The sequence below is a fragment of the Legionella antarctica genome, assembly GCF_011764505.1.
Taxonomy (GTDB): domain Bacteria; phylum Pseudomonadota; class Gammaproteobacteria; order Legionellales; family Legionellaceae; genus Legionella; species Legionella antarctica.
Genome location: NZ_AP022839.1, coordinates 1,910,738 through 2,026,080 on the forward strand (window position 1 = coordinate 1,910,738; position 115,343 = coordinate 2,026,080).

Consider the following 115,343-nt stretch of genomic DNA (forward strand, 5'->3'; position numbering starts at 1 on the left):
ATCGCTAAACTTAATTCCGATAGCAGGGAAAGCGCAATAAAAAAACGAGTTGAATTATTAACGGAGCGTAATTCGCTCTTGGGTAATGCAATTGGACAATTCAAGCCAGAGCATGCAAATCTCTCAGCTCTTGAAAATGAGTTATACCCTGTCTCAAAAGCTGACAAAGGTAATGTTTTTTTACAAAATAAAAACACCGTGGCAGAGATCTATGTAAATCTAAAGCAGCATGTTACTGCCATTCGATTCGAGTTAGACAAATATGATGATACGGAACTTCAAGAAGCAATTAAGCCTGATGTTGAACAGTTAGATAAATTACTTGCGGAAACTGATGCTATTACCCATAAAACCGTAGAGATTCATGAAAAATCAAAAGGAGGAGTCATTTCCAGTGATTTATTTGCCGAGATGGCTAATCAGCTTCATGAGTTAGCTGAAAAGAAATTTGATATTGAGCAGCGTTGTAAATTAATCGAAGACAGATTGGCTATAGCAAAATTGGATAGGGTAATTGCTGAACAAACAATAGAAATTGAGAAGGTGTATAATAATCTGTCCTCTTTATATGGCATTGTTTATATGGCTGCAACTCAGGGGCATAGCCGTTACAGTGATTTGAGTAAGGAATTAAAATCATTAATAATTGCTGACGGTTCTCGCTCTAAGCTGAGCTTTTCTGCTGAAAACTTTCAACCGCAAATTCCTCTTTCCAGCATGTACTGGAATGATTAATATAGGCGCGGTTTTCTGGACACAAAAAAAGGTTTTTTAAGAGCTATTCTTCTTAATACAAAGAGGAGAATAAAATGTCTAAAAAGCGAGCTTATTATACGGCGGCCAAGAAGGCAAAAATAACGCTAGCTGCGATTGAGGGGAAACTCACACAAGCGCAAATTACCAGTGAATACGGTGTTCACGCAACGCAGGTAAAAACTTGGAAGCAATCGGCCATCAAAGCCATTAACGATTTATTCTCTGGGGCTAATGAAAAAGAAGCCAAGTCCCAAGAGCAGCTTGTTGAGGCATTATATCAAGAAATTGGTCGACTTCAAGCGCAGCTATCTTGGCTAAAAAAAAAGCATGAACTTTAGTCTGGATGAAAAGCGCGTCATGATTGATCCTCTTGCCGAGCTCACCATTCGTGAACAATGCTTGCTATTAGACTTGCCTGTTTCAAGTTATTATTATAGTGCCAAGCCCATTTCTGTCGAAGATGAAGCGCTTATGGCGCTACTTGATGAGCACTATCTGCAGTATCCATGTGAAGGTAAAATTAAGCGGGCAAGATGGCTGTCAAAAGAAGTAGGCTATCCTGTTGGTAAACGTCGAGTAAAAAAGTTGATGGAAATGATGGGGTTATCGACTGTTTACCCAAAGCCAAATACAAGCGTTCCCAATAAGGAGCATGAGGTGTTCCCTTATTTATTAAAAGAGGTGGATATCACCAAACCAAATCAGGTTTGGGCCGCAGATATCACCTACATCCGCATGAAAGGAAAGCATGTGTATTTAGTAGCTATTATGGACTGGTATAGTCGTTATGTGATTGGATGGGCTATTTCACCTACTATGGAGGCTGAATTTTGTATTGAGGCGCTTAGAAACGCTTTGCTGCATTCGCGTTGTGAGATCTTTAACACGGATCAGGGTTCTCAATTTACCTCAAAAGATTGGATAAATACGCTAAAATCTCACCACATTTCTATCAGCATGGATGGGCGAGGACGTTATTTAGATAATATATTTATCGAGCGATTGTGGCGTAGTGTTAAGCAAGAAAAAATCTACCGGTATGATTTTGATACAATTGAAGAGGTTGAGCTGGCCTTAACGGAGTATTTTGAGTATTATAATAACCGAAGGCTTCACCAGTCCTTTAATTATTTAACGCCCGCAGAGGTGTATTATGGCCGGAAAAGACCATAAACCCTAAATGAGAGCGTCATGACTTACCCACAAGGCCCACAGGCCTATACGAGAAAGTGAAGCTCTCCTGACCTGTGGACTTGTGGATAAGTCATTCTGATAGAGTTGTGGTAAAATGACCTAAGACAATTCGTAGTAGCAATCACTATTCATACGGTATTGAGTAGGTTTAAATAGGTTAATTTGAGTGAATTTTTAACTATAAATGATGGATGAATAGCTCTTATTTTTCCTTAATTTTGTTCCAGACATGCGGACCCATATCAGATGATGCATCAGGGCGCGTGGCGATAAGACAAGAACGAGAGCAGTTAACTGAACAATTAAATGATAAAAGACAACTTGTTGATCAAATACAAAGATCGATTACCACTAATCAAGAGGCGTTAAAAACAATCATAAGTGATGATTTGGAGTATTGTTCTAAAAGAGCTGAACTTTATGACATGCTTACGAATAACCCAAGGGATTCTGCTCGCAGTTACGCTCGTGTTACCAATGCACTCCAATTTGACTTTCAAAATGGAATGTCTACCCCAAAATATCAAGCCGCTTTAAACGATTTATTACAATATGGATTTGAATCAAATTCGCCAGAAAGCTCTGTACTTGTTCGTAATTTAAAAAGTACACGTAAAGAGCTGGAACAGTTTGGCACTCAATTTAAACAAAATTACCCCGAACTAACTCTTAAAGACAGCACGTTTACTTTCAATGGAACTTCTTATCCACGTTCTGATTCACTAAGCAAAGCATTTGGAGAGTATCTGCTGGCACATGCAAGAATTAGTGAGGCATTGGAAAAAGGAGACAGACAAGTCAGCTATGCTGATGCCATTGATTATAAAAAGGAATTTGAAAATCTTAAGGAGGGAAAAACTAATATTGAACAATTTATTGCAAATTACCAAGCAGAACAATTAAAAATCAAACTGGATATTCAAGATTTAAAAAGTAGATTTCAAAAACTTTCATCAATGCCAATAATTGATAACTCTCTAACTCACCAAGAAAAGCGTTATATTCGTGAGCCATTAATTACTGAAGCGGTTAAAGAGTATAATAATATCCATGAAAATTTAACTCGGGATTTTGAAACAAATCCATCGCCAGATTCAAAAACCTTTGCTGCCCTGAAGGAACAGTTAACTACTCTGGAAATACATGGAAGCACTATTAATAAATTTCTTGAAGAGCAAAGACAGTTACATGAAGTTAATATTTTAAAAACTCAACTTAATAGACAACAACTACTCATTATGAAGAAAAAAGCAGTAATCGGAAAAATTATACAAAAAACTGCTGAAGAAATTAAGGACATTCAAAGCTCGTCTTCGGAAAATGATCCAAAGCTCAATGTAATGCTCGAGTTACAGAATGCATTTTCAAGTCATTACGAAAGCTTAGACAAATTAGCTAAATTTATCACTGTGACCAAGGCTGATTCGAACGTAACAAATATTGAGATTACTCAAACTGCTTTAGAAAAAATAAGCAAAGAAAACAGTAAGGGAACACTTAACCTGGCACAAGATCTTACAAAGGCTTTTGATCTGCATTTACCAAAATTATCTGCTGGTTCTCTCTTAAATCAATTTATGGAATGGATTGATGAAAATATAATAGAACCTATTTATATAACTTTTGTTGATAATGAAAAAACCTATAAACCGGGCCTTTTTGCTTCGACATCAGCGAAAAACCTGGACTCATTCAGGAAGGATCTTCTGCCTGAATTGGAGGAAATACAGTCAGATCATGATGCCGCACCAGCCGCTTAACGGGTCTTATTTTAACGGGTGATTAGAAACTATTTCCCTTATGATAAATTTACACCAACAAATATTTTATATTCTACTTTTGCTTGCAGTTCCGTGTTAATATCATACATTTAATTTAAAATGTATGCTGATTATGAATCTGGTAAAATTTTTCCCTTGGTTTGCTGAGGCATGGAGATCCTATACGCAGTGCCGTACGGCTCTCTGGTGGCCCTTAAGTTTTCTTTTTTTATCCCCGCTTGCTGTCTTAATTCTATTTGGAATAATTATTCCTTTTGAATTGAATGAGCTAGGTTGGATTAATTTTAATCATCCATATCTGAACTACCCTTATCTTTTGATAGTTGCAGGGCTAGTTTTCCTTGCTTTTTTTCCATTTCTTGATGGCCTGTACCAGCTTATTAAGGCTAATTTGGATGGTGATTCTGTTAATGAGAACACTGGTTTTCTTAATTTATATAAATCTCAAGCTATGGGCAAAGCTTTAGGAGCGGTTTTAGTTGCATTGTTAATATTGGGTTTAATAGGTTCTTTTTTTAAGCCATTTAACATGCTGGTTTTATTAGGTCATTGGCTAACACTATTCACCCCCGTTTTACTTGTTAACGATAACAAATCACCTTGGAAAAAGGGTATGGAGTCAGTCCAGTTTACACTTGCAAACAAAAAATTGGTCGTTAAGATTTGGGGGTTACGGTTGTTAATTTTAATGTCCCTAATTGTTCCCTGGGCTTTGGTTCTTTGTACCGGTGGGCACCCTGTATTAAAAATGGTTGCATTAGTTTTCGCTTTGCCATCGTTTGGATATATGACAGTTAAAGTTTTACCTTTTTATTTCTTTTATCCTGCATATGTATACCAACAGGTGACCAGGCTTTCATCGTAAGATGGGCTCTACACCAATTAAGGGGGCACTTTAATCGTATTAGTCTAAACTAACCTATTGATTTGACGGTCAAAAAGGAGATTAAAGTGCCTGGATATAATCTTATCCTAAATTTACCTGGGTTTGCCATAGTAAAAGTGAGTGGTTATCACCCATTAATACTAGATGTGGTGTATCAACGAAAAGCCCGCTGTTCCCATTGTAAAAGCAAAGAGGTAAGGAAGAAATCCAGCAAGATAAGAGAAGTACATCATGAGTTAATCGGTCATAGAAGAACTTTATTGCGATTTAAAGCTTATAAGCTGTATTGTAATGTTTGTAAACGCTACGGAAACCAGCAATTTCCCGGAATAGCCAAACACCAAAGGTCAACTGAGCGGTTACAAGGAGAAGTATTTCATAGCCATACTAAGGGCGTATCTCAGAAAGACTTGGCGAACTATTATAAGAAAGGGAAAGCGACCATAGAACGTTGGTACCAACGTCGTTATCGTCTCGAACATCAAGAATTACTCAATAGACCTTGTCCGCAAGTATTAGGTATCGATGAACATTTCTTTAGTAAAAAAGAGGGGTTTGCTACTACTTTATGTGACCTAAGGAAACATAAAATCTTTGATGTCGTTCTTGGACGTAGTGAACAGGACTTATCAGCCTACTTAAATCAATTGCCCGGCAAAGAAAAAGTTAAGGTCATTTGTATGGATTTAAGCAGTACTTATCGGTCACTGGTAAAAAAGTATTTTCCTAATGCGCTTATAGTGGCCGATAGGTTTCATGTCATACGTCTAATGCAGCATCAGTGCATGATGACCTATCGAGAACTCTCTCATCAGGTCAAAAATAATCGGGGCATCCTCGCACTATTAAGAACAAGAGCAGACCGCCTCACTCCTGATAAACAAAAAAAACGGGACGCCTTCTTGGCCCAAAATCCAGCCATAGACGCTATTTATCAATTTCAACAGCAACTTCATCAACTTTTAATGAACAAGGCTTTAAATCAAAACAAGTGTCGTGAAGTGATACCTATCTTTCTGGAGATGCTTAATGATTTAAAACAAAGTCCTTTTAAAGCTTTGGCTGCTCTAGGTAAAACGTTGACTACTTGGAAAGATGAAGTGGCTAGAATGTGGCGATTTACTAAATCAAATGGAATAACTGAAGGCTTCCATCGAAAGATGAAACTAATACAACGAAGGGCGTATGGGTTTAGGAATTTTGAAAATTATAGAGTGCGTGTTAAGGTGCTCTGCGGATGATTAAAGCTGCCCCCTTAAATGGGAAAGAGCCGAAAGATGAAGCTAATTCAAAGACGGGCTTATAGATTAAGAGTTAGACTGCTTTGTCGATGAATGAACAGCCCCAGGATTTGGGGAAGAGCCGAGCTTATGGATCTAGGAATTTTGAAAATTATAGAGTGCGTGTTAAGGTGTTCTGCGGATGATTAAAGCTGCCCCCTTAAATGGGAAAGAGCCGAAAAATGGCGCGCCCGGAAGGATTCGAACCTCCGACCCTTTGGTTCGTAGCCAAATACTCTATCCAACTGAGCTACGGGCGCGTTGATTGGCGGAGAGAGAGGGATTCGAACCCTCGATGGGATTTCTCCCATACTCCCTTAGCAGGGGAGCGCCTTCGACCACTCGGCCATCTCTCCAATCAATGGTTGCGGAGTATATCAGGTATTTGCATGTCGTCAATAATACTTGAAATTTAAATTGAAAAAAATACTAAAAATGGTTTAATTATATTTTATATGAATAATATGGAATCATAATTCAAAGGCATATCCTTAATTTTTGTATTTATCTCCCTGAAATAGATTCTATTGAAATGCCTCTGAATTATTCATAGAAAATTGGAAAAATATTGGGCTAAAAAAGGTTGTGCTGATATACCATTATGGCAATGGGGGTGATTGAGTCAGCTAACTAATCTCACTAGACACTTGGATTTGTCCCTGAGCGATCCTCACAAAATTAACGCTCTTTGTATTTAACTAAAAAGCAGTACCTGGAGCATCCATCATGGCACAAGATGCATCTGTAGATCGATCTGATTTTCTGTTCAATTCCTGATAGGAGAAGATCTTATTTTTACAGGGTATACTTAATGTACAACTAAATTCATTAGTTTTACTAAAAACAATAGTTTACATTTCCAAATTGTGAATATTACTGCTAATCTTTGCCTTTAAAATAATGGGTAAATACCTGTAATGAAATCGGCAGAAGGAGGACTAATGAAACTGCAGTCGAATTTAAGTGGGCGAGACGTTTATATAGTGGATGGAAGCCGTACCCCTTTTCTTAAAGCTAAAGGAATTGGTCCATTTACCGGATCTGATTTGGCAGTTGCCGCAGGAATGACTTTGTTGAATCGACAACCGTTTGCTCCTACTGAACTGGACGAGGTTATCATCGGCAGTGCAATGCCGGGTCCAGATGAGGCGAATATTGCCCGTGTTATTGCATTACGCTTGGGTTGCGGTGATAAAGTGCCCGCTTTCACTGTGATGAGAAATTGTGCTTCCGGAATGCAGGCACTTGATAATGCAGCAATGCAAATAGCCAGTGGTCGAAGTAATCTGGTTCTTGCCGGTGGCACCGAGGCAATGAGTCATGCTCCTTTATTATTCAACCAAAAAATGACTGCCTGGCTTGCGAGTTGGTTTGCTGCAAAAAGTGTGGGTCAAAAAATTGGCCTGGCGACTCAATTTAGGCCTTCGTATCTGGCCCCGGTAATTGCTTTGCTAAGAGGACTCACTGATCCTATAGTGGGTTTAAATATGGGACAAACAGCTGAAAAAATTGCTTACAGATTTAATATTACCCGCGAACAAATGGATGAGTTTGCTGTGCAAAGCCATTTGAAACTAGACAAAGCATATTCTGAAGACAGAATGACAGAAGTTGCCCCTATTATTGATAATAAAGGGCATGTCTATAATAAGGACAATGGAATTCGCTCTGACTCAACGGTAGAGAAATTAGCAAAATTAAAACCATTTTTTGATAAAAAATATGGCATGGTTACTGCTGGAAACAGCTCTCAAGTTACTGATGGTGCCTGTTTATTACTCCTTGCCAGTGGGGAAGCGGTTAAAAAACATGGATTACCTGTTATAGGGCGCATCGTCGATTCTCAATGGGCAGCTCTTGACCCATCACAAATGGGTCTTGGACCTGTTCACGCAGCAACACCCATATTACAAAGGCATAAATTAAAACCAGATGACATAGACTGCTGGGAAATAAATGAAGCTTTTGCAGCCCAGGTGTTAGGATGTGTAGCTGCCTGGAATGATGAGGAATACTGTAAGACACAGCTAGGTTTAAAAGAAGCAATGGGAGCTCCATCATTAGATAAATTAAATCGAGATGGTGGAGCCATAGCTGCAGGACATCCTATAGGTGCCAGTGGTGCTCGTATTGTATTGCACGTATTAAGTTCATTGGAGCAAAGAAACGAGTCACGAGGTATTGCTTCCATTTGTATTGGTGGAGGACAGGGTGGGGCTATGTATCTTGAACGTGTGACCGAGGTGAAAGGACATGAATAATTATAAAAATTGGGAAATGCATCGCGATGATGAAGGGATTCTATGGCTGGGAATAAATAGAAGAGATGCCGCAGTAAACACAATTAATGAAGAAGTATTGGATGAATTTAATAGTATTCTTCATGAGATTTCATTAGATAAAAAAGCGATAGGATTAGTGATCCACTCTATGAAAGAAAAAGGATTCATTGCTGGAGCAGATGTTAATGCCTTTTCAAAATTTGAAAGTCCAGCTCAAGCTGTAGATTTTTTACAGAAAGGTCAGGCCGTTTTTTCACGATTACAAGCTTTATCTATTCCCAGCGTGGCAATGATAGATGGTTTTTGTATGGGTGGGGGATTTGAATTAGCATTAGCCTGTAGTTATAGAATTGCCAGTGATGAAAAAGATACACGAATAGGACTGCCGGAAGTAATGCTCGGTATTCACCCAGGTTGGGGCGGAACAGTACGTTTACCAAAATTAATTGGTGGTTTTAAAGCATTGTCAGAGGTTATTCTGACTGGTAGTGCAATTTCATCTGGAAGAGCAAAAGCATTAGGTATGATTGATGATGTCGTGCCTGTTCGACAGTTAAAAAGAGCTGCTGTTTATTTTATTAAGAATAAACCACCTAAACATGAGCCTTCTTTAGTTGAGAGTTTAAGTAATAGCGTATGGCTTAGAAAACCCATTGCCTATCTCTTGAGGTACAATGTTGCCAAGCGAGTTCGAAAAGAACACTATCCTGCTCCTTTTTCCGTAATTGATTTATGGGAAAAAGAGGGAGGAGAAGGCGACAGGGCTTATTTAAAAGAAGCAGACTCAGTAGAGCAATTAGTTTCCAACGGTGATACCTCAAGAAACTTGATTCGCGCGTTTTTTTTACGTGAACGACTTAAAGGGTTTGCGAAAGACAGTCAGTTCAAAGCTCATCACGTGCATGTTATTGGTGCAGGTGTAATGGGGGGAGATATTGCTGCATGGTGTGCTTTACGCGGTATCCATGTTACTTTGCAAGATAAATCATACGCTCAGATTGCCCCAGCGATTGGGCGAGCCTATTCTCTGTATAAGAAAAAATTACGCAAGCCACGTCTGATACAAGCTGCAATGGATAAGCTGATTCCCGATCCAGAGGGGCATGGTATTGCACGTGCGGATGTCATTATCGAAGCAGTATTTGAGAATCTTGCTGTGAAACAAGAAATCATGCGAACTGTAGAAAAAAACGCTAAAAAAAGCGCTATTATTGCAACCAATACTTCCAGCATTCCCTTAGATGAAATTAGTAGCGTCATGACTAATCCTGATCGACTTGTTGGAATTCATTTTTTCAACCCCGTAGCGAAGATGGATTTAGTTGAAGTAGTAAGCAGTTCCTCAACGGCTAAAAAAGTACAACAAAACTCGTGTTCTTTCGTTAACCAAATTGGTAAATTGCCATTACCCGTTAAATCCAGTCCAGGATTTTTAGTTAATAGAGTGCTGATGCCTTATCTAATGGAATGTGTTCAATTATTAGAAGAAGGATACAGCGGAGAAACTATTGATGAGGCAGCTTTACAGTTTGGCATGTTTATGGGACCTGTTGAATTGGCTGATACGGTTGGAATGGACGTATGTCTGGCTGTAGCTGAAAATTTAACCAGCCATTTTGGTGGCAGTGTTCCGCAGAAATTACGTGACATGGTACAAGCTGGTAAATTGGGTCGCAAAACAGGCGAAGGTTTCTATAAATATAAAGATGGAAAACCAGTTAAAAAACGTCCTGACTCATCTATTGATAAAACTATTGCAGACCGACTAATATTACGCATGGTCAATGAATCTGCTGCTTGTTTACGTGAGGGAGTGGTTGCTGATGCTGACTTACTCGATGCCGGCATGATCTTTGCGACAGGTTTCGCCCCGTTTCGTGGGGGGCCAATGAATTATGCTAACGACTTTGGTAAAGATAAATTAGAAAACTTGTTCAAAACGTTTGAATCTAAATACGGAGAACGTTTTAAAGTTGATACAAGCTTGTAGTTTTAATTTTCTACTAAGCCGTTACCCTTTAATTCAGGGCAAAGCTTTTGGCTTTGCCTGAGTTTGTTTTAAAATTGCTCTTTTCAATTTCAAGAATAAGTCTTGGCAAATACGGCCTCTAAAGATAAATTGTCATCAGACATTGCTTTGAGAATTTTATGATGCTATGTAATCCAAAATCATGTGTATTGATTCTGTCTTTATTGCTGTTTGTATCTCACTATTCAAATGCCACCATACTGGTTTTACCTGAATCAGGTGATGTGGTGGGTGAACTTCAATACACCCAATCTGAAATGGGTGAAACTATTGATGAGATAGGCAGACGTTTTGATATAGGCTATTACGAGATGGTAAGAGCCAACCCTCAAGTTGATGCCATGCGCCCAGTTTCGGCCAGCTCATCGCTGATCATTCCTTCACAATTTATACTTCCCAGTGTCCCTCGACGTGGAATCATCATCAATTTGGCTGAATATAGGTTGTATTATTTTCCTGCTGATGAGAATGTCGTTATCACATTTCCAGTTGGCATAGGAAAAGAAGGTTGGAATACTCCTTTGGGTCTCACCCGGATCACGGCAAAGGTAGCCAATCCTGTATGGCGACCTACTGCAAAGGTTTTGGCTGCAGCAGAGGAGATAGGTGCGTCCATTCCCGGCTATTTTCCTCCGGGACCCAATAATCCTTTAGGTAAGCATGTTTTACGTTTAGGATGGCCAACTTTTCTAATACATGGGACAAACAGAGTAGATGGTGTCGGTGCCAGGGTTAGTGCTGGATGCATCCGCATGTTTCCTGATGACATAGAGTATTTATTTAGTATCGTAGCAGTTGGAACTCCTGTCAGAGTAATTAACGAACCAGTCAAAATAGGCAAGTGGAAAAATGACATCTACCTGCAAATTCATCCTTTACTCATTGAGCAAAAATATGTGGAGCTACGAACACTTATGGAACAGAAAGCAAATGATAGGAACATAAAAATATCGAATATCGATAAAACAATTCAAAACGAACTTGCTTATCCTTCAGGGCTTGTTAAGAAAATTAACAGATGATTTTTTGCCTTATAAAAGGTTAAAAAGTAATAGCTGATTGCGACTAAAAAAATTGCAGCTATTATATCGATGACATAATGCCAGCCTAATAAAACACAAGATGCAATTAATAAACAATTGATAGTTAATAAAAGTATACATGCCACAGGCCATTCTTTAAGCAGATAAACATTTAATAATGCCCATATGGTATGAAAAGAAGGTAGAGCAATTAGACCCCCTTCATTAGTTGTAGGAATCATATGGTTATGAATTTGATTAAATTTAAGCCCAGTGGCAATTTGAGCAGGAGAAAAAAAAGGGCTAGTAACAATACTGGCGGGAGCTGTTGTAGGAAAAAAATAATAAAAACTAAAACCGAGCAATGTGGTAAAGAGTAAAAGAAAATAATACTCTCTAATGAGGTGAAATCGCCCGGCAGCTATAATTATCAGGGGTAGGATGCTCATTTGATAAGGTAGCGAGTCATAAATTATACTGAGTAAAGTCTTAAGATTAGTATGACCATTGGTCCATTTCATAATATAAGACATATGAATTCCAAAAAATTCTTCTATAGAAAGGATTTTTCTATCGATAGTTGGAAAGGGTGTTAATTGAACCGCGTTAGTTGCTAAAGCTATTACCGACATGACAAGAAAGAAATAAAACAACTCAATGCCAGCATTGCTTGCTCTACTTTTTTTTCCGAACAGCAAAATCAAACCCAAATTGATGAGCAGTATGATGCTTACGAGCAGTAGCATATCTTCGGGAAAAAAATTGTTTCCTGTAAATTGATAAATATAATAGTTAACGAGGAATGCAATTATTGATAGAAATAATATTAAACCCGATAAAAAAGGTAAACTACACGCAGCCGTTGTACGCATTTTAAGAGACTATTCTGTCAGATTTAGGAGTTCTTTTTTCTTAATCGCATGAAATATCTCTTCTCTATGCACATTAACAGATCGGGGAGCATCTACTCCAAATTTAATATTCCCATGTTCTTGAGTTTTAAACGCTAGTATTTTCACAACAGTGTCGGCAATACGAATTATTAAGGGTTCTTCAAATTGAAGGGAAATAATATCCATTAAAAACCTCGTTATTTTATAATAAGTTATCTAAAAATTCCGCAGTTTGATCTAGTGCAGACGGTAACCTAATTTAGGGATACTTGTCACTACTATTACAATAAATATTATTAAAAAAAAGTCATGTATCTTTCTAAGTCAATTGATATTAAAAAGAATATATTTATTGAATCAAAAGTTAGAGTGCTCATACTTGAATACAGTTAATCAATTTTGAGTGGTTTTATGATTGTATGAATTGGGCAAATGGGTTATGATTAGCAGCTTTTTAAACCTTGCCTTACCTTATTTTAAATAATGGAAGGCTTTTATCCACAAGGAGAAATCATGAGACATTACGAAATTATGTTTCTTGTGCACCCAGATCAAAGCGAACAAGTGCCAGCAATGGTTGAGCGCTATGAAGGGATCATAAGTAAACACGAAGGTGTGATACACCGTAAAGAAGACCTGGGCCGTCGTCAGCTCGCTTACCCAATTAATGATGTACATAAAGCTCACTACATATTGATGAATGTAGAGTGTAACCTTGAAGCACTGGAAGAGATTAAAAATGCATTCAAATTTAATGATGCAATTTTAAGAAACTTAATTACTGTTCAAAAACAGGCGATTACTAGTGAATCTGTTTTAATGAAAAAAGAGAAAGAAACCAGAACCGCTTAAGAGGAGCATTTATGTCAGCTTATTTTCGTAGAAAAAAAATGTGTCGCTTCAGTGCTGAAGGTGGCAACGAAATTGATTATAAAGATATCAATTTATTAAAAAATTACATTTCTGAAACGGGTAAAATAGTTCCCAGTCGAATTACAGGGACTCAAACTCGATTTCAAAGACAATTAGCAAAAGCAATCAAGCACGCCAGGTTTATAGGTTTGTTGCCTTATTGTGATAGCCATAGATAATAAATAATAAAATGATACGTGCAGGCAATTTTATAATTAAACACAGTAAAACATTACTTGAAAATAAGCAGCATGCTATTTTGTATGCTGTTATTCTTTCAGTAGTGCCTTTTGCATCTTGGCTTTCTGTTGCTTTAGTTATTCTAGTGACCTTAAGAAAAGGCGCCAAGTCTGGTTTTGAGGTCATGTTACCTGCACTAGTGGTCCATTCTGTACCATTAATGATGCTTATGCCATTAGACAGTGCATTAGCAAACACTTTAATTGCCTATGTACCTTGTTATATATCTGCACTATGTTTGCGTAAATCAATGAGTTGGCAGATAGTCTTTGGCGTGTTTTTAATTCAGGCCTTTATTGGTTTTTTATTAATTCAGCTATTGGCACCAGATTTGATTATGGCTCAATTTAATCAATTCAAAAGTGTATTGATTGAGTATCAGGAGTATCAACACCTAATCGATAGTAGTACTGACGGACTCAGTTCTTTTGTACTGGCTCAATTGTTTTTTGGTGTGCAGATATTAAGTGTGATTGTTTCGGCAATAATTTCTTTAATGTTTGCCCGATCCATACAATCTAAACTGTACATGCCTGGTGGTTTTAGGGATGAATTATTAGGCTTTCGCAGTGGTAGACTATCGTTTTTAGTATTACTTGGAGTTTCAATTGGATCTTATTATGAAATTTCGTATGCCATAAATTTATTGCCACTCGTATTATCCTATTTTCTAACATCAGGGTTTAGTTTGGCTTATTATATTTTGGCTCGTAAAAATCAAGTAAGAGTAGTTATTTTATTATTATTGTTAGTATTGTTTAAACCATCTTTTGTATTATTAGCTTATATTGTGTTTGGCTCATTAGATAGTTTGTTTAATTTTAGATTGTATCTCCCAACAAGGGTGAGAGAATCAACTTAAGGGGTTATTAAGATGGAAGTAATCTTATTAGAGAAAGTTCGTAATTTAGGTAGTTTGGGCGATAAAGTAAGCGTTAAGTCAGGCTATGGCCGTAACTTTTTAATACCACAGAATAAAGCAGTTTTTGCCACAGCTAAAAGTATTGAGCTGTTTGAGCAACGTCGTGCAGAGCTTGAGAAAAAAGCTCAGCAATCATTAGCCTCTGCAGAACAACGTGCTGCAAAACTGAATGATACTACCGTTGTCATCAGCGCTATGGCAAGTGATGAAGGCAAATTATACGGCTCTGTTGGGGTTAACGAAATTAAGGAAGCTTTAATTGCCAAAAAAATGGAAATAAGCAAACGCGAAATTGTGATGCCAGAAGGTCCATTACATTCAATTGGTAACTATGTGGTAGAAATACATGTACATAGCGATGTGATAGCGAATCTACAAATCGAGATTGTTGCAGCCAAGTAATTTCATTCATAAGCCTTCATTCAAATTGAAGGCTTATTCTCAATACAAAGTTCACTCCGAATTCCCAATATATTCAATATATATTCAATCGTTTTATAATTTATAAAACAATCTTAAAAAAAACAACGTGTTGTGTCGTATTATTTTATTTTTTCGTGCTCTAAATTTTTTAAGCTTCATCGATATTTGCTTTCATTTGGAATAATGTGTGATTTTTTAATTAAAAGTGTGTATAATTAGATCATGTATAAATTTTGAAGGCTATTAATTATGTCAAAAGCAAAAAGGGAAAGTAAGAAAAAAGTAGTGGATGCGTTTCACTCCAAATTAAACCAGTATCAAGTCTTACGAACTGAACTTGCTCGAAACTCGTATAATCCTCCTCAAGAGAAAGCTAAAGAACTTCAAGACGCTTTAGAAAACCTTGGTAGGCTGTCAGAAGAACTTGAAAAAATGGATCGTTCTCCTGCTCAGACGAAAGCGCTTCAAGAGGCAAGAGCAACAGACGTAGATAACATTAAACAGTTACGTAGAATTTTACCAAGTTTGATTAGTTCTCATAATAAACAAGCAGAAAAAATGCGGGAATATGCTGAACAGGAACAACAGAAAGTACGAGAGGCTGAAAGTGTAATACCTGAATTATTTAGGCAAATAGAAGCTGCAACTGAAGATTATTTGAAGGCAACCAGCCGAACGATTGATGAGAGGCTGCAAATATTCAAGGACCTGACAAAAGAACTTCAGAATTTTCTTAGAAAACTTCCAAAAGGCGAAGAAAGAACAGGATATTTCAAAGATTTGACCTCATTTGCGACAAAAATTAATGTGAAACATGAAGAAAATGAACAATTGCTTCGAGAAATGAGAGAACAACACCAAGAACAAGTTAAGGATAATCGCAAAAAAATTAATCAAGTAGTTGAAAAAGGCGGTTCTCTGGTAGACGTCTTGTTCCTGACCGCGTCTAAGGAAGTAAAAAAAGCAGTAGCTCAATTGATTGAAAATAAAGATGTGATGGCACTACTTGATAACGAGCGTTTGCTGGAAATACTGGGTACTGAAAGTGTAGCAGAAGGATTAAAGCAAATCACTTCTGGTGATTCCCACGGTGCTGTTGCCACGATATCGCAACAAAATCAACTGGCTGCTCTAGAAACCATACTTGGGGTATTGAGTAGGAATGAGGATATCTCATCAAAAGATGTAGCATTGGCGCGTCAGTTTTTGGGAACCGTGGTTAGCATGGTTAAGGTAACCCAGGAACTGCAACGTGGTGAGAAACAATATGCCACCTTTGTTGCAGAAGTTGATGGCTCTGTTAAAGTGATGCACGTTAGTTTAGATGACATACTCACTGATTCGTCAACATTAGTTCGTATCCTATCCACTTTTAAGGAACAGGGAGTGGCTTCTCAACCGCTACAGATGGTACTTACGTCTCGTGAACAGGCTGCGGCAATATCCATCGTTATGAATAATGTGGATCCTGGAGCTTTAACAGGACGTATAGGCTCTTTGAGCCAAAAAGAATTACGTAGTTTAACTCAGGGTACTATGAGTAGTGCTTTGGTAAAAGCTTCAACAGGTGAGTTAGTAGTAAAATCTTTAGCAGATGTTACTAACCTAATCGCTCAATCTGCGAGTCATGTTGGTACTTTGGTACGTGTTTTAGGTACTGCATATCTGGATTTGGAACAGCAGATTAGTCAAGTTATGAATGGAATGGCAGCTCAATATGCTAACAAACCAGCAACTATTTTTACAGCGGAACAAACATTCCATTTAGTAAATGAATTCGTGGCTTTGAGTTTAAGTGCTCAAACTATACAACGAGGAGCAATTGGCAGCTTTGTTAACAGTTCTCTGTTCCCCATAAATTCAGGTAGTTCAGTAACACTAGTGGATAGTTCATTGGCAAATAATTCAGTAGGCCAGAATTTACTAGTAGGTATGGTACCTGAAGAACCTCATCAATTAGCTATCGGCCAAGCAGATCCGGTACTGATTGTGCCGCCTCAGTTGGAATCGGATGCCATTGAATTGGGGCCTTTTCTTGGTGCTGGTGATTTTGAAGAGGAGTCACCACCTGCACAGAAGAAGTTGGAATCGGAGGAGCCTTTTCTTGGTGCTCGTGATTTTGAAAATAAGTCTCCACCTCCACAGAAGAAAAAGAAACCGGTTGATTTAAGTGAACATGAATTGAAATTTGTTATGTTACTGTCAGAACTTGAAGCATTAGGTACTGAATTAGCTAATAAACAACAACTCGTTGGTGAGAAGTATAACGAAGTAGTAAATTCAGCTGGGATCCTATTGAGTACCTTAGAGGCAGAAGGCAGCTTGTTTTTCGCCCAAAAAAACCCTACTGTTAAACAGCTCGATGATTTTAAAACCAAATGTACAGATGCAATAGAGACCGCTGAGAAGGAATTTAAACAGCATCGTGGTGTCTGGTGGGATAGCTCGGGTTTTCTAGGTAAATTACTAGCAGTTACTAAAGCCATTTTGGGTGTGGTGGCAGGGGTTACAGTTATACCTGCGGTACTAGTAGAATCAACAACCAAGCATGGATACATAAATACATTTTTTACCAAACCTGAGACTGATTCTGCAAAAAAATTAGCGGAAGCTAAATCCAAGTTTAAACAGCAGACTGAAGGTATTGATATAGATAACGATTCTGAAAATGAAGCAAACGGAGAGCCGAAATCTAATATCTAAGCGAGCATCAATTGCTAAAAAGGCCCGTTACGAGGCCTTTTTAGTGCTTTAAATGCGTAGATAAATTTAGGCTGGTTACAATTAAATCACTTCCATTTGATATTGCATCCAAGACTGGGTTTTTGCTCAAAATCCAGATTGCATGGGCTGATCAGACAATCTAATGCTTTACGTATTGAGTCGCCGGAAACCGGGATATTATTTCCAGGTCTGGAATCATCAAACTGACCGCGATATACCAAACATAATTTTGTATCAAACACATAAAAATCAGGAGTACAGGCCGCATTATAGGCCTTGGCAACTTCTTGAGTTTCATCATAGAGATAGGGGAAGGGATAATGCTCCGATTTTGCTGTGATACGCATATTCTCAGGAGAGTCATCAGGATAACTTTCTACATCATTTGAGTTAATAGCCAGAAATCGAATGTTTTTAGAACTGTATTCGTTGGCAAGTTGAGTGAGATTAGCGTTTAAATGTTTAACATAGGGGCAATGGTTACAGATGAACATGATGACCGTTGCAATATAATCAGTAGAGTCGTTTAATTTAATTCGATTGCCTGTAGTCACATCCTTTAATTCAAAGTCAGGTGCTATGGTGCCTAAGGGAAGCATATTAGATGCTGTTTTGCTCATATTCATTCCTAAAAGATTAAAGAAAAATTTTATAAAGAGCCAATAGCGCAAATACTGTATTAAGAATAGCCCAAATATAAGATGGGTAACGTCCTTCAAAAGCGCTATGATAGGCGTAAATTGCAATAAACGAACTGCCGGAAAAGAAAATCCACTGATCATTATAGCTAAAACCAAGACAATGAAGAGCAATTCCAACAATGCCAATTAATAAGAAAATACTGTTTTCTTTTCCTACCATAAGATAGAAAATCAGTAGTTGGATGCAAAGAAAAACCGGCAATGCCATTTGGGTGTAACGACCAACCCCAAGAAGAATAGCTGAGTGTCCAGCAGCTATGATAATTTCCAAGGCAATAAAGTAAAGTAGCTTGTAGTGAATGGCAGTTACAAGGAGCGCAAAGGCACCCCAAATATAGTAAGTTTGCGGGGAATCTTGTCCATAACCGAATAATACGATCAGGGACCCAATAAGTCCTAAAATTATATATCGATTGTCGTAATAAACTTTGCTAGACACTAATCACCATTTCAGGTAAATCCCCTTAGCTACCGAGTCTTGTATCACATCTTTTTGCGATTTATCAGAAGAAATCCAATAGTTTCCCATATTACTCAAGGCAAATTTTACTCTGGGGTATTGGCAAACATCCAGCACATCGCGACAATCAACAATTGAGGTATTTTCTGCTACATGTTTGTAACATTTGAAGTTTAAATTTCTTACATCGGAAGCAAAGGCAGCCCAATTCATGGGTGAAAGTGATGCTTGTAGCGGTGGACTCATAAAGACATCACCTGTTTCGTGACGCTGCAATTCAATTTTAGCATCAGAGCGGTTTTGGATTAAATAATAAGATTGTTCACCACGCTCATTTAAAATTAAATAATTTTCGCTATATCCAAAACCGGAAACTTCGCAGCCCCTTGGAAATGTGGCTGCTGCATCTACATTATTGATTATCAGTACGCATAGAAGTATTGATTTTTTAATGGGATTAAATAATAACATGATTACCTCAAGAACTAAATATAGGCACTATTTTAATCATAAAAAATCTAAAGTCTATCCTGGAATCAAAATATTCCTGTTAATCTCTATTTGCGGCAATTTTTGCCTTAATCATGGGTGAGTAGGTTCTGTAAAAACTTAAAAACAAGTACATGCCAATGTAACCCAGGGACAGACTAAGCCATATAGTATTATTCTCAGGGTAATAAATTAATAAACAAGCAGAACTTATTCCGTAAATTGTAGAGCAACAATGCATCAGTATCTTCAATACTTTTGAATCGGTTAAATAATCCAATCTTGAAGGATATACGTATTTCACTGGAACAAAGATGAGAACACACAAGAAAGACAATAAAAGTGCGTTTAAATTCATTGACGTATTGAGAATATACATATAAAAAACAGCTATATTCCAATAACAGGGAAATCCTTTAAAGAAGTGATCCGGTGTTTTCGCATCAGCCTGACAAAATTGATAGGATGAAGTAATTGTGATGGCACAAATAATAAGTATGGAATACTCCGGCGGCAACATATCCGGTTTGACTAACAAGAAAAAACAGGGGGTAATCACATAATTCACAAAATCAACTATGTTATCTAATAAAGCCCCATCAATCTTGGGTAAAATACTTTTAATATGGACTAGACGCGCCAGACTGCCATCAACCGCATCGATAAATACAGTAGCAGCCATAAGCCAGAGAGCAAAAATATATTCATGTTGATAGATTTTGTATAAAGTAAAAACTCCAATGCACGCCGCGCTCGCGGTAAATAAATGAACACCCCAGGCTGCAGCATAATGCAAAGGGTGAAAGTGTTGCTTAATTTGGCTCATTAATGGTCCTAACGTTAATTAATTTAATTACATTAACTAATTAATTTATACTGCTGTTTGGCACAAAACAGCATAGAATATAAAAATAGTATCAACAATCAAAAGTAAAGTGCAAGGAGAGTTGGTAACTTTAGTCAAAATAGTACTCGCTGTCTGTCTAAAAAAATAACATTATCTAATTTCTTTGGTGACATGATGAAAATTGAAACTGTTAATCCTGCTACAGAAGAGACATTACACTACTATGAGTGTTTAAGTGAACCGTTAATTAATAAAAAAATTGATGCAGGATATGAGGCTTATTTATCCTGGAAGGAAACATCATTTGCTACAAGGCAGGGTTTAATGTTGAAGATGGCTCATCTTCTTGCAGAAAGAAGAGATGAGCTCGCCCTGTTGATGTCCCAAGAAATGGGTAAACCTATAACCGCAGGTAAGGCAGAAATTGATAAATGCAGCTGGGTTTGCGAGCACTATGCAAAGCATGCGGAATCTTATCTAAAGTCTCGTTTTATTCAAACTGAAATGAAAGTAGCAAAGGTCTGTTATAATCCGTTAGGCATTATTTTCGCAATCATGCCTTGGAATTTTCCATTCTGGCAGGTTTTTCGTTTTGCAGCGCCAACAATTATGGCCGGTAACGCGGCTGTATTAAAACATGCTCCAATTACTTCAGGTACCGGGAATAAAATAGAACAATTATTCAAAGAGGCTAAATTTCCTCCTTATCTGTTTCAACACCTTATTGTAGATAATGAGTGCGCGGCAAAAATAATTGAACATCACCATATTTCAGCTGTAACTTTAACCGGAAGTGAGCGGGCTGGTAGCTTGGTTGCTGCCCATGCAGGGAAGTTTTTAAAGAAGTCGGTATTAGAGCTGGGAGGTTCTGATCCCTATTTGGTACTTGAAGATGCTGATCTCGAATTGGCTGCACACTGTATTGTGACCTCCAGACTGAATAATTCTGGCCAAGTATGTATCGCAGCCAAACGCGTCATTGCCGTTCAATCGATCGGTCAGGAATTGATTGATAAAATTATCCACTGCATGTCAGTGTTTAAAATGGGTGATCCGTTGGATCCTAAAACTAATTTAGGTCCACTTGCGCGAAAAGATTTACGAGATACTTTGCATAAACAAGTAGAAAAATCTATTAAACAAGGTGCTAAATTATTGTGTGGTGGTATAATTCCTGATGGTAAGGGATTTTATTATTCCCCAACACTATTAACTGATGTTAAGCCCGGTATGACTGCTTTTGATGAAGAATTATTTGGTCCTGTTATTGCTGTTAGTTTTGTTGATGATGAGAAAGAAGCCATTGCTTATGCAAATAAAAGCCAATACGGTCTGGGGGCCGCTGTGTTTACTCGAGATCTGAAAAAAGGGGAGTCTATTGCAACGAATGAGATAGAAGCAGGAGTCTGCTTTGTAAATTCATTTGTCGCCTCAGATCCCAGATTGCCTTTTGGCGGGATTAAACACTCGGGTTACGGGCGTGAATTATCTCAAGAAGGTATATTAGAATTTGTAAATAAGAAAACAATTGCAATTAGTGATTCCTGAGATGGCTCAAAATAATAAAATTATTTTTATTTCAACTGCAAAACAGGAAATGGCCTGCTTTGAGAATGATCAGCTGGTTTCTACCTATCTTGTTTCTACAGGTAAAAATGGTGTGGGTGAAAAAAAAAATAGCGAATGTACTCCGAGAGGATGGCATAAAATTCACTCTATAATCGGACGAGATCAACCTATAAATAGTGTATTTATCGCAAGAGAATGGACAGGAGAACTGTATACAGTGCAATTGGCAACCCAATTTGCTGATAGAGACTGGATACTGACACGAGTAATTCAACTCGATGGTTTGGAGCCAGGGAGAAATAAAGGTGAGGATGTAGATACCCTGGAAAGGTATATCTATATCCATGGTACACCTGATACTACAGTATTGGGTACACCTGCTTCTCATGGTTGTATTCGTATGAATAATAATGAAATTATTGAATTAGGATGCTGGGTAACAACAGAAACTCTAGTATATATTCAATAATATAAATATCAATTAATGCTGCAGAGCATGAGCAAAACTGACGGGGTGAACTAATGTCCTATAAATTTGAAGAGGGTAAAGACGTTATAATTGAAGGAGTCGTTGAGAAAATAAAACATGCTATGGCTGGAGAGCAGACGGAGTTTTGCGCGGATTTTGCCAGACAACTGTATGGAACTGTGGCTCTGGAAGACCTTGATGAGTGGGATATAGATGATCTTTACGGTGCCGTAGTAAACTTCTGGGCATTGATCAGTGAGCGCATGCCTCATGAGACTAAAATAAGAATTTATAATCCTGATTTTGAGCGTCATGGTTGGCAAACCACACATACCGTAGTTGAAATCGTCTGTGACGACATGCCATTTATAGTTGATTCTCTTCGAATGGTTATTCATAGAATGGGACTTGCTTCCCATCTGATTATTCATATGGGTGGCATTAGAGTAAAAAGGGACAAAAATCACCGTGTTTGCGCAATACTTCCCAGGAGTAAAGAAAAAGATACAAAAGGAGTTTTGCGTGAAGCACCGATATTTATAGAAATTGATCGTCAAACAGATCCGCGTATTCTGGAAGAATTACATAAAAATTTTGAGCGAGTTCTCGAGGATAATCGAGTTGTTTATGAAGATTGGGGGAAAATGCGGGCTGAAGTTCGGGAAGCAATCAATGAACTCGATAAAGTGCCTAAATTAATTGATGAAAATGAAGTAGAAGAAACCAAGGCCTTTTTAAAATGGATTGAGGACCATCACTTCACCTTTTTAGGCATGCGTGATTATGAGTTGGTTGAAAAAGGTAAAGAGACTCTCCTGCAGGCGATTCCTAAAACAGGTCTGGGTGTTTTACGTGAAAACTTAAGTAAATCAAGTGCCCGAAGTATTTCTGCGATGACTCCAGAGGCACAAGAATTAACCCTTTCTTCTCGTATTTTGGTTATGTCAAAAACAAATACTCTCGCCAGTGTCCATAGAGATGCTTATACCGACTATATTGGAGTAAAACGCTTCAATGAAAAGGGAGAGGTTATTGGGGAAAGGCGAATTATTGGACTATATACCTCTGCTGCCTACCACACCAATCCGAAACACATTCCATTTCTGCGACATAAAGTTGCATTAATTATGGAGAACTCCAAACTAAATAATCACAGTCATGCAGGTAAGGTACTTTTGAATATTCTCGAAACCTTGCCCCGCGATGATCTCATACAAGGATCAGACGATGAGTTATTAGAAATTGCCATGGGCATTTTCTATATGCAAGATAGGAAGCGTATTCGCATGTTTGCGCGTGCGGATGTGTATGGACGTTTTATTTCCTGCCTGGTTTATGTGCCTAAAGATCGGTTTAATACCGAGTTAAGATATGCCATGCAGAGAATACTGTCCGATAGCTTTAACGCAGAAGAAATTAGTTTCTCAACTCTGTTTTCTGAATCTATTCTGGCACGAATCCATTTTATTATTAAAGTCAATCCTAAAGATCGTCCCGAGTATGATTTAAAGGAAATCGAAAAGAAACTCATTGAGGTTGGTCGTTCATGGACTGATGATCTTCAACATCATTTATCTGAAGCGTATGGTGAAGAGCAGGCAAATGCACTATTTGCGCATTATCGAAGCGCCTTCCCGTTTTCTTATAGCGATAACTTTACACCTAGAACAGCAGTCTATGATATTAAACATATAGAGATGCTGACACCAGAAAACCCCTTGGGAATTAATTTTTATAAACCTCTTGATGAACCAGCAAATAGTTTTAGATTGAAAGTTTATCAACATGGAACAACGATTCCTTTGTCTGATGTATTACCAATATTAGAAAATTTGGGTTTAAGGGCTATTAGTGAGCGTCCATATGTCCTTAAATTTGAAGACGGTAAGATTACCTGGATAAATGATTTTGCCATGCAATACAACAAGGAATCAGAGTTTCATCTCGATGAGATAAAAGAGCTATTTCAAAATGCGTTTAGCAAAGTATGGTTTGGTGAAGCTGAAAATGATGGATTTAATCAATTAGTATTAGCAGCTGGACTTGATTGGCGTGAAGTAGAAATATTAAGAACTTTTGCAAAATATTTCAAACAAATTGGTTTTACCTTTAGTCAGGAATACATGGAAAAGGCTTTAAATAATAATGTTACTATTGCTAAAAAGTTAGTGAGGCTATTTGAAGTTCGATGCAACCCTGCAGATATATCCGATCGAAATGAGCATTTTAGTTCTTTAGCGGCTGAAATATTAACGGATCTGGATAATGTTTCTAATCTTGATGAGGATAAAATAATCCGACAATACGTACAAGCTATTAGTGCAACTTTGCGTACGAATTTTTATCAGGTAGATACTAAAGGTAATCCCAAAAGCTATATTTCAATCAAGCTCAATAGTAAAAACATACCCGGTGTGCCCAAACCTCAGCCAATGTTTGAAATTTTTGTTTATTCACCACGGTTCGAAGGGGTTCACTTGCGTTGCGGTAAAGTTGCTCGTGGAGGATTACGTTGGTCCGATAGAAGAGAGGACTTTCGTACAGAAATTCTTGGCCTAATGAAAGCACAGCAAGTTAAGAACTCTGTTATCGTGCCTAGCGGGGCTAAAGGTGGTTTTGTTCCGAAACGTTTACCTGTAAATGGTACCCGAGAAGAAATATTGGAAGAGGGTATTAACTGTTATAAATTATTTATTCGTGGATTACTTGATATAACTGACAATTATAAAGATGGTGTGCTGGTTAAACCAAAAAATGTAGTATTTTATGATGAAGATGATCCTTATCTTGTAGTGGCAGCAGATAAAGGAACTGCAACCTTTTCTGATATTGCCAATTCTATTTCAATGGAATATGGATTTTGGTTAGGAGATGCGTTCGCATCAGGAGGATCTATTGGCTATGATCATAAAAAAATGGGCATTACCGCCAGGGGAGCCTGGGAATCAGTAAAACGTCATTTTTATGAGCTGGATATAGATATATCCAATAATGATTTTACTGTTGTTGGTATTGGAGACATGGCTGGCGATGTCTTTGGAAATGGCATGTTGTTATCCAGACATATAAAGCTTGTTGGTGCATTTAATCATATGCATATTTTCATCGATCCAGATCCTGACGCTGAAATAAGTTTTAAAGAAAGAGAGCGTTTATTTTATTTACCTCGCTCCAGTTGGGCAGATTACGATAAGAAGCTTATATCAAAAGGAGGCGGCATATTTAATCGGAGCGCAAAATCCATTCCGGTAAGCCTTGAGATGCAGAGGGTTTTTGATATCAAGCAAAATAATATTGAGCCTAATGAATTAATCAAAACCATTTTAAAAGCTAAAGTGGATTTGTTATGGAGTGGAGGGATTGGAACCTATGTCAAGGCTGCTACGGAAAGTAATACAAGTGTCGGTGACAGAACCAACGATGCTACTCGAGTCAACGCAAGGCAATTACGTTGTAAAGTAGTTGGAGAGGGTGGTAATTTGGGTTTAACGCAGTTGGCCCGTTCTGAATATACATCCCATGGTGGCATGGTTTATACCGATTTTATTGATAATTCCGGTGGGGTTAATTGTTCTGATAAAGAAGTCAATATTAAAATTTTATTGAATACTATCGTTACCGCTGGGGATCTGACTCCTAAACAAAGAAATGAACTCTTAAGTGAAATGACCGATGAAGTCGCAAAATTAGTGCTCAGGGATAATTTCTTGCAAACACGGGCCATTAGTTTATCTGCCTCCCAAGCCATAAGATCGCTTGAGTTACAAGGACGTTACATTAATGAATTAGAACGAACTGGTAAAATAGATAGAAGTCTGGAGTTTTTACCAGATGATAAAGCTTTATTAGAGCGCAAGCTAAAAGGGCATGGTTTGGGTCGACCCGGAATTGCTGTGTTAATGTGCTACAGTAAGACTCTTTTGAAAGAGCAAATACTGGCTTCTGATGTGCCCGAAGAAAGCTACATGAATCAGATTCTAATTGGTGCATTCCCCAAGCCTTTACAGGAACGTTTTAGCAAGCAAATGCAAGATCATCCTTTAAGAAGAGAAATCATTGCTACCAGATTAAGCAATATTATAATCAATGAAATGGGCTTTACTTACGTTTATAGATTACAGGATGAAACCGGAGCACCAGTCTCTGCAATAGTTAGTGCGTATATGATAGCTCGAAATGTTCTTGATTTAGAATCAATCTGGAGGCAAATTGAAGAGTTAGGAACCAAAATCAGCTCGCAAAAACAAATTGATATGATGATGCTTTATGTCAGGCTTTCAAGACGAGTAACTCGCTGGTTTTTACGCTCTCAACGAAAAACTCTGGATATCAGTCAGGCTGTGAAAATCTATTCTCAGGGAGTTAAAGAGCTTAAAAAATGCATGCCTGCAGTTTTTGGGGAACAATTACGTGCTCATTATGATGAGCAATATCATGCACAAGTTAATGATGGAATACCTCCAAATTTAGCGCATGAGTTAACCGTGACCCGTGCTTTGTTTGCAGCCACTGATATTATTGAAATAGCGCATAAGAGGGAGTTGAACATTCCAAAAGTTGCCGAAGTTTACTTTGGCATTGAAGAATTCCTGGATTTAGGTTGGATTAGAACTCAGGTTATCGTTCATACTACTGAAAACCATTGGGAGTCGTTATCCAGAGAGGCATTACGAGATGACTTGGATTGGCAACAGCGTCAATTAACAGATGGGATTTTAAATTATGATAGTAAATATAAAGACCTGGACTCACGACTGGAAGCATGGGGTCAAAACCATAGTGCATTAATTGAACGATGGCGTCATATTTTAGCTGATTTAAAATCAAGCACTGCCTTAAACTATACCATGTTTTTTGTGGCTATTAGAGAGTTACTTGATTTAACTCAAACAACATTGCAGTCTTATTCAAAATTGGAATCAGTGTATTAACCTGTCCTGAAACCATGTCATTTGTCATTTCAAAATGGCATGGTTTCTCCAGGGACGCTGCCCAGGATTCATCAGCATTATTTCTTCATAATAGAGCAAGAGGAATGGGATACTCGTAATTATTATTTTGTTTTGGGCACTGTGCTCAGGATAAACTAAAAGTCAGGACTTCTGATAATACCCTTGTGTACCTTCAGCAACAACAGCTTCAGTATATCTGTCCAAAGCATGAATATAGGCAGCAGTGCGCATGTCCGTTTGGTGAAACTCTATTAATTGATAAACATTGGTGAATTCTCTCGACATTATTTCATACAGATGACGATGAATTTTTTCTAAGGTCCAATAATATCCTGATTTATTTTGTACCCACTCAAAATAGCTAACAGTCACCCCACCTGCATTGGCTAAAATGTCAGGAATCACTAAAATACCCCTTTCTTTTAAAATAATATCTGCCGTTACAGTTGTAGGTCCATTTGCAATTTCCACAATAACTGGGGCTTTTATTCTTGATGCATTTGTTTGTGTTATCTGATTTTCAAGTGCAGCTGGTATCAAAATATCAACATCTAATTCCAATAACTCTTCATTACTGATATTGTTTGCTTCAATCAGTTCGCAAATTGAACCTTTGCAATAAACCGCCTGAACTTGTTCAGAACTATTTTTAATCTGAATAATGCTTGGAACATCAAGCCCCTGTTTTCGAAAAATTCCTCCTTTTGAATCGCTGACAGCCACAATTTTATAACCATCTTGATATAATAGTTCAGCAATATGTTGTCCTGCATTACCAAACCCCTGTATGGCTACTCGCTTTTCTTTTGATCTCCATCGCTTTATTTTTTCTAACTCTTTAATACAATAATAAGCCCCACGACCAGTTGCATCATCACGGCCTTGGCTTCCGCCCAACGGGATGGGCTTCCCTGTAATAACGGCCGGTACTGCTTGACGTACAATTTTAGAGTATTCATCCATCATCCAACCCATAATCATAGAGTTGGTATAAACATCAGGAGCAGGAATATCTAAATCAGGTCCAATAAAATCAGCTATTGATGAAATATAACTTCGGCTTAATCGTTCTAACTCCAAACGTGATAAATGTTTCGGATCAACAATAATTCCTCCTTTGGCCCCGCCGAATGGGACACCTACTACGGCACACTTTATGGTCATCCAAAATGCAAGGGTTTGAATTTCAGAAAGAGTAACTCCTGGGTGAAAGCGAATGCCTCCTTTAGTTGGTCCTCGGACATCATTATGATGCACACGATAACCTGTGAAAACCTGCAGCCTGCCATCATCCATACGCACGGGTATAGAAACTTCAAGACAGGCTTTTGAATGTTTCAATCTTTCTATTGCCTCTGGCTCAATATGCGCATACGGCGATGCTCGATCAAGTCGCGACAACGCTTCTGTGAACAAATCAGCACTCATTTAATATTCCCTTATCCGATTTAATTTAATTGTTGACTTAATTATATTACCTGAAATCAAAGTATAGTAGTTAGAATCTACAGAAACTCAAATTTAGGGTTAACTTGGTTGAATATTAAAGAAAGACACGTAAAATCTTACTAAACAAAAGGTGAGTTTTTGTTAAGAGGTTAACTACTTATTTTCTGCCAGGAAGATTTCAGACTCAAAGCCCTATACTTCACCTTAAAAAAATCTGATTCCATATGAAATCAGATTTTTTTAACTTAAGTATTCACAGTTCCGGCACTTGCAGGGGTATTGTGTCACTATGGCCTTCAAATCGTATGAGTTCTGCTGCTTCTTTAAGGATGCTCACTGCAATTATATAATTATTAGTTCCAATTGGAGCGTAATCTATTAATTCTCCAATTTCTGTTTCATCTGTAATTTTTAGCAATTTCTGACCTGAATAAATATTATGGTCTGATTGAATAACAAAAAAACGTAACTCATGCTTTAAAGTTGCTCGGTAATGAGTTCTTGCAATAATTTCCTGACCTTTATAGCAACCTTTTTCAAAACTAACATATTGAGTTTGATGTAAACCTAATCGATGGGGTAAAAATAAACCTCTTGACTCCGGATATATATCAATTTGCTGGTTATATAATCTTAAAGTATGCCACGTCAAAGAACCCAGTAATTGATTATGTTCTAAAAAAATTTTACAAAATTCATGTTCAATATCTTTGTGTATAATGAATATATAAAATCCATTACCCAGATGATAATAGCAATAATTAGAACTGTGAGCCTGAGCGTAGAGATTATTGGGTAAATATGTTGCATCAGGAATAACATCATTTGGATTTTGCAAGTAAAAACCAAAAATTTTTAAATCATTATTTTTTTCAATAGAAACTCGTGATAATTGGGCTGTCTTGGTAAATGAGCCCTGAGTTAGCTCCATTAAATCCTCAGGTAAAACAAGCTTAAAGCCATTCCAGTTGATAACATCCAGCAAAGATAGAACTCTTCCTTTAAGATTGCATTGTGCTCCTTCAATCATTTGAATATCAGAAACCAAACGCAAATCGCATGTTAATTGTCCCTGTAGAAAATCCTGGGCTTTATCACCAGCTATATTAAGGACTCCTAAATAGGATAAATCAAATAAATAATTATTGTCTTTATTAAAGTTTAGTTCGCTATCCAATGAACCAAATGTTGTAAATACTCGGGAGTTAATCGAATGATCAAAAGTACTTTTCATAATAAATGCACGGTTTCGTTTCTATAAGGAGTAGTGTATCATCAGATCACAAAGAATTGCTTATCAGTGGGAATGTATTTTATACTAGAGTTTAGCTTTTTTACAAATCTGAACCCAGAGCGATGCTTCATTGAATTTCATAATGATAAATCTACTTCGTATGGTAAGACGGCAGTTTTAGATAATCTTTTAAAGGTTAAAAACCATTAATATAGATCTCAAATCAGTAGTGAGAACAATTAGACTAGAGAGTATCATCAATGTTAGATGTACGGGAAAAAGCAAGACTTTCATGGCATTGTAGACGAGGGATGCTGGAACTTGACCTTATTTTACAGCGTTTTCTCCAGGAGGGTATTGGTAAGCTTACTGACAATGAAATTAAAACATTCGATTTATTACTTAACAGTACTGACCCTGAGTTATTTGCATGGCTAATGGGCCATGAAGATCCACAAGACAAAGAGTTATACGAAATTGTCAGTATCATCCGAAATAACAATTAAACCTGAAAAATCGAAAATTTATCTGCGTTTTGTTCTAGTTATTTATATATTAAGTATTTCATTATTGAGCTACTCCTCGCTATATTTAGTAATCAAGTGTAGTTTAATTTTTTTAATATTAATTCAGCTAAGATTCGACTTAATCCACCAAAGCCCTTGCTCTACCCTACAACAAATTAGATGTGGTACAAATGAATGGATTTTAGTCATGAACAACGATTCAACAAAACACTATGATGGAGCTTCTGTACTTATACATAATATGCTATTTCAGCTTATTGAACTGTCTCATTCCAATAAAAAAAAATTTATCCTTTTATTTAACGATCAATTGACAGGGTCCCAATTGCGATTGCTCCATCTCAAAACCCTTAAAAATAGTGTATAATAATACATTATGAGCAAAAAATATACGATTATGCTTGGTAAATTCAGTTGTAATGCAAGAAACCATAATGGATCAAAGAGGTAATTATGGACATTAAAACTGGTGATAGTGATGAGCAATTAGTCAGACTAGCACAGAAAGGTAACATTAATGCCTATAATATGCTCCTTGGGCGTTATGATCATAAAATACAACATATCATATATTTTTATACTAATGATCGCTCAACTGTAAATGATTTGGCACAAGAGGTTCTGTTTAAAGTATATCGATATCTGGATTATTTTAAAGAAGAAAGCACGTTTTCAACATGGTTATATAAAATAACTCAAAACACTGTAAAAAACCATTTTCGAACAGTTAGTCAACGACTAGATTCCGAAGCCCAATTTGTTAATGAGCAATATTCCGTATTAAATAGTTCTCCAGAACACTTATTAATCAACATGGAGTTTGGTAAACAAATAGAGTCTGCAATTTCGAGACTTTCTGAAGAGTTACGTATTTGCTATGGAATGCATATTCTTCAAGGATTCACCTATGAGGACATAGCAAAAAAAATGCATTGTCCTATTGGAACCGTTCGATCAAGAATATTTCGGGCGAGAAAACTGTTAATCAATTATATTGGACAAAGTCGATTAAGTAGATGATTCTAAAAAACCATTTGGTATTTCGTAAAAAGGAATTCAAAATTACTTTGAGAGTTAGATGTATTAATTTCTAAAGAAGCACGTTAGAATGTTTAATTTAGGTGCTCATGTTTATTTCACATAGCAAATTTGGCTGGTCATGCAAAGTTAACAAACCATGAGCCCAGAAAGAAAGAGGATTAATATCTTTGTCTCGCCGCATTGCAAAAATGTTAGGTTAAACTTAGATGATTTTGAACTCAGTTTCAATGAATGCCCAAATATAATTCAAAAAGGTCGTAATATAGTAAAGCAACTAAGTATTTGCAACCTTTCTGTCGTAGTTAAATCTTTCAAGATTCCTTACCCACCTAATGGAATTATCTATCGACATTTTCGAGTGAGTAAAACTCGTCGTTCTTACGAATACGCAGATTATTTGGGTCATTTAAACATAATCACACCCAAACCAATTGCTTATATTGAAGTATGTTCGAAAATAAGACTTTACCAAAGTTATTATATTTCCGAGTATTACGCTTATGATTTTAGTATCCGTGAACTTCTCAGTAAAAATATATGTGACTGGGAAGCTATTTTGTGTTTATTTGTACAGTTTAGCTATCACATGCATCAGAAAGGAGTCCTTCACCTCGACAACAGCCCTGGTAATACGCTCATTAGAAGAAAGGGGAATGAATTGGAGCTTTGTGTGGTTGATACTAACAGGTTAAAAATAGGCAAAGTATCTACAGAGTTGGGAATAAGTAATTTTAATCGAATTAGTATTGACCCCCACATTGTAGAAATCATAGCAGATGAGTATGCCAGATTAACCAAGAGCAATCCAAAAGATTGTCTGAATAGCTTATGGAGACATATAAGAAAACAGGGCTATGCAGTTTACTAACCTAACCACTACATATAGTGTTTAGCGATTTTGCTGGCACTGGATCAATTTCAAGCGCCTGCTGTATTAATCGCAAAAAAAGCTTACCTCTTGATGTGGATGTCCTTCGATTAAATCGAAACGTAAATTCATCAAGGTAGTAGGGTAAATTCTTGTGGTTAATAGCACCATGGTGTGTGCCAACCAACCAGCGTTTAAGTAACGACGCAACACGATGAGCAATCTGAATTGCATCGGTCTCTTTCACGTTATTATTACTAATCGACAAATGTGTATACCCGTTACTGCTCAAACCACTGTATCCACTCCAGCCATCTGTTCGGATTGTACTGCCTAGTGAAACCATTTTCTGAATAGTGTCGGTCAATACGCCACCGGATGCATCACTGATAGTAGAAAGCCTAATGCGTCCAATGCCACCGCCTGTGTCTTCTGCTGCTATCAACACTAATGTTTTACCGCCCGCACCACGACCCCGTGTGCCTGCGTGCTCGCCACCAATCATGGTTTCATTTACTTCAACAATACCACTCAACTTATCACGACCAGGCCGCACCATAGCTCTACGAAGTTTATGTAACCACTCCCAAGCCGTGTGATAACTACCCAGTCCAAGTGCCTTCTGCAGCCCAAGTGCACTAACGCCGTTTTTTTGGCTCACTACATACCAGATGGCTTGAAACCATAGCCGAAGAGGTTTGTGTGTATCTTGAAAAAGCGTTCCAGAAATGACTGATCCGGCATACCGACACGTTTGGCAACGGTATAACCCGCTGCTCATTTTACAAACATCCTTTCCATCGCAACGCATGCACACATAGCCATCAGGCCAACGAATAAGGCTTAAATATTCTAAACAAGCTTCTTCAGTTGGAAAAAGATCCATCAGTTCAACCACATTTTTGGGGTAGATATTCATGTGGCCGAATACTATATATAGTGGTTGGGTTAGTCAACTGCATAGCCCTGTAAGAAAATACAGGATGTTATTAGAAAGAAAAAATCAAATGAAAAAAATTTTCAAATGAGAAATATATAGGAAGGTGATATGTCGAATGATTATTTCAAGTGGAACAAATATTCTGATCAACCTGAAATAATTGCTGATAAAAAAACTAAAAGAGCAATTTATTTAAAGGGATCTTATGCGAACTTAAAAACATTATTGGTATCTCTTTTGATACCCTTAATTGGAATTAAAAGAGTCTTCCAACCAAGGGTTATACCTGGAACAAAAGTAAATTGTTTTGGTCTCTGTGTTAATCCAGACTATCCTCTTCCAGAAAAAACATCACCCAATGTTGAACAACTGAAACAAATGGTAGATGAAATTAATGTAAGTTATTTATTAATACGCTTTCCTTTAGCGGATTACGATCATAAAGAAAAATACTTCGAGTTTATTCAACATTTTTCAGACAAACCTATTTTGATACACATTTTGCAGGATCGAAAACATATAGATAATCCCAAATGTACAGAACAACACCTGAGAGAAATATTTTCTCGAGTGCAACAAACTACAAGGTACTTTCAAATAGGAAATTCAGTGAACCGAAAAAAATGGACTTTCATATCAATGGATGAGTATTTTGCTTTTTTTCAAATCGCTCAACGACTTCAAAAAAAGGAGTTTCCTGAAATAAAACTTATTGGCTCTAGTATTATTGATTTTGAACTGCCGTTTATTGCCAGATCTCTCCTTCATTGGTGGCCAATAAAATACGATGGAGTAGGAATACAGCTTTACGTTGATCGACGAGGAGCTCCAGAAAATAAACAGTTTGGTTGTGATACCATTTCAAAAATTAATTGGATTTTTTCAATAATGCAAATGAGTCGTAAAACTGTAAAGAGCTTGTGGATCACAGAAGTCAACTGGCCTGTTTTGGGCACCGAACCTTACGCTCCTGCTTATGGAGACTGTATGGTCAGTGAGGAAACTCAAACTGCCTATCTTGTGCGTTATTTTCTATTAGCTATTGCAAGCGGGCGAGTAAATAAATGCTACTGGCACCAGCTTGTCTCTCCTGGATATGGTTTAGTTGATAATCGAGGCTCAACGCTTAGAAAACGTGGTGCTTTTTATAGTTATAAAACAATGATTAAACTTTTAGACGGAGGTAAAACCATCTCTTTTTCAGAGTTATCGCAGGTATATCGTTTGAAAGTTGAAAAAAATAATCAAATCATTGAAGCAGTCTGGACAAACAATTTTTCATCAAAAATTAATATTCCAAAAGGGACAAAAGTATTAAATATTTTTGGAGAGTTGATGGGGATTGATAATAATCAGCTGCATGTTTCAGCCTGTGTTGTTTATTTGATATCAGGCATCGATAACTATATTGAATAAAAGGAGTTTTTGTCGTTTTCGCTCGTTGGGCTTTATTGGATTTATAGATCACTGCATGGAAAGGATAATCATTAAAAAGAATAACAATAGGAATAGAAGTGTTCCTCATCTAATTCATAAAACATTCAATGTAGCGTGGTATGAGAAAACCAGTGATTTAGTTTTAATAAATAAATCCCTAAAGAAACAGCTGCTATTAAAAAAACATATGTTAAAATGTTTTATCTCGGAAAATCTTATAAGACCATTATGCTGGAAAGTGATCGCTTAATCAGTACCCAAAGTATTGTCTCTGAAGAAGCTATTGACCGTGCTATCAGACCCTTAAGTCTTACTGAGTATATAGGACAAGATGCGGTTAGATCGCAAATGCAAATTTTTATCGATGCTGCCAGAAAAAGAAATGATGCTTTGGATCATGTTCTTATCTTTGGCCCCCCTGGTCTTGGGAAAACTACTTTAGCTAATATTATCGCTCACGAAATGGGTGTAAGCATTCGTCAGACATCGGGGCCAGTTATTGAGAGAGCAGGAGATATTGCTGCCATTTTAACTAATCTGCAAGAACATGATGTTTTGTTTATTGATGAAATTCATCGCTTGAGTCCAGTGATTGAAGAAATTCTTTATCCTGCCATGGAAGATTATAAACTGGATATTATGATAGGAGAGGGGCCTGCAGCTCGCTCCATTAAATTAGAGCTTCCTCCCTTTACCTTGATAGGTGCTACGACTAGAGCAGGACTTTTGACATCTCCATTAAGGGATCGATTTGGTATTGTACAACGTCTCGAGTATTATTCTGTCGACTCTCTCACTCAAATTGTTACTCGTTCAGCCCAATTGCTCCATGTACCAACTGAGCCAGAAGGGGCCAGAGAAATTGCTTTACGTGCAAGAGGTACACCCCGTATCGCTAATCGCTTGTTACGAAGAGTCAGAGATTATGCAGAAGTAAAAGGAAGTGGCATAATCAGTATCGAAATTGCCCAAAAAGCCTTAGAAATGCTTGAGGTAGATCAACATGGATTTGACCTTATGGATAGAAAGTTACTGCTTGCAGTTATTGAACGGTTTAATGGGGGGCCTGTAGGGGTAGACAGTATAGCCGCTGCCATCGGTGAAGAAAAAGGCACTATAGAAGATGTATTGGAGCCTTTTTTAATACAACAAGGATTTCTTATGCGCACACCTAGAGGTAGAATGGCCACACCTATGGCCTACCAACATTTTGGTTTAAGTATAACAGAACTGGAATAATGTATGAGTGAAGCAACCACGGATCAACATACAGTCAGAGTATATGCAGAAGATGTTGATTTTATGGGAATCGTTTATCACGCCAATTATCTTTGCTACTTTGAAAGAGCTCGAACTGAATTATTAAGAAAAAATAATTGGACATTAAGCAATTTAATAAATCAGAATATTTTATTTGCAATTAAAGAGTTAACACTTAAATACATCCATCCTGCAAAACTAGATGATTTCTTAACAGTGACAACCCGAATTAAAGATTTAAGAGCTTGTAGTTTTTTGTTTGATCAAAAAATGGTTAATCAACATGGAATATTGATATGTGAAGCGGAAGTTAAAGTGGTTTGTGTTAACAGTGATTTAAAGCCTCAGCGATTACCTAATCAAAACTAAGAGCTGAATTAATAGATATAGACTTCAATATTGGAGAAAAAGGTGACTAATCAAGCAAATGTATTGATGTATTTTATGCAGGCGGGTTTGGTAGTTAAATCGGTAATGATGTTACTAATAGTTGCTTCATTAGTATCATGGACATTAATTTTTCAGAGAGCTTGGTTTTTCAAACGAAAAAAACAACTAACAGATGCGTTTAATAAACGATTCTGGGATAGTGGTGACTTAAGTAAACTTTATGCTGATGTGGATAGCAATCTGGAAGAAAAGCAGGGCATGGCTGCAATTTTCCATGCAGGTTTTAAAGAGTTTGTTCGTGCAAGAAAGCAAGGCACTGTTGCTATTGAACCTATTCAACGAGTGATGCAAATCAGCCACGCTAAAGAAGCAGAAAAAATGGAACAACACTTGCCATTTTTTGCCTCAGTTGGTTCTATCTCGCCTTATGTGGGGCTATTTGGCACAGTATGGGGTATAATGACTTCGTTCCAGGCACTGGGTCATGCACAACAGGCAACTATAGCAATGGTAGCTCCAGGCATTTCAGAAGCCCTGGTTGCAACTGCCCTAGGCTTATTTACGGCAATACCGGCTGTTATTGCTTATAACCGGTACACAACACGCGCAAATGCATTATTAAACAGATTTGATTTGTTTCAAGAAGAGCTTATTTCTTTGATTGAACAGCAAACTTCAGGCGCTGCAAGAGGATAATACCCAAAATGATTAGAGTAAAAACCAAACGGGAACGCCCAATTTCTGAAATAAATGTGGTTCCTTATATTGACGTCATGTTGGTTTTATTAGTTATTTTCATGATCACTGCACCTATGTTAACTCAAGGTGTTACCGTTGATTTACCTAAAGCTGCCAGTCAAACCCTTCAACCTTCAGAAAGAGAACCTATTATTGTTTCAGTTAATCAACAGGGGGCCTATTTTCTTAATATCAGCAGTACCCCAGCAGATCCTATAGACGCTCAAGCTCTAACAGTTCGCGTTGCAGCTGAACTTGAGCTAGCCAGGCAAGCTGGACAAAAATTAAATGTTGTAGTCAAAGGGGATCAGGGCGTTGTTTACGGTAAAGTAGTTCAAGCCATGGCTTTATTAAAACAAGCAGGGGCCGAGCAGGTAGGATTAATGACTGATTCAGCGCATGAAAATACAGAGGGTAGAGCATGATTAGTACTCCCAGCTATCGAAAAGCTTTTTTTTCTGCATTGGGACTCCATTTATTTTTAGTGATCATGCTGTTAACTGATAACAGCACCAGTCGGCCTGTACTTAAGAATGAGACTCAGAATACACCTGGGATGGAGTTGCCTGTTGCCGCATCGCCACAACCAGAAATAGTCAAAGCAGTCAGTGTAGATAATAAAGAAATAATGGAAACTGTAAATCGCTTAAAACAAGAGCGAGAACAAAAGCAAAGAGCTGAATTGAACAGACAAAAAGAACTTGATCGCCAGGTTCAGCTCGCAAAGCAACAAAGGGTTAAAGAACAACAACAGATTGTGAAACTCAAAGCAGAAGCGAATAAGATTGCAATTGCACGAAACAAACAGATTGAAGAAGAGAAAAAACATTTAAAAGAATTAGCGGAACAAAAGGCATTAGAGGTCAAGCGCATAGAAGAATTAAAAAAACAAAAAGAAAAAATGGTCAAGCAACACGAATTAGAAACTAAAAAACGTGCAGAACTCAATAAGAAAAAAGCAGAAGATCAAGCCAAGGCAGATAAGCTCAAAACTGAGCAGGCTTCTGCTGAAAAAGTTCGTGCTGAAAAGGCAGCTGCTGAACAAGCACAAGCAGATAGGGAAAGAAAAAAACAAGCAGACGCTGTTGCAGCCCAACAAGCAAGGCAAAATGCTGAAAAACAAGCACGAATTGCTGGAGAAGTTGATAAATATAAAGCACTTATTGTTGATGCCATAGGCCGAAACTGGATATTACCTGAAAATATTGACAGTAGCTTATCAAGTCAATTTAGAATACGATTGGCACCCGATGGAATGGTACTTGATGTTTCTTTAACTCATAGCAGTGGCGATCCTCTACTTGATAGATCAGCTCAAAGTGCAATATATAAAGCATCGCCGCTTCCCGTGCCTACAGACGTTGAAACATTTAATTTGTTTCGCGATATCACTTTAACCGTTCGTCCAGAACAAGTCAGGGGGTAACACTAACCATGAACCGAATTGTTTCATTATTTTTATTATTGCTTGCCAATCAGGTCTTTTCTCTTGATTTGGAACTGACGCAAGGTATTAATTCTGCCTTGCCTATAGCGATTAATTCTTTTGGTTCTGATAGTGGTGCACAAGAGATAGCTCACGTTATTGAAAATGACCTGACTTTGTCAGGACAATTCAAAATTGTATCTGGGCCTGAAAGTGCGAACGCACAATCATCAGTAAATACTCTACGACAGCTTGGTGCTGATAGTGTGGTGTCCGGTAGAGTAAATCGTGTTGGAAGTCATTATGAAGTAAGCTACACACTGGCTGATGCAGTTGCAAAGGGGAATATTCTACTCACTAAAACCTATAAAATCAGTGCCAACGAATTGAGACCGTTGGCCCATCACATTAGTGATGAGGTATACCAGAAATTAACAGGGGAGCGTGGCATTTTTTCTACCCGTATAGCCTATATTTCTGTACAAAGAGGCGGGGCAAGAACGCGTTATTCATTAGAAGTTGCTGACGCTGATGGGTATAATCCCCAAAGCTTACTTGTTTCTTCGGAGCCCATAATGTCTCCGTCCTGGTCACCCGCCGGTAAAGAAATTTCTTACGTATCATTTGAGAAAAAGAAAGCGCAAATATATACAGTTTCCGTTGAAACAGGACAGCGTCGATTGATTACCAATTTTCCTGGAATTAACGGAGCTCCTGCCTGGTCGCCTGATGGTCGTCATTTAGCAGTTGTTTTATCCAAGAGCGGTACACCGAAAATCTATAACATTGATATTAGCTCAGGAACTATGAAACAACTAACGTTTGGTGATGCAATCGACACTGAGCCCCGCTTTTCTCCTGATGGCACGAGTTTATTATTTACTTCTGGAAGAGGGGGGGCACCTCAGGTCTATCGTTTATCATTTGCAGATGGACAAGTAAGTCGGGTTACCTTTGACGGCAATTATAATGCTCGTGCTTCCTACACCCCTGATATGAAAAATATAGTGATGCTGCATAGAGATGACAGAGACTTCAATATAGGCTTGCAAAGTGCGAAGGGTGGTCCTGTCTCCAGCTTGACTTTTTCTGGACTCGATGAATCCCCTTCTGTTTCTCCCAACAGTCGATTGGTGCTTTATGCTACGCGTTTTCATAATAAAGGAGTTTTGGGTATCGTTTCTATAGATGGTAGAATCAGAATGAGACTTCCTGCACGTGAGGGTGATGTTCAGGAACCTGCATGGTCTCCCTATTTAGGTTAAATTGATGACTCGTATTCTGGGTACGTTGTTTTTATTGTTTTTAGCATGTAATAACTATGCCTGGAATGCATTTGGGCATAAATTAGTTGCCCAAATTGCCTATGATAATTTAACACCAAAAGCCAGGAAAATGTGTGATGGATATAATGGTACCTTATATTCATCAAAGCCAGCTCTCAATTTTGTGACTGCAGCAGTTTGGCTGGATCAATTACGAAAAAATGATGTGCACTGGTTTGATAGTCTACATTATATTGACATACCCTTTACAAGGGATCAGACGAAACTTCCTCCTGTGCAGAATATTAATGCTTTGTGGGGGATAAAGCAGGCTATTTTAGTATTATCATCTCAAAAATCCAGTCCTGCAGATAAAGAGCTGAGTTTGCGAATTTTGACCCATTTGCTAGGGGACATTCATCAACCATTACATACCGGGACTAAAATTAGCAAGCACCTACCCAAAGGGGATCTGGGTGGTAATTTATATCCGTTAGGTAAAAATCCAATAGGGAACAACTTACATCAATACTGGGATAATGGTGCTGGAATTCTACTTGGACAAAGAAAAATAATTCAAGTTAGAAATAAAGCATCGCAACTGGAAAAAAAATGGCCTTGCAGTCTGGCAAATGATAAAACGAAACCCCAGCAGTGGATTAAGGAGTCCCATAAGATTGCTATGACTCAAGTATATACGGCTAGTGCTCATAAAATTCCAAGTAAAAGATACCAAATGCATGCCCAAAATACAGCACAAAAGCAAATTTTATTTGCTGGATGCAGATTAGCTAACTTGCTTAATGGTATAGCAAAGCAACAAAAAAAATGGGTTTAAAATAACAGGGATTCATTAATTATTCGCTCCACACTCTGCGATCTGCTTGACCTCATGGAGTGGCTGAGGTAGTGAACTAAAGATGACATGGGAAAGCTGGTAAGTTGTTTTAATGAAGTACAAGATTCTAATACTTTCGTTAGCTATAAACTAGAAAATCCCAGTGTAAATCACCGGGATTTGATCCGTTTGTTATGCCTTTTGCAATGACGCCATGACCGCACCTAAAAAGCGAGTGGCTTCCCCACCAGTTACGGCTCTATGATCAAAACTAATTGATAGGGGCAGTAACTTATGGACTTCAACTTTACCATCTGGAGTTGCGACAGCGGCTTGATAGAGCCTGCCTACTGCCAAGATGGAAACCATTGGTGGAACTATAATAGGACTTGCAAACCGGCCAGCAAATTTCCCAAAGTTCGATAGAGTAATTGTTGCCCCTTTTAATTTATCTGCAGTAACTTCCCGATTGCTGACAGAGTGCTTTAACTCATTAATAACCTGACGAAGTTCGCTATCTGAAAGTTGTGCTGCATTATGGATGACAGGTACAAACAAACCCTCATCATTATCCATTGCCAATCCAAGATGAACTTCATCAAAACATAGCCGGGCACTGTGTTTGGTGTTGAACCAAGCGTTTAAAGCAGGTTCAATTTTTGTAGCATCTACAATGGCTTTAATTAAGCGAACAGTAATATCAGTTCCAGGTTTCCAGTTATTGATATCTGCTTCATCGAAAATACTAACAGGAACTATTTCGGCATGGGAATGAACCATGCTATTTAGCATTGCACGCCTGACTCCCCTCAAAGGCTCATATCCAGCTGGAGGTTGAGCAATTTTATCCGCATAGGCCTGAACATCCTGCTTGGTTATAACGCCATGTTCGCCAGTACCCTTAAGGACATGCAAATCAACGCCTAATTTTTTAGCTAACATTTTTACCGTAGGCGTTGCTTTAACGCGTGCTCGTTCAGTGTGTTGCACCCCAAAGGTAAAATTATCTTCGGTGATTTCGGTACTTTCCTCGAGATTACCAACAACAGTGCCTTTATCAGTTGTTTTTTCATTAGTGGATACAAAAGAAACCAAGGGGTCACCTGTTTTAATTACATCTCCCGACTTGCCAAATAATTTGGCTATAGTTCCAGCCTGGGGACAAGGGACATCTACTACCGCTTTCGCTGTTTCCATAGATACAAGAGGTTGATCTGTTTGAACGGTATCGCCTTCTTTTACAAACCATTCATGAATTTCAGCATCAGGTAATCCTTCACCTAAGTCAGGTAAATTAAAAATATTCATTATCACTCCATTATACTCATAACACTGTTTTTAATGCGGGCAATACTAGGTATGTATTGCTTTTCAAGCTGAAAATAGGGCATTACTGTATCGTAACCAGTTACACGTTGAACTGGCGCCATTAAGTCAGTCATCGAATTTTCCATGATGAGAGCTGAGATCTCAGCGCCAACACCACAGGTCTTGGCTCCTTCATGAATAATGACACATCGTCCTGTTTTTTCAACAGAGGCTAAAATCGTTTCAATATCTAAAGGTTTTATTGTGGCCACATCGATTATTTCACAAGAAATACCTTCATCCCCTAGCTGTTTGGCAGCCTGTATTGTTTCATGCATACTGGCACCCCAGCTGATAAGGGTTACATCGTCTCCTTGTTGCAGGGTAAAACATTTACCCAAGGGCAACGCTTGTCCATCATCTGCTACAGGTTGTTTAACCAGGCGATAAATACGTTTAGGTTCAAGAAAAATCACGGGATCGGGATTTCGCATTGCTGCCAAGAGTAGACCATAGGCTCTTTTGGGTGAAGAGGGGATTACTACTTGTAACCCGGGGATATGGGCAAACAAAGCTTCCGTACTCTCAGAGTGATGTTCTGGTGCTCTGATACCACCCCCAAAGGGAGCGCGAAAAACTATAGGACAATGAAGTCGTCCGCGAGTCCTGTTTCGCATTCGTGCCGCATGACAAATAATTTGGTTCATAGCAGGGTAAATAAATCCCATGAACTGAAATTCAGCAACTGGTTTTAAACCTTGTATGGACATGCCAATTGCCAAGCCAGCAATCATCGATTCTGCTAAGGGTGTATCGAAAACTCTTTTTTCACCAAACCGCTCTTGTAATCCTGCAGTAGCTCTAAAAACGCCCCCATTTTTTCCAACGTCTTCACCAAAGACAACCACTTTTTTATCTTGGTCTAACTCATAAGCCAGAGCCTGAGTTACCGCTTCAATCAAAGTAATATCAGGCATGATCCGCTTCCTCCATGGCTATTGCACGTTGCTCTACCAGATACTCTGGTAAATCGGCATAGTGATAATCAAACATACTACTGACAGGCTGGGGTTTTCTAGTCATATATTCTACAACTGCCTGTTCTACTTTCTGAGCACAATCTATTACTAATTTCTCTTCTTCTTCGGCCGTCCAGATTTTATTTTCAGTAAGATAATGCTTGAACCTGGTTATCGGTTCTTTAGTTTTCGCTAGTTCCACTTCCCTTGAGGGTTGGTAGCGGGTAGCATCATCCGCAGTAGTGTGATCGCATAAACGGTAGGTTATTGCTTCAACTAAGCTAGGTCCCTCGCCACGACGTGCTTTTTCAATAGCATCCCCTATAATTTGCCTTGAAGCTAAAATATCATTTCCATCAACTTGCATGCCAGAAAACCCCGCCGCTATTGCCTTTTGTGCGATAGTTTGCGTTCCTGTTTGTTTTTCTCTAGGTACAGAAATAGCCCATTGATTATTATTTACTACGAAAACCATAGGTAAATTCCAGGTGCCAGCAACGTTCATTGCTTCATAAAAATCACCCTCAGACGTTCCGCCTTCACCGATGCAGACGACCGCAACTCGTGACTCATTTCTATACTGAAAAGCAAAGGCAACACCCGCAGCATGTAGGCACTGAGAGGCAATGGGTACACAAATAGGTAAATCCTGAGAATCACATGCAAATTGACTGCCTCGTTCGTCGCCACCCCAATAGGCCAGAATTTCAGCCATTTTCACGCCACGCTGTATTTGGGCAGCATAATCTCGATAATAAGGAGCTAAGACGTCTTCTGGGCGCATCGCATGACCTATGGCCGTGGAAATTGCTTCCTGGCCATTGATCGGAGCATAAGTTCCCATTTTACCCGTCCTTTGCAAAGCAATCGCTTTTTTATCAAAGGTACGGGTAAGTACCATTACTTTATACAGTTCCTTTAGCGATGAATGGTTTTCGGCAATTGCAGGCAATGAGCCGACCAATTTACCTTCTTCATTCAGAAATTGTGAGAATGTAATATCAAATTGAGCAACTGTTGTCATTACCTGGCTCCTTGTCAACAACACAATGGCATAGGATACTCACAAATTAATTTAAAAACCAGTATCAATGAACTGAAATTAGAGAGCCATTTGTATGATCTGAATGCATCTGTTGTTGGTTTTGCAGGCATGAGTTGGTTTAATTGCTGATGAACGAAGCGGGTTATTAGCCTCCCTATCGCTTTTTCGAGTTGATCAGGATGATTTTCCCTTTTTGGTATAGTAAACTTTTACTGCATCTTTATTATTTTATTTTTTAAAGGGCTTCTCCATTCACGAGGTATAGCTACAATTCCTGATTAGAATTTTTAATTGTATGCGATACCGATTTAGCCTGTTCTAAATGTGAGTTTCCTTGGGTATCATTACTCACAGATTAGAAAAAAAAAACTAAACAACTATGAGTCGTTAAGTGAATTTACTAGATAATACAACGTCAGTGTTATTGGATTACCCGCTTTTTTTACAGGCATCCTACCAAAAGTTGTCTCATTTACCAGGTTTTGTTCTCCTCGAGAGTACGGATCGTGCGCATGGGCGATATGATATTTTAAGTGCCTGTCCTCATGAGCGAATTATTATTACCGAAAATACGTGCAATAAAGCTTCTGTACTGCATCATTTGAAAAAAAAATTATCGTTACAACCATCCGAAAGTGATCTTCCTTTTCAAGGGGGTGCTATTGGTTATATTTCCTATGATTTAGGGGCTCGTTTGCACGGTATAAACTCAAGAGCACAATCAACTCTCCAGGATATGCCATTATTGGATCTTGGATTATATGACTGGGCAATTATTGTGGATCATTATTTAAAAAAAGTGATCTTTTTTGCTGCCAATAACCATTCAGCCACCGCAGATATTATGCCAGAAATCATTAAACTTTGGCGGGCAATATCATCTGAAACTCAAAGCAAACAATTTACAGTTAAATCGGGTTTCACACCACTTATAACAAAAGAGGCGTATCAAAATTCTTTTCAGGCTATACACCAGGCTTTAAAAGAAGGGAGAAGTTATCAGGTTAACTTTACACAACCTTTCCATGCAGCATATGAGGGGGATACCTGGGAAATGTATAAAAAAATATGTGCTAAAAACCCGGTACCTTTTTCTGCTTTTTTAAAAACCAAAGAAGCAAGTATACTTAGTTTCTCCCCAGAACGATTTTTATTAAATGATAAAGGTAAATTATTAACTTCACCTATAAAAGGAACTATCAGGCGCTCTTGTAATTCATTTGAAGATGAACAATTAAAAAACCAATTAACTTCATGTGCAAAAAATCGTGCTGAAAATGTGATGATAGTTGATTTATTAAGAAATGACCTTGGTAAAATATCTTTTCCCGGTTCAGTTCATGTTTCTAATCTTTGTGCTGTTCAAAGTTACAATGCCTTACATCATTTGGTTAGCGATATTGAGGCACAGTGTCTTGATGTAGTCCACCCATTTGACGCATTTATCTCTTGTTTTCCAGGGGGATCCATCACAGGAGCACCGAAGTTAGAGTCAATGAAGATCATCAACGAACAAGAACGTTATGCTCGTGGCATTTATTGCGGAAGCATTGGTTATTTTTCTCAGCATGGACGTTTTGATACTAATATTGCAATACGCACTATAAGTGCTAGAGAAGATATTCTCCATCTAGCCGCAGGTGGAGGAATAGTTATTGACTCTAATAGCGAAGATGAATATCGTGAGTGCTACATCAAGATAGCAGCGATTATTAATGGGCTTAAATAAACTATTGGATAACAGGTCAACTCAATCTGCCGTAATGGTGATGCATGAGTTAGTAACAGATTTTTTAATTCTGACCAAACGCAGCAATCAATTGCACCATCATCCTGGAGAAATTTGTTTTCCCGGAGGTAGACAAGAGGTTGGAGATGAAAATTTATACGCTACAGCACTAAGAGAGCTTCACGAAGAGTTAGGTATATCAGCTGATCGAATTTCTCCAATAAAAAAACTGGAAATTGAACGAACTGTGTCAGGCACAATTATTCATCCTTGGTTGGCTAGTATTGACTCAATCAGACCTTACTATCAAGACCCTAATGAAGTAGCTGCTTTAATCTTTATACCCATGCATTTGGTGATAAATCCGATAAACTATAGAGAAGTAATGGTCGAGCGCAATGGATTCCGATTTAAAAGCTGTGCGTTTATACCCAACGATGAGTTGGTATGGGGTGCTACAGCACGTATTATGAAGCAATTAGCCATTTAATTTTATAAATAGCTAATTTCATCCATTATTTATTTGGATGGTCTGCATAGTAAAACAGTAGAGGACGACAAGAACCCCTTATGGCGCGTTAGCCAAGCTTGTAACAAAGGATAACCGCATTATTTTTTACCCCTCCTATGCGGGTATACTCCCAATATTTTTAATGAACAAGTTAATCGGGGCAAAAGCCCCTATAATAGCTCTATGTAGTAACAACTGTGTTTGTACTTAATTCACCTTTGGCTGCTAATCCATTTTCTTTGAGTGAGCGTCGTAAAATTTTACCGACATTAGTTTTGGGGAGTTCTTTATAAAAATCCACAATTTTTGGAATTTTATAGGCAGTTAAATGTTCTCTGCAGTGAGCAATAATCTGCTCGGCAGTGAGTTCAGGATCTTTTTTTACGATGCATGCTTTAACACGCTCTCCAGACTCTTCATCAATTACTCCAACAACGCCAACTTCCAAAACCCCGGGATGCATCCCGATGACTTGTTCTACTTCATTTGGGTAAACATTAAATCCTGATATTACGATCATATCTTTTTTTCTATCGACTATATAAACAAAGCCCTCTTCATCCATTCTGGCAATATCTCCAGTCTTTAAAAAACCATCTTCAGTGAATACTAGCGCAGTTTCATCTGGACGGTTCCAATATCCTGTCATAACTTGCGGACCCTTAATACATAACTCACCACTGGTACCAATTGGCACTTCTTTTCCATCGTCATCACGAATAGATGCATCAGTTGAAGAGAGTGGTAGACCAATGCTGCCATTATAACCCTCAAGATACATGGGATTTATGGTGGCAGCGGGACTCGTTTCAGTTAATCCATATGCTTCTAATACCCGTGTTTTGGTCATTTCAGACCACCGAAGCGAGACACTTTTTTGCAGAGCCATGCCACCAGAAAGAGCTAACTTTAATTTACTAAAATCAATTTCTTTAAATTTGGGGTGATTTAACAGAGCATTATATAAAGTATTGACTCCTGTAAAAGCAGTAAATCCGCTATTCTTAATTTCATCAATAAAGTGCCCTATATCACGAGGATTGGTGATAAGTATGTTTTTAGCACCAATTTTTAAAAAAGTAAGGCAGTTCGCGGTAAGTGAAAATATATGATAAAGCGGGAGGGCGGTTACAATAATATCCTGGTCGCTTATGCCAAGTGGTGATATCCAGGCATAAGCCTGAAGCACGTTGGCCACTAGATTACCATGCGTTAGCATCGCCCCTTTGGCTACACCAGTGGTACCCCCGGTATATTGTAAAAAGGCAATGTCGTCGTGATTTAGTTCTACATGATGCAAGGGGGATTGCTTTCCTTCAAGGAGAGCATAATTAAACGTAACGGTATGTGGAATTTTAAAAGCAGGCACTAGTTTTTTTATGTATTTTACTACGAAGTTAACTGCTATTCTTTTCAGGGTTGGGAACAAATCGCCAATTTCAGTAACAATTACATGCTTTATTGTCGACAGTGAAGGTAACGCTTTTTCCACAGTTTTTGCAAAATTTGCAAGGACAATAATCACCTCAGCTCCTGAATCATTCATCTGATGAATTAACTCATCACTGGTATACAATGGATTAGTATTAACAACAATAAAACCTGCACGTAAGATAGCAAAAAGAGCAACCGGATACTGCAGTACATTAGGCATCATAATGGCGACTCTGGCGCCTTTTTCCAGTCCTAACTGCTGCAAATAGGCAGCAAAATCCCTGCTTAAATGGTTTAGTTCAGCATAGGTAATTTCAGTTCCTAAATTTGAGTAAGCAACTCTTGTTGTATATTTGTCACATGATTCTTGAAATAAGGCGACCAGGGATAAGTACTGACTCGGGTCAATTTCATATGGCACGTTATTTTGATATTGTTCAAACCATCGCTTATCCACTTTGTAATCCTTCTGTTATTGTTTCCCACATGCTAGTATAAACAAAAATATCAGTTATGGATATCATCTAAATGAGTGAAAATATAACTAAAACTCAAGCATTTAAGCTAAAAGGTCGACTTTATACGTTTACGGTTTTACAAATTCTTAACACTGATAAAGATATTTTTTCCCGGCAATTTGCTGAAACAGTGGTTAAAGCCCCCAAATTATTCGAAAGAACCCCAGTTGTTTTTGATTTATCATTTGTTAATCATTTGGAATTTGATTTGCAAAGTTTATGCCAGATTGCTCGTGAGCATGGGATGATACCTGTGGCTATTCAAGGGGGTAATTCATTGCATGATACCTTGGCTCAATGTCAGGGGCTGGCAGTATTGAATGCCTCGACATCACAAGACAAACCTATAATTGAGCAAGGTATAGAAAATAGTTCCGTTACTGAGTCAGCAAAAACAAAACTACTAACGATGCCAGTTCGTTCAGGTCAACAGGTGGTGGCAAAAGGTGCGGATTTGATAGTAACTGCTTCGGTAAGTCACGGAGCAGAATTACTGGCTGATGGTAATATTCATGTATATGGTGCATTAAGAGGTAGGGCTCTCGCCGGAATATCTGGTGATCTGGACGCTCGAATTTACTGCCATTCCCTGGAGGCTGAATTGGTTTCAATTGCTGGTTTTTATCGTTTAAGTGATGCTATTGAGCCAATGATTGGTCCATGTCAAATTTATTTGCTAAATGAGCATATCGTTATCGAGCCATTATGATAGATGTTGTTTTTATTTCCGATCTTCATTTGCATCCAGAGGATAAAAATATTAAGTATCGCTTTGATCAGTTTATCGTTTGGGCTAAAAACTCGGTAAAAAATATTTATATTCTGGGCGATTTTTTTCACGCCTGGGCTGGTGATGATTCTATGGACGAATGGAGCATGGGGATAGCCAAACAACTTCATTCCTTATCAGTCTCGGGGATCTCATTGTACTACCTGCATGGTAATCGTGATTTTTTGTTAGGGGATGTTTTTGCAAAACACGCCGGTTGGAAGGTTTTAACTGAACCTGCGGTTATTAATTTGGGAAAAGAAAAAATAATGTTGGCGCATGGCGATCGTTATTGTATAAGAGATAAGGCACATCAACGTTTCAGATTGTTAACCAGAAACAAGTTATTTACCCTGTTGTTTTTGAGCTTACCCCTAAAATATCGTGAAAGACTGGTAGGGAAAGTTCGTGCACTTAGTCAAAGCAACCATACTAAATCTGTGGATGAAATGGATGTTGTACAAGGAGCAGTTATAAAACACCTCTTAAAATATAAAGTAGCCACATTAATACACGGACATACACATAAACCTGGATTAAACGTTTATAATTCACAGGCTCAGGAATTTAAACGATACGTACTTAGCGATTGGGATGACAACCCGCAACTACTGTGTTATGATAGTACAAAAGGGGTTTATTTCGCCCAGAATAGATTTGAGGAGTTGAGAAATGCCTAAAGACACTAAAATGCAGGAAGCGCTGAAAGAACTCCGTAAATCGGAAGAGGATAATAAGACCGCTGCCTACAGGGAGAAAGTACGGAAAGAAAGAGAGGCCAGACACGCTATGGAGATTGATAAAGCGAATGCAGACATTTACTCTGAAGTTGATTCAAAAGGAAACAAAAGAAGTATTTGGGAAAAGGTCATGGATGAAGCCGATCGCGCCATCAATAAAGAGCTAACCACTATTAACGATTGGCGAAGTGCAATGATAAGCTTGTTACAAATGTATTCGACTTTAGTTAAAGCATTAGACGGCTCATTGAGTGTCAATGTTAGAATACCACTTAACCAGTTGATTGTTGATAAAGGACTACTTAGGGCTGTTGACGGAGCACGCCACTTATTTGCAGGTAAGGAAGAAATCGACTTACCTTCCTTGGCACATAATGTAACGTTTACCGATGATAATAAACTGAAAGTAGACGGTTTGATTCGCTCCGATAATGTTGGTGATATGGGTAAGCTTGATATACTGTTTAAGCAAGGTGTAGTAAAGTGGTTAGATGATAACGGTTATAAACCACATCCCACTGATGAGGACAAATATGTTAACGGAGATGGAAAGGAATTAACCCAAACTGATTTTGAGATATTAAAAAATGATCCTGATGATGGGTTGGCTCATTTCTTAGAAGAGACATCGGACTTAACGTTCACTCCTCCCCGTCCAGCATAACTATGGGTTTAATCATTTAGCCAGTTCTCTGCAAGGGCTAGGCCTCAACGTTAGTGGCTTTTCTCTTTGCAGATGAAATTTTGTCTGATCTAAAATGATATCCGGTATACCACTATGGAAACGAAATACAGTGTCCGGGGATAAGATAAAACTATTTTCTATAGATAAAAAGACAGCCATTCGTTGCCTGATGTTCCCGCCGTATAACTTGGCTAAACCCAGATAATCCTCAAAGTGCCTTGATTCTGACTTAACTAATGTCCTGTAAAATTTAGCCAACTCGATATCCTGAATAAAGGGTAGTATCGCGTTAAAACGCTCGCATGAGCGGGCTTCAATAATGGCACCTATAATCAGCTGATCACATAATCGTTCAGGCCCATCTCTTTTAGTTACTTGCCTATGAAGCGTTGTTGCATAATCCGAGGGTTGTAAGGGGCTATATGAAATTTCTTTTTGATCCAGAATATTAATCACTTTTTCAAAGTGAAGTAACTCTTCTCGTGCCAAGGGCGACATAACAGCCACCAGTTCCCTTCGTTCCGGATATTTGCTAATGAAGTTAATAGCGGTTGCTGCAGCTTTTCGTTCACAATGCGCATGATCGAGTAATAGAAGGGGGAGATGTGTTGCTGCATGATTTAACCAGGGTTCTGGAGTTTTTATTTGCAGAAAATCATGTAACATTTGTAAATCTACATCTATTCGTTTTACCATCAGGAAAATACACTATACTTTCAAATGAATTGTCTTATATCACAGACTTTAAAAAAATTAAATTGGATGAACAATGGAAGACAAGCAAATTGACGAAGAATTGAGCCAGTGGTTTTCAACTTACGGGATGATTACAGCCGAGCGTATATTGGGCACATACCAAATTAATATTCCTCAGACTGAGCTTTTAGAGGCTATTAAAAACCCTTTCAGTTTCTATCATTGGATATTAAAAGTTCCTTTGAAGCACGTTATGAATGGAATCGTGTTGCAACAAGCAAATGATTATCATGTTTATGTTCAAAAGCTTTTTATTGATTATTTATTATCAGGGGAAACTGCAAAAGGAGAAGAGGCTCAGGGAGCTTTAACTCGAGAGTCCTTGGAAAATGAAAGAAAGGAGCTTGTGACACTTGGTGATGAATTCCATCATAAACAGTTAGCACATGATTCATTGATAGCAAGCAGCCAGTCTGTTTTAAGGAAAATAACTAAAGAATGGAGTGGTGCTCTGGAGACAGGAATTAAAATGGCAAGTAACACTTTAACAAACAGCAATTTTGATGTCAAAAAAAGTTTGATTAGAAGAGGAGTTACACATGCACTAATTCATTGTGATCTTATGCGTTCTGATTCGATAGATAATAAATACCTTTTCATAGAAAAAACTAATGAAATTGTCAAAGCAGTTCTGACCCAGGAATTAAGAGAAAAACTGCTTCAAAACCTTTCAGATTTGTTCAATAGTATAATAAATGTTAGTAGTGCAATCCGTGAGTTTCTGGAGCGAGTAAATGAGATTAGTGAGCAAGCCCGCTCCTATCGTTCACAGTTTTTTGATACGATTATACGTGTCAATGAGTTAATCAAACTCCTGCCCGAATATAAGATTGACCCTGTTCAAGATATGATCAATAGAGAACCTTTACACTTTGATAAGACGATTGGCGAGGTTTAGACCGAACGGTCTCTTATGAGCATTGAAAATCTCTTTAAAAAGTCTGGTGCCTGTTTTTCCCCACTATATGGATGAAAACTGTGATGGTAAAGTATCATAAAACTTGTGGCTGTAGATAAAGCGGGTATGTAGGTATAGAGAATGGATAAATGGGTGGGTTTTAAAAATAAAAGAACTTGCTCCTATGCCCTCATGAATTTTATTAGCCAGAAGCCTATGTTTTAATGTATAATAATGCCCTTTATACTAACCTCTCCTTGGAGCGCATGATGGCAAAAGAATTAACCCTGTCAATTATTAAACCTGATGCTGTAGCTAAATCTGTAATTGGTCAAATTTACAGCCGTTTTGAAAATGCTGAGTTAACTGTAGTTGCAGCAAAGATGACCCAACTATCACAAGAGCAAGCAGAACGCTTTTATGAAATTCACAAAGCACGTCCTTTTTTCAAAGATTTGGTTAATTTCATGATTTCTGGTCCAGTAATGATTCAGGTATTACAAGGCGAAAACGCTGTAGCTAAAAACAGAGACATTATGGGTGCAACCAATCCTAAAGAAGCAGCTCCGGGAACAATACGTGCTGATTTCGCTGATAGTATTGATGCAAATGCTGTTCATGGCTCTGATAGCCTGGAAAATGCAGCCCGTGAAATTACTTTTTTCTTTGAGCCTCATGAAGTTTGCGTAAGATAAGATTGCCGGGAGTGAGCATGTCTGATCAAAAAGTTAATTTGCTGGATTATAATTATCAGCAGTTACGAGAGTTATTGACGTTGTGGGGGGAAAAACCCTTTAGAGCGCAGCAGCTAATTCAATGGATTCATCAGACTGGTTTAACCGAATTTTCTCAAATGACTAATTTAGGGAAAGCTTTAAGGGAAAAGCTTTCCCGCTTATCTTTTATAGGGTTACCTGAAATCGTAACCTGTCAAAAATCAGCTGACGGGACCCATAAATGGTTACTAAAGCTGGATTGCGGTAATTGCATAGAAACAGTATTCATTCCTGAGGCCAACCGCGGTACGCTTTGTGTCTCATCTCAAGTAGGTTGTGCTTTGAATTGTTCATTTTGCTCCACTGCAAAACAAGGCTTTAACCGGAATTTATCTACAGCAGAAATTATTGGTCAGGTATGGCTGGCCGCTCGAGAGTTGTCCCATAGTCAAGGGGCACATGATAAACGGGTAACTAATGTTGTGATGATGGGAATGGGTGAGCCTTTACTTAACTTTGATAATGTCGTTTCTGCCATGAACATTATGATGGATGATTTTGGGTATGGACTTTCAAAGCGCCGCGTAACCTTGAGCACCTCCGGAGTATTACCTGATTTAGAGCGTTTAAGAACCGTTAGCCCTGTTGCTTTAGCCGTATCGCTTCATGCTCCTAATGATGAATTACGAAATGAATTGGTGCCGATAAATAAAAAATATCCTTTAAAGCAACTCATGGCACTTTGTAAAACCTATTTTAAAGACGAACCACGCAGAAAAGTAACCTTTGAGTATGTCATGTTAAAAGGGGTTAATGACCAAATAGAGCATGCTACGCAGCTGATTAAACTACTTAGAGATATTCCTGCAAAAGTAAATTTAATCCCATTTAATCCTTTTCCGATGACGCAGTATGAACGCTCATCCCAAACTGCTATTGATGCGTTTCGAGATCGGTTGATCAGTCATGGCATTAATACGATTACGCGCAAAACTCGTGGAGATGATATTGATGCTGCGTGTGGTCAATTGGCAGGTGAAGTTATAGACAGAACAAGTCGCTCACAAAAATGGCAAAAGCTTCATTTTATTCCTAAAATAGAACAAACAAATAACATTGCTCTTCCAGCAGATTAATTAGTTTTATAAATGAGACGACAAATCATTTTTCAATTTCTCAGTAAGCGGTTATAATGCAAAATCATTTCTAATCTAAGTGGTAATTGTGCTGAAAGCTATACGGTTCTTGATAATAATGACTTCCCTGTTTTTACTGGCCTGTCAGCATAATAAAATAAATCAAGAGCAAACCAGTAAAAAACCTGATCTTGGCAAGGCAGCATCATTTAATGTCCAATTAGGTTTGGGTTATTTAAAGCAAGGCGACAGGCCAAGGGCAAAAAAGAAACTTATTACCGCCTTGAAGCAAGAGCCAAGATCAGCAGATGTTAATGCCGCAATCGCGTATTATTTTGAACAAACCAATGAGTTAGAGCAGGCCAGAAAGTACTATCTCAAAGCAATATCTTTATCTTCCAACGGTGGAGCTCAACTTAATAATTATGGAACTTTTTTATGTCGTCGGGGACAGTACAAAAAAGCTGAAACCTATTTTTTGAATGCAGTGAAAGACGAACAATATGTCCATACAGCTGGGGCATATGAAAATGCAGGCCTTTGTGCTCAGGCTATTCCTGATCTAGAAAAAGCGAAGTTATACTTTACTAATGCTTTGAATCAGGATCCATCGAGAAGAGTATCTCTTTATGAGTTAGTTAAAATAGAAAGTAAAGAGGGTAAGGACGCTCAGGCCTTGGAGCTGATGCAAAAACATCCTGATTTGGTTTTAAATGATATGATATTTTTATCGTTAGCTAAAGAAATTGCTAACAAAGCAGGTAAATACGATATAGCGGCAGAATATGAGAATAACTTTAAAAAAATAGAGCCGCAGACTGATAATAGTGGAGTAAATAATGAATACAACACCCTCAATGGATGAAATGAATAATCCGGAAACTAATAATCAAGGAATACAACTTTCAAGTATACGCCAACAAAAAGGTTATTCTATTGAATATGTAGCCAGTAAATTACATTTAAGAGCACGTATTATTGAGTTAATTGAAAATGGTGAGTTTAACTTACTACCTGAACCAGTTTTTGTAAAAGGGTATTTACGCGCGTACTCCAAACTTTTGGGCGTTTCTCCTGATCCATTTCTCGCTGTTTTTAATACGCAATACATATTTGAAAAAAAACCAGAACGTGCATTATGGCAAAGTAAACGCGAATCGCACAAGGCAGAACATATTATCCGCTGGTTCACTGTAGTATTTGCCGTTGGAGTTATGGTCGCAGTGGGTATTTGGTGGCAAAAAAATCGAGACAGCCAACCCATTTATTCCGCCCATAAAACAGCAACTGAGTTATCACTCAATCAAGCGACTACAGAGCTTAAGTTGACTGATTTGTCCAAAATGCAATCTTTATTGACACCAAGAACTCACATGTCACCATTGGAGAAAGAGGGTGGCTGAACGAATTCAAGCAATCAGAGGAATGAATGATATATTGCCTGATAGGACCTCTATCTGGCGGTATGTTGAGAAAACATTTGTTGAATGCCTTTCGCGATACGGTTACCAGGAAATACGTTTTCCTATTATTGAAAGTACCCAATTATTCAAACGAACAATTGGTGAAGTCACTGATATAGTAGAAAAAGAAATGTACACTTTCAATGATCTTAATGGAGATAGCTTAACACTTAGACCCGAGGGAACCGCAGGATGTGTACGTGCTTGCTTGGAAAATGGTTTATTGCATAATCAACAACAAAAACTATGGTATATAGGGCCGATGTTTCGCCATGAGAGACCTCAAAAGGGGCGATATCGCCAATTTACTCAGTTTGGCGTTGAAGCTTTTGGTATGTCGGATTCAACTATTGAACTGGAATTGATATCAATCTGTCATAGATTATGGAAGCAGCTGGGCTTTGGTGAAGAGGTCAAATTACAAGTTAATACGTTAGGTGAGTTATCTGAGCGACATCGCTATAAAAACTTATTAGTAGAGTATTTGCGTGATCATTATGATGAGTTGGATGAGGACAGCAAGAAGCGACTGGAAAGAAATCCGTTACGCATTCTAGATAGCAAGAATCCCGATTTACAGACATTAATCTCAAATGCCCCAAAGCTGATTGATGTTTTAGAAGAAAATAGTCGTACTCATTTTCAGTCATTTTGTCAGGGGTTAAGCGCATTAGGCATACCTTATACTATCAATCCTTTTTTAGTCAGAGGTTTGGATTATTATGGGCATACTGTTTTTGAATGGATTACAGATAAATTAGGTAGTCAGGCTACAGTTTGTGCAGGTGGCAGGTATGACATATTGGTAGAGCAGCTTGGCGGATCGGCTACACCTGCAGCTGGGTTTGCCTTAGGTATAGAAAGAATTCTTCTTTTGATGGAAACCTTGAATTTATTAGAAAACAGTAGTACCAAGAATTCAATATTTATTATCGCCACAAATTCGCAGGCAGTACTAAGCGGATTAGTCATAGCAGAGTCAATTCGTAATGCCAATCCCGCTATAGCCGTATTTACCAATACGGCTGGTGGTAGTTTTAAAAGTCAGTTTAAGAAAGCAGATAAAAGTGGTGCCAGATTAGCTTTGATTTTAGGTGAAGATGAAATTACAAATCAACGTGTTAGTATCAAAGATTTGCGTCTGGAAATAGAGCAAATAACCGTTGAGCAAAGTAATATCAATCAATTTTTACACGATTATTTAGGATAAGTGCGGGAGCGGAGTATGTCAGTTTATATGACGGAAGATGAACAATTAGAAGTAATGAAAAAATGGTGGAAACGTTACGGGAATATCGTAACTGTTTTCTTGTCATTGATTCTCCTTTGTATTGCTGGATACAGGTATATGCACTGGCATAATGATAAATTAACGCAACAGGCATCAGTAACTTATGAAAATATGATGATGGCATTATCAGATCAAAATATAAAATCTGTACGATCTTATGCTAATGAATTAATCAAAGATTATGGACATTCTGTATATGCAGATGCAGCTCATATGACGCTTGCAAAAGTTTATGTTTCTAAAAACAAGCTGGATCAAGCTAAAGATGAGTTATCTGTTGTTGCCAACAAGAGCAATATGACTGCCCTAAAGCAAATAGCCAAAATTCGTATTGCACGCATATTGGCTGCAAAGAAATCTTATTCAAATGCCTTGAGTGAATTGAGCACTATTGATGACGAAACTTATTTGCCTGTCATCAATGAATTAAAAGGTGATATTTATGGTGCAACTGGACAGTACCAGGAAGCAATTGCTGCTTATCGTTTAGCTATAGATGAAGTAAAAACCAATGGAATGGGTAATTTGTTTTTAGAAATGAAAACCAATGAATTAGCGATGAAAACTCAATCGATGATTTCTGATAATAAAAAAATACAATCTACTTAATTTTATTGATAATAAGGTTTTAGTTTTATGAAAATTAGAATGTTAGCACTATTTATATGTTCTCTAATTCAGGGATGTGCTCAAGTTGATGATTATATGCTTGGAAAAGATAATACTCCCAAACCCAAGGATTTAAAGCAAATTCAACCCAGAGTTAAAGTATCACAAAATTGGAGTTCGCCTGTAGGAAAAGCGCATAAAGCGAAAGAGTACTTAAAGCTTAAGCCTGTAATTCGTGGCGATATAATTTATACCGCTGATGTAAGCGGTTTAATCCAGGCAGTAAATAAAAGTGATGGTAAAATCAGTTGGTCTACTCAGTTAAAACACGGTATTGTCAGTGGACCAAGTGTATCAGAGGGATTTATTGCAGTTGGAACAAATGCCTCTACAGTAACCTTGCTAAATCAAGCCGATGGTAAACAGTTATGGCAAAATAAAGTTTCAGGCGAAGTTCTTTCTTCACCTGCGTTATCTCATCAAAAGGTAGTCGCAAAGACAATTGATGGGAAAGTTTTTGCCTTTGATGCTGTCAATGGTAAACAATTATGGACAGCTGAGCATGGCTCACCTAGCCTGGTTTTAAAAGCAAGCTCCTCCCCAATTATAGTGGATAATTTAGTTCTTATCGGCTTTTCTGATGGGCAATTAGATGCTTTGGAGCTTCAAACTGGACGTCTGGTTTGGCAGCGCAGCATTGCATATGCTACAGGTGCCAGTGATGTGGAGCGCTTGGTAGATATCGACTCCGATCCTATAGTAAAAGATAAAGTTGCCTATTTAGCCAGTTATCAGGGATACATTGGTGCCTTATCGCTTACCGACGGTCAGTTTATCTGGAGAAAACAAGGTTCAGTTTATAAAAATATGGTATTAAGCTCTGATACTTTATATTTAACCGATAGCAATGATGTCATTTGGTCTCTGGATAAACGTACGGGGCATGTAAATTGGAAACAAACTTCATTAAAAGCCAGAGGACTTACTGAACCTGTTATTATTGGCAATGACTTGGTTGTTGGGGATAAAACAGGGTATTTACATTTTATCGGATCACAAACAGGGGAATTATTAGCACGTTCGCAATTACCTGGTGCAGTAACCATATCTCCAAATGTAGTTGGAAATAAACTGTATGTACTAACCGACAATGGAATGCTCAATCAATTATCTGTGAGTTAAATTAATGATCCCTGTTATTGCCCTTGTTGGGCGCCCAAATGTAGGAAAATCAACACTGTTTAATAGACTGACGAAAACACAGGATGCACTTGTCGCTGATTTTCCTGGATTAACCCGTGACAGGCAGTATGGACAGGCTCAGTTCAACGATAGGCCTTATATTGTAGTTGATACTGGGGGTATTGGAGTTGATGATATTGCTGTTGATAGCTTAATGTCAAAACAGTCTGCAATTGCCCTAAATGAAGCGGACGTTGTACTGTTTATCGTTGATGGTCGATCTGGTCTTACGGGTATCGATGAAAATATCGCTAATAATTTAAGAAAACTGAATAAAAAAATTCATTTGGTGGTAAATAAAACCGAAGGATTGGATGATGATATAGCGTGCTCTGATTTTCAATCATTAGGGATAGTCGATGTACACTCGATTTCATCATCACATGGGAGTGGTATCAGTACGTTACTGGAGTTGGTATTAACCCCGTTTAGTTATGAAACAGAGGACATAACCAATGACAATGCAATTAAAATTGCTTTTGCAGGTCGTCCAAACGTTGGAAAATCAACATTAATAAACCGAATTTTAGGTGAGGAAAGGGTTGTAGTTTATGATATGCCTGGAACTACCCGAGACAGTATATCGATTCCCTTTGAAAGAGAAAACCAAAATTATGTTCTTATAGATACAGCAGGGGTGCGTCGCAGGTCAAGAGTTGATGAAAAAATTGAAAAATTCTCTGTGATAAAAACATTGCAGGCGATAAAAGAGTCCAATGTTTGCCTGCAACTTCTTGATGCCAATGAAGGTATAACGGATCAAGATATGAATCTACTTGGTTTTATTATTGAGTCTGGTAAAGCCTTGGTTATTGCAGTTAATAAATGGGATGGACTTGGTGAAGAGCATAAAGAACGGGTAAAAGACGAACTATCCAGAAGATTACATTTTGCTAATTTTGCCAAAATACGATTTATATCTGCACTACACGGAAGTGGTGTAGGTGGGCTATTTAAAGATATAAATGAAGCTTATGCTTCTGCTACGCAATCATTTTCCACACCCAGATTAACCCGACTATTACAGGATATCAGTACAAAACATACTCCACCTTGTGTTAATGGCCGCCGAATCAAGTTAAGGTATGCCCATATTGGTGGACATAATCCGCCAATAATTGTAATTCACGGCAATCAATTAAACGAACTTCCTGAAAGTTATAAGCGCTACTTAAACAATGAGTTTATTAAACATTTAGAGTTAGTTGGAACTCCTTTAAAAATTGAATTTAAGGGAGGCGATAATCCTTTTGCTGAGAAAAAAAATAAATTATCGCAAAGACAAGTAAACAAAAAAAGAAGATTAATGAAGCGGGTTAAAAGTAAAAAATAATTTAACATACGAGGGGTTCTATGAAGAACTCATTGTCAGTGTTCTTTCTGAGTTAAACCCTACAGAAGTTTTTTTAAAATGGTCAAGTTCATTGATCATCGCTGACACATCAATATAAGTGTTTTTTTAAACTGCAGTTACCAGCGAATGATGGGTGCGAATAAGCAATGGTTAAAATAATTGCATGAGTAACCTTTTATAATACCTGTCCTACTGAATGGGCGTCGATAAGCGTTTGATTAATATAAAAGTATGTACATAATGTAATAGTACAGTGTAAGCTGATCCTACATTTCAAAAAGAGACTATTAATGAATAGAACAAGACCAGTTGTTATTGTATTTATTTTACTATGTCTTACTGTTTCCTGCTATGCAAATAAACGATGGCCCAATAAAGCTCAACTTGTGATATCTATCTCTATGCAACTAGAATCAGGTGGCCAACCCGAAGGTGCAGAAAGTCCCTTTTCCGGGAGCCCATTACCTAGTGGTTATATAGATCTACCAGCAAATAGTTGGTATCGATATGGTTATAAAGAGGGGATAGAGCGTATGCTTGATCTTTGGGATAAACACAATATTAAAGTTACTTCGTTTATGGTGGGGGAAGCAGTTTTAAAAAATCCAGAACTAGCTCGAAATATTGTAAATCGTGGTCATGAGGCTGCAGCACACGGCATGCGTTGGGGCAACCAGTATAATTTGCCTTATGATGAAGAAAAGGTTTTTGTTAAAGATGGAGTTGATGCCATACAAAAAATAACGGGTGCTAAAGCTGTGGGATATAATTCTAACTGGCTGCGTCGGAGTATTAATACACTAAAAATATTACAGGATTTAAATTTTCTATACCATATTGATGACCTAAGTCACGATGAACCATTTGTAACTATGGTTCGTGGGAAAAAATTTGCAGTAGTTCCGTATACAGTACGTAATAATGATATTGTTCTTATAGAAGGTAGAAATTTTTCGGCAAATCAGTTCCTCAATCAATTAAAGCTGGAATTTGATCGTCTTTATGCGGAAGGGGCAACAAAAAGAAGAATGATGGTGATTTCCTTGCATGATCGAATAGGAGGCACCCCTGCTATGGTTGAAGCAATGGATCAATTTATCCAATATGCCAAACAACATAAGGATGTAGTATTCATGCGTAAAGATGATATTGCAAAAATAGTCCTGAATGAGGGAAATCCCCTAATTGACAATTCAGAATCTAAATATAATAACTAGGAAAATATTTGCTCATTAATTTTTTTAACGAGCTTAGCGGTTTAAATGTTAGCCACTTAGAGTATAAAGATATACTAAGGGGTTAATTGGTGTCATTCTAAGAAATGTTTTTTAGCATAAAATCTTTAGTGAAAAAATCCAAACAATGCTTCGATGAACATCTGATCTGGATAGATCAATTTAGTTTTCAAAGGCGATAATGCCCTGGCTAGTCCCCAAGAAATGACTTGTGCAGTGAACAGTTAAAAATTTAAACTCGTAATGTTAATACATCACAGGGTGCATGATTTACTGTTGCACTTGCCGTACTTCCTAGAAAAGAGTGTAGTCCAGACGATGCATGACTACCAATAATAATAAGGTCGCAATGTAGTTCTTTAACTTTATTAAAAATGTGTTCTTTGACTGAGCCAATTTCTACAAATTGATTTTTAACAGGTATGTTTAGCGTTTCACCAAGAAGCGATAAAACCGTTTGTGCGTCATCTTTAGCTGGATTAGCTAACTCAGTAAAGCCTAGTCCTTGAGCTAGCTGAATACTTGCCGGCAATTCGATAACATGTAAAAGAAAGAGCTTTGCGTTAAATTGCTTTGTAATTGCAGCAGCTTTTTTTATGAGATGACTGTGTTCATTTAATAAGTCAGTGGCAAATAAAATATTAGTGTACATATATACCTCTTCTTAAATAGAATCATTAAGTTATATTGTAGTAGATCCTTTGATTAGAGTGTTAACTGGTAATGCAATATTTGGATTTAATTCTAAAAGAGGGAAAATCACGAAGTCTCTAGATCGCATATGAGGATGGGGAATTTTAAGTTTTTCGCTATTAATACTTCTATTTCCATAGAGGATAATATCAATGTCAAGAGTTCTTGGTCCCCAACGCCTCTTTCTTATCCTCCCCTGCTTGTGTTCAACCCTTTTACAAAAACTTAATAGCAGTGTAGGTGACAAAAAAGTTGTAATCTCGACTATTACATTGCAAAAATCCTGCTGAACTTGAAGTCCCCATGCCTGACTCCAATAAAAACTTGAAGTTTTAAGCACGGAAGTAGAGGGCATACTTCTTATCGACTGTATGGCATGTCTGATTTGACGTTCAGGAAATTTTTGATTAGAACCTAAACTTAAATAACATAAATTCATTTTATAACTTTAGGTTTTCGTCTACGTCTGGGTTTTGTAAGAGCAGCCGGCGTGATTAGAGCAATCATTTGAGCTTGTTCTGTTTCATCTACCTCTTGAAACGTTGTCCACCATTGAGCGATTTCCATAGACTCATCACCAGATAGTGCTCTTAGTGCCATAAAATCAAAGGCTGCTCTAAAGCGCGGATGCTGGAGAAGATTATATGCTCTTCCTCCTATTCTTTTACCAAAACGATATTGTAATAGCCATATTTCTCTTACAACTTGAGTATAGCGTTTGGGGATGGAAATTATTTTATTTTGCTCTGCAATAACTGAAGACATCGCTTTTTCTATAGCGGGTAATGGATCCAATCCAGAGATTTGTAATTTTTTCGATAACTCTATCATAGGAAACCATAATAAAACTGCGAATAAAAATGCCGGTGTGACTGGTTTGCTATCGCGAATTCGTGTATCTGTATTTTCCAAAGCAATGCCAATTAAGGCATTTACAGGGTATTCGCTCTCTAACAAAGAAGCTGTTTGTGGGCACAGGTAATGAAATAATTCATATTGAACCAATAGTCTTTGAACAGTTTCTGCTTCACCACATTGATATAATTTCGTTATCTCGTCAAATAATCGCGAGTTAGAAACATGCGTAATTAATGAGCTTATTTGAGGAAAAGGCGCTTCGGTCTCAGGTGCTAGTTTAAAATGCAATTTTGCACTGAATCTCACTGCTCGTAGCATGCGCACAGGATCTTCTTTATAACGAGTAACAGGATCTCCAATCATGCGTATTAGCTTATCATCAACGTCTTTTACTCCTCCAGTAAAATCAATTATGGAGGAATCACTTATGTTGTAGTAGAGAGAATTAATAGTGAAATCTCGTCGCCACGCATCTTCATCGAGAGAACCATAGACGTTATCTCGAACTAACATCCCTCGTTCATTAGTTTGTAGACTTGAATCAACGGCATCATGGCCACGGAACGTTGCTACTTCTATAATTTCCCTATGAAATAAAATGTGAACAAGTTTGAATCGGCGTCCAATGATTCTACCATTTCGAAACAGACTTTTAATTTGATTAGGTGTAGCGTTAGTTGCGACATCAAAATCTTTAGGTGCTTTATGAAGCAATAAGTCACGTACACTTCCTCCTACCAGATATGCTTGAAAGCCACCACTGATTAAGCGATTAAGAACTTTAACGGCATTATTGCTAATATCTGTTTTGGATATAGAGTGTTTCTTTCTGGGGACTATATAAGCTGAGTCAACAGGGACTTTAGGTCCTCTGTTTCTTCTTAACAGCTTTTTGATAAATTTGATGATTGTTGTTTCTCACTTGATAAATTAGGCAGTAATAATTATAACGAAGCAAATGAATAAAGTGAATCATTTACCTTTACAAATATTTTAGAGAGAATGAGATTTACGATTTATTTTTGGATAGAGCATGGATTTTATTGAGATCAGCTTGAGTTTAGTTGCTTTAATCATTCTGGAAGTTGTTTTAGGCATAGATAATTTGGTTATTTTATCTATTATGACTGAAAAACTCCCAAAAGAAAAAAGAAAAAAAGCTCGAAGGTGGGGACTTACCTTTGCTTGGGTGACTCGTCTAATGCTCTTAGGTTCGGCAGTATATATGGTGAAATTAGTAAAACCCTTATTTACAATCGGAAGTTTTACCTTTTCTACTCGAGATATATTTTTATTCTTAGGTGGTGCTTTTTTAGTATGGAAATCTACGGATGAAATCCACAAGGATGTAATGGACGAACCTCCAGTAGCAAGTATCTCCTCAAAAAAATATGCCGCAGCTACTTTTAGAAATGTTGTTCTTCAGATAGCCCTGCTGGATATTATATTTTCCCTGGATAGTGTTTTAACTGCTGTAGGCTTAACCACCAGATTTTGGGTAATGGCTTTAGCGATTACGTTTGCGATACTTATTATGATTTATGCAAGTGAGCCAGTGAGTGAATTTATAAGCACACACCCCACCATAAAAATGCTTGCTCTTAGTTATTTAATTTTAATTGGTATGGTATTGATCGCAGACGGTTTTTCTTTTCATATACCTCGTGGATACTTATACGTTGCTATGGGCTTTTCATTAGGAGTAGAATCTTTAAATTTAGTAAAAAGTGCACGAAAGAAACGTCTTAATAAATTGAGGAAGTAAGTATGTTGTTTGTTAAAGCATTTCATATTATCACACTTGTTGCATGGTTTGCTGGCTTGTTTTATTTACCTCGATTATTTGTATATCATGCGGATACTAAGGACACGGTCAGTCTTGATCGATTTAAGATAATGGAAAGACGTCTCTATTACGGGATAACCTGGCCTGCTGGTATCGCAACAACTTTACTGGGTATATGGTTAATCTGCTATAATCCAGCTTATTATTTCAAAGCAGGCTGGATGCATGCTAAATTGAGTTTAGTACTTTTAGTATGGCTCTATCATTTATTTTGCGGCCATTATTGTAGATTATTTACTGCCGATAAAAATGTTAAAACTTCTCGGTATTTTCGTTTTTTTAATGAAATGCCCACTTTGTTGCTCGTGGGCATCATACTCCTGGTTGTCGTGAAGCCGTTTTGATTCTAATCCATCTCAACCATATCAAAATCTTCTTTGCCTGCACCACAATCAGGACAGAACCAGTTTTCAGGTACATCAGCCCAGAGTGTGCCTGGCTCAATCCCGTCTTCCGGCCATCCTTCCGCTTCATCGTAAATAAAACCACAAATAACACAAATGAATTTTTTATATTCTTGCATAGTATAACTCGTTTCCAAAAACCGATAATTTATCTATTCTAAGACATTATGTAAAGTTAAACCTCAATTATACCCATTTATTTTTGCCAAATGAATCAAAGAAAGGTACTATTCACTGACAAAAAATCATAAAATTTGGTAGCTAAAAGCTGATAATCAGTGGGAATTACCTAGAACCTAGTTCGAGATGTTCTGAAACTGGTGTTCGCAGAAACATACTGAACAGTTTGTTGATAATAGCGTTAACCAGAGTCAGAGTCTGGTGAAAACTGGTGGAATCCTCTCAAGCCAACTCTACCCGAATTATTTATTAACCAGGAATGGATTTTTATATGACTCGATCTTCCGATTTATTTCATCAAGCCCAAGCTTTAATACCAGGAGGTGTTAATTCGCCTGTACGTGCTTTTAAAGGTGTGGGCGGTGATCCTGTTTTTTTTAAAAAAGGGAAGGGCGCCTATCTTACTGATGTAGATGATAATATTTATATCGATTATGTGGGTTCATGGGGACCCTTGATCCTGGGGCATTGTCATCCCGCTGTTATGGGTGCTGTGGAAAAAGTTCTTCATAGCGGGATGAGTTTTGGAGCTCCGACAGAGTTAGAGGTACAGCTAGCCCAAAAAATTATTTCATTAATGCCATCTATAGAAAAAATACGTATGGTAAACTCTGGCACAGAAGCTACAATGACCGCAATCAGGTTGGCACGTGGATTTACAAATAAAAACAAATTTATTAAGTTCAATGGATGTTATCACGGGCATAGTGACAGCCTTCTGGTAAAAGCTGGCTCTGGTCTACTTACCTTAGGGATTCCCTCTACCCCAGGCATACCAAACAGTATTACAGAGCATACTTTAACTGCGGATTTTAACGACTTGGCTCAGGTAGCTCAACTTTTCGACAAATATCCTGATGACATTGCTGCAATTATTGTAGAACCTGTAGCTGGCAATATGGGTTTTATATTACCTAAGCCTGAGTTTTTAAAAGGCTTACGGGACTTGTGCGATCAATATAAGGCTTTGTTAATTTTTGATGAAGTAATGACAGGATTTAGAGTGGGTCTTAACGGGGCACAAGGTATTTATGAAATTACTCCTGATCTTACTACTCTGGGTAAAGTAATTGGCGGTGGCATGCCTGTTGGTGCTTTAGGGGGCAAAGCTGAAGTAATGTCCTTCTTGGCACCAGAGGGGCCTGTATATCAAGCCGGAACCCTATCTGGAAATCCATTGGCTATGGCGGCAGGCTTAGCAACCTTGAAGGAAATTGAGAAAACTGGATTTTTCGCAAAGCTAGGCGAGACCACACATGCTTTAACTCAGACTCTATCAGCTGTCTCCGAAACGATGAATATTCCTCTGCTTACTTCATCATTAGGCGGTATGTTTGGTTTTTGTTTTACAGATAAAAAATCGGTTAATAACTACGCAGAGATCGCCTCTTCAAATGAAGTTTTGTTTAAAAAATTCTATCACGGAATGTTAGAACAGGGTGTTTATTTTGCACCATCGATGTATGAAGCAGGATTCGTCTCCAGCGTTCATGGTGGGGTTGAAATTAAAAAAACCGAAAAGGCTGCAGAAAAAGTACTTACTCAATTAAAACAAAACATATAATTAGATACTTGCTATGCGGCGTTAAATTAGATTTTTTACGAGGATTAGTTAGCAGTATTGGCTGTGCTCAATTGTCTATAAATTTGCTATTGTTACGCTCGCCCCTGTAAGGGCAGATATTTTCCAACGACAACCAATAGCCCCAATCCATAATTAGCCTTTGAGTTATTTATAGAGAAAGGTAGTAAAAATTTTTAAGTTGGCATGAAAAGAGACTCTATTGTGAAGATCCCTATTCTCTAGATTGATGAGTATATAATTTATAAAATACTAGACAGTAATTTTTCTCCATGTCATATTCGATATGAACTGTGCTAGTAAAGGAAGGCATCTTATGTCGAGATTGAGTAGCAAAAAAAAAATTTTGTATTCAATGCCACAAGGAACTGTGCCACTTTTTTTCATCCAGGTTTTTTCTACCCTAAGTTTCAGTGTTCTTTATTCAACGCTTGTTTTATACATGAAAGGTAAACTGGGTCTACCTGTTATCACAGCGAATAGCATTATGGGTGTATTTATTGCGTTTAATTTTGCTTTGCATTTACTTGGGGGTTTTTGGGGCGGGCGGCTATTATCCAATCGTTCCTTATTTTGTGTCGGGATGATTGCCCAGATTATAGGTTGTGTTTTACTCTCAGTTGGTGATCTGACTTTTTTATATTACGGTTTAGCGGCATTTCTCACTGGTTCAGGTTTAAACGTAACCTGTGTCAATTGCATGCTCACCCAACGTTTTACTCCTGATGATATCCGTCGTGAGACTGCATTTCTGTGGAATTATGCAGGAATGAATATTGGTTTTTTTATAGGGTTTACACTGAGTGGGGTATTTCAACTAACCCAAAATTATCAGCGACTTTTCCTTCTCAGCAGTTTGGGTAATTTAATTGCGTTAATAATTTGTCTTTATTGTTGGTATCAATTATCTGACAAAGATACTGCATACTCCAGAAAAGAAAAGTCGCTCCAAAAAAAAGCCTCTTTTTGGGGCGTAGGTTTAATATTATTACTTCCTGTCTTACTAAGTCAGTTATTACAATACGCTGATTGGGCTAATAAACTAGTCATCATAACTGCACTGGTTATGTTATTCCTTATTATTTTTATTGCTCGACAGCAACCTACTAAAGAATCCAGGGATAAAATCTATGCGTTTGCTGTACTCATGATTTTTGGAACTGTTTTCTGGATGCTATATCAAGTTGGTCCCATGGGATTGACTGTGTTTATTGATCATAATGTGAGAAGAGAATATGCCGATTGGATTATTCCCCCACAATGGTTCCAGAACATAAATACTCTATCTATAGTAGTTGGAGGCCCGCTTCTTGGACTTTTGTTTAATAAAATGCGGAAGAATGGAGTTCAAATCAATATCCCTTCCCAATTTGCTATGGCCTTGCTTTTTATTGGCCTTGCTTTTGTTATATTACCTGTAGGTATTGCTAATGCTAATGCTGATGGCATGGTTAATCCCGGCTGGATAGTCATCAGTTATATTTTACAGAGTATAGGTGAGCTTTTAATATCACCTATTGGATATGCTATGATTGGCTACCTGGCCCCCACATCAATGCAAGGAATTATGATGGGAATGTGGATGCTCAACAATGGTGTAGGTGCTACACTATCGAGCTATAGTTCTAATTTAATGATAACTGGATCTGAAAATAGCTCACCCATACTAACAAATGTGGGTTATAGCCATGTGTTTTTAATGCTAGGTCTATTTGCGATAGGTTCTTCATTTATTCTTTTTATTTTAGTTGCTAAATTGAGAACATTGATGCGTGAAAAAAAATTGACGACTATTGGACAATCCAGTTTGACCGTTACGGAACAAGTGGTTTTATGTGAGTAGTCCGTTTATACCGATCATAACCGCAGATGTAGCCTGGCGAGATGGCTTGCCTTGTTCTGTTTATGATGATAATTATTTCTCTACTGAAAACGGGATGAGTCAAAGACGTTATGTATTTATTGACGGTAACGATTTAATAAATCGATGGCTAAACCTGTCTCATAATGCACCTGGTATTTTTAATATTGCCGAGACAGGTTTTGGCATGGGCTTAAATTTTCTTCTCACCTGGCAACTGTGGGAACGACACGCGCCACCGACAGCTCAGTTACATTTTATTTCCTGTGAAAAACACCCATTGAAGATTACAGATTTGAAAAGATGCTTGAGTGTTTGGACAGAATTGACTGAGTATGCAAATCAATTAATTGATAATTATCCAATATTGACACCAGGGTATCATCAGCTATCGTTTGGAAATGGCCGTGTGATTCTAACGTTAATGCTTGGGGAGGCATTAGAAAGTTACGAGCAATTATTAATTTGTGGCGAATCAACATTAGAGTCTAATTTAAGAACTTCGTTTATTGATGCTTGGTATCTGGATGGTTTTCCCCAAAAAACAAATAAAAGCATGTGGTCTGAGTCATTATTAAGAGTTATTGCTCTGCTTTCAAAAGAAGGAACTACCATATCCACCTACACTGCATCATCTTCTGTTAAAGCGAAAATTACTGACGTTGGCTTTAATGTAGAGAAAAAGAAAGGGCTTGACCAAAAGCGTTTCATGATTAGTGGATATTTCAAAAAACCCCCTCCTTTTAGACTAAACACACGACATACTCCTTGGCATGTGGGTATTCCTGTACAACAGAAACAAAAATCCGCTCTTATACTAGGTGCTGGTTTGGCTGGTTGCTTCACCGCGAATTCGCTTGCTAGAAGAGGTTGGCAAGTAACTGTTATTGACGAACAGGAAGCTGCAGGGATGGGGGGATCTGCAAATCAACAAGCTATTTTATTTCCAAAACTGTCTGCGTATAAATCCCCTTTAACTCAATTGATGCTATCAGCTTTTTTATATGCAAATCAGGTTTATAAAAAAATCCTAAATCAATTGAAGATTGGTGAACTGGAAGGCTCTTTATTACTTGCGCATAATGAAAAGGAAATAAAGTCGCAACAGAGTTTAGTGGATTGGCTCCTCCATTACCCGGAATTAGGGGAGCTGGTAAATGCAGATCGTGCATCAGATCTTGCTGGAGTAGATTTAGACAAAGCAGGACTATATATCCCTTTATCAGGATGGATTAACTCACCACTTCTATGTCAGGACTTAATCAAAAGCGATAGAATAACTTTGTTAACCAACTGTAAAGTGGACTCTTTAATTTTCGATGGTTCTCAGTGGATGACAGAGCATGGCAGATCGCCTGTGCTCATTTTAGCCAATGGTTCTCAAGTTAGTTCGTTCCACGAAACATCGCACTTACCCGTAAAAACTATTCGAGGGCAAATGACTGCAATTCAGTCTACAACAGCCAGCAATAAATTATTGATACCTATTTGTGCTGAAGGCCATGTTCTTCCTGAAATAAATGGAACTCATCACTTTGGAGCAACTTATGAGCCTGGAAATATGAGCGCACCTGTATATGATCAAGATGATGAAAAAAATTTGCTCCAACTCTTTCAAATTTCAGATAAAGGGCTGTGGTCTAAAAAAGTTGTTAATCATTGGGCGGGATTAAGGGCGGCTACACCAGATTATTTACCTTTAGTTGGCCCTGCGCCTAAAATACATGAGTTCACTGCTTTGTTTAGTGGTTTGGAAAGTAATTCAAAGCGATGGATAGCTAGCCCAGGATCTTATTACCCGGGTCTGTATGTTTGTGCCGGGTTTGGTTCGCGTGGGTTAACCACTGTTCCACTTTGTGCGGAATGGCTTGCCGGCTCAATAAATAATGAAATCAGCTGCTTACCCAGGAATCTTGTTCATGCGCTATCCCCTGCGCGTTTCTTACGTCGTGACATAACCCGGGGTTTTAAGCAATTGTAATAGTGTCAGTAGGGACTGTATCGTGTTTACCTGTTCTATTATAAAAAATGATTTGAGATGCGTTTCTCATTGGAGCATAATGATAACCCTTTAGGGATCAAGGAGTAGATGCGAATGACCTGTTCCATGGGCAAGATGTTCAAGAATTCAATAAAGGAAAACAAACCCTTGCAAGTTTTGGGTACCATCAATGCTTATACTGCAATGCTCGCTGAATCTGCTGGTTGTAAAGCAATTTATCTATCCGGAGCCGGAGTTGCAAATGCTTCTTATGGCATGCCCGATCTTGGAATGACCAATCTATCAGAGGTACTTGAGGATGTGCGTCGGATTACTGAGGCATGTACGTTACCCCTTTTAGTTGACGTTGATACAGGATGGGGTCACGCATTTAATATAGCCCGAACAGTCAAGCTTATGGAAAAAAGCGGTGTGGCTGCTGTTCATATTGAAGATCAAGTAGTGGCCAAGCGATGTGGCCACAGGCCTAATAAAGCAGTTGTTTCAATTAAAGAAATGGGCGATAGAATCAAGGCTGCAGTAGATGCTCGTGACGATGCGGACTTTGTCATCATGGCCAGAACTGATGCCTATGCAGTTGAAGGAATGAGTGCTGCTATAGAAAGAGCTGCTTTATGCATTGAACTGGGTGCAGATATGATTTTTCCTGAGGCTATGACTACATTAGACGAATATCGACTTTTTACCCGCAACATTAAAGCTCCAGTACTTGCAAACATTACCGAGTTTGGTGAAACACCCCTATTTACTCGTGAAGAGCTTGACAGGGTAGGCGTTTCTTTAATTTTATACCCTTTAAGTGCGTTCAGGGCGATGTCTCAAGCTGCCCTAAATACTTATCAAACTATTATACAAAAAGGAACGCAACAATCAATATTGGACAAGATGCAAACTCGTAGTGAGTTATATGAAATTCTGGAATATAACAGTTACGAACAAAAACTAGACCAAATGATGGAGAATGAAAATGAGCAGTAAGAGTGAAGGTTTAGCTGGTGTTGTTGCGGGGCAATCAGCAATTGCGACTGTTGGACTCGCAGGTGAAGGGTTAAATTATAGAGGGTATTCAATTGATGATTTGGCTGCCTATGCAAGCTTTGAAGAGGTTGCTTATTTATTGCACTTTGGCACGCTTCCAACGCAGAAGGAGCTTAATCAATATACTGAAAAATTGGTCAGCCTTAGAGAGATACCCGATTCTTTAAAAACTGTTCTGAAATTAATTCCCAAAAATACACATCCTATGGATGTTTTAAGAACGGCATGCTCTTTTTTAGGAAACATTGAACCAGAGGTTAATTTTTCTGAACAATTTAAAATAGCAGATCGACTGTTAGCATTATTTCCAGGGGTGATGTGTTACTGGTATGCCTATCACTTTAAAAACAAAGAAATTTCTGGTTTTAGTGATGAGCAAACTATTGGTGGTCATTTCCTTGCATTATTGCATGAGAAAAAGCCCACTAAGCTTGAATCCGAAATGATGAATGTATCCCTGATTCTTTATGCTGAGCACGAATTTAATGCATCAACCTTTGCTGCCCGGGTCACAGCAGGAACTCTTGCAGATTTTTATTCCGCAATAACAAGTGCTATTGGCACACTCCGCGGGCCTTTGCATGGTGGTGCTAATGAGGCTGCTATGGAATTAATTGAGCGGTTTAGAAGCCCTGATGAAGCCGAAACCGAATTAAAAAAAATGCTTGCCAATAAAGAAAAAATAATGGGTTTTGGCCATAGAGTTTATACTACTTGCGATCCACGCTCTGACATTATAAAGCAATGGTCGTTTAAATTAGGCGAAGCAAAAGACGACCTGCTTTTATACCATATTTCAGAGCGCATTGAAGAGGTGATGTGGCGTGAAAAGAAGCTGTTCCCTAATCTCGATTTCTATAGTGCATCAGCTTACCATTATTGCGGGATTCCTACTCCATTATTTACGCCAATTTTTGTCATGTCACGGATTACTGGATGGTCTGCACATGTATTTGAACAGAGATCAAATAATAAGCTGATCAGACCGACTTCAGAATATATCGGACCAGAATCCAGAGCGCTTCCTGCAATTGAGACAAGAGGTTAATATGCACAGTTTTGTAGAAGATAATGTTAAACCTGATTATGATCAAGTTATTACTAAAATTGCTGATTACGTCTTAGACAAAAAAATTGACAGTGCTTTAGCATATGAAACAGCTCGTTTATGCCTAATGGACACTTTAGGTTGTGGGATACTGGCACTCAACTTTAGTGAATGTACTAAATTAATGGGACCTGTAGTTCCAGGTGCTGTTCTGCAAGGTGGCGCTCGTGTTCCAGGAACCAATTATGAGTTAGATCCGGTTCAGGCTGCTTTTAACATAGGTACAATGATTCGCTGGTTGGATTTTAATGATACGTGGCTTGCAGCCGAATGGGGACATCCTTCCGATAACTTGGGTGCAATATTGGCTGTTGCTGATTATATCTGTAGAGACAATTGTTCTAAAGGACAAACACCGGTTTTAATGCAGGATGTGCTCACTGCAATGATCAAAGCACACGAAATACAAGGGTGTTTGGCGCTCGAAAACAGCTTTAATCGTGTTGGCCTGGATCATGTGTTTTTAGTGAAAATAGCTAGTGCTGCAGTTGCAGCTTTTTTATTTGGTGCTGATAGGGATACAGTGTTGCGTACTTTATCTCAGGTTTTCGTGGATGGACAAAGTCTTAGAACTTATAGACATGCCCCAAATGCGGGATCCAGAAAGTCTTGGGCTGCTGGAGACGCAACATCCAGAGCGGTTCGATTGGCTTTAATTGCTCAAACAGGGGAGATGGGTTATCCAAGTGCATTAACTGCACCTACCTGGGGCTTCTATGATGTATTGTTTGGAAAAAAATCATTCAAATTCCAACGACCATACGGCAGTTATGTGATGGAAAATATCTTGTTTAAACTCTCATATCCTGCCGAGTTTCATGCCCAAACTGCTGTAGAGTGTGCAGTAAAGCTTCACCCAATTGTTAAACAACGTTTTGATGAAATTGCCAAAATTGATCTTGTGACTCATGAGTCAGCGATACGAATTATTAGTAAACAAGGAGTGCTACATAATCAGGCTGATAGAGACCATTGTCTCCAATATATGGTAGCAATCGGCTTGTTATTTGGTGATTTAAAGGCTGATCATTATGAAAACGAGATTGCATCTGATATAAGAATAGATGCATTAAGGGTAAAAATGCATGTTACTGAAAATGAAAAATTTTCCAGGGAATATCATGATCCGGAAAAACGCTCAATAGCTAACAGTATTCAATTAACGTTTAAAGATGGAACTCAAAGCGAATTAATTACTGTGGAATATCCAATTGGTCATAAGCGTAGGAGAGAAGAAGGGATACCCGTTTTGATGTCTAAATTTAAGAATAATTTACATACCAGATTTTCTGAAGAACATGCAGAGAAAATTATTCAAGTCATGAACGATACGAACAGTCTGGCTGCGATGAAAGTAGACGATTTTATGGCTATGTGGGTTGTTTAAATGATCGGTATGAGACCTGAGTTTTGCATGTCCCGCGACTGGTCGCGGGATTTGGACAAATAAAACTAGCGAATACTTAACTAAATGATTAATAAAAAAATTGTTGTTTTTTTTAGAACTAGGCTCTAGGTTTACACTCCAGCAGGTAATTTACCAGTTCAGTGAACAGTAAGTTTTCATATTTCAGGGTTTGGATGTAATAATCTATTCAACTTTTAAACAGAACTTGATATTATGCCCTGCTGTTTAAATAAGATGATTATCATGTCAAAATCACGGACATCTATTCTTTTGATAGGGCTTCTATCAGCCTTTTCTCTATTAACCTTTGATCTCTATCAACCTTCGCTGTCACATATTACCGATTATTTTGGTACAACTCATAGTTTAAGCCAATTAACTCTAAGTATTTATTTATTTGTTTTTGGAGTTACTCAGTTAATTTGGGGACCTTTGATTGATCATTTTGGTCGGCGACGTCTATTGCCAGCTAGTCTTATATTAACCGTAGTTGCTAGTCTTATTTGCGCCTTTGCACCGAATATTACCGTATTGATTGTAGGGCGTGCTTTGCAAGGTTTTGCATTATGTTGTTCCAATTTAATTGCATACTCTACTTCTCGTGATAGCGAAGATCCTGTAGAACGAGCAAAGATTTTGTCTTATATCTCCATGATAATTGCTGTCTCGCCAATATTAGCCCCTGTGTTTGGATCACTTATATTTACCTATTTTGGGTGGCAGTCTAATTTCATTTTGATGGCCGGAATTGCTCTGGTTTTATTTATTCAATCACGCAGGGCGTTGTTTGAGTCCCCTTACTGGTCTCCACCAAAACAACCTTTTATGCTGCATAATGCATTTAATGCCTATAAAGAGATTTTACCTTCATCTATTTTATGGTGTGGTTCTATGATTATGATGTTCAGTTTTGCAGCGGTCATGCTCACTGTTATTAACTCCTCTTATCTCATAATTGATCGACTTGGATTTTCTCCATTGGGTTTTGGCATCATTTTTGTGTTTAATGGACTAAATATTATTGTAGGAAACTATTTAGGTATTTGGCTACGCAATAGACTTGATATGACATTAACCATTTATTTGGGTAACTGGTTTATTATAATTGGGGGTCTGGCAATGCTTATCTCCTCTATGTTATATGGTTTTAGCTTAGGTTCTTTATCCTTTGCCTTAATTGCCAATCTGGGAATAAGTATCAGTGCGCCTCCTACTATGTCATTGATGCTGAGCGATTTTAAAGAAAATACTGGCGCAGCACTGGCAATTATAAACACCCTACGTATGTTTGGCTCATCTCTTTTATCCATGTTGATGGGATACTTGATAATGAACAATCTTAATGCATTACCAATCGGTTTAATAAGCACTGGTATTGGTGCATTGTATTTTTCATGGCATTTTAAACGATTGACAACAGAATCAAATGACTCACAATTTGATGGTGCTGAGGCTATTGGATAATGGCCTCAATGGATTATTCTTTGAAGAATGCACGTTATATTTTTCGTTGCAATCCAGACGCGGCCAGTACTTTTGTAGCTATCTCTTCAATAGAATATTTAGTTGAATTGAGATAAGGAATTTTTTCCTTTTGATACATCGCTTCTACCTCTGTTACCTCTAAACGACATTGGTCTGCTGATGCATACTTGCTGTTAGGCCGGCGTTCCGATCTGATTTGTTGTAAACGCTGGGTATCGATTGTTAGTCCAAACAGTTTTTGTTTATAAGGGCGAAGTACATCTGGCAAATGAAATCCGATGAGATCGTCTTCTGTAAATGGATAATTTGCGGCTAAAATCCCATATTGCAATGCCATATATAAGCAGCTGGGTGTTTTACCGCATCGGGAAACACCTATTAATATGATGTCCGCTCTATCATAACCTCGTGTTTTAATTCCATCGTCATGTGATAAAGCAAAATCAACAGCTTCAATTCGATGTGAATAAGATTCTGTGTTTGCAACACCATGAGTTCGACCAACAGTATAGGATGACTTTTCAAGAAGCTCGTTTTCCAAAGGCCCTATGAACGTACTAAATAAATCGAATACACAGGCATTAGCTTTTTTAAAAAATCCTCTAATATCTGGGTCGACCAAAGTCATAAAAACCAGCGGTTTACTCCCATGCTCTTCAAAAGATTGATTAATGCGTAGAACAACGCTCTGTGCCTTCTGAATTGAATCGATATAAGGGATAGTAAACTTTTCAAATTCGATGTTCTCAAACTGAGTGATTAAACTGTTACCTAAAGTCTCAGCAGTAATACCTGTTCCGTCAGAGAGCATAAAAACTCGTCGCTTCATTACTTACCTGCAAAAAAATTATTAATCATCCATTTTAAATTAATTTTGAAATTTAACCAGTGATTGTACTTATTTGTACCTATCTGCTATCTTTACATATGCTTTTGATTTTTATAGACGAAATTTTAACGGAATAAGGACAATGGAGCCGGATCGATATAGAATTAGTAACAAGCTGTATATATTAGCCATTATTTGTTTGGTTATTGGCTTATCACTTTTTTCTTTTAGTTTATATATAGCACCATTCTTGCTCTGGGAATTAAATTATGATGTTCCTGAGGTCATTACACATTTAATTACTCTGTTTGAATATAAATATGAGTATGCTACTGTAATAAGCAAATTATTGGTTTGGATGATATTTTTTATCCCCAGTTTAATTACTGGATTTTTTGCTTACTATTTTTCCAACCGTATTGATACAAAGGTTTATCAAGCTGAAGCTCCAGAAAATTACGAAAAAAATACACCTATTTCCGAAGAAATCTACAGAAAGATAAGAGAATCTGCCGGTTTATGTTTTAAAATTGTACTATTAATGATCGCTATAGTTCTTATTGTTTTACTTTTACATGCATTTATTGGATTAACAATCTAATCAAGATAGGAGTTTTTCATGTTCAATATAACCAAATGGAAGGTAGGTAGAATTATTAAAAAAATAAAATCGATGCAATTTAATCGAGTCAATAATCAACCTGGCGATGAGCTGCTTAAAAGAGAAATTTTATATTATTTTGAATTGGCTACGCTTTATAAAAAATTAAAAAACAATAAAAAATATCCTTATGCTGAGGTGATGATTATTGAATGTTACAGGGCAGCAGCGAGCCTTGATGACTCTTCTGCTCACTATCACTTAGGACAAGTTTTTCTTGAGGAGGCTAAGTTCAGACAAAATCTGCAAAGTGAAGGGATTTTTAGTAATGATGCTAACCTTAAAAGAACTCAACAACTATTTGAAGAGGCTCATGTACATTTGTTGGCTGCTGAAAAATTCGGACATATTGCTGCTAAAAGATTGAGAGGCCTTTGTTTAATTAATAGTTGGGGGGTAGTTGAAGATAAAAACGCAGGATTTGAGCTTATCGTAGCAAGTATAGAGCAAGAAGGAAGCTGGGATAAAGTCCCCCAAATATTTGCAACTATTGGATTAAACAAACCTGAGTTTTTTGCTGCGATCATGCAACGAAGGAAGGTCTAGTTTATTTTGATCAATTTTTTATTATCTTCAGAAAGTCTGCTTATCACTAATAAGGCTTAGATAAAAAAAGAGCCAACTCCCTTGATAGTAATGGGTTTCCCCACATATCAAGACCGAACTGACAATACGGGAAAACCTTAAGGGTCTGTTTCATATTTTATACCTTTTGAATCTGTTTTCGATGCAATTGTGACGAGCTCAGGAGGTGTTATTTTGATTAGTAAATTGTAATCTTATCATATCAATTACAACACGTATCATAATATGCCAGAAGGTCATAAAATGATGGGTTTGCGGACGCCGCAAATTGATCTTCAAAATTATATAAATCCCCCTAAAAAACAGTTCGAAAACTCTATACATTAATCAAAGTTCATTTTAATCTATTACTTTAGACTTTCTGAACAATAAGGAATAATAATGAGAGTAGGGTATGCCAGGGTATCTACCCATGAACAAAATTTAGACTTGCAACTTGATGAATTGAAGAGGGCAGGGTGCGAGGAAATTTTTACGGATAAGATCAGTGGATCGGTTTCGGAAAGACCAGGGTTAGAGAAATTACAAAATTACCTCCGTAAGGGGGATGTTCTGGTGGTATGGCGTTTGGATAGATTAGGGCGCTCCCTCAAACATCTCATCGCCTATGTTGCTAAGCTAGAAGAAAATGGGACGGGGTTTCATAGTATTACTGAGTCTATTAATACTGAAACTTCATCAGGTAAATTTATGTTTCATGTTTTTGGTGCACTTTCTGAATTTGAACGCAACTTAATTAAAGAACGTACGCTAGCTGGATTGGAAGCTGCAAGAGCTAGAGGACGTCAAGGAGGTAGGCCAGAAAAACTTAGTGACGAACAGAAAGAACTAGTTAAAACCTTATATGCTAATAAAAACCACTCAATCCAATCAATTTGTAAAATGGTTGGTGTGGGAAAGACTACACTCTATAAATATATAAACCAATGAATGTACAGTCTAAAATTTTAATGTTTAGACCTTTATAAAAGGATTAATAATGTTGTATTTATCTTTATGGGGCGCCATTACTGGTACGATAGGAACTATTCTAGGAGTAATTGGTCTCATTTTAAAAGCAAAGGAATTTAATAGAAATAAAGCGAACTTAATATGTAAATCTGAGATTAAGTATAAATCTATAGATGATTTAGATGTACGTATTTTTGCAAGTGCATTAGGGCGAACTCCAGTTCAAATGAATAAACTAAAAATCTATGTTATGCCAAAAAAATTCTGGATGAGATTACTAAAATTTCTTTATTACAAAAGGGGAAAGTTTCTTTTAGAATTAGATATTCCTAAAAGAAAAATAAATGAGCAGGAAAAGGTTGACTTTAAATTGGACATTCCTAAAGGACTTGAATATATCGATATATATAAATTATATATTATCGACGGGGTACATAAAGAATGGCCAGTAGAGTGGCCTTCTGTTTCAACTGTAAAGAAAAAAATCAAAAAAATCCAGCTTGGGCAATTTGAAATAAAGGGAGATCTACAGACTATCATTCTGACCTCCTATCTGCTCTATAAACAATTCTATTTAAAAGTGGAACATAAGATTCCTTTAGAAAGCTATACAACGGGATGTTGGTTTAAGAAAAAGAAAGATCTTGAGCAGGCAATAAAAAAAATACATCTCGAGCAAGAAGGAAATTTAGTAGATGGTAGGATTGATAGAATCACATTTTCATAAAATAAGAGAGTTTTGATATTGCTTTAGGTTTATCTTTATTGGTTTTTTGGAAAAACTATGTTGTGTCCCTGAAATCCATGTTAATAATGTTAGTGGTAGGTCAGGAATACCTAAATAATTCAGAAGGCTAACACAATTTTATTCCTAAACTATAATTGTTATTACAGAAGAGGAAATGCGGCTATGGATTATGACGACTATTTGAAAAAAAAGAAAAAAGAATCGCCAACCAGCTTGAACATTGGTGCTGATGAAGAAACAGGGAATTATTATTGTCCAGTTGATAAAAATCACAATGTAATTCGTGAAAAAAGAAAAGTAAGCGCCAAACCAAAGACCTACTTGTCTTCATACTGTAAAACAGGAATGATTCTTTGATCCTTGAGTAACTCTGGGTTGACGTTGTAGGGCAATAAGAGTTGAATATCATGCTCATTATTACATTTGGCGACACTCTCAAGCGCGAATTTAAAGTAAGCAAAGACATCCACGCTATGCTCTTTGCATGTTTGCACTAGAGAAAAGAGAATACTCGAAGCATCAGCACCTTTAGTTGATGTATTAAACAACCAATTTTTCCGCCCGATCACAAAGGGTTTGATGGCGCGTTCAGAACGATTATTATCTATTTCAAGCCGACCATCATTAATGTATTGCGTGAGACTATCCCAGTGCTTTATTGAATAAAAAAGTGCTTTTCCGAGTGGCGACTTTGGCAAGGTGGTTTTTTGTTGTGTTAACAACCACTGCTTGAACTCACTTAAAATCGGCTTGGCTTCAGTCATTCGTGCCTGTTTAACTTGCTCATTTGTTGCCTTGTCTTCTTTTAAGCGCTTTTCAATAGCATAAAGTTTCGCGAACCACTCAACCGCTGATTTAGCAATACCGGGTTTGTTTTTAGTGGCTTTGACAATATCAACAAAGTAACGTCTGGCATGCGCCATACAAGCAACATGCTTAATGCGCGACTTATCAAGATTTACATAAGCACTGTAGCAATCGGCATGAAGATAGCCTTCAAACGAATCAAAGAACTGCTTGGCAATCGCATCTTGGCGACTCGAATGATATTGATAAACAAAACAGCGCTTATCTGGTGGACCCCCACCAAAAAGCCACATGTAGGAGGTGCTGGTTGATAACTTGCCTTGTTCATTAAGGACTTGAAGTACGGTTTCATCAGCATAGGCTACATCATAGCTTTGTATTTGTGTCACCATTTTATCAACGATGGGCTTGAGCAGCTCGGCAGCTTTTACCACCCAGTTACCCAAATTAGTACGACTAATCTCAGCGCCCATGCTTTTAAACATATCCTCTTGGCGATATAGAGGTAAATGACGGTTGAACTTAGCATCAATGACCGCTGCCACAAGACCTGCCGTGGCAATGCTCTTTGGAAAAGGTTGTTTAGGTGGCTTGGCTGTTTTAATAGTATCTTCGCATGACTTGCAGGCGTATTTTCTTCTTGTCATGGGTCACGATTACTAGCCCACCCTCTGGCCACTCAAAGTAGCCCACTTAGGGTAAATTTTTTTAACTCACTTGTCATCTACTAAATTAAATTTCGGTATAAATTTTTTCCTGTATGACTCCCCATCAAGAACAATTCGATAAGCTTTATTTACGATACGATCTAATGCTGCGTTTGCCATAACCGGATCATAAAATAGCTCCATCCATCCTTCTATTTTACGGTTAGTAGTTATAATTAGCATAGAGTTTACATGGATAGCTGCTATTAAATCATACAGATCAGTGGACTGTTCTGGCGATAATGCTTTCAGCCCGAAGTCATCTAAAATAAGCACATCGTATCGTGAGTAACGTTTAAAAAGCGCAGTCCATGTTTCATCCGCTCTTGCTTGGTGGAACTGATTTAACAGTTCATTCGCTCTTATAAAGCAGACTTTTTTATGTCGTTGACATGCCATTAGACCCAGGGCTTGAGCCAGGTGAGTCTTTCCGGTGCCAACAGGTCCCATGATGATGACATGGTTTTTTTCTTTGATAAACTTCCCTGTCATCAGGGTGCGGATGGCTTGTGTGACTTGTGTTGAATATCGAGCCAGTTCAAAATTTTCAAAACACTGAGGCTCCTCAAATCGAGCTTGCCTTACACGCCCAGCAAGCAATTTTTGTTGACGAGCCTCATCCTCATCCTGAAACAACATTGAGAGCAACTCTTCATAAGAGAGGGACGCTGCGCGAGCCTGTTCTACTCTTGCTAGCAGTGTGTCTGGGATCCCTGTCAAACGTAGTTTTTTTGCAAGCTCTAACATATTGATATCACTCATAATGAGCCTCCATCGTTGAGCTGTAATCACTTGCTGCGCGAATATAGGCAAAGTTCTCATGATTGGCCGAGCGCTTAGTGGAGAATGTTCTCGTGTCTTTTTTATCCAGGCCTTCCGTGAGGATTTTTTTCAATGATTGATGAGTATAATTATCAAATAAAATCGCGCGTAAACATGCATTTTCAAGGCGCTCATTACCGTATTCCTCAACCAAGCGGATGATAGCCTGGGCTTTTCTTAAGCTCGTTCTAGAGCCTTCAGCCAGTACCTTTGTGACCATTTCCTCCGTTGCCTGACCAATTGCTTTGGCCGCTTCAATACAAACGCCAGCAGTATTTTCTAAGTAATACTTTGCAGAATTATGGTAGTCATTGGGATCCGTTTCCCACTGTCCACGCCCGTAGTTACGAATATGGGTCTTAATCAAAGCATGATTCACATAGGCCTGAACGGTCTTCAAGCCAACTCTAATTTTAACCTTTGTCCCGATATGTATCGTTGGCACAGAATAAAAATTACCAGCAACAACAAAATGATGGTCACGATGAACTTGAGCATCCATCCAAATGGGCATATCAAAAGCGCCTGCTGGCAGTGGGTTTAATAAATTAAATTCTTCATTTTTAAATACGTCAATTGGCTTTTCACCAGTGGTACTGCAGATGACGTGCGATACCTTATTAGCGCACCAATCACGTGCAAAGGCGTTCATCGAGGCCAAATCATCATAGGTTATCCCCGCGATAACCTGTTCTTTTACCAATTGAACACTACGCTCAACCTTCCCCTTGTGCTCGGGCGTTCGAGCCTTCGCCGGATCGGCTATAAAGTCATAAAAGCGAGATAACTCTGCATAGGTTTCATTGACCGTTGGATCATAAATATGTGCTTTAATAATTCCCGATTTCAAATTGTCTAAAAGAATGCAGTTGGGCACGCCTCCAAAAAAATGAAAGGCATTGATATGGCTTTGCGCCCATGATTGCTGATTTTGAGAATGTACAAACTCAACATATCGATACCGACTATGTGATAACGTCATAATAAAAGCGTATGTTTTTTTATTATTGATAAACCCAACAAACGCATAGTCAACTTGTGCTTCATGCCCAGGCTTTGTTAACAAATGTACCGTAGCCTTAGGCAACGAGGGGAAATGACGTTCAATATAACGACTAAGACTTCTTCGACTGCTAACAAGACCATTATCGCTTAAAATTCGGTGTATCTGCATATGGGTAATCCACTTCTCAGTGAGGAGTGATGCTATTTTTTCGTGATGCGCCTCAAGTTCTTTTTCTGATTTATTGGGTCTGTTGTTGGCTGTAGTATTAACGATTTTATTATGTATCTGCAAAGCGATAACTTCGAGCTCATCATTGGAAATATCCTCCTGATAACCCAAATCCTTGGCCATTGAAACGTACTTGCGTATGCTCATTCGTGAAACGCTTAGAGACTTTTCAATATTGCGTTGAGTCATCCCTTTTTTGTGCTGATATAGCACCTCTCTAATTTCTGCCATTGTTTTAATCCTCATCTCATAACAAATCCGTTAGTTATTGGTAATGACCAAACTAACACTGTTTATTTGCTACTCAAAGTGGGACTCAGAGATGGCCATGGAGTGGGCCATTAATCGTGGCCAAACCCGACCTTTAGTGGGCTAGTAATCGTGGCCCATGACACTTCTGATGTGAATCACGCGATAAGTGACTTGAGGCAATACATCAAGTTGCTCACTGGTTTCATTGCCAATGTGTGTTAAGGCACAACCGCAAGCACAGTGTTTGTCTGCATCATTGATGTCATGAATGTGCTCGATATAAGGCATGTTTGAGGGGAGTGGCTTGCGGCCAGGTTTTTTCTTTTTAATCGTAATGGTTTTGGTTTCAATAACTTCTTCAGATGTAACATCTTGTGAGCTCAACAGTTCTGCTTCATCAAAGCCTAAATCCAGCTGTTTGTCTTCTTCAAGCTTCTCGCTTTTTCGGCCAAATTTAGCGTTTTTTAATACAAAGAGCTGATGGTGCAGCGCAGAAATAATAATGTCTTTTGATTGAATATGTTCTTGGTGTTTTTTCTCGGACTCGACCAATTTCAGCTGTAAATCAGCCACCATTTGTTCCATGGTTTTGGAGTCTTTTTGAGTGATGTAATTGGTCTTTTTCATGGGCTTATTATACCAAAAAACCAGTGGCCAAACCATCATTTGACCCAATAAAACCAACACGTTTCATTAATAAAAACCACTGTAATCAAGGGCTTTATTCTGAGCCATCAGGTCATAATCAAGGCCTGCCAATAACCAACTTAATTGCTTGTTATCAAGTGTTGCAACATCCATATTTTCATCATATTTTATGATTTTAAACCGGCCTTTTTCCAGACGTTTATAAATCAGGACAAAGCCATTCTTGTCCCAGTACAGCAACTTCACTTTATCACAGCGGTTCCCGCTACCAGTTTCTCCCCACCGATAGGTAATAGAATATTCCCTATCTATTCCTCATGGGCAGCAACAAGCAATTCACAAATCATCTGATTGCAAAACAAGCACTAATCGTTATCAAAACTCAAAAACTCATTTAAAACCAAAACAATAGCCGTGTTCAAAAATAAGATGCTATGAGGTATTAATGGGATTAAGTTTGATTTTCTCCTGCCCATGAATAATTGCGTTAAATAAATCATTCCAATTATCAACAAAATATTCACTGAATAGGCGTTTCATTTTATCCCAGAGACCAATTTTTGATTGGCGCATTTTTAGTGCTTTTTGGAACATATTACAACAAAGCTCCTGAACCTGATCAACAAAGAAAGCGAGCATCATCAATAAGGCTAGCATGGTCGAGAGATTTTTATATCCATGTCCAAAATTATGACCAAAGTGGTAGTTTAGGTTTTTGAGTGTATTAAATATGGGATTTTCTATTTTCCAGTTCGCACGTCCTCCTCGCATAATGTCATAAGCATTGTTATTGGTAATCGTTATGTCAGTGACCCAGCTAAAATGTTGCTTGCCACCCTTTTTATTTGTTTCCCAGTACTCCATGAAATTTACTTTAAAATCATAATGGCTTGTATTGAGTGGTGCGCCATTAATATAACGGTAACTGTGCGTCACCCCGTCTTCTGTTTTGTGCTCATAAGTAATACACTCATGTTCGTTGAGCCATTTAAATAGTGCTTTGTGATCCCCTTCTTTAGCACCCGTTATGAACTGCATATCCAGGTTTTTAAGCTCATTGAGGTGAGGGTAATTTGAAGCCAAGCTGTCTTCAACGACAATGACTTTTAAGTGTGGGTGTTCTCGTTTCAAATCCCTATATAACCGTTTGGAAGCGTTGCGTTCACAGTCGTTTTTAGTATCGCCATCTTCTTTCATGATAAGTTCTGGTACAAATGGAATAACCACTTTTTTATCCGGGTGAACTATGGCTGCGCAATACATATTGTGGTAATACGAGACCTTCTCGTCAGGAAATCGAGCATAATGATAGGATTTGATGGCCAGCTCTATTTCCGCCTTAACTTCTTTTGATAATTCCTTATACATTTTTTTATCATGCAGCAATGTAGGCAAACTATCGATATCTTTAATTGGAATCAAAGTAATTTTTTTGTGGTCATCTATATACCATAATGCAAAATATGTTCGTAGTGGATTAGCTAAAATATAACTACGTGCTTTCAGAGATAGGTCGGTAATAGATTGCTTTGTGGTTAAAACTACAGATAATTTGTGATCATGCTTAATACAACATTGGTCGCAATGAATTACATTGGATGCAAAAAATCCAGTTCCATCCCCAGCCAGTAAATAACGACCGTTTAGGTAACGATAAGATTCCAGGGATTTCCCTCTTTGAAGAAAGGCAAATAACCGCTTATAGACTTTACGCAGAGTAGATGGGGCTCCTTCATCCAATCGCTCGCGCATGTACGTATCACTAGGGATCTGTTCAATGCCATAAAGAGTTCCTAAATTATGTTGAACTTGGGGATCCAGTCGGTGACTCCTATCAAATTGGAGTAATGAAGGGTACTTGAGATTAAACATCGCAAAGGCAGACATCAAACAATCCGTCAACGAAATAACATTTTTCCCTGGCGCAGCATCACGGGGAGATTTGATTTTCTGAAACTCTTTACGAACTACAGTGATCAACCCAACTGCAGACAAAAATTTTCTTATTGGTAACATCTTTGGACATTCTATCATTCAGTTTTAAATTAAAGATAAAATAGCAAAAAAGTTTACGAAATAAAATAGTTGGGATGCAGTACTGGCGCACTGTTGAGTAGGTTACGGGAACTGCTGACTTTATCACGAGCCCGATTATAGAATAGAGTCAGTGAACCATCTTGTACTATATGGCTCGATAGGTCACTAATAATATAACTCAAGCCGTTAATTGATTTGCGCATATCTATGGGCTGGCTGTATAAATAAATCTGCTGCTGGTCAAATGATATCATCGTGCATCGCCTAATAGCTGGATAAGCGCACTGGCTTTGCTGATGTCTGCTTCAGTTTTAATGTGCAATTTAATACCCGTAGGTAGGATAACTTCCAGACAGGATGTCGGCGCAGCTTTAACTTGGGATAGTTCACGTGCTGGGGTCGTTGATACCTTCAACAGCTTCGGCTCAGCGTTCCCGGAGATCTTTTTATTAAGTCTTCCGCGCCAATAAACAAATTGCTTATATACCAGACCTTGTTGTTCACAAAATTTTGGTTGCGCTAATCCACTTGATTCCCAGAGGCTGTTTTGCTCTGACCAATAGGCCTGTCGATTTGAACTCATACTCATGTCTCCTTTGTTTGTAATTTAAAGGAGTTTGAGTTAATTCACTTGTCCTGTGTAGATGGGGTTGCTTTGGCGCTTACAAAGAAAATACATTAAAGCCGGTGAGCAAATTCCTTCTGGTTGGGTTCAATGTGATTGACCTTGGCAGTATTCGGCGGATTAGGTCTACACGGTTTTAAGTTAAGACACAAACGAACACCTACCCTTTTAATTATTACTCATCCAATTATAGCAATTGCTGGAGTGATATCACTGGTAGCCTACTGCCCTCCTTGGGATATTTATCTGCTAATGTAATTAATTATGGTATCAATATCGATAAGAGGGGGTAATCCCCATTGCATTTTTTAACTACCACCAAAAGTAGGGGGTTAGCAGCCACTAAAGCTAATTTGTGCCTTCGTGGTATCTCCGATGGCCATATTGGGTCTTTCATTGTTATAAGGCCAAATCCATCGAGTAGCATACTCTTGTACTTCATCAATCCTAGTGAATAAATATTGGCTAGCCTGTTATACCTTCCAGTCCGGTTGTATCGCTAAACATAAGCATTTTGCTGCGGATTATTCAGTTGCGTAAATAACAGCGTTATTTGGTGCTTATTGGCCCTGAATTAGGTCCTTAATCAATTATTTTTAGAATATAGATATTTAACAACGGAACCAATTTCATCATCAGTGTGGTTAAGATTTTCTTGATAGAGCAATATAACAAATGCAGCATTATTTTTAATATTCTCTTTAGAGAAAGGTTGTTGAAACGCTGCCACGACCTTAGTATAACCATACTGTTTACTTAATTTATCCATTACTGTTGAGAATATTTCAGCTCCTTGTTTCACCTCTAAATCAGAGGCTTTTTTTGGATTTTCAAAGACTTGACCCCTAATTCCAAACCATGAATGCTCTAACTTATTTTTCTCTAAGATTTTTTAAAGTTATTAATCCAATAACAATTAGAGTACAAATGAGAAAGATAATTATTGAAATATGTATTGAGTTCAATGCATACCATAATCCAAACCAATCATGGGGTTGTTCAGCCCAGCCAACCTCATAATATCTCATAATATCGATTAGTGATAAACTTGACCAATTACCAGTTTTCAAATATTTAAGTATTTGAAAACCTAATATAATAATGGAACTAAATATCCCTATAAATATTGCACCTATTCCCACTAACACACCCAGTCCATAAAAATAATCATTCCTTTTTTCACGAAATATTTTCTTTTTTTCTTCATAAATTTTTGCTTCTTCAGGATGTTCTTGATGATATTTTTTCAATTCTTTTAAATGCCTTATAAAAGCAAAAAAAGTAAAGATTATTAATAATATTAAAACACTCATATTCAATCCTTTCTTCTCCCATCATAATTATATAAATGGACATCCGACTTCGATTGATCCATCAATATTGACTTCCCTTATAAAATTGACAGACTATTAAATAATTCATTATTGATGATTGTTCCTCCAAAATTAGTATTCTCAAATATACTTCTGGTCACCACTCCACATAATTCCCATGTATCTATAGTATCTTGTTTAATAACAAATATTGGTGCGCCGCTCATTCCACCCAGTTCTAAATTAACAGGGGGGAGCGACATTTCGTCTATAGACTCAACTTGGTTGGGATCAATATTTATATTAATTATTCGTTCCGTCGATATACTATCTAAAATTGGGAAAGCACTATATGTAAGCGCTCGCAATCATAAACCACTCGGCCTGCAAACAGAGCTCTAATTTGACCCAAATTAAATGCGAATATAATTCATCTTTGACCCACTTTAATTGCCACTAGCCAAAAGTCGACCCACATTAATTGCGAATGAACCCTCTTTATTTGCCACTATAATTTTCATCCAAACTGGTGCCCGAAGTTTCATTTCAATGTTTCGTCTTGAACTATATGCTTTGGCCATTTTGTAGTTGGATCTTCTTCGTCTCTCCAATAATCATCGATCTCAAGACCGTTTTGTGTAATGACTCGATTTTTCCCATCTTTCTTCAGCATTTTATCTGAATCTGGATAAGTACAGATCTCTTCATTAGCTTGGTTTGAAAGAGCAAAAAATAACATGGGACAGTCTGTATGATTATAAAATTGGTGAGCGACGCCAGTTTTGAAAAAAACTAAGTCTCCTTCTTTGACTGTGTAAAATTCGTCATCCTGCCTGACTGTTCCGGATCCCTTTAGTATAATGAATAACTCTTCTTCTTCCTGGTGTTTGTGATAGGGACAAGAGAAAGATTTTGGATTGAGAATTTCAATATGAAACCCAAGTTTTTTTGTTTGCCAAAGCTTTGCAATTTCAGCCACAGAAGCCGAATAATTTTTGGCATGAGTCCATTCTTCAAAATTGAGCTGAGCATCGGGAGAAAATAGGTTCACTAAACACTTCATAAGGTTTTCGTTTCCATTGAGAGTTTTATATATCGTAACGTTTGTATTTCAAAACTTTCTTCATAGTGTACAGTGGACCCCATTGTCAAGACAGCGATCCGTTTAATTTAAGATATAACTTTAATTCTACTTTCTTTCGTTGACGAGGGTGCGTAGCACACGAGTCAACCACAATAGCAGTTAATGAAACACCTGTTATTGAGCCTGTGGGTATGTGGGCGCGAAGCCATCGAGTGTGGTCAAGCGGTGGATAACGTCTTTTTGTTATCCATGGCTTGTCCACATGTCCCGAAGGGCGATGGCTGATCCGCAGGACGCGTCCACATATCCACAGGCATTCCATTACGCTGCAGCCTCATATAGGCCAGCATAAACCTCTGACGGCGTGTATATTCCAAATGATTGATGAGGTCTTTCGTCGTTATAAAACTTGAAATACACCCTTAAACCATTTCGTAGTGCTAAAACTGTTCCGTATTCTTTTATGTAAATATCTTCATATTTGACTGAACGCCATAGCCGTTCAATGAACACATTATCCATCCATCGACCTTTCCCGTCCATGCTAATTTTGATGTCATGGTCTTTTAAAACATCGGTAAACGCCTTACTGGTAAACTGGGAGCCTTGATCCGTATTAAAAATATCAGGCCTGCCGTGGAGCCTGATGGCGCTCTCCAACGCGCTTACACAAAAGTCATCATCCATGCTGTTTGATACCTTCCAAGAGAGCACCTTGCGGCTATACCAGTCCATTATTGCCACCAAATATACAAAGCCTCCTTGCATCCTAACGTAGGTAATATCGGTGCACCAAACCTGATTGGGTCGATCAATCACTAAACCACGTAGCAAGTAGGGATAAACCTTTTGTTCCTTGTTCTTTTTACTCGTATTCGGCTTTGGTGCCACTGAAACCAGACCCATGATCCGCATCAAACGCTGCACTCTCTTACGGTGTAAATCAGCATGCAAAAATGACCCCCTTTTAGGGTAAATCAGCATCCAATTTTGACCCTCTAAAATCGAGTAAAACGTGTACTCTAGATTTTAATAATCTAGAGGGAATTAGAGGATGTTGATCATGGAAACAGAAGCAAAAATTAGGCGCATGTTTCATGTGCAAAAATTAACTATTGCGGAAATTGTTCGCACAACAGGATTATCGCGTAATACAGTTAGACGGGTAATCCGAGCAGAAAAGTCTGGGAAAAATTATCAACGCTCCATTCAACCACTACCTGCACTGAATATCTTCAAAGAGACGTTGGTATCATGGTTGAACAACGACCACAAGTTATCGAAAAAGGAACGCCGTAGTGCAATGAAGTACTACACTCAACTAAAAGAAAGTGGCTATTGCGGTTCTTATGATAGTGTCCAGCGTTTTGTTAAAGTATGGCGCTGTACGAGTCGAGAGTCATTAAAAGCCTATATTCCACAATACTATCATCCCGGAGAGGCCTATCAGTTTGATTGGAGTGAAGAAACTGTAGAGCTTGCAGGCGTTGTTCAAAAAATCAAAGTAGCTCAATTTCGTTTAAGCTACAGCCGTAAATTTTTTCTTGTAGCATATCCTCGAGAAACTCAAGAAATGTTATTTGATGCGCATAATTTAGCCTTCAAATTTTTTGGTGGCTTAACGCTAAGAGGTATTTATGACAACATGAAAACGGCGGTAGATAGTGTTTTCAAGGGTAAGGAGCGTGCTTTTAACCGGCGATTTTTGGCATTAATGGATCATTACTTAATTGAACCTACAGCCTGCAATCCCGCAGCCGGATGGGAAAAGGGGCAGATTGAAAATCAAGTTGATAATGTACGTGACTGGGTATTTAAACCACGTCTTAAATATGAAACCTTGTCGTTATTAAATGAACATCTTCAGCAGCAATGCCAATTATTGGCCGAGAAAAGGCATCACCCAGAACAACAAGAACTAACTGTTGACGCTGTATTTCAAGAAGAAAGAACTCATTTTAGAGCGTTAAATCATCCATTTGATGGGTATAAAGAAGTTTCAACTCTAGTACATTCAACCTGCTTGATTCATTGCGATAGAAATCGTTATAGCGTTGATTGTGCCTATGCCAACCAGATGGTGACGCTCAGGATATACGCATTAACTATAGAGGTATTTTCAGGTAATGAGTCCATCGGTTGCCACCAACGCACCTTTGGCCGCAATAAAACACTGTTTAATCCATGGCATTATTTACCTTTACTGGAGCGCAAGCCAGGGGCATTACGCAATGGTGCTCCATTCAAAGACTGGCAATTACCACCAGCCATTTTAAAAATCAAAAGCATTCTCATGAAGCGCCGTGGTGGTGACAGAGAATGCGTTGAGGTGCTGTTGGCAATGAGTGAGCATGGCATTGAGGCGGTGAGTGTAGCCTGTGAATTAGCGCTAACAGAGCAGGTGGTTAGCCGTGATTATATTCTTAATGCGTTGCATCGATTACGGCCTACAGCACTTCCTCAAGCAACGACAATGCCCGCTGGATTAATCTTAAAGGAAGAACCCACAAGTAATTGTCATAAATATAATTTACTCTTAACGGGAGCAAATCATGCCATTCACTAAATTATCTGAGTTGCTTAAGATATTAAAATTACAAGGCATGTTAGATAGGTTGCTAGCCTATGAAGAGTCGAAGCCTTTGGTGAAACTAACTCATTATGAGTGGTTATCTATGCTATTAGAAGCAGAACAAATAACACGCAAAACGCGTGCTATTAATTATCAACTGAGTGTCGCAAAATTCCCGGTCAATCGTAATTTAAGCCAATTTGATTTTACGCAACATCCTGTTAATGAAGAAGAAATAAGTTTATTGCACGCAGGGAGCTTTGTTGATGCTGGGCGCAATATTATTTTTGTGGGTGGCACGGGCTCTGGTAAAACGCACTTAGCTATTGCTATAGCAACTAATTTAATTAAGCAAGGAAAGCGGGCTTGTTTTTATAATGTTGTTGATCTGGTCAACAAATTAGAACAAGAAAAAAAACAAGTTAATACAGGACGGCTAGCTAATCGCCTGCAAAATTTTGATGCTATTGTCCTGGATGAGCTTGGATATTTACCATTTTCTGAAGCGGGCGGAGCTCTGTTGTTTCATTTAGTTAGCAAATTATATGAAAAAACATCATTAATCATTACAACAAACTTAAATTTTGGTGAATGGCCAAAGGTGTTTTGTGATACAAAAATGACCGCAGCCATGCTGGACAGATTGACTCATCATTGCTCTATTGTTGAGACTGGAAATGAAAGTTATCGCTTTAAAAATCGAAGCTAAAACAGTAAAGTAAATAATCAATGTGATATGTTTTTGAGGGTCAATTTTGGATGCGGTTTGAGGGTCAAAATTGGATGCTGATTGACACTTACGGTTAACGTCATGGCCAAGGCGACGTAAATAAGAACGCATCTTTCTGCTTCCATAGAAAGGATGGCGCATGTATTCCTCATCAATCAAGACCATCAAAGCCAGATTCTCTGGGCTCTCGGTACATATTCCTTCGCCAGCAGTGCGATAGTAGCTAGCGCGTGACAAATTAACCAATGCACATTGGCGTACGATGCTGAGTGTAGGGTGATTGACATCAATCATGGCTCGCTTCTCCCGCACGCTCAACTTAGATGACCGGTCTTTTTTTTAAGCCAGTCTAACTCAACCGCTAGCTGGCCTATTTGCGTGTATAATCGATCTCGTTCTTGTATGATGGAGTCCATGTCTTTGTCATGCTTGCCGCTAAACAATTGCTTGCTTCCATCCAGTAATTGTTTTTTCCACAGATTGATTTGTGTTGCATGCACCTCAAATTCAGATGCCAATTCATTGGTCGTCTTGTGACTTTTTAATGCCTCAATTGCTACCTTTGCTTTGAAGTCAGATGTAAATTTTTTTTTAGCCACTTGGTACCCCGTTTAACAATGGTTTCTATTTTACACCACTGTCTCATTTTTGGGGTCCACTATAGTATTCATCAGGATTATCTTTGAATTGAACTGCTCCTGAAAAGAGCAGAGCATGGTCATTCTGCAGTCCTAATTCTTTTAAAATATTAAGTCCTATCTTCGCACTTTCAGACTCCCAGTCATCATGACCTTCTCCCTTTCGAGCTGCATCATGACAGCCCATAGTCATTAGAATGAGCAATTCTACTTCGTCTACATTGACTCCAATATGGTTTGCTATTTTTTCTTGTGATGAATTAACATACTCGGGCAGCAGTTTTTGCAGATGCTTATTCATAATTAGTGCCCACAAAGTCGCTCGGCTTGCATGCTGCGCACCATGAATACTTCGCTCAATAAAACCATTTTTTAAATCTTTTTTGAGAGTGCCATCAAGAGGTTGTAGATAATATTTTTCAAGCATTTCTTGAAATTTATTAATAAAATTCTCTTTAGTCAATTTGTTCACTTTATCACCATGCATACAAAAAGCCATATTGTACTATAAAAGAGCTTAATGATCAAATAATATTTATCTCATGAATTATCCCGAATTGCCTCAAATTACCTGTTGCCGAAGGAAGTACTAACTAAGTATAGTTTTTTGATTTCAAAATGACTTATATGGTGTGGTATAATTTTTAATTTTCATTATGAGGTTCTGTCGAAGGAAAAACAGCAATGGTTTTTATCGAGCACTAAAGACGAACACCACAAAAAATCACCTTAAATCCATTGAGTTGCATGTCACTTGCAAGAAAGAACGGGGTTGAAAAAAGAACCAAAATCATTAATCATAAAAACCTCCTGTTTTTTGTTACTTCCAATCAAGGGTAAGCGATGAGCAAAAAAAAAACAAAAATGCATACTTAAGGGTTCTGTCGCAAAAAGTTATCCTCTAAGATAGTACCTGATGCCTCAATGAAAGGTGTTGCCGAAGGACAAAAAAAGTACTGAGTCGTTGCCTCAGAATAGGTGTTGCTTTTGAAAGATTTTATTCCAGTTAAAAAATATTTGTTATTGAGCCTGGTGGGTATGTGGGCGAGAAGCCTGTGAGAGTGAACAACAGCTGTGGGTAACGTATTTTCGTTATCCATAGCTTTGTTCATACGTCCCGTAGGGCACAGGCTGATCCGAAGGACTCGTCCATCATTTCCACAGGCTTTATTTTTACTTTCTTCCAAGTTTTTCATTAAATGGCCTTTCTCTGTTTTGTATTTTGAACATTCACTAGCTTAAATAGTAATTTTAGCTTCTTTTGGATGGTTTTTTGTAAATCGAATGGGTCAAGTGTAATAAATTTATCCTGCAGCGTTTTTTTCTGCTCTAAAGTAAGGTCGCTTGATGTCATTAATCGTTGATAGGGAGTTTGCGCTTTGTCGTATTTTTTCTTAATGTTTGATTCAATACGTACTTTATCAACGAGTTTAATACAAGGGTAGAAAAAATTAAAAAGATGAGATATTTCATTAGCATATAAATCATTCATCAGTTTGACTAACTTAGGATTATCAAAGCGATGATAACCAAAGACTTGCCGTACGTGAGTCCAGTTTTTTTGTTCAACATGTGCATTATCGTTACTATGATAAGGTCTTGAGCGTGTAAATTGAATCGACCGTAGTTTTTCTGGGCGCTCAGTAAAATAACGAACAAGATGCCAATTGAGAAACTCTGAGCCGTTATCACAATCAAAACCTTTTATTTCAAAAGGTAAATGGGCTTCTATATCTTGAATCCCTACCATGATGATCCCAGTCGCTCCTTTGTTCCAAGCTGCACGCATCTCTGTCCAACCGCTGAAAATATCCGTTAACGTAATTGACCAGACAAAATCACCCATCAGTGAAGTACCACAGTGTGCGACAGTATCTGCCTCCATAAAATCAACTTGTTTGGAGTCCCACTGATTTGTACTAATCGGAATTTTTTTCCTTAGAAGGCTCCCGGGTTTAGTTCCACTTAAACCTTTCCCATATCGAATTTTAATGGGTTTTAGTAAGCGATCAATAGTAGCAGCACTCATTGATAGTAGTTGAGTCGATACATCTTCCGGTAAGGTCTCATGATGCTTCTCATAATGTGGTAACCACAAAGGCAGTGCCCTGTTTAAGCGCTTACCACACATCTGATCTGTAGCAAGCCATATCTTTTTAAGCGGCTCCAATAAGACATCAGGATTATAAGTTTTCTTTTTACCTGGTTTTTTAGGTTTTTTATCTGAAATGGGCGCCTGTCTTAGTAACCGCGCTGCTGCTTTACGATGATAACCATGGGTTTCGCAAAACTCATCCAATAGACGTTTTTTCACCGCACGATTACCACGACGATAACGACAACGCTGTGTTTTTAAATATAAATCCATGCAAACTGCTCCCATTTTGATTCTCCCTTCGGCAACAGCAATAATGAGGCAACGATGCAATTTACATACTTAGTTAGTACTTCCTTCGGCAACAGGTAATTTGAGGCAATTCGTGGTTTAAAGATTTAAGACAATGTTCATAGTTCCTTAATATGAATAGGTTATAATGATGTATGTAGAGATCTTTCCAGAGTTACTAAATGACATTATCAATTTCCAATAAAAAATTATTACGTGATGAATACGATAAATTAACTGATTATTTAGATGAGCAAAATAAAACGCTTTGGTTGCCTTTAAAAGAAAATATTATTGATTTTTGTATCGAAAATGATATGCACCTCTACAATATTGGATCGCTAAGAGTACAGTGGACCCCATTGTCAAGACAGCGATCCGTTTAATTTAAGATATAACTTTAATTCTACTTTCTTTCGTTGACGAGGGTGCGTAGCACACGAGTCAACCACAATAGCAGTTAATGAAACACCTGTTATTGAGCCTGTGGGTATGTGGGCGCGAAGCCATCGAGTGTGGTCAAGCGGTGGATAACGTCTTTTTGTTATCCATGGCTTGTCCACATGTCCCGAAGGGCGATGGCTGATCCGCAGGACGCGTCCACATATCCACAGGCATTCCATTACGCTGCAGCCTCATATAGGCCAGCATAAACCTCTGACGGCGTGTATATTCCAAATGATTGATGAGGTCTTTCGTCGTTATAAAACTTGAAATACACCCTTAAACCATTTCGTAGTGCTAAAACTGTTCCGTATTCTTTTATGTAAATATCTTCATATTTGACTGAACGCCATAGCCGTTCAATGAACACATTATCCATCCATCGACCTTTCCCGTCCATGCTAATTTTGATGTCATGGTCTTTTAAAACATCGGTAAACGCCTTACTGGTAAACTGGGAGCCTTGATCCGTATTAAAAATATCAGGCCTGCCGTGGAGCCTGATGGCGCTCTCCAACGCGCTTACACAAAAGTCATCATCCATGCTGTTTGATACCTTCCAAGAGAGCACCTTGCGGCTATACCAGTCCATTATTGCCACCAAATATACAAAGCCTCCTTGCATCCTAACGTAGGTAATATCGGTGCACCAAACCTGATTGGGTCGATCAATCACTAAACCACGTAGCAAGTAGGGATAAACCTTTTGTTCCTTGTTCTTTTTACTCGTATTCGGCTTTGGTGCCACTGAAACCAGACCCATGATCCGCATCAAACGCTGCACTCTCTTACGGTTAACGTCATGGCCAAGGCGACGTAAATAAGAACGCATCTTTCTGCTTCCATAGAAAGGATGGCGCATGTATTCCTCATCAATCAAGACCATCAAAGCCAGATTCTCTGGGCTCTCGGTACATATTCCTTCGCCAGCAGTGCGATAGTAGCTAGCGCGTGACAAATTAACCAATGCACATTGGCGTACGATGCTGAGTGTAGGGTGATTGACATCAATCATGGCTCGCTTCTCCCGCACGCTCAACTTAGATGACCGGTCTTTTTTTTAAGCCAGTCTAACTCAACCGCTAGCTGGCCTATTTGCGTGTATAATCGATCTCGTTCTTGTATGATGGAGTCCATGTCTTTGTCATGCTTGCCGCTAAACAATTGCTTGCTTCCATCCAGTAATTGTTTTTTCCACAGATTGATTTGTGTTGCATGCACCTCAAATTCAGATGCCAATTCATTGGTCGTCTTGTGACTTTTTAATGCCTCAATTGCTACCTTTGCTTTGAAGTCACGATAGTGTCGCTAAGCTCGTGATTGATTTTAGCCATCCATGGCTGAAATCGACTCGCAAACGCGACAAGTATGCCTCCGGCGGCCCTGGCCGTCCTGTGTCCGCTTGTTTTTTCACCCCATTCGGGGTTCAAAAACAACGCTACCCCAATGACTGACGCCTTTTCGGATGCCTTATATTTTGCCTGCGGCAAAACATCCGGCTCTAAGGCTACCAGGGACTACCAGCCTCGCTCGTTCCTCGCTTCCTTGGCTGGCAGCGGATGTAAATTTTTTTTTAGCCACTTGGTACCCCGTTTAACAATGGTTTCTATTTTACACCACTGTCTCATTTTTGGGGTCCACTATAGAGGAATCGATGCAAGTCGGCTTCTTGGTGAGTTAGTGAACCACTTTTCATTACTTCAAATTTTAGAACCAGAACAATGGGCTTATTGGAATAGCGAAGCACTACAGTGGAAACATAAATTTGAAACAATACTTGAGCAAGAGCAGTTAAATTTACGTTCCATCCATGATAACGCTTATTTATGTGTCGGTGATCAATACCTGAAAACCGGAACCGTTTTTTCTTGTAGTTTGCTAACCCTAAAGGATATGAGCGATCTTTTAACTGATCCTAATTTTAAATCTGAGCATGTATTGCTTTCAGAACCATTTTCTCTTACTGAAAGATCATCAACGCAGGAAGAACGTATACAGGCTTTGCTAGATAAAGACATTAATGATGAGCACGAGATATTTTTACCCATTAATCATGATGGACATTGGTGTTATTTGTCTAAAAAAGGGGGGGCATGGTCTGTGCAAGACTCACAGCCCATTTTCGAAGAATTATCTTTTCGACAAAAGGACATACTAGAGCAAAGTACCGTATTTCTATTCAAGCTGACTGGGCAAAATATTAAATTGACTCTCGAAACATGCGGGGAGCAATTTAATAACTACGATTGTGGTACGCGAGTAGTTAATGCCTACAGAAAAAGAGTAAATGAATACTATCAAACACAAACCCATAAAAATATTTTGATTGAAGCGCTGAGAAAGCAACTCTCTTACAATCAGTTACCAGAGTCTCTTTTCGGAGATCTAGTGAAACATGATGAGATTTATCCGGAAGAAGTAACTATCACTTATGAGTTGACCGCTAGTGAATTACAGATTATTGATACGACATCAAGTTCTCAGACCGAGCCGGAAAAAGCGAGATTGTATAAGGAAACACTGACAAATCTGATTAATACTGTAAATAAGAATGGACTATTTGCTCAGGTAGAAAATAGAATATCTGTTAATTCAATTGATATAGCTAAAGCAGATAAGGGAGAGTCTGATGAGGATTTCGCCATCCGCTTGCAAGAGGCTGAATTCAGGAAAGCAGGATTAAAATAAAACGCGCAATAATTTGATTCCTAAACTATTATCAAGTTACCTTGATGAACTGAAGCTTGTTAACATATTATTATCTGCTCTTTAAAAATTCATCTAAAAGACTGCTGGCACCGAGACGAAACCAATCTTTATTAATTTTTTTGTTCAATACTAATTCGGCCAAATAAGCATACTCTCGGGCTTGTTTCGGTGTTTTAATTCCTCCAGAAATTTTAACACCACACTTTTTTTCAGAATCTTTAATAGCACTTAGAATAGCAAATACAGCAGATAATGAAGCTCCCTGTGCAATTTTTCCAGTTGAAGTTTTGAGGAAAGCACACCCCATATCTATTAGCTTAACGCTTAGTTGATAAATAGATCCGATGTCAGAAAAAGCCCCTGTTTCCATAATAATTTTTAAGGTAAGTCCATATTGTTTGCAGGATTGAGCGATAGCTCGGCATTGATTTAATGCCTCATGTTTATTATCAGCAAGATACATTTGATAAGGAAATACATAGTCTATTTCTTTGACTCCAAGAATCAAAGACTGGTCTATTTCTTTAATGCAGGAATTTAGATCATTATTTCCATGCGGGAAATTAACGACTGTAGCGAAATTAAATCCTGATGGTAAATTAAACTTGTAAAGATGATTAGCATAAACACATAACGATGCAACTGGATGGTTTTTAGCTAACTGATTTATGTTTTCCAGTTCTTCATCCGAAGGATTGTCTTTAAGCAGCGTTAAATCCATAGATTGTATTAATTGATCTATGGATATACCTGAGCTGACAGCATCTGCGATTAAATGCTCTAAAACACTATTTAAATGAGCCTCCAGAGTCACGCTAATTCTAAAATGAACTGTTTCATTAAAGTATTAAGCTTTTCCGCAGCACTGGCCGCCATATTGACTACTGCCTCATGACTATGACTTGTCTTAGAAAGACCAGTTGCATAATTTGTTATCATAGCAATAACCGCAACTTTCATACCGCAATGATTAGCTACTAAAACTTCTGGCACAGTGGACATTCCTACAGCATCAGCACCTAATATCTTAAAAGCCTTAATTTCTGCGGCAGTTTCATAATGTGGGCCCAGTACAGAAATATAGACGCCTTGACTTAATTTAATTGAATTTTTTTGAGCAATTGCTAATAAATCAGTGCACATGGTCTTATCATATGCATTGTCTAAGGGATAAAATCTAGGTCCAAACTCATCATCATTAGGCCCAATGAGCGGATTACCGGGCTGTAAGTTTATGTGGTCTGTAATCAGCATTAACTCGCCTGGACCAACATCTTCTCTTAATGATCCTGATGCATTGGTTGCTATAAAATAGCTACATCCGAGAACCTTCAAGGTTCTTATATAGTTTTTAACTGTATCGTAGTTTTCAAGGCCTTCATAAGTATGTGCGCGACCTTGTAAGCAAACTACAGCCACACCTTGCCAATAGCCAAGACTTAATGTTCCACCATGTCCCTGAACTGTCACTTTAGGAAATCCCGGAAGATCTTCATAGCTTATTGAAACAGCATCTTCTAATTCTTCGGCAAATTTTCCCAATCCAGAACCTAAAACAACGCCCACTGTTGGTTTAAATGATGGCAGTAAGTTTCTAATATAATCTGCCGCTAAATGAGGGTACGAATTTTGTGTTGCAGGATTAGTCATATAAACATCCAGTTAAGGGTTAAAATTAAAAGCCAAGGGCAAGAGATTATCAATGGTTGAGCTTTGAAAGACAACATGTTCATTGCACATATGTACCATAGTACCTGTTGTTGCAAATTCATGAATTCGTTGTCTGCATGCTCCGCAAGGTGAACACAATAAACGATTTTCAGCTACCACAACAATACTTTTTATACGTTGCTCTCCTGCAAGAATCATATTGCAAATGGCAGATGATTCAGCACAGTTTGCCAAACTATAGGAACTGTTTTCTACATTAACGCCAGTATATAAGTTATCGTTATCTGTACAGATACACGATGCAACTTTAAAGCGGGAATAGGGTGCGTAGGCATTGGGTAATACTTTATATGCCTCACTGATCATTCTTTCAGTTATTTTATTCATTCTAAACCTCTTGGTAATGGACAGAATATACTAAATTATTAGCGCATTGAGCAAGTCTGGACACAAATAGGAGGGGTAGTTTCAGGTTGAAGAGATTGGCTATCCTCAGATGATTTTAATAAGCCTTCACCGTGATAATGGTCTGGTGAATCTGTTTCTTCCTGAAAGACTCTAGGTCCTAATGAATTTTTCATTTGACAGTGACTGCTCTGGACCACTGGTGTGGGTTTGTGATCTCCAAAAGTATAGTCTAACCAATTTTCTATTGCAAAAGCGCTCAAACCAATAACAATGATAGATGATAATATAAGAACTGGTATTGCTGCAGGAGGAAATAAGAAGACAGCAGTGGTTGCAAGAGCTGCTACAAAACCCATAGCGGTCATAGTAACGGCATAGGACACATAAGCTTTTTGATGGGTATAAGAAAAATTTTTATCATGAGGTGAGGGGCTATTGAGTTTATTATATTCACCCGAAGTCCACATGAAATTACTGGCCAGGAAAGTCCAGCCTGCAGGAATAAGAAGCACTGGCATAAAGAAGCCGGCAATGCTTAAACCAGTTGCAAGCAGACCAAGAGTAGCAGCAAATAAGTATTGTTCTTTAAATTGGGCAAAACCATACCATTCTTCTTCTTTTGGAATATGGTTGGGATAAAAATGACTGGCGAGAAACCAGACGGCATATCCCATCATATAAAATGTAAGAGAGACTGCGTTAAGTGCAGGGGAGACAACAGGAATTGGAAGATTTTGAATTTTCCCAAAAACAAATCCAGAAAAAAAGAAGAAACTACTTACTTTACCCAACTTTGATGCGGTACTCACTAAAAAATAATCCTGATTGTAACTTTTTGAACATATTACTTAAATTTACATCTGAAATCCAGTGAAATATTAATGATTATGAACTGTTCTCTAATTTTTTTACTGGCAAATAAGCCTATAGATAATTAGTCTCTCAACTTCTCACTTTGTTCCTGGATCTGGGGGAAAAAATTACAGGATTTAGGCACGGTCAAATTTGAGCGAGGGTCGAGTTGGATGAATTGTGTTGAAAGCTCATAGACTTGTTTTCGGGTTTCAGTTGGAAACATCAACAGGCATCTTCACCTGGCAGATTTATAATTTACATTCAAGGGGAGGGGGCACAGGAAGAGTAATTCGAACTAATAAACCACCATTATCTATGTTTTTAGAAAAAATTTCCCCATGATGTAAGGCAACTGCCCTAGAAGCAATGGCTAACCCTAAGCCATACCCCCCGGTTTTTTTTGTTCGTGACGTATCAACTCGATAAAAAGGATTGAATATTTTCTCTAATTGATCCTCTGGAACTCCTGGGCCATTATCTTTAACGTCAATATAAATATGATCTTTAGTATCGTTATATCGAAGAGAAAGTGTAACCTTTTGATCGGCAGCAGAATAATGGAGCGCATTACGGACAATATTTTCTACCGCTCTATGAATAAGGCGTTCATCGATAAGTAAATGACAGTGCTCTATCCCCTGAGCTATGACGCGAATTGAGTCATTGTCAAATTCATAATTGGCATCATCGATAATTTCCGATAAAAGTTGAGGGAGGTCCGTATTTGTTAATCGGAGCTCTGTTGTTGATTTATCTAAACGGGCAAAATCTAAAATTTCACCGATTAAAACATTTAATCTTGAACTCTCAAGCTCCATGCGACAAAATTCGTTATCTGCCAAATGCTTGGTCTTCTTTCTAGCTAATTCAATAGCAATATTAAGACGAGCTATTGGAGATCTTAATTCATGAGAAATATCTTGTAGCAAGCGTTCTTTGGAGCTAACTAAAGCCTCCAATTGTTCAGCCATAAGATCAAAATCGTTACTAAGCTCTGCAATTTCATCTTTTGTATGGCCTCGAAAGTGGCCAACTCGAGTATAGAGCTTTCCTGTGGCAATTGACTTTGCCGCCATGCCTAAAGTACGAAGTGGCTGGGTTAAATAAAGCGACAGTAAATAGCAAATGAGGCCACTGATAAAGATGGCAAGAGTCAAACGTATTGTAAGTCCTGCCCATGGTATTTCAATATAATAAGAAATCGGTTTTTCGCTTACAGCAGCAAGTCTGTAAAATTTACCTGAAGTAGATAAAATTTCATGACTGACTATTAATTTTCCAGACTTAAAAATACCCTCGCTAAGTTGATCTTTAATCAGATTTTCAGCTACTTTTTTAACATTTTCAGGTGGTGCCTGAGCACCTACAATCTCTCCAGTACTTGATAGTAAGTAAATTGACATGTGCCGCGAAATACCAATTTGATTAAGCCATTTCAATAAAGCCAGGCGTCGGCCTGACTCAAAGGTAGCAACTGCAGCATTAGCATAACTGTCCATAAAAACCTGTTCTCGAGCGGGTTGAGATGATTTTTTTGCGATTTGACTTGTAACCCAAGCAGTAGTAAAAATAATTAAGATTGTAGCTAACCAAAATGAGACAAATATTTTCCAATACAAACTACGCATTAAACATGTATCCAAACCCCCGGACTGTCTTTACTATGGGTTCACCTTGTGGATTATCGCCTAATTTATTTCTTAAATTACTGATATGAACATCAATGCTTCTATCATAGGCGGTGTATTTTCTACCTAGTGCATATTCAGTCAGCTCTTCTTTTGAGAATGCTTGCCCAGCTGATTTAATTAACATTTCTAATATATTAAATTCAGCATTAGTTAATTCGAGAAATTTACCAGCCATGGTTACATGGCGTTTTGAGCAATCTACTACAATATTATGTTGTTCTATAATGGGGCGTGAGATCGGGATTTTCAGAGTTCGTCTTAAAATAGCTCGTAAGCGTGCAACCAATTCACGAGGATTACAAGGCTTGGGTAAATAATCATCAGCACCAATTTCCAGGCCCACGATACGATCTATATCATCACCACGTGCTGTCAACATCAATACAGGGGTTTCCAGATGTTCACGGATCGATTTTAACACTTCAAACCCGTTTAGCTTAGGAAGCATGACATCAAGAATAATAGCATCAAATACTTGATTTAAAGCTTTTTTAACACCATTCTCACCATCGTGAACACACACTACATTAAACCCTTCGGGTTCCAAATATTCAGTTAACAGATCAGTCAATTCAGTGTCATCATCGATGATGAGAATATTACTATTCATTAATTAGTTATCCTTCGACAATTATCTTTGATATATCTTCAGAGCGTTTATCGATGCACTCCAATAACTTAATTCTTCTGGCATCTGCATTTACCACCTTAAACTCTAACTTATTGATAGTAATCGTATCTCCACGTTTCGGTAAATAACCAAAACTATTCATCACTATACCGCCAATCGTATCATAAGTCTCATCACTGAAGTCAGTATGCATCTGCTCATTAAATTCTTCAATAGGGGTATGGGCTTTTACGATATAATGATGATCGTGGTGGGTTTTAATATAAGCATCCTCATCGATATCGAATTCGTCTTCGATATCGCCTATAATCTGTTCAATGATATCTTCTATAGTGACGAAGCCGGATACTTCACCATACTCATCAACAACTATCGCCATATGATTGCGATTACAACGGAACTCACTGAGTAAACTGTCAAGACGTCTGCTTTCTGGAACAAATGTTACCTGCCGACAAATATCCAGCAAATCTAAAGAGTCCGAGTCTCCTGGTTGATAGCGTAGTAAGTCCTTAGCATGCAGAATACCTATTATTTCATCCGAATTTTCACCAATCACGGGGAATCGTGAATGCCCAGTTCGGGTGACAACCTTTATAATTTCACTATATTCATCGACAATGTTAATAGAAACTATCTGATTTTTGGGTAGCATGATGTCGCGAACACGCATCTTTGAAAATAAGATAGCACCTTCGATCATAGCGAGGGTTTCTGAATTAATCAGAGACCTTATCTGAGCGTCTCTTAGTAAAGTCACAAGTTCTTCCTGATTTTGTGGTTCTCCTTGCAAAAACTGTTTCAATCGGACAAACCACGAACCACCTTCTTCCTCTTTATTCAAGTTCATTTACCTCTAAGTCATAAGGATTGGAATAGCCAATTTCAGCTAATAGCTCCGCTTCAAGTGACTGCATTATGATGGCTTCATCATCCCTGACGTGATCATATCCCAATAAATGCAGTACTCCATGAATTACAATTAAAGACCAATGCTCCTCAAGTGATTTATTAAGTTTTCGACTTTCCATCATTAACACTTCCGGACAAATAATAACATCTCCCAAAAGGGGACATTCAAGTTCAATGTTATCAGGTAATGAACAAGGGAAAGCCAGCACATTAGTCGTTTTATTTTGTTTTCTATAAGTATGATTTAAATGGATCATTTCTGCTGAGTTAACGATGCGTATCGTTAACTCAGCATCCTTCTGATGCCCCTTAAGGGCGAGTTCGGCCAGCTTTGATAATTTAGTTTCTGTTAAAGGTAACGACTCTTGAGTAACATTTTGAATGTCGATGTAGTAAGTCATTTCTTACTTCCTGTAAATTCATTGTCATAGCAATCAACAATTTTCGATACCAGGGGATGTCTTACTACTTCACGACTTGTAAATGTATGAATGCTTATCTCTGGAATTTTTTTGAACAAATTGATGGCATGAGCAAGACCTGAATCAATTCCCTTAGGTAAGTCAACTTGGGTGATATCGCCAGTTATGACAGTTTTAGAACCAAACCCCATTCGGGTTAAGAACATTTTCATTTGCATTACTGTAGTATTCTGGGCTTCATCAAGAATGATAAAGGATTCATTTAGAGTACGGCCACGCATGAACGCCAGGGGTAATACTTCGATAATGTCACTTTGAATCATTTTTTGTGTTTCTTTAAAACCAATCATTTCATACAAAGCATCGTATATAGGTCTCAAATAAGGAAGGACTTTTTCGACCAGGTCGCCTGGTAGAAAACCTAATTTTTCACCCGCTTCTACGGCTGGCCTTACAAAAATCAGTCTTTGTACCTCACCTTTTTCAAAGCTCTCAATAGCCTTGGAAACAGCAAGATAGGTTTTTCCTGTTCCGGCGGGGCCAACAGCAAAGGTGATTCCGAATTTGTCAATGGAATCAAGAAATGTTGCTTGTTTATTATTTCGCGCTGAAATGGATTTGCGGGCTAATTTAACATGATGAGTCATCGCTGTTTGGTAATCCTCATTGATTAAAACACGGATAGTTTGTGTATCTACAGGTTTGTAGCACAAAGGGTATAATAGATTAAATATTTCTTTGATATCTTTAAGTGACTTTTCAGAAGATCCGTGGAGTGTTATGGTATTCTTTTTGATTTTGATTGTTAAATTGAAGTGATCTTCTAACAACTTGAAATTACTATGTAAAACGCCACACAGATTAGCCATTTCCTGCGTACTGAGATGTGGTAGTTTTATGATGTTGCCGCTTAGTGTACTGCTCAAGAGTATTGATACATTTAATAACCATATGTTAAGAATAGTTCAAAAGGTGCCTCTTCTGCAAGTTTAGGTTATTAAATAAAGCAATATTCTCAAATTTCTCTGATATACATGCTATAATATTTTGATTTTAAGTAATTCATTTTTTATGATTGATCTCCATTGCCATAGTAATTTCTCCGATGGGACGCTAAGCCCTGAAGAATTAATACAAAAGGCCCAAAATCAACAGTTACTGTGCTTGTCTCTGACTGATCATGATACTGTTGCTGGTTATAGTGCATTAAATCAAGCAGCCTCAACCACCAAAATTAAAATAATTAATGGGATAGAGCTTAGCACTCGCTGGAAGAAATATGATATTCATATATTAGGTTATCAAATCAATCATACTTCATGTTTAATTAATTTAATTCAACTTCAAAATCAAAGTAGAATAGAGCGAGCAGTAGCAATTGGTAAGTCGCTGTCTTTAGTTGGCGTATCAGACGCTTATGATAAAGCGTGTGATTTGGCTGGGCATGTACGAGTTGGACGTCCTCATTTTGCTCGTGTTTTAATAAACGAAGGCAAAACAAGAGATATGAAATCGGCTTTTAAACAATTTTTAGGAAGAGGTAAGGGGGCTTATATTCCCACGCCATGGATCAGTATCCCCGAAGCGGTCAAGGCAATAGTTGAATCACAGGGTAAAGCAGTTATTGCCCACCCCCTAAAATACGGATTGACGCGTTCTAAATTGCATGAGTTAATCAAAGAATTTAAGGAGACTGGTGGGGATGGTATTGAAGTGGTTTCGGGTGAAATGACCGTGTCACAAATCCAGGAAATGGCTGCAACAAGTATGAGGTTTAATTTACTAGCCTCTTCTGGCTCAGATTTTCATAGTGACGCATTATCTCGCATAAACCTTGGACGACAGAAGCAACTACCAGTAAACTGTAAGCCTATTTGGCATGATTGGAACATCTAACAGGGGACTTTATGAGTCAGTTTTTCGCATTACATCCTGATAATCCTCAAGCTCGTTTGCTAAGAAAAGCAGTTACCATTATCGAAGAAGGTGGATTAATTGTTTACCCAACCGACTCTGGTTATGCATTGGGCTGTAGTCTTGGGAATAAATCAGCTCTTGAGCGGATAAGGCGTTTAAGACAACTGGATAAAAATCACAATATGACTTTAGTTTGCCGTGATTTATCGCAGCTTGGAATGTACGCTAAAGTATCAAATTCCATATTCAGGCTTTTGAAGGCTTTTACGCCAGGCTCATATACATTTATTCTTAATGCTACTCATGAAGTACCACGTTTGATGCTTCATCCTAAGAGAAGAACCTTAGGTCTTAGAGTACCAGACAATACCATAACTTTGTCTTTGCTCGATTGTTTGGAAGCTCCTTTAATGAGTACCACCTTGATTCTTCCTGGCGCACAAGCACCGCTGAGCGAGCCGGAGTCCATTAAAGATCTTTTAGGTGCTCAGACTGACCTTATTATTGATGGTGGTAATTGCGGTCATGAACCTACCACAGTAGTTGATTTAACCGGTGAGTATCCCGTAATTTTAAGAGAAGGGAAGGGCGATCCTGAACCCTTTAGATAATTCAGTTAACTTGAATGTGAATATGGATCTGTATCATTTGTTATAGATTCTACATAAACTGATTGTTTTAATTTTTAACTAGCAGAGGATATTGATGTCAGCATTATTTACTTCCAATAAACGAGTTGTTTCTGGAATGCGTGTCAGTGGAAGATTACATCTTGGACATTATCATGGTGTATTAAAAAACTGGATTAAATTACAACATCAATATGATTGTTTCTTTTTTGCAGCTGATTGGCATGGTTTAACAACCCAATATGAAGATCCCAGCTTTATTAAAAAACATGTATGGGACATGGTAATTGATTGGTTGGCATGTGGTCTTAATCCTGGACTATCAACAATCTTTATTCAATCCTGGGTCCCTGAGCATGCTGAATTACATCTGCTTTTATCGATGATTACCCCTTTAGGTTGGTTGGAACGAGTCCCTACCTACAAAGATCAGCAGGAAAAACTAAAAGAGAAAGACCTATCCACATACGGATTTTTAGGTTATCCCTTATTACAAAGTGCTGATGTGTTACTGTATCACGCAGACTGTGTCCCTGTTGGGGAAGATCAGGTAGCTCACATAGAGTTAATACGTGAAGTAGCTCGTCGATTTAATCATATTTATGGAAAAGAGACTAATTTTGAAGAATTAGCTGTAGAAGCTGTAGCTAAGATGGGCAAAAAAAATGGGAAAATTTATAAAGAATTAAGAAGACAGTTTCAAGAGAATGGCGTTCACGAGGCTATAAAAACAGCACAGGCGCTTTTAGAGGATCAATCAAATTTATCTATCGGTGATAAAGAAAGGTTGTTAGGATATTTAGAAGGAAGCGGTAAGATTATATTGCCAGAGCCTCAGCCCATGCTCACCGAAAATGCTAAGATGCCAGGAATTGATGGTCAAAAAATGTCCAAGTCTTATAATAATACCATTATGTTAAGAGAGCAGCCTGAACAGGTAGAAAAGAAAGTATTGACTATGCCAACCGATCCGGCACGAGTCAAACGAACTGATCCTGGTGAGCCAGAAAAATGTCCTGTATGGCAATTCCATAAAATTTATTCCAATAATGAAGTTAAGGATTGGGTTCAAAAAGGATGTCGCTCTGCAGGAATTGGTTGTATTGATTGTAAAAGACCCGTGATTGACGCCATTAATCAAGAACTCACCCCTATTCAAGAATCAATCGCTGATTACGAGGCCGATTTAGGGTCGGTCAAGCGTATCGTTAGTGAAGGAAGTGAATCTGCACGAGAAGAAGCGAATAAAACGTTAAATACTGTAAGAGAAGTGATGGGTTTGGATTACTGATGAGTACCGACTTATCAGTAAAACCGGAGGTACGCGCTGTAGTTGACGGTAAAGAGCTTATGCAGGTACCGGATGACTTGTTTATCCCTCCAGATGCTTTAGAAGTACTACTTGACTCGTTTAGCGGGCCTTTGGATTTACTTTTGTATCTGATCAGAAAACAAAATATAGACATACTTGACATACCCATGATGAGCATTACCAGGCAGTATCTGCAATACATTCAACTGATGGAGTGTCAGAGATTAGAGCTTGCAGCCGATTACTTACTGATGGCGGCTATGTTGGCTGAAATTAAATCCCGATTATTATTGCCTGTTTCAGCTAATACTGAGGATGTGGAGGATGAAGACCCAAGGATGACGTTGGTGAAAAGATTACAGGCTTACGAGCAAATAAAACAAGCGGCTGAATTGCTTGACACACTTCCCAGAAAAGACAGGGACACCTATGTAATACAAATAATGCCTTCAGAACTGGAGAGCTTAAAGCTCCATCCTGAGGTTGGGATAGCTGATCTAATTGAGGCGATGAAAGCATTATTGCAACAAGAAGAGCGTATGGCTCATCATCAAGTTGCCAGGGAAATTATGTCTGTTCGTGAACGAATGAGTCAAATTTTACTTCAACTGCAACAATATAAGGTTTTAGAATTCAATCAATTATTTACCATGGAAGAGGGCCGGATGGGATTGGTTGTTTCTTTGCTGGCTATTCTTGAGTTGGCCCGACAATCTTTATTGACCCTAACCCAAACCCAGGCATTTTCTCCCATACATTTACAGGCGGCATGATATATTATGGATGAGAATGAGTTAAAAAATATAATTGAAGCCATACTTTTAAGTGCTAATGAACCAATTTCTTTAGAAAAAATACAAGAAGTTTTTGATGAAAATCAAAGACCTACAATAGAATATTTAAAAATAGTAATGGTTAACTTAAAGACCGATTATTCACTACGAGCCTTTGAGTTAATTCAAGTTGCAAGTGGCTATCAAGTGCAAACCAAACCCGAATATAGTTTCTGGGTATCTCGTATGCAAATTGAAAAGCCTGCCAAATATTCACGTGCATTACTTGAAACTTTGGCAATTATTGCTTATAAGCAACCTGTTACTCGGGCAGATATTGAAGAAATACGTGGTGTTGCAGTGAACAGCCAGATAATGAAAACTCTGATGGAAAGAGAATGGATTCGAATTGCAGGTCATAAAAATGTTCCTGGAAAACCAGCTGTTTATACTACAACTAAAGAATTTTTGAATTATTTTAATCTAAACTATTTAAACGAACTTCCATCCTTACCCGAAGTTTTGGAAACATTGACAGTGCATAATGCAAAGCAAACTAATGAAGAGTGTATTACTGAATGAGCAGCGAAAGGGTACAAAAAATATTAAGTCAGGCTGGCCTGGGTTCTCGCCGTGAAATGGAGCGATGGATAGAAAGTGGTTGGGTTCAAGTTAATGGTAAAGCAGTGAAGCTGGGTGATTCAGCAGGCCCACTTGATAAAATTACTGTAAAAGGTAAATTGATCTCTAATCCATTAAAGATAAAATTAAATACAAGAGTTTTACTTTATCATAAGCCAGTGGGTGAAATTTCAAGTCGTCATGATCCAAAATTTGATAAAACAGTATTTGATAATTTACCTCATTTAAAACAGGGGCGCTGGATACAGGTTGGTCGCCTGGATCTTAATACATCAGGATTACTTATTTTTACTAATAATGGTGAATTGGCGAATCAATTAATGCATCCTAAATATGGTCTTGAAAGAGAGTATGCAGTGAGAGTGCATGGCCAAGTGAGTCCGGAATCTTTACGTAATTTGGAAAAAGGAGTCACTCTGGATGATGGAGTTGCAAAATTTAATCATATAGAGTTTCGTGGTGGTGAGGGATCCAACTCCTGGTATCATGTTATATTGAATGAAGGTCGAAATCGCGAAGTAAGACGTCTTTGGGAGACTCAAGGTGTTGAGGTAAGTCGTTTAATTAGAATACGATACGGCATGCTTTCCATGCCAAGATTTTTAACCCGAGGCCAGACATATGAGCTTAGCCCCAAACAAGTGACTGAGTTTCTAAGTTCATTACCTAAGGTGTAGTAATCTGCCTCCTACCTATCATTTCCAGGTATACCCCAGGGTAATTAACTATGGCTATTAATAATACTATATTAAGCAAGCAAGAAATAAAATGGATATCAGAACTGCGCGTGACACGAATTTCTGATAATCATGAGGTGTTAATCTACCCAATGGGAGCGGAAAGGTATTTATCCCTGGTCTTATCTGGAGAGAAGAAAGGTCGATATGGTATCAGGGCTGATATAGAAGGAAAGAATGTCTTAGTAATACCTGGTTATGGAAATAGTGCGTTCCTGTTTGCTCAGACTGGAGCAAAATCAGTTACGGTATATGATAAAGATCCTGTTACCATAGCCTGGATAAAAGGATTTAAGAAATATTATCATTATAGAGAATATAACTCTCAAGGACATCCTTACCCCTCAATTGGTGAGTTACTCGCAGCATTGACTTGTTGGTATCCTCCTCTTCTCACGTTACCCTCTGGAATGTTTAAAAACACCATGTGTTGGATCATTAACCCCAAATCATTGAGGCGGGCATATATTTATTACATGTTGTCATTAGTTCGTCATGCAATAAAGCTTAAGGAAGAAGATGGCTTTGAATTGGATAAAAATATAAAATTTTATGCTGGAGAAGTGCATCAAGTAATAGCTCATAAGGAAATAGAAACTTTTGATACCGCTTTTGTTCCTTATTTGTTAGGAGTGCGAAACGGTATTGAGGGTGAGAAAGATATAGTGGATTTTATTAAGCAATTGATTTGCATAGTTCCTGAAGGACGTATTTTGGTTAGTCCAGCACGAGACACAAAAGAATTTAATTTAATCGGCCAGCGCTATTTTGTCACAACAGGTTATCCAAACATCCAGGCAATTCCAGGATTAAAGCCCTATGCAATTGGGGGAGACAATGAGTGGTTCAAAACCCAGGGCCTTGCAGTTTTTGGATTAGTACGATGCTGAGCCTGAATAGAAGGGTGTACCCACTTATAAATTTAAGAGTTTACCTGATGAAAAGATTTATCTTGCCCGGATAATTTAAATAAGCCCATTGCTTGAAACGCAAGGCCAAAGTGAGTATAAATTAACCTGACACAGGCTCGTAGTATTGATGGATCAAAAAGTATGCAGCACAAAATGCCTATGGAAAAACCTGCAGGTGAATTAGGCAGATTGTTAGATAAAACCAGGTCAATGCATGGTCACAACCTAGAAATATAGTTCATAAGACCGTGTAAATAAACCAAAGATTATTTCGAAGACCGTAGCTAATAAAACTTCTTTAAATATAAACATTAACGAATTATTGGTAGGGTTAGGGAGGAACTGGTTTCCGATACTTTCACTGGTTTTTTGGTATTACTTACTGACCAGAAACGCAATGATTCATCCATTCCACTTGAAGCTGTTATTAATTGGTCCTTGTTTACGGGATTTTGAGCAGAAAATAGAATTTCATCGCTATGGAGAGTACTGCTTGCGTCCATTGAAAGCTTAGAGTCCTGAATTGACCAACATGAAACACCATTATTATTACATCCTTGAGTAACAAAAAATCCATCATGATCCAACCAATGAACACCACATATTAGATTGCCCATGTTCTTTTGAGCAATAATTTTTCCTGTATCAGTATTCCACACTTTTAAAGTTTGGTCACCTGCCCCACCTCCGGTCACTATTCGCTTACCCGTATTTGGAGAAAAATCTAATGCTTTTGATGGCGGATTATGTCCTTCAAAATTTAGTTGGGGCTTACCCCATTTTCGTGCATCGTACAGTTGTATACATCCATCTGTACTAATTGCCAGAGTATGTTTATTTATAGCTAATCCGGTGAGCATAGAATTCGGAAATTGCGCTGAATGAGTTATTGTATGTTCACGCAAATCATAATGGATCAGAGCATGACTGGTTTTTCCAATCATATAAAAACCATGATTCATATCAGACACGATATTTGTATGAGCAGACTCTGCATGATTCAATCGAGTTTGCTTATTTGAATGAGTATCTATAAATTGGAGGCTGGAGTCTGATCCAGCTCTTACTAACACTGATAATGAAGAGTTATAAGCTAAAGCGGTAATCGGTGAGTCTGCAATAGAACCAACATTAATTTTCTTAGACTGAAGCTTAATTACATTATAGGAATACAATTTAGACTCTAATCCAATGTAAGTCAATTCTTCAGTAGCCCAACAGATAGGTGTAACAAAATAGTCATTCGATAATCCTGGTAAATCAAGACATCGTCCATTATTCACGACATACGGGGGGTTTTTTCTAATAGATATTACGGGATCCTGGGTACGAGGAAGTGAAAAACCTAATATAGGTGCCCGATAAATCTGTTGATAGGAAACACCCCATAAAGCTCTGCAGAGTGAATCAGCGTAAGGAGATGGATCATCGTCATCAAAGACATGGTCTAATTTTGCCTTTTGGAGGCCTAATTCTGTGAAATTTTGAGCATGAGCAGGTATTTCTCTGCTGTGCAGATGGTTCGGCGTTCGAAAAAAACAGTGTTTATTTTTCATGCTACCTGGATTTAACAAAAAATTTTCCTATTATACATAAATAACAAGCGAAATGTCCAATTGCAGGGCAAATAATCAACCGATCTTTCTGCATCAATCCGCATACGGGAGAATTTGAGCTTTATGGTTAACGTTGTTTGAGCCATTTACTAATCTCATCTTTCGTTTCCTCAATGACCATACATAGTTGATGGTAGAGTGGCTCCAGTAGTTTGATGTGCCCGGCTTTACGATATCGTTCAAGATATTGACAGGCATAGACTAGTTTCGTTGTGCCACAATATAATAAACCACCTTTCATGCGGTGTGCGAGTTTTTCAATGGTTTCCCAATCATTCGAGCGATATGCATTTTCAAGTTCAGCACTATCATTGGGTATTTCTTGTTCCGTCATACACTTTAAAACATTATTAAGTAACACCTCATTATTACCCATATTGAAAAGTGCACCATAAGTATCTAAAAGTGGAAAGTCTTCCAGTTTAAAGAGCTCTTCTTCAGAATCTGGTAGATCAGTCCCAAGTTTTTTTGATGTATCTTTTACAGTAGGTTCAGGTTTTATTGATGCCGTATTAATAGATGAGAGGTAAGTCAATTTAATTTTTTCCAAGGTTTCTGGATTCATGGGCTTGGTAAACGTCGCGTTCATTCCTGATTGTAAACATTCAATTTTTATTTTGAACTCAGCATGAGCGGTTAGTCCAATAATGGGAGTAGGTTTCTTGTGTAGACCATTTTCAAATGTTCGTAATTGTTTAGTGAAATCTATCCCTGACATACCGGGAAGTCCAAGATCGGTAATAATTAAGTCAAATGACTCAGTTTTAGCTAAAATAAGGGCCGTTTCTCCATTGATGGCACTGCGGAACAACCAGCCAGCCTGACTTGCAATATTTTCAAGGGTAAGTAGGGCGATGTGGTTATCCTCGACAAGTAATAATCTGGGTAAATTTCTAGTAATTTCTGATGCATGCACTGATTTAACTGAGGGCATGAGAATTTTCATTTTATCTAACCTTTCGTTAGCCTTTGAAGGTACCCCATCATGCACGTTGTCGGCTATTTTTAGTGATAAGTCAAAATAGAAAATTGTTCCTGATCCCGGTTCACTGGTTAACTTGATTTTTCCACCTAATAAATGTGCATAAGATTGGGCTATATGAAGGCCAAGGCCATGACCTGTATAGACGCCTTTGTATGATGGAGTCACACGGAAAAATTTATCAAACACTTTATTTTGAAGATCGTATGGAATACCAATACCGGTATCCGAGACACTAAAGTGGAGTAAAACGTGAGTTTTTCTTTTTTTTACAAGCTTTACATCAATCTCAATTTGCCCCGTCTGAGTAAACTTAATCGCATTACCAAGCAGGTTCAATAAAATACGATGAATCTTGGTATGATCGCTAATAAGACAAGGGGGTATGGATTTATCTACATGTGTCTTTAAATTAATTCCTTTTGTTAAAGTTGAGGGACGCTCAAGTTGTAAAATATCAAGTATGACTTGATTCAAGTCAAAGGGCTCCTCGTGTAAATCAGTTTCATTCACGTTATCAGCTGAAACGGTGTCCAATATCACATTCAACATATTCAGGAGTTGTGCCCCACTTTCTCCCAGCCATTGGGCATATTGTTTTTGACTCGAATCCTGAACTTTATCTTCAAGCAATTTGGACATTCCTACAACACCAGTTAAGGGTGTTCGAATATCATGGCTCATATTCGCAATAAACTCAGTTTTTGCTAAATTAGCGGCTTTTAAGGCAATTTGTGATTGATGAAGGGCTGCTTCCATTTCTTTACGCTCAGTGATATCAAGTGAGGTACCAATAATCCCGATAATTTCACCATGTTCATTTTTTAACGGGGTTTTAAAGGTTAGTTCAGTAATAATTTGTCCATTGGATAATTGAGCTTTTTCTTCACGTACGATAGTTGAGTCGTCTTCAATGACCTTTTGGTCCAGTAAGCGCCATTCATCGGCAAATGCATTCCAGCAGAGATCATAGTCTGTTTTTCCAATCATTTGTTCAGGGCTATCGTATCCCGCCATTTTAGCTACAAATTTATTGCATCCCATATAATGTCCATCTTTATCTTTCCAATAAACAGCTCCCGGTAAGTTATTAATAATTTCATTGATGTATGTTTTGAGCTCTTTATAAGTCTCATTAATTGCCGTCATGGTTATGGCGAAATACGCAGGATGTTGCACAGGAACTGCTGTGATAGTAACAAAATACGTTTTTTGAGAAATAACTAGCTTTAATGTTTTTATCTCATGATAATTTGAGTTAAAAATATTGAGCAAAGGTCTATAG

Annotated in this window: 115 protein-coding genes, 2 tRNA genes and 3 pseudogenes (2 of these 120 running past the window's edge); 68 read left to right on the forward strand and 52 right to left on the reverse strand. The window is 38.0% G+C overall.

Going from position 1 to position 115,343, the window contains the following annotated elements; translation table 11 throughout:
• The 6 genes from HRS36_RS09125 to HRS36_RS09150 form a co-directional block, all read left to right on the forward strand.
• Positions 1-735 carry the 3' portion of a hypothetical protein gene (locus HRS36_RS09125; RefSeq protein WP_173237061.1) on the forward strand. 252 nt of this gene lie to the left of the window's left edge, so the window shows 735 of its 987 coding nt (coding positions 253-987); the start codon falls outside the window, past its left edge; it ends in the stop codon at positions 733-735.
• A gap of 74 nt (positions 736-809) precedes the next feature.
• Complete coding sequence (locus tag HRS36_RS09130; protein WP_173235475.1) at positions 810-1,094, forward strand: transposase; 285 nt, start codon at positions 810-812, stop codon at positions 1,092-1,094.
• Positions 1,084-1,929: an IS3 family transposase gene (locus HRS36_RS09135; protein ID WP_173235473.1), complete on the forward strand. Its 846-nt coding sequence runs from the start codon at positions 1,084-1,086 to the stop codon at positions 1,927-1,929. Before HRS36_RS09130 ends, HRS36_RS09135 begins: the two co-directional genes overlap by 11 nt.
• A 284-nt stretch (positions 1,930-2,213) precedes the next feature.
• Complete coding sequence (locus HRS36_RS09140) at positions 2,214-3,710, forward strand: hypothetical protein (protein WP_173237062.1); 1,497 nt, start codon at positions 2,214-2,216, stop codon at positions 3,708-3,710.
• Between the two features lie 133 nt (positions 3,711-3,843).
• A complete protein-coding gene (locus HRS36_RS09145) occupies positions 3,844-4,596 on the forward strand; it encodes a hypothetical protein (protein ID WP_173237063.1) in 753 nt (250 codons plus the stop codon).
• Positions 4,597-4,682: 86 nt separating this feature from the next.
• The gene (locus tag HRS36_RS09150) at positions 4,683-5,858 is read left to right on the forward strand and encodes an ISL3 family transposase (protein ID WP_173236258.1); all 1,176 of its coding nucleotides are present in this window, start codon (positions 4,683-4,685) and stop codon (positions 5,856-5,858) included.
• Between the two features lie 222 nt (positions 5,859-6,080).
• Here HRS36_RS09150 and HRS36_RS09155 read toward each other — a convergent pair.
• Positions 6,081-6,157: transfer RNA gene (locus tag HRS36_RS09155), tRNA-Arg, on the reverse strand.
• Positions 6,158-6,163: 6 nt separating this feature from the next.
• Positions 6,164-6,253, reverse strand: a tRNA-Ser gene (locus tag HRS36_RS09160).
• A 585-nt stretch (positions 6,254-6,838) separates the two neighbouring features.
• Here HRS36_RS09160 and HRS36_RS09165 point away from each other — a divergent pair.
• The 3 genes from HRS36_RS09165 to HRS36_RS09175 all read left to right on the forward strand — a co-directional run bounded on the left by HRS36_RS09165 (position 6,839) and on the right by HRS36_RS09175 (position 11,230).
• A complete protein-coding gene (locus tag HRS36_RS09165; protein WP_173237064.1) occupies positions 6,839-8,158 on the forward strand; it encodes an acetyl-CoA C-acetyltransferase in 1,320 nt (439 codons plus the stop codon).
• A complete protein-coding gene (locus HRS36_RS09170; protein WP_173237065.1) occupies positions 8,151-10,169 on the forward strand; it encodes a 3-hydroxyacyl-CoA dehydrogenase NAD-binding domain-containing protein in 2,019 nt (672 codons plus the stop codon). Before HRS36_RS09165 ends, HRS36_RS09170 begins: the two co-directional genes overlap by 8 nt.
• 158 nt (positions 10,170-10,327) lie before the next feature.
• Positions 10,328-11,230 carry a L,D-transpeptidase family protein gene (locus HRS36_RS09175; protein ID WP_226905440.1) on the forward strand — a complete coding sequence of 301 codons (903 nt, stop codon included), beginning with the start codon at positions 10,328-10,330 and terminating at the stop codon, positions 11,228-11,230.
• Here HRS36_RS09175 and HRS36_RS09180 read toward each other — a convergent pair.
• Together HRS36_RS09180 and HRS36_RS09185 are read right to left on the reverse strand one after the other, a co-directional pair.
• Positions 11,194-12,102 carry a phosphatase PAP2 family protein gene (locus HRS36_RS09180; protein WP_173237066.1) on the reverse strand — a complete coding sequence of 303 codons (909 nt, stop codon included), beginning with the start codon at positions 12,100-12,102 and terminating at the stop codon, positions 11,194-11,196. The two genes, HRS36_RS09175 and HRS36_RS09180, sit on opposite strands and share 37 nt — an antisense overlap.
• Before the next feature lie 9 nt (positions 12,103-12,111).
• Complete coding sequence (locus tag HRS36_RS09185; RefSeq protein WP_173237067.1) at positions 12,112-12,309, reverse strand: carbon storage regulator; 198 nt, start codon at positions 12,307-12,309, stop codon at positions 12,112-12,114.
• A gap of 327 nt (positions 12,310-12,636) precedes the next feature.
• On the opposite strand from HRS36_RS09185, the gene rpsF reads away from it, so the two are divergent.
• The 5 genes from rpsF (at position 12,637) to HRS36_RS09210 (ending at position 17,323) form a co-directional block, all read left to right on the forward strand.
• Positions 12,637-12,975, forward strand: coding sequence for a 30S ribosomal protein S6 (gene rpsF / locus HRS36_RS09190; protein ID WP_173237068.1), 339 nt, complete (start codon positions 12,637-12,639; stop codon positions 12,973-12,975).
• Positions 12,976-12,986: 11 nt separating this feature from the next.
• Entirely contained in the window at positions 12,987-13,214 is a 228-nt protein-coding gene (gene rpsR / locus HRS36_RS09195; RefSeq protein WP_018578206.1) for a 30S ribosomal protein S18, read from the forward strand.
• 11 nt (positions 13,215-13,225) lie between these two features.
• Positions 13,226-14,137 (forward strand): hypothetical protein, encoded by a 912-nt coding sequence (locus tag HRS36_RS09200; RefSeq protein ID WP_173237069.1) that lies wholly within the window; start codon positions 13,226-13,228, stop codon positions 14,135-14,137.
• 12 nt (positions 14,138-14,149) lie between these two features.
• Complete coding sequence (gene rplI / locus HRS36_RS09205; protein WP_173237070.1) at positions 14,150-14,599, forward strand: 50S ribosomal protein L9; 450 nt, start codon at positions 14,150-14,152, stop codon at positions 14,597-14,599.
• Between the two features lie 270 nt (positions 14,600-14,869).
• Complete coding sequence (locus HRS36_RS09210) at positions 14,870-17,323, forward strand: hypothetical protein (RefSeq protein WP_173237071.1); 2,454 nt, start codon at positions 14,870-14,872, stop codon at positions 17,321-17,323.
• Between the two features lie 86 nt (positions 17,324-17,409).
• Here the strand turns inward: HRS36_RS09210 and HRS36_RS09215 are convergent, their stop codons facing one another.
• The 4 genes from HRS36_RS09215 to pcsA all read right to left on the reverse strand — a co-directional run bounded on the left by HRS36_RS09215 (position 17,410) and on the right by pcsA (position 19,820).
• Positions 17,410-17,964 carry a thioredoxin family protein gene (locus tag HRS36_RS09215; protein ID WP_173237072.1) on the reverse strand — a complete coding sequence of 185 codons (555 nt, stop codon included), beginning with the start codon at positions 17,962-17,964 and terminating at the stop codon, positions 17,410-17,412.
• A 16-nt stretch (positions 17,965-17,980) separates the two neighbouring features.
• Positions 17,981-18,484, reverse strand: a complete 504-nt coding sequence (locus tag HRS36_RS09220) for a hypothetical protein (RefSeq protein WP_173237073.1) — start codon at positions 18,482-18,484, stop codon at positions 17,981-17,983.
• Positions 18,485-18,487: 3 nt separating this feature from the next.
• Positions 18,488-18,976 (reverse strand): enhanced entry protein EnhB, encoded by a 489-nt coding sequence (locus HRS36_RS09225; RefSeq protein WP_173237074.1) that lies wholly within the window; start codon positions 18,974-18,976, stop codon positions 18,488-18,490.
• A 79-nt stretch (positions 18,977-19,055) separates the two neighbouring features.
• Positions 19,056-19,820, reverse strand: a complete 765-nt coding sequence (gene pcsA / locus HRS36_RS09230) for a phosphatidylcholine synthase (protein ID WP_173237075.1) — start codon at positions 19,818-19,820, stop codon at positions 19,056-19,058.
• Positions 19,821-20,015: 195 nt separating this feature from the next.
• Here pcsA and HRS36_RS09235 point away from each other — a divergent pair, with 195 nt between their 5' ends.
• The 3 genes from HRS36_RS09235 to HRS36_RS09245 are packed head-to-tail and all read left to right on the forward strand — an operon-like array spanning position 20,016 to position 26,810.
• The gene (locus HRS36_RS09235) at positions 20,016-21,389 is read left to right on the forward strand and encodes an NAD-dependent succinate-semialdehyde dehydrogenase (RefSeq protein ID WP_173238501.1); all 1,374 of its coding nucleotides are present in this window, start codon (positions 20,016-20,018) and stop codon (positions 21,387-21,389) included.
• A 1-nt stretch (position 21,390) separates the two neighbouring features.
• Positions 21,391-21,879 carry a L,D-transpeptidase gene (locus HRS36_RS09240; RefSeq protein ID WP_173237076.1) on the forward strand — a complete coding sequence of 163 codons (489 nt, stop codon included), beginning with the start codon at positions 21,391-21,393 and terminating at the stop codon, positions 21,877-21,879.
• Between the two features lie 53 nt (positions 21,880-21,932).
• Positions 21,933-26,810 carry an NAD-glutamate dehydrogenase gene (locus tag HRS36_RS09245; protein WP_173237077.1) on the forward strand — a complete coding sequence of 1,626 codons (4,878 nt, stop codon included), beginning with the start codon at positions 21,933-21,935 and terminating at the stop codon, positions 26,808-26,810.
• A 162-nt stretch (positions 26,811-26,972) separates the two neighbouring features.
• Here HRS36_RS09245 and HRS36_RS09250 read toward each other — a convergent pair whose 3' ends face one another.
• On the reverse strand, positions 26,973-28,259 hold the full coding sequence (locus tag HRS36_RS09250; protein ID WP_173237078.1) for a Glu/Leu/Phe/Val family dehydrogenase: 1,287 nt from the start codon (positions 28,257-28,259) through the stop codon (positions 26,973-26,975).
• A 274-nt stretch (positions 28,260-28,533) separates the two neighbouring features.
• The gene (gene ygfZ / locus HRS36_RS09255) at positions 28,534-29,514 is read right to left on the reverse strand and encodes a CAF17-like 4Fe-4S cluster assembly/insertion protein YgfZ (protein ID WP_173237079.1); all 981 of its coding nucleotides are present in this window, start codon (positions 29,512-29,514) and stop codon (positions 28,534-28,536) included.
• Positions 29,515-29,774: 260 nt separating this feature from the next.
• Here ygfZ and HRS36_RS09260 point away from each other — a divergent pair, with 260 nt between their 5' ends.
• The 3 genes from HRS36_RS09260 to HRS36_RS09270 all read left to right on the forward strand — a co-directional run bounded on the left by HRS36_RS09260 (position 29,775) and on the right by HRS36_RS09270 (position 31,950).
• Complete coding sequence (locus HRS36_RS09260; protein WP_173237080.1) at positions 29,775-30,020, forward strand: FAD assembly factor SdhE; 246 nt, start codon at positions 29,775-29,777, stop codon at positions 30,018-30,020.
• Positions 30,021-30,494: 474 nt separating this feature from the next.
• Positions 30,495-31,061: a sigma-70 family RNA polymerase sigma factor gene (locus HRS36_RS09265; protein WP_173237081.1), complete on the forward strand. Its 567-nt coding sequence runs from the start codon at positions 30,495-30,497 to the stop codon at positions 31,059-31,061.
• Between the two features lie 157 nt (positions 31,062-31,218).
• The gene (locus HRS36_RS09270; protein WP_173237082.1) at positions 31,219-31,950 is read left to right on the forward strand and encodes a hypothetical protein; all 732 of its coding nucleotides are present in this window, start codon (positions 31,219-31,221) and stop codon (positions 31,948-31,950) included.
• 1 nt (position 31,951) lies between these two features.
• Here HRS36_RS09270 and HRS36_RS09275 read toward each other — a convergent pair whose 3' ends face one another.
• Positions 31,952-32,869, reverse strand: a complete 918-nt coding sequence (locus HRS36_RS09275; protein ID WP_173235413.1) for an IS1595 family transposase — start codon at positions 32,867-32,869, stop codon at positions 31,952-31,954.
• Between the two features lie 129 nt (positions 32,870-32,998).
• Here HRS36_RS09275 and HRS36_RS09280 point away from each other — a divergent pair, with 129 nt between their 5' ends.
• From HRS36_RS09280 to HRS36_RS09315, 8 genes are all read left to right on the forward strand, one after another.
• Complete coding sequence (locus HRS36_RS09280) at positions 32,999-34,306, forward strand: hypothetical protein (protein ID WP_173237083.1); 1,308 nt, start codon at positions 32,999-33,001, stop codon at positions 34,304-34,306.
• Positions 34,307-34,555: 249 nt separating this feature from the next.
• Positions 34,556-35,566 carry a Holliday junction branch migration DNA helicase RuvB gene (ruvB, locus tag HRS36_RS09285; protein ID WP_173237084.1) on the forward strand — a complete coding sequence of 337 codons (1,011 nt, stop codon included), beginning with the start codon at positions 34,556-34,558 and terminating at the stop codon, positions 35,564-35,566.
• A gap of 3 nt (positions 35,567-35,569) precedes the next feature.
• Positions 35,570-35,956, forward strand: a complete 387-nt coding sequence (ybgC, locus tag HRS36_RS09290; RefSeq protein WP_173237085.1) for a tol-pal system-associated acyl-CoA thioesterase — start codon at positions 35,570-35,572, stop codon at positions 35,954-35,956.
• A gap of 42 nt (positions 35,957-35,998) precedes the next feature.
• The gene (gene tolQ, locus HRS36_RS09295) at positions 35,999-36,673 is read left to right on the forward strand and encodes a protein TolQ (protein ID WP_173237086.1); all 675 of its coding nucleotides are present in this window, start codon (positions 35,999-36,001) and stop codon (positions 36,671-36,673) included.
• Between the two features lie 8 nt (positions 36,674-36,681).
• Complete coding sequence (gene tolR, locus HRS36_RS09300; RefSeq protein WP_173237087.1) at positions 36,682-37,140, forward strand: protein TolR; 459 nt, start codon at positions 36,682-36,684, stop codon at positions 37,138-37,140.
• Positions 37,137-38,141: a cell envelope integrity protein TolA gene (gene tolA, locus HRS36_RS09305; RefSeq protein ID WP_173237088.1), complete on the forward strand. Its 1,005-nt coding sequence runs from the start codon at positions 37,137-37,139 to the stop codon at positions 38,139-38,141. The genes tolR and tolA overlap by 4 nt, the downstream gene beginning before the upstream one ends.
• Before the next feature lie 8 nt (positions 38,142-38,149).
• Positions 38,150-39,406, forward strand: coding sequence for a Tol-Pal system beta propeller repeat protein TolB (gene tolB, locus HRS36_RS09310; protein WP_173237089.1), 1,257 nt, complete (start codon positions 38,150-38,152; stop codon positions 39,404-39,406).
• A 4-nt stretch (positions 39,407-39,410) separates the two neighbouring features.
• Positions 39,411-40,244, forward strand: coding sequence for a S1/P1 nuclease (locus tag HRS36_RS09315; protein WP_173237090.1), 834 nt, complete (start codon positions 39,411-39,413; stop codon positions 40,242-40,244).
• Between the two features lie 192 nt (positions 40,245-40,436).
• Here the strand turns inward: HRS36_RS09315 and HRS36_RS09320 are convergent, their stop codons facing one another.
• Genes HRS36_RS09320 through pdhA form a run of 3 tightly spaced genes read right to left on the reverse strand, consistent with a single transcriptional unit; the run spans position 40,437 to position 43,595 of the window.
• The gene (locus HRS36_RS09320) at positions 40,437-41,552 is read right to left on the reverse strand and encodes a dihydrolipoamide acetyltransferase family protein (protein ID WP_173237091.1); all 1,116 of its coding nucleotides are present in this window, start codon (positions 41,550-41,552) and stop codon (positions 40,437-40,439) included.
• Positions 41,553-41,554: 2 nt separating this feature from the next.
• Entirely contained in the window at positions 41,555-42,529 is a 975-nt protein-coding gene (locus HRS36_RS09325; protein WP_173237092.1) for an alpha-ketoacid dehydrogenase subunit beta, read from the reverse strand.
• A complete protein-coding gene (gene pdhA / locus HRS36_RS09330) occupies positions 42,522-43,595 on the reverse strand; it encodes a pyruvate dehydrogenase (acetyl-transferring) E1 component subunit alpha (protein WP_173237093.1) in 1,074 nt (357 codons plus the stop codon). Before pdhA ends, HRS36_RS09325 begins: the two co-directional genes overlap by 8 nt.
• A 412-nt stretch (positions 43,596-44,007) precedes the next feature.
• Here pdhA and pabB point away from each other — a divergent pair, with 412 nt between their 5' ends.
• Positions 44,008-45,345: an aminodeoxychorismate synthase component I gene (gene pabB, locus HRS36_RS09335; protein WP_173237094.1), complete on the forward strand. Its 1,338-nt coding sequence runs from the start codon at positions 44,008-44,010 to the stop codon at positions 45,343-45,345.
• A complete protein-coding gene (locus tag HRS36_RS09340; protein WP_173237095.1) occupies positions 45,332-45,835 on the forward strand; it encodes an NUDIX hydrolase in 504 nt (167 codons plus the stop codon). The genes pabB and HRS36_RS09340 overlap by 14 nt, the downstream gene beginning before the upstream one ends.
• Before the next feature lie 202 nt (positions 45,836-46,037).
• Here the strand turns inward: HRS36_RS09340 and HRS36_RS09345 are convergent, their stop codons facing one another.
• Positions 46,038-47,747, reverse strand: a complete 1,710-nt coding sequence (locus HRS36_RS09345; protein WP_173237096.1) for an AMP-binding protein — start codon at positions 47,745-47,747, stop codon at positions 46,038-46,040.
• Between the two features lie 71 nt (positions 47,748-47,818).
• Between HRS36_RS09345 and minC the strand changes: the two genes are divergently transcribed.
• Genes minC through HRS36_RS09360 form a run of 3 tightly spaced genes read left to right on the forward strand, consistent with a single transcriptional unit; the run spans position 47,819 to position 49,981 of the window.
• Positions 47,819-48,517 carry a septum site-determining protein MinC gene (minC, locus tag HRS36_RS09350; protein ID WP_173237097.1) on the forward strand — a complete coding sequence of 233 codons (699 nt, stop codon included), beginning with the start codon at positions 47,819-47,821 and terminating at the stop codon, positions 48,515-48,517.
• Positions 48,514-49,257, forward strand: coding sequence for a UDP-2,3-diacylglucosamine diphosphatase (locus HRS36_RS09355; RefSeq protein WP_173237098.1), 744 nt, complete (start codon positions 48,514-48,516; stop codon positions 49,255-49,257). Before minC ends, HRS36_RS09355 begins: the two co-directional genes overlap by 4 nt.
• Positions 49,250-49,981 (forward strand): hypothetical protein, encoded by a 732-nt coding sequence (locus HRS36_RS09360; RefSeq protein ID WP_173237099.1) that lies wholly within the window; start codon positions 49,250-49,252, stop codon positions 49,979-49,981. Before HRS36_RS09355 ends, HRS36_RS09360 begins: the two co-directional genes overlap by 8 nt.
• 12 nt (positions 49,982-49,993) lie before the next feature.
• Here HRS36_RS09360 and HRS36_RS09365 read toward each other — a convergent pair whose 3' ends face one another.
• On the reverse strand, positions 49,994-50,698 hold the full coding sequence (locus tag HRS36_RS09365; protein WP_173237100.1) for a MiaE family protein: 705 nt from the start codon (positions 50,696-50,698) through the stop codon (positions 49,994-49,996).
• A 73-nt stretch (positions 50,699-50,771) separates the two neighbouring features.
• Between HRS36_RS09365 and HRS36_RS09370 the strand changes: the two genes are divergently transcribed.
• From HRS36_RS09370 to HRS36_RS09415, 10 genes are all read left to right on the forward strand, one after another.
• Entirely contained in the window at positions 50,772-51,656 is an 885-nt protein-coding gene (locus HRS36_RS09370; RefSeq protein WP_173237101.1) for a hypothetical protein, read from the forward strand.
• Between the two features lie 269 nt (positions 51,657-51,925).
• Positions 51,926-52,351 carry a nucleoside-diphosphate kinase gene (gene ndk / locus HRS36_RS09375; RefSeq protein ID WP_173238502.1) on the forward strand — a complete coding sequence of 142 codons (426 nt, stop codon included), beginning with the start codon at positions 51,926-51,928 and terminating at the stop codon, positions 52,349-52,351.
• A 17-nt stretch (positions 52,352-52,368) separates the two neighbouring features.
• On the forward strand, positions 52,369-53,508 hold the full coding sequence (rlmN, locus tag HRS36_RS09380) for a dual-specificity RNA methyltransferase RlmN (RefSeq protein WP_173237102.1): 1,140 nt from the start codon (positions 52,369-52,371) through the stop codon (positions 53,506-53,508).
• Positions 53,509-53,596: 88 nt separating this feature from the next.
• Complete coding sequence (pilW, locus tag HRS36_RS09385; protein WP_173237103.1) at positions 53,597-54,373, forward strand: type IV pilus biogenesis/stability protein PilW; 777 nt, start codon at positions 53,597-53,599, stop codon at positions 54,371-54,373.
• Positions 54,348-54,911 carry a helix-turn-helix domain-containing protein gene (locus tag HRS36_RS09390; protein ID WP_173237104.1) on the forward strand — a complete coding sequence of 188 codons (564 nt, stop codon included), beginning with the start codon at positions 54,348-54,350 and terminating at the stop codon, positions 54,909-54,911. The genes pilW and HRS36_RS09390 overlap by 26 nt, the downstream gene beginning before the upstream one ends.
• Positions 54,912-54,933: 22 nt before the next feature.
• Positions 54,934-56,181 (forward strand): histidine--tRNA ligase, encoded by a 1,248-nt coding sequence (gene hisS / locus HRS36_RS09395; RefSeq protein WP_226905640.1) that lies wholly within the window; start codon positions 54,934-54,936, stop codon positions 56,179-56,181.
• A 15-nt stretch (positions 56,182-56,196) separates the two neighbouring features.
• Positions 56,197-56,871 (forward strand): YfgM family protein, encoded by a 675-nt coding sequence (locus HRS36_RS09400; RefSeq protein WP_173237106.1) that lies wholly within the window; start codon positions 56,197-56,199, stop codon positions 56,869-56,871.
• A gap of 27 nt (positions 56,872-56,898) precedes the next feature.
• Positions 56,899-58,053: an outer membrane protein assembly factor BamB gene (gene bamB / locus HRS36_RS09405; protein WP_173237107.1), complete on the forward strand. Its 1,155-nt coding sequence runs from the start codon at positions 56,899-56,901 to the stop codon at positions 58,051-58,053.
• A gap of 4 nt (positions 58,054-58,057) precedes the next feature.
• Positions 58,058-59,446, forward strand: a complete 1,389-nt coding sequence (der, locus tag HRS36_RS09410) for a ribosome biogenesis GTPase Der (RefSeq protein WP_173237108.1) — start codon at positions 58,058-58,060, stop codon at positions 59,444-59,446.
• Between the two features lie 311 nt (positions 59,447-59,757).
• Positions 59,758-60,684, forward strand: coding sequence for a polysaccharide deacetylase family protein (locus tag HRS36_RS09415; protein ID WP_173237109.1), 927 nt, complete (start codon positions 59,758-59,760; stop codon positions 60,682-60,684).
• Between the two features lie 250 nt (positions 60,685-60,934).
• On the opposite strand, the gene HRS36_RS09420 is transcribed toward HRS36_RS09415, so the two are convergent.
• The 3 genes from HRS36_RS09420 to pcnB are packed head-to-tail and all read right to left on the reverse strand — an operon-like array spanning position 60,935 to position 63,141.
• A complete protein-coding gene (locus HRS36_RS09420) occupies positions 60,935-61,354 on the reverse strand; it encodes a universal stress protein (protein WP_173237110.1) in 420 nt (139 codons plus the stop codon).
• A gap of 30 nt (positions 61,355-61,384) precedes the next feature.
• On the reverse strand, positions 61,385-61,834 hold the full coding sequence (folK, locus tag HRS36_RS09425) for a 2-amino-4-hydroxy-6-hydroxymethyldihydropteridine diphosphokinase (protein WP_173237111.1): 450 nt from the start codon (positions 61,832-61,834) through the stop codon (positions 61,385-61,387).
• Positions 61,831-63,141, reverse strand: coding sequence for a polynucleotide adenylyltransferase PcnB (pcnB, locus tag HRS36_RS09430; protein ID WP_173238503.1), 1,311 nt, complete (start codon positions 63,139-63,141; stop codon positions 61,831-61,833). Before pcnB ends, folK begins: the two co-directional genes overlap by 4 nt.
• Before the next feature lie 145 nt (positions 63,142-63,286).
• Here pcnB and HRS36_RS09435 point away from each other — a divergent pair, with 145 nt between their 5' ends.
• Positions 63,287-64,018 (forward strand): TerC family protein, encoded by a 732-nt coding sequence (locus HRS36_RS09435; protein ID WP_173237112.1) that lies wholly within the window; start codon positions 63,287-63,289, stop codon positions 64,016-64,018.
• Between the two features lie 2 nt (positions 64,019-64,020).
• Positions 64,021-64,443: a protoporphyrinogen oxidase HemJ gene (gene hemJ / locus HRS36_RS09440; RefSeq protein WP_173237113.1), complete on the forward strand. Its 423-nt coding sequence runs from the start codon at positions 64,021-64,023 to the stop codon at positions 64,441-64,443.
• A 2-nt stretch (positions 64,444-64,445) separates the two neighbouring features.
• Here hemJ and HRS36_RS09445 read toward each other — a convergent pair whose 3' ends face one another.
• The gene (locus tag HRS36_RS09445) at positions 64,446-64,622 is read right to left on the reverse strand and encodes a rubredoxin (RefSeq protein WP_173237114.1); all 177 of its coding nucleotides are present in this window, start codon (positions 64,620-64,622) and stop codon (positions 64,446-64,448) included.
• A 332-nt stretch (positions 64,623-64,954) separates the two neighbouring features.
• Between HRS36_RS09445 and hemL the strand changes: the two genes are divergently transcribed.
• From hemL to HRS36_RS09480, 7 genes are all read left to right on the forward strand, one after another.
• The gene (gene hemL, locus HRS36_RS09450; protein ID WP_173237115.1) at positions 64,955-66,247 is read left to right on the forward strand and encodes a glutamate-1-semialdehyde 2,1-aminomutase; all 1,293 of its coding nucleotides are present in this window, start codon (positions 64,955-64,957) and stop codon (positions 66,245-66,247) included.
• Between the two features lie 373 nt (positions 66,248-66,620).
• Entirely contained in the window at positions 66,621-68,108 is a 1,488-nt protein-coding gene (locus tag HRS36_RS09455) for a peptide MFS transporter (RefSeq protein ID WP_420814328.1), read from the forward strand.
• Positions 68,101-70,107: a bifunctional tRNA (5-methylaminomethyl-2-thiouridine)(34)-methyltransferase MnmC2/FAD-dependent 5-carboxymethylaminomethyl-2-thiouridine(34) oxidoreductase MnmC1 gene (gene mnmC / locus HRS36_RS09460; RefSeq protein WP_173237117.1), complete on the forward strand. Its 2,007-nt coding sequence runs from the start codon at positions 68,101-68,103 to the stop codon at positions 70,105-70,107. The genes HRS36_RS09455 and mnmC overlap by 8 nt, the downstream gene beginning before the upstream one ends.
• 114 nt (positions 70,108-70,221) lie before the next feature.
• The gene (prpB, locus tag HRS36_RS09465; RefSeq protein WP_173238504.1) at positions 70,222-71,106 is read left to right on the forward strand and encodes a methylisocitrate lyase; all 885 of its coding nucleotides are present in this window, start codon (positions 70,222-70,224) and stop codon (positions 71,104-71,106) included.
• Positions 71,096-72,214: a bifunctional 2-methylcitrate synthase/citrate synthase gene (gene prpC / locus HRS36_RS09470; protein ID WP_173237118.1), complete on the forward strand. Its 1,119-nt coding sequence runs from the start codon at positions 71,096-71,098 to the stop codon at positions 72,212-72,214. The genes prpB and prpC overlap by 11 nt, the downstream gene beginning before the upstream one ends.
• 1 nt (position 72,215) lies before the next feature.
• Complete coding sequence (locus HRS36_RS09475; protein WP_173237119.1) at positions 72,216-73,661, forward strand: bifunctional 2-methylcitrate dehydratase/aconitate hydratase; 1,446 nt, start codon at positions 72,216-72,218, stop codon at positions 73,659-73,661.
• Between the two features lie 264 nt (positions 73,662-73,925).
• Entirely contained in the window at positions 73,926-75,146 is a 1,221-nt protein-coding gene (locus HRS36_RS09480; protein ID WP_173237120.1) for a multidrug effflux MFS transporter, read from the forward strand.
• A gap of 34 nt (positions 75,147-75,180) precedes the next feature.
• Here HRS36_RS09480 and ppsR read toward each other — a convergent pair whose 3' ends face one another.
• Positions 75,181-75,996: a posphoenolpyruvate synthetase regulatory kinase/phosphorylase PpsR gene (gene ppsR, locus HRS36_RS09485; RefSeq protein WP_173237121.1), complete on the reverse strand. Its 816-nt coding sequence runs from the start codon at positions 75,994-75,996 to the stop codon at positions 75,181-75,183.
• A 142-nt stretch (positions 75,997-76,138) separates the two neighbouring features.
• Between ppsR and HRS36_RS09490 the strand changes: the two genes are divergently transcribed.
• The 5 genes from HRS36_RS09490 (at position 76,139) to HRS36_RS09510 (ending at position 79,298) form a co-directional block, all read left to right on the forward strand.
• Positions 76,139-76,597 carry a hypothetical protein gene (locus HRS36_RS09490; RefSeq protein ID WP_173237122.1) on the forward strand — a complete coding sequence of 153 codons (459 nt, stop codon included), beginning with the start codon at positions 76,139-76,141 and terminating at the stop codon, positions 76,595-76,597.
• 18 nt (positions 76,598-76,615) lie between these two features.
• Complete coding sequence (locus HRS36_RS09495; protein ID WP_173237123.1) at positions 76,616-77,203, forward strand: SEL1-like repeat protein; 588 nt, start codon at positions 76,616-76,618, stop codon at positions 77,201-77,203.
• 420 nt (positions 77,204-77,623) lie between these two features.
• Complete coding sequence (locus tag HRS36_RS09500; RefSeq protein ID WP_173237124.1) at positions 77,624-78,172, forward strand: recombinase family protein; 549 nt, start codon at positions 77,624-77,626, stop codon at positions 78,170-78,172.
• A 49-nt stretch (positions 78,173-78,221) separates the two neighbouring features.
• Positions 78,222-78,920 carry a hypothetical protein gene (locus HRS36_RS09505; protein WP_173237125.1) on the forward strand — a complete coding sequence of 233 codons (699 nt, stop codon included), beginning with the start codon at positions 78,222-78,224 and terminating at the stop codon, positions 78,918-78,920.
• A gap of 183 nt (positions 78,921-79,103) precedes the next feature.
• Positions 79,104-79,298 (forward strand): hypothetical protein, encoded by a 195-nt coding sequence (locus HRS36_RS09510; RefSeq protein ID WP_173237126.1) that lies wholly within the window; start codon positions 79,104-79,106, stop codon positions 79,296-79,298.
• On the opposite strand, the gene tnpC is transcribed toward HRS36_RS09510, so the two are convergent.
• From tnpC to HRS36_RS09575, 14 genes and pseudogenes are all read right to left on the reverse strand, one after another.
• Positions 79,259-80,395, reverse strand: coding sequence for an IS66 family transposase (gene tnpC, locus HRS36_RS09515; protein WP_226905441.1), 1,137 nt, complete (start codon positions 80,393-80,395; stop codon positions 79,259-79,261). The genes HRS36_RS09510 and tnpC overlap by 40 nt on opposite strands.
• 66 nt (positions 80,396-80,461) lie before the next feature.
• A complete protein-coding gene (gene istB, locus HRS36_RS09520) occupies positions 80,462-81,217 on the reverse strand; it encodes an IS21-like element helper ATPase IstB (RefSeq protein WP_173235440.1) in 756 nt (251 codons plus the stop codon).
• Positions 81,210-82,757, reverse strand: a complete 1,548-nt coding sequence (istA, locus tag HRS36_RS09525; RefSeq protein ID WP_173235442.1) for an IS21 family transposase — start codon at positions 82,755-82,757, stop codon at positions 81,210-81,212. Before istA (HRS36_RS09525) ends, istB (HRS36_RS09520) begins: the two co-directional genes overlap by 8 nt.
• Positions 82,758-82,883: 126 nt before the next feature.
• Positions 82,884-83,429 (reverse strand): IS66 family transposase, encoded by a 546-nt coding sequence (locus tag HRS36_RS09530; RefSeq protein WP_226905442.1) that lies wholly within the window; start codon positions 83,427-83,429, stop codon positions 82,884-82,886.
• Positions 83,430-83,456: 27 nt separating this feature from the next.
• Positions 83,457-83,657, reverse strand: a complete 201-nt coding sequence (gene tnpB / locus HRS36_RS09535; RefSeq protein ID WP_173237127.1) for an IS66 family insertion sequence element accessory protein TnpB — start codon at positions 83,655-83,657, stop codon at positions 83,457-83,459.
• A gap of 186 nt (positions 83,658-83,843) precedes the next feature.
• Positions 83,844-85,427: a hypothetical protein gene (locus tag HRS36_RS09540; protein ID WP_173235428.1), complete on the reverse strand. Its 1,584-nt coding sequence runs from the start codon at positions 85,425-85,427 to the stop codon at positions 83,844-83,846.
• A gap of 53 nt (positions 85,428-85,480) precedes the next feature.
• Positions 85,481-85,702: an IS66 family insertion sequence element accessory protein TnpB gene (gene tnpB, locus HRS36_RS09545; RefSeq protein WP_173237128.1), complete on the reverse strand. Its 222-nt coding sequence runs from the start codon at positions 85,700-85,702 to the stop codon at positions 85,481-85,483.
• The gene (gene tnpA / locus HRS36_RS09550; RefSeq protein ID WP_173236269.1) at positions 85,699-86,031 is read right to left on the reverse strand and encodes an IS66 family insertion sequence element accessory protein TnpA; all 333 of its coding nucleotides are present in this window, start codon (positions 86,029-86,031) and stop codon (positions 85,699-85,701) included. The genes tnpB (HRS36_RS09545) and tnpA overlap by 4 nt, the downstream gene beginning before the upstream one ends.
• 379 nt (positions 86,032-86,410) lie before the next feature.
• A pseudogene (locus HRS36_RS18680) lies at positions 86,411-86,608 on the reverse strand (integrase core domain-containing protein); the annotation flags it as partial.
• A gap of 51 nt (positions 86,609-86,659) precedes the next feature.
• The gene (locus HRS36_RS09555; protein ID WP_173237129.1) at positions 86,660-86,875 is read right to left on the reverse strand and encodes a hypothetical protein; all 216 of its coding nucleotides are present in this window, start codon (positions 86,873-86,875) and stop codon (positions 86,660-86,662) included.
• 70 nt (positions 86,876-86,945) lie between these two features.
• Positions 86,946-87,386, reverse strand: a complete 441-nt coding sequence (locus HRS36_RS09560) for a hypothetical protein (protein WP_173237130.1) — start codon at positions 87,384-87,386, stop codon at positions 86,946-86,948.
• Between the two features lie 77 nt (positions 87,387-87,463).
• The gene (locus HRS36_RS09565; RefSeq protein ID WP_173237131.1) at positions 87,464-87,754 is read right to left on the reverse strand and encodes a hypothetical protein; all 291 of its coding nucleotides are present in this window, start codon (positions 87,752-87,754) and stop codon (positions 87,464-87,466) included.
• A 173-nt stretch (positions 87,755-87,927) separates the two neighbouring features.
• A complete protein-coding gene (locus tag HRS36_RS09570; RefSeq protein WP_173237132.1) occupies positions 87,928-88,449 on the reverse strand; it encodes a cupin domain-containing protein in 522 nt (173 codons plus the stop codon).
• A gap of 342 nt (positions 88,450-88,791) precedes the next feature.
• A pseudogene (locus HRS36_RS09575) lies at positions 88,792-89,412 on the reverse strand (IS3 family transposase); the annotation flags it as partial.
• 112 nt (positions 89,413-89,524) lie between these two features.
• On the opposite strand from HRS36_RS09575, the gene istA (HRS36_RS09580) reads away from it, so the two are divergent.
• Together istA (HRS36_RS09580) and istB (HRS36_RS09585) are read left to right on the forward strand one after the other, a co-directional pair.
• Positions 89,525-91,036, forward strand: a complete 1,512-nt coding sequence (gene istA, locus HRS36_RS09580; RefSeq protein WP_197933184.1) for an IS21 family transposase — start codon at positions 89,525-89,527, stop codon at positions 91,034-91,036.
• Entirely contained in the window at positions 91,023-91,751 is a 729-nt protein-coding gene (gene istB, locus HRS36_RS09585; RefSeq protein WP_173235816.1) for an IS21-like element helper ATPase IstB, read from the forward strand. Before istA (HRS36_RS09580) ends, istB (HRS36_RS09585) begins: the two co-directional genes overlap by 14 nt.
• A 138-nt stretch (positions 91,752-91,889) precedes the next feature.
• On the opposite strand, the pseudogene HRS36_RS19050 reads toward istB (HRS36_RS09585), so the two are convergent.
• The 5 genes and pseudogenes from HRS36_RS19050 to HRS36_RS09605 form a co-directional block, all read right to left on the reverse strand.
• Positions 91,890-92,066 (reverse strand): annotated as a pseudogene (locus HRS36_RS19050) (IS3 family transposase); the annotation flags it as partial.
• Between the two features lie 20 nt (positions 92,067-92,086).
• On the reverse strand, positions 92,087-92,371 hold the full coding sequence (locus HRS36_RS09590) for a transposase (protein WP_173237134.1): 285 nt from the start codon (positions 92,369-92,371) through the stop codon (positions 92,087-92,089).
• A 43-nt stretch (positions 92,372-92,414) separates the two neighbouring features.
• Positions 92,415-92,897 (reverse strand): hypothetical protein, encoded by a 483-nt coding sequence (locus HRS36_RS09595; protein ID WP_173237135.1) that lies wholly within the window; start codon positions 92,895-92,897, stop codon positions 92,415-92,417.
• Between the two features lie 385 nt (positions 92,898-93,282).
• A complete protein-coding gene (locus HRS36_RS09600) occupies positions 93,283-93,606 on the reverse strand; it encodes a hypothetical protein (RefSeq protein ID WP_173237136.1) in 324 nt (107 codons plus the stop codon).
• Positions 93,606-94,793 (reverse strand): integrase, encoded by a 1,188-nt coding sequence (locus tag HRS36_RS09605; protein ID WP_173237137.1) that lies wholly within the window; start codon positions 94,791-94,793, stop codon positions 93,606-93,608. The genes HRS36_RS09600 and HRS36_RS09605 overlap by 1 nt, the downstream gene beginning before the upstream one ends.
• A 185-nt stretch (positions 94,794-94,978) precedes the next feature.
• Here HRS36_RS09605 and HRS36_RS09610 point away from each other — a divergent pair, with 185 nt between their 5' ends.
• Positions 94,979-95,182 carry a hypothetical protein gene (locus HRS36_RS09610; protein ID WP_173237138.1) on the forward strand — a complete coding sequence of 68 codons (204 nt, stop codon included), beginning with the start codon at positions 94,979-94,981 and terminating at the stop codon, positions 95,180-95,182.
• A gap of 236 nt (positions 95,183-95,418) precedes the next feature.
• Here the strand turns inward: HRS36_RS09610 and HRS36_RS09615 are convergent.
• A protein-coding gene (locus HRS36_RS09615) for an IS3 family transposase (RefSeq protein ID WP_420814329.1) occupies positions 95,419-96,515 on the reverse strand; the annotation gives its coding sequence in 2 pieces (ribosomal slippage) (positions 95,419-96,276 and positions 96,279-96,515; 1,095 coding nt in all).
• Positions 96,516-96,920: 405 nt separating this feature from the next.
• On the opposite strand from HRS36_RS09615, the gene HRS36_RS09620 reads away from it, so the two are divergent.
• On the forward strand, positions 96,921-97,928 hold the full coding sequence (locus tag HRS36_RS09620; protein ID WP_226905443.1) for a hypothetical protein: 1,008 nt from the start codon (positions 96,921-96,923) through the stop codon (positions 97,926-97,928).
• A 70-nt stretch (positions 97,929-97,998) separates the two neighbouring features.
• On the opposite strand, the gene deoC is transcribed toward HRS36_RS09620, so the two are convergent.
• The 9 genes from deoC to HRS36_RS09665 all read right to left on the reverse strand — a co-directional run bounded on the left by deoC (position 97,999) and on the right by HRS36_RS09665 (position 105,465).
• On the reverse strand, positions 97,999-98,763 hold the full coding sequence (deoC, locus tag HRS36_RS09625) for a 2-deoxyribose-5-phosphate aldolase (RefSeq protein WP_173237140.1): 765 nt from the start codon (positions 98,761-98,763) through the stop codon (positions 97,999-98,001).
• Positions 98,760-99,599 carry a purine-nucleoside phosphorylase gene (locus HRS36_RS09630; protein ID WP_173237141.1) on the reverse strand — a complete coding sequence of 280 codons (840 nt, stop codon included), beginning with the start codon at positions 99,597-99,599 and terminating at the stop codon, positions 98,760-98,762. The genes deoC and HRS36_RS09630 overlap by 4 nt, the downstream gene beginning before the upstream one ends.
• Before the next feature lie 12 nt (positions 99,600-99,611).
• On the reverse strand, positions 99,612-100,007 hold the full coding sequence (gene cdd, locus HRS36_RS09635) for a cytidine deaminase (protein WP_173237142.1): 396 nt from the start codon (positions 100,005-100,007) through the stop codon (positions 99,612-99,614).
• Between the two features lie 38 nt (positions 100,008-100,045).
• A complete protein-coding gene (locus HRS36_RS09640) occupies positions 100,046-100,819 on the reverse strand; it encodes a hypothetical protein (protein WP_173237143.1) in 774 nt (257 codons plus the stop codon).
• 312 nt (positions 100,820-101,131) lie between these two features.
• The gene (cpxA, locus tag HRS36_RS09645; RefSeq protein ID WP_173237144.1) at positions 101,132-102,511 is read right to left on the reverse strand and encodes a two-component system sensor histidine kinase CpxA; all 1,380 of its coding nucleotides are present in this window, start codon (positions 102,509-102,511) and stop codon (positions 101,132-101,134) included.
• A complete protein-coding gene (gene cpxR, locus HRS36_RS09650; protein WP_173237145.1) occupies positions 102,504-103,184 on the reverse strand; it encodes a two-component system response regulator CpxR in 681 nt (226 codons plus the stop codon). The genes cpxA and cpxR overlap by 8 nt, the downstream gene beginning before the upstream one ends.
• 7 nt (positions 103,185-103,191) lie before the next feature.
• Positions 103,192-104,055: an HlyC/CorC family transporter gene (locus HRS36_RS09655; protein ID WP_173237146.1), complete on the reverse strand. Its 864-nt coding sequence runs from the start codon at positions 104,053-104,055 to the stop codon at positions 103,192-103,194.
• Entirely contained in the window at positions 104,042-104,518 is a 477-nt protein-coding gene (gene ybeY / locus HRS36_RS09660; protein ID WP_173237147.1) for an rRNA maturation RNase YbeY, read from the reverse strand. Before ybeY ends, HRS36_RS09655 begins: the two co-directional genes overlap by 14 nt.
• Positions 104,515-105,465: a PhoH family protein gene (locus tag HRS36_RS09665; protein ID WP_173237148.1), complete on the reverse strand. Its 951-nt coding sequence runs from the start codon at positions 105,463-105,465 to the stop codon at positions 104,515-104,517. Before HRS36_RS09665 ends, ybeY begins: the two co-directional genes overlap by 4 nt.
• A gap of 145 nt (positions 105,466-105,610) precedes the next feature.
• Here HRS36_RS09665 and HRS36_RS09670 point away from each other — a divergent pair, with 145 nt between their 5' ends.
• The 7 genes from HRS36_RS09670 to HRS36_RS09700 all read left to right on the forward strand — a co-directional run bounded on the left by HRS36_RS09670 (position 105,611) and on the right by HRS36_RS09700 (position 111,439).
• A complete protein-coding gene (locus HRS36_RS09670) occupies positions 105,611-106,435 on the forward strand; it encodes a PHP domain-containing protein (protein ID WP_173237149.1) in 825 nt (274 codons plus the stop codon).
• An 11-nt stretch (positions 106,436-106,446) separates the two neighbouring features.
• Positions 106,447-107,067, forward strand: coding sequence for an L-threonylcarbamoyladenylate synthase (locus tag HRS36_RS09675; protein WP_173237150.1), 621 nt, complete (start codon positions 106,447-106,449; stop codon positions 107,065-107,067).
• A 94-nt stretch (positions 107,068-107,161) separates the two neighbouring features.
• Positions 107,162-108,376 carry a tryptophan--tRNA ligase gene (locus tag HRS36_RS09680; RefSeq protein ID WP_173237151.1) on the forward strand — a complete coding sequence of 405 codons (1,215 nt, stop codon included), beginning with the start codon at positions 107,162-107,164 and terminating at the stop codon, positions 108,374-108,376.
• Complete coding sequence (locus HRS36_RS09685) at positions 108,376-109,170, forward strand: segregation and condensation protein A (RefSeq protein WP_173237152.1); 795 nt, start codon at positions 108,376-108,378, stop codon at positions 109,168-109,170. Before HRS36_RS09680 ends, HRS36_RS09685 begins: the two co-directional genes overlap by 1 nt.
• Positions 109,171-109,176: 6 nt before the next feature.
• The gene (scpB, locus tag HRS36_RS09690; protein ID WP_173237153.1) at positions 109,177-109,752 is read left to right on the forward strand and encodes an SMC-Scp complex subunit ScpB; all 576 of its coding nucleotides are present in this window, start codon (positions 109,177-109,179) and stop codon (positions 109,750-109,752) included.
• Positions 109,749-110,489, forward strand: coding sequence for a 23S rRNA pseudouridine(2605) synthase RluB (rluB, locus tag HRS36_RS09695; protein WP_173237154.1), 741 nt, complete (start codon positions 109,749-109,751; stop codon positions 110,487-110,489). Before scpB ends, rluB begins: the two co-directional genes overlap by 4 nt.
• A 50-nt stretch (positions 110,490-110,539) precedes the next feature.
• Positions 110,540-111,439: an ABC transporter permease gene (locus HRS36_RS09700; RefSeq protein WP_173237155.1), complete on the forward strand. Its 900-nt coding sequence runs from the start codon at positions 110,540-110,542 to the stop codon at positions 111,437-111,439.
• A 332-nt stretch (positions 111,440-111,771) separates the two neighbouring features.
• Here HRS36_RS09700 and HRS36_RS09705 read toward each other — a convergent pair whose 3' ends face one another.
• A complete protein-coding gene (locus HRS36_RS09705; RefSeq protein WP_173237156.1) occupies positions 111,772-113,034 on the reverse strand; it encodes a WD40 repeat domain-containing protein in 1,263 nt (420 codons plus the stop codon).
• A 109-nt stretch (positions 113,035-113,143) separates the two neighbouring features.
• Positions 113,144-115,343, reverse strand: the 3' portion of a protein-coding gene (locus tag HRS36_RS09710) for an ATP-binding protein (RefSeq protein WP_173237157.1). It continues 227 nt past the right edge of the window; 2,200 of the gene's 2,427 nt are visible here — the last part of the coding sequence; its start codon lies beyond the right edge, outside the window; its stop codon occupies positions 113,144-113,146.

Coding starts and splice junctions, on each gene's coding strand:
- HRS36_RS09340 (WP_173237095.1), top strand. CDS start 45,332: ATGGGCTTAAATAAACTATTGGATAACAGGTCAACTCAATCTGCCGTA.
- ygfZ (WP_173237079.1), bottom strand. CDS start 29,514: ATGAAAAGTACTTTTGATCATTCGATTAACTCCCGAGTATTTACAACA.
- istA (WP_197933184.1), top strand. CDS start 89,525: ATGTTGATCATGGAAACAGAAGCAAAAATTAGGCGCATGTTTCATGTG.
- HRS36_RS09540 (WP_173235428.1), bottom strand. CDS start 85,427: ATGTTACCAATAAGAAAATTTTTGTCTGCAGTTGGGTTGATCACTGTA.
- HRS36_RS09495 (WP_173237123.1), top strand. CDS start 76,616: ATGTTCAATATAACCAAATGGAAGGTAGGTAGAATTATTAAAAAAATA.
- HRS36_RS09240 (WP_173237076.1), top strand. CDS start 21,391: ATGGCTCAAAATAATAAAATTATTTTTATTTCAACTGCAAAACAGGAA.
- HRS36_RS09560 (WP_173237130.1), bottom strand. CDS start 87,386: ATGAGTGTTTTAATATTATTAATAATCTTTACTTTTTTTGCTTTTATA.
- HRS36_RS09275 (WP_173235413.1), bottom strand. CDS start 32,869: ATGAATATCTACCCCAAAAATGTGGTTGAACTGATGGATCTTTTTCCA.
- bamB (WP_173237107.1), top strand. CDS start 56,899: ATGAAAATTAGAATGTTAGCACTATTTATATGTTCTCTAATTCAGGGA.
- HRS36_RS09685 (WP_173237152.1), top strand. CDS start 108,376: ATGAGTACCGACTTATCAGTAAAACCGGAGGTACGCGCTGTAGTTGAC.
- HRS36_RS09260 (WP_173237080.1), top strand. CDS start 29,775: ATGTTAGATGTACGGGAAAAAGCAAGACTTTCATGGCATTGTAGACGA.
- HRS36_RS09605 (WP_173237137.1), bottom strand. CDS start 94,793: ATGGGAGCAGTTTGCATGGATTTATATTTAAAAACACAGCGTTGTCGT.
- HRS36_RS09270 (WP_173237082.1), top strand. CDS start 31,219: ATGAGCCCAGAAAGAAAGAGGATTAATATCTTTGTCTCGCCGCATTGC.
- HRS36_RS09595 (WP_173237135.1), bottom strand. CDS start 92,897: ATGCATGGTGATAAAGTGAACAAATTGACTAAAGAGAATTTTATTAAT.
- prpC (WP_173237118.1), top strand. CDS start 71,096: ATGAGCAGTAAGAGTGAAGGTTTAGCTGGTGTTGTTGCGGGGCAATCA.
- rpsF (WP_173237068.1), top strand. CDS start 12,637: ATGAGACATTACGAAATTATGTTTCTTGTGCACCCAGATCAAAGCGAA.
- tolR (WP_173237087.1), top strand. CDS start 36,682: ATGATTAGAGTAAAAACCAAACGGGAACGCCCAATTTCTGAAATAAAT.
- HRS36_RS09505 (WP_173237125.1), top strand. CDS start 78,222: ATGTTGTATTTATCTTTATGGGGCGCCATTACTGGTACGATAGGAACT.
- minC (WP_173237097.1), top strand. CDS start 47,819: ATGAGTGAAAATATAACTAAAACTCAAGCATTTAAGCTAAAAGGTCGA.
- HRS36_RS09200 (WP_173237069.1), top strand. CDS start 13,226: ATGATACGTGCAGGCAATTTTATAATTAAACACAGTAAAACATTACTT.
- HRS36_RS09630 (WP_173237141.1), bottom strand. CDS start 99,599: ATGACTAATCCTGCAACACAAAATTCGTACCCTCATTTAGCGGCAGAT.
- hisS (WP_226905640.1), top strand. CDS start 54,934: ATGAATGATATATTGCCTGATAGGACCTCTATCTGGCGGTATGTTGAG.
- HRS36_RS09700 (WP_173237155.1), top strand. CDS start 110,540: ATGGCTATTAATAATACTATATTAAGCAAGCAAGAAATAAAATGGATA.
- ruvB (WP_173237084.1), top strand. CDS start 34,556: ATGCTGGAAAGTGATCGCTTAATCAGTACCCAAAGTATTGTCTCTGAA.
- HRS36_RS09500 (WP_173237124.1), top strand. CDS start 77,624: ATGAGAGTAGGGTATGCCAGGGTATCTACCCATGAACAAAATTTAGAC.
- HRS36_RS09320 (WP_173237091.1), bottom strand. CDS start 41,552: ATGAATATTTTTAATTTACCTGACTTAGGTGAAGGATTACCTGATGCT.
- HRS36_RS09510 (WP_173237126.1), top strand. CDS start 79,104: ATGGATTATGACGACTATTTGAAAAAAAAGAAAAAAGAATCGCCAACC.
- ndk (WP_173238502.1), top strand. CDS start 51,926: ATGGCAAAAGAATTAACCCTGTCAATTATTAAACCTGATGCTGTAGCT.
- HRS36_RS09170 (WP_173237065.1), top strand. CDS start 8,151: ATGAATAATTATAAAAATTGGGAAATGCATCGCGATGATGAAGGGATT.
- HRS36_RS09490 (WP_173237122.1), top strand. CDS start 76,139: ATGGAGCCGGATCGATATAGAATTAGTAACAAGCTGTATATATTAGCC.
- hemL (WP_173237115.1), top strand. CDS start 64,955: ATGACTCGATCTTCCGATTTATTTCATCAAGCCCAAGCTTTAATACCA.
- cpxR (WP_173237145.1), bottom strand. CDS start 103,184: ATGAATAGTAATATTCTCATCATCGATGATGACACTGAATTGACTGAT.
- istB (WP_173235440.1), bottom strand. CDS start 81,217: ATGAGTGATATCAATATGTTAGAGCTTGCAAAAAAACTACGTTTGACA.
- ybgC (WP_173237085.1), top strand. CDS start 35,570: ATGAGTGAAGCAACCACGGATCAACATACAGTCAGAGTATATGCAGAA.
- HRS36_RS09655 (WP_173237146.1), bottom strand. CDS start 104,055: ATGAACTTGAATAAAGAGGAAGAAGGTGGTTCGTGGTTTGTCCGATTG.
- cdd (WP_173237142.1), bottom strand. CDS start 100,007: ATGAATAAAATAACTGAAAGAATGATCAGTGAGGCATATAAAGTATTA.
- prpB (WP_173238504.1), top strand. CDS start 70,222: ATGACCTGTTCCATGGGCAAGATGTTCAAGAATTCAATAAAGGAAAAC.
- HRS36_RS09390 (WP_173237104.1), top strand. CDS start 54,348: ATGAATACAACACCCTCAATGGATGAAATGAATAATCCGGAAACTAAT.
- istB (WP_173235816.1), top strand. CDS start 91,023: ATGCCATTCACTAAATTATCTGAGTTGCTTAAGATATTAAAATTACAA.
- tnpA (WP_173236269.1), bottom strand. CDS start 86,031: ATGAGTTCAAATCGACAGGCCTATTGGTCAGAGCAAAACAGCCTCTGG.
- HRS36_RS09225 (WP_173237074.1), bottom strand. CDS start 18,976: ATGTTATTATTTAATCCCATTAAAAAATCAATACTTCTATGCGTACTG.
- HRS36_RS09530 (WP_226905442.1), bottom strand. CDS start 83,429: ATGATGGTTTGGCCACTGGTTTTTTGGTATAATAAGCCCATGAAAAAG.
- HRS36_RS09265 (WP_173237081.1), top strand. CDS start 30,495: ATGGACATTAAAACTGGTGATAGTGATGAGCAATTAGTCAGACTAGCA.
- HRS36_RS09145 (WP_173237063.1), top strand. CDS start 3,844: ATGAATCTGGTAAAATTTTTCCCTTGGTTTGCTGAGGCATGGAGATCC.
- rluB (WP_173237154.1), top strand. CDS start 109,749: ATGAGCAGCGAAAGGGTACAAAAAATATTAAGTCAGGCTGGCCTGGGT.
- HRS36_RS09600 (WP_173237136.1), bottom strand. CDS start 93,606: ATGAAAAACTTGGAAGAAAGTAAAAATAAAGCCTGTGGAAATGATGGA.
- HRS36_RS09435 (WP_173237112.1), top strand. CDS start 63,287: ATGGATTTTATTGAGATCAGCTTGAGTTTAGTTGCTTTAATCATTCTG.
- HRS36_RS09475 (WP_173237119.1), top strand. CDS start 72,216: ATGCACAGTTTTGTAGAAGATAATGTTAAACCTGATTATGATCAAGTT.
- HRS36_RS09415 (WP_173237109.1), top strand. CDS start 59,758: ATGAATAGAACAAGACCAGTTGTTATTGTATTTATTTTACTATGTCTT.
- HRS36_RS09355 (WP_173237098.1), top strand. CDS start 48,514: ATGATAGATGTTGTTTTTATTTCCGATCTTCATTTGCATCCAGAGGAT.
- HRS36_RS09400 (WP_173237106.1), top strand. CDS start 56,197: ATGTCAGTTTATATGACGGAAGATGAACAATTAGAAGTAATGAAAAAA.
- HRS36_RS09445 (WP_173237114.1), bottom strand. CDS start 64,622: ATGCAAGAATATAAAAAATTCATTTGTGTTATTTGTGGTTTTATTTAC.
- rpsR (WP_018578206.1), top strand. CDS start 12,987: ATGTCAGCTTATTTTCGTAGAAAAAAAATGTGTCGCTTCAGTGCTGAA.
- HRS36_RS09215 (WP_173237072.1), bottom strand. CDS start 17,964: ATGAGCAAAACAGCATCTAATATGCTTCCCTTAGGCACCATAGCACCT.
- HRS36_RS09455 (WP_420814328.1), top strand. CDS start 66,621: ATGCCACAAGGAACTGTGCCACTTTTTTTCATCCAGGTTTTTTCTACC.
- istA (WP_173235442.1), bottom strand. CDS start 82,757: ATGAGGATTAAAACAATGGCAGAAATTAGAGAGGTGCTATATCAGCAC.
- HRS36_RS09360 (WP_173237099.1), top strand. CDS start 49,250: ATGCCTAAAGACACTAAAATGCAGGAAGCGCTGAAAGAACTCCGTAAA.
- HRS36_RS09180 (WP_173237066.1), bottom strand. CDS start 12,102: ATGCGTACAACGGCTGCGTGTAGTTTACCTTTTTTATCGGGTTTAATA.
- folK (WP_173237111.1), bottom strand. CDS start 61,834: ATGAATTTATGTTATTTAAGTTTAGGTTCTAATCAAAAATTTCCTGAA.
- HRS36_RS09325 (WP_173237092.1), bottom strand. CDS start 42,529: ATGCCTGATATTACTTTGATTGAAGCGGTAACTCAGGCTCTGGCTTAT.
- HRS36_RS09370 (WP_173237101.1), top strand. CDS start 50,772: ATGGAAGACAAGCAAATTGACGAAGAATTGAGCCAGTGGTTTTCAACT.
- tnpB (WP_173237128.1), bottom strand. CDS start 85,702: ATGATATCATTTGACCAGCAGCAGATTTATTTATACAGCCAGCCCATA.
- HRS36_RS09250 (WP_173237078.1), bottom strand. CDS start 28,259: ATGAGTGCTGATTTGTTCACAGAAGCGTTGTCGCGACTTGATCGAGCA.
- pdhA (WP_173237093.1), bottom strand. CDS start 43,595: ATGACAACAGTTGCTCAATTTGATATTACATTCTCACAATTTCTGAAT.
- HRS36_RS09610 (WP_173237138.1), top strand. CDS start 94,979: ATGACATTATCAATTTCCAATAAAAAATTATTACGTGATGAATACGAT.
- HRS36_RS09210 (WP_173237071.1), top strand. CDS start 14,870: ATGTCAAAAGCAAAAAGGGAAAGTAAGAAAAAAGTAGTGGATGCGTTT.
- ybeY (WP_173237147.1), bottom strand. CDS start 104,518: ATGACTTACTACATCGACATTCAAAATGTTACTCAAGAGTCGTTACCT.
- rplI (WP_173237070.1), top strand. CDS start 14,150: ATGGAAGTAATCTTATTAGAGAAAGTTCGTAATTTAGGTAGTTTGGGC.
- hemJ (WP_173237113.1), top strand. CDS start 64,021: ATGTTGTTTGTTAAAGCATTTCATATTATCACACTTGTTGCATGGTTT.
- HRS36_RS09280 (WP_173237083.1), top strand. CDS start 32,999: ATGTCGAATGATTATTTCAAGTGGAACAAATATTCTGATCAACCTGAA.
- tolA (WP_173237088.1), top strand. CDS start 37,137: ATGATTAGTACTCCCAGCTATCGAAAAGCTTTTTTTTCTGCATTGGGA.
- HRS36_RS09675 (WP_173237150.1), top strand. CDS start 106,447: ATGAGTCAGTTTTTCGCATTACATCCTGATAATCCTCAAGCTCGTTTG.
- tnpC (WP_226905441.1), bottom strand. CDS start 80,395: ATGACAAGAAGAAAATACGCCTGCAAGTCATGCGAAGATACTATTAAA.
- cpxA (WP_173237144.1), bottom strand. CDS start 102,511: ATGCGTAGTTTGTATTGGAAAATATTTGTCTCATTTTGGTTAGCTACA.
- der (WP_173237108.1), top strand. CDS start 58,058: ATGATCCCTGTTATTGCCCTTGTTGGGCGCCCAAATGTAGGAAAATCA.
- HRS36_RS09365 (WP_173237100.1), bottom strand. CDS start 50,698: ATGGTAAAACGAATAGATGTAGATTTACAAATGTTACATGATTTTCTG.
- HRS36_RS09570 (WP_173237132.1), bottom strand. CDS start 88,449: ATGAAGTGTTTAGTGAACCTATTTTCTCCCGATGCTCAGCTCAATTTT.
- HRS36_RS09315 (WP_173237090.1), top strand. CDS start 39,411: ATGACTCGTATTCTGGGTACGTTGTTTTTATTGTTTTTAGCATGTAAT.
- HRS36_RS09680 (WP_173237151.1), top strand. CDS start 107,162: ATGTCAGCATTATTTACTTCCAATAAACGAGTTGTTTCTGGAATGCGT.
- pcsA (WP_173237075.1), bottom strand. CDS start 19,820: ATGAGCCAAATTAAGCAACACTTTCACCCTTTGCATTATGCTGCAGCC.
- HRS36_RS09135 (WP_173235473.1), top strand. CDS start 1,084: ATGAACTTTAGTCTGGATGAAAAGCGCGTCATGATTGATCCTCTTGCC.
- HRS36_RS09165 (WP_173237064.1), top strand. CDS start 6,839: ATGAAACTGCAGTCGAATTTAAGTGGGCGAGACGTTTATATAGTGGAT.
- scpB (WP_173237153.1), top strand. CDS start 109,177: ATGGATGAGAATGAGTTAAAAAATATAATTGAAGCCATACTTTTAAGT.
- HRS36_RS09175 (WP_226905440.1), top strand. CDS start 10,328: ATGATGCTATGTAATCCAAAATCATGTGTATTGATTCTGTCTTTATTG.
- HRS36_RS09185 (WP_173237067.1), bottom strand. CDS start 12,309: ATGGATATTATTTCCCTTCAATTTGAAGAACCCTTAATAATTCGTATT.
- HRS36_RS09245 (WP_173237077.1), top strand. CDS start 21,933: ATGTCCTATAAATTTGAAGAGGGTAAAGACGTTATAATTGAAGGAGTC.
- HRS36_RS09130 (WP_173235475.1), top strand. CDS start 810: ATGTCTAAAAAGCGAGCTTATTATACGGCGGCCAAGAAGGCAAAAATA.
- HRS36_RS09480 (WP_173237120.1), top strand. CDS start 73,926: ATGTCAAAATCACGGACATCTATTCTTTTGATAGGGCTTCTATCAGCC.
- HRS36_RS09235 (WP_173238501.1), top strand. CDS start 20,016: ATGAAAATTGAAACTGTTAATCCTGCTACAGAAGAGACATTACACTAC.
- HRS36_RS09420 (WP_173237110.1), bottom strand. CDS start 61,354: ATGTACACTAATATTTTATTTGCCACTGACTTATTAAATGAACACAGT.
- rlmN (WP_173237102.1), top strand. CDS start 52,369: ATGTCTGATCAAAAAGTTAATTTGCTGGATTATAATTATCAGCAGTTA.
- ppsR (WP_173237121.1), bottom strand. CDS start 75,996: ATGAAGCGACGAGTTTTTATGCTCTCTGACGGAACAGGTATTACTGCT.
- HRS36_RS09670 (WP_173237149.1), top strand. CDS start 105,611: ATGATTGATCTCCATTGCCATAGTAATTTCTCCGATGGGACGCTAAGC.
- tolB (WP_173237089.1), top strand. CDS start 38,150: ATGAACCGAATTGTTTCATTATTTTTATTATTGCTTGCCAATCAGGTC.